The sequence below is a fragment of the Halolamina sediminis genome (assembly GCF_001282785.1).
Classification (GTDB): Archaea; Halobacteriota; Halobacteria; order Halobacteriales; family Haloferacaceae; genus Halolamina; species Halolamina sediminis.
This window is the reverse complement of sequence record NZ_CVUA01000001.1, coordinates 2328064-2437625: the sequence shown is the minus strand read 5'-3', so window position 1 is coordinate 2437625 and position 109562 is coordinate 2328064. Positions and strand designations below refer to the sequence as shown.

The 109562-nt window shown below is 68.6% G+C and carries 112 protein-coding genes, 4 tRNA genes, 1 other RNA gene and 7 pseudogenes (2 of these 124 only partly in view); 66 read left to right on the top strand and 58 right to left on the bottom strand.

All coding sequences use genetic code 11. The features are described 5' to 3' along the window. Together BN1959_RS12265 and BN1959_RS12260 are read left to right on the top strand one after the other, a co-directional pair. Positions 1–741, top strand: partial view of a succinic semialdehyde dehydrogenase gene (locus BN1959_RS12265; RefSeq protein WP_053948924.1) — the 3' end only. It extends 816 nt beyond the left edge of the window; the window shows 741 of its 1557 coding nt (coding positions 817–1557); its start codon lies off the left edge, out of view; the stop codon is at positions 739–741. After that, positions 738–1814, top strand: coding sequence for an SDR family oxidoreductase (locus BN1959_RS12260; RefSeq protein WP_053948923.1), 1077 nt, complete (start codon positions 738–740; stop codon positions 1812–1814). The genes BN1959_RS12265 and BN1959_RS12260 overlap by 4 nt, the downstream gene beginning before the upstream one ends. A gap of 205 nt (positions 1815–2019) precedes the next feature. Here the strand turns inward: BN1959_RS12260 and BN1959_RS12255 are convergent. Next, positions 2020–2412, bottom strand: a pseudogene (locus tag BN1959_RS12255) (DUF7342 family protein); the annotation flags it as partial. A 377-nt stretch (positions 2413–2789) separates the two neighbouring features. Between BN1959_RS12255 and BN1959_RS12250 the strand changes: the two are divergent. Continuing rightward, the gene (locus BN1959_RS12250) at positions 2790–3395 is read left to right on the top strand and encodes a hypothetical protein (RefSeq protein WP_154018279.1); all 606 of its coding nucleotides are present in this window, start codon (positions 2790–2792) and stop codon (positions 3393–3395) included. Between the two features lie 78 nt (positions 3396–3473). Here BN1959_RS12250 and BN1959_RS14460 read toward each other — a convergent pair. Next, positions 3474–3617: pseudogene (locus tag BN1959_RS14460) on the bottom strand (carboxylating nicotinate-nucleotide diphosphorylase); the annotation flags it as partial. Between the two features lie 9 nt (positions 3618–3626). On the opposite strand from BN1959_RS14460, the pseudogene BN1959_RS12245 reads away from it, so the two are divergent. Together BN1959_RS12245 and BN1959_RS12240 are read left to right on the top strand one after the other, a co-directional pair. Continuing rightward, a pseudogene (locus BN1959_RS12245) lies at positions 3627–3920 on the top strand (DUF955 domain-containing protein); the annotation flags it as partial. A gap of 88 nt (positions 3921–4008) precedes the next feature. Then, complete coding sequence (locus BN1959_RS12240; RefSeq protein WP_053948920.1) at positions 4009–5349, top strand: serpin family protein; 1341 nt, start codon at positions 4009–4011, stop codon at positions 5347–5349. Positions 5350–5435: 86 nt separating this feature from the next. Here the strand turns inward: BN1959_RS12240 and BN1959_RS12235 are convergent, their stop codons facing one another. The 3 genes and pseudogenes from BN1959_RS12235 to BN1959_RS15260 all read right to left on the bottom strand — a co-directional run. After that, the gene (locus tag BN1959_RS12235; protein WP_053948919.1) at positions 5436–5807 is read right to left on the bottom strand and encodes a hypothetical protein; all 372 of its coding nucleotides are present in this window, start codon (positions 5805–5807) and stop codon (positions 5436–5438) included. 454 nt (positions 5808–6261) lie between these two features. Next, positions 6262–6627 (bottom strand): rhodanese-like domain-containing protein, encoded by a 366-nt coding sequence (locus BN1959_RS12230; protein ID WP_053948918.1) that lies wholly within the window; start codon positions 6625–6627, stop codon positions 6262–6264. Between the two features lie 46 nt (positions 6628–6673). Continuing rightward, positions 6674–7036: pseudogene (locus BN1959_RS15260) on the bottom strand (FAD-dependent oxidoreductase); the annotation flags it as partial. 257 nt (positions 7037–7293) lie between these two features. Between BN1959_RS15260 and BN1959_RS12225 the strand changes: the two are divergent. Both BN1959_RS12225 and BN1959_RS12220 read left to right on the top strand, forming a co-directional pair. Further along, positions 7294–8507 (top strand): annotated as a pseudogene (locus BN1959_RS12225) (RNA-guided endonuclease InsQ/TnpB family protein). A gap of 238 nt (positions 8508–8745) precedes the next feature. Beyond that, positions 8746–9294, top strand: a complete 549-nt coding sequence (locus BN1959_RS12220; RefSeq protein ID WP_053948917.1) for a DUF1684 domain-containing protein — start codon at positions 8746–8748, stop codon at positions 9292–9294. A 58-nt stretch (positions 9295–9352) separates the two neighbouring features. Here the strand turns inward: BN1959_RS12220 and BN1959_RS12215 are convergent. Further along, positions 9353–9663 (bottom strand): annotated as a pseudogene (locus BN1959_RS12215) (RPA12/RPB9/RPC11 RNA polymerase family protein). A 148-nt stretch (positions 9664–9811) separates the two neighbouring features. Here BN1959_RS12215 and BN1959_RS12210 point away from each other — a divergent pair. From BN1959_RS12210 to BN1959_RS15255, 5 genes are all read left to right on the top strand, one after another. Next, on the top strand, positions 9812–10411 hold the full coding sequence (locus tag BN1959_RS12210) for a class I SAM-dependent methyltransferase (protein ID WP_053948916.1): 600 nt from the start codon (positions 9812–9814) through the stop codon (positions 10409–10411). Continuing rightward, on the top strand, positions 10412–10807 hold the full coding sequence (locus BN1959_RS15435; RefSeq protein ID WP_348533021.1) for a cyclodeaminase/cyclohydrolase family protein: 396 nt from the start codon (positions 10412–10414) through the stop codon (positions 10805–10807). Then, positions 10744–10923 (top strand): hypothetical protein, encoded by a 180-nt coding sequence (locus BN1959_RS15405; RefSeq protein ID WP_321164392.1) that lies wholly within the window; start codon positions 10744–10746, stop codon positions 10921–10923. The genes BN1959_RS15435 and BN1959_RS15405 overlap by 64 nt, the downstream gene beginning before the upstream one ends. 47 nt (positions 10924–10970) lie before the next feature. Further along, a complete protein-coding gene (locus BN1959_RS12200; RefSeq protein ID WP_053948915.1) occupies positions 10971–11321 on the top strand; it encodes an SHOCT domain-containing protein in 351 nt (116 codons plus the stop codon). 111 nt (positions 11322–11432) lie between these two features. Continuing rightward, on the top strand, positions 11433–14084 hold the full coding sequence (locus BN1959_RS15255) for a PAS domain S-box protein (RefSeq protein ID WP_053948914.1): 2652 nt from the start codon (positions 11433–11435) through the stop codon (positions 14082–14084). 672 nt (positions 14085–14756) lie between these two features. Here the strand turns inward: BN1959_RS15255 and BN1959_RS12190 are convergent. From BN1959_RS12190 to BN1959_RS12180, 3 genes are all read right to left on the bottom strand, one after another. Further along, positions 14757–14981: a hypothetical protein gene (locus tag BN1959_RS12190; protein WP_154018278.1), complete on the bottom strand. Its 225-nt coding sequence runs from the start codon at positions 14979–14981 to the stop codon at positions 14757–14759. Positions 14982–15186: 205 nt separating this feature from the next. Then, the gene (locus BN1959_RS12185) at positions 15187–16422 is read right to left on the bottom strand and encodes a hypothetical protein (protein ID WP_053948912.1); all 1236 of its coding nucleotides are present in this window, start codon (positions 16420–16422) and stop codon (positions 15187–15189) included. Next, entirely contained in the window at positions 16419–17630 is a 1212-nt protein-coding gene (locus BN1959_RS12180) for a potassium channel family protein (protein ID WP_053948911.1), read from the bottom strand. Before BN1959_RS12180 ends, BN1959_RS12185 begins: the two co-directional genes overlap by 4 nt. 89 nt (positions 17631–17719) lie before the next feature. Between BN1959_RS12180 and BN1959_RS12175 the strand changes: the two genes are divergently transcribed. Further along, entirely contained in the window at positions 17720–18868 is a 1149-nt protein-coding gene (locus tag BN1959_RS12175; protein WP_053948910.1) for an NAD-binding protein, read from the top strand. Positions 18869–19435: 567 nt separating this feature from the next. On the opposite strand, the gene BN1959_RS12170 is transcribed toward BN1959_RS12175, so the two are convergent. From BN1959_RS12170 to BN1959_RS12160, 3 genes are read right to left on the bottom strand one after another with little or no spacing between them, the layout of a single operon-like run. Beyond that, positions 19436–20908 (bottom strand): universal stress protein, encoded by a 1473-nt coding sequence (locus tag BN1959_RS12170; protein ID WP_053948909.1) that lies wholly within the window; start codon positions 20906–20908, stop codon positions 19436–19438. After that, a complete protein-coding gene (locus tag BN1959_RS12165; RefSeq protein ID WP_053948908.1) occupies positions 20909–21634 on the bottom strand; it encodes a nucleoside phosphorylase in 726 nt (241 codons plus the stop codon). It lies immediately after the preceding gene. Positions 21635–21689: 55 nt separating this feature from the next. After that, positions 21690–22493, bottom strand: a complete 804-nt coding sequence (locus BN1959_RS12160) for a DUF63 family protein (RefSeq protein ID WP_053948907.1) — start codon at positions 22491–22493, stop codon at positions 21690–21692. 93 nt (positions 22494–22586) lie between these two features. Between BN1959_RS12160 and deoC the strand changes: the two genes are divergently transcribed. Further along, positions 22587–23222 (top strand): deoxyribose-phosphate aldolase, encoded by a 636-nt coding sequence (gene deoC, locus BN1959_RS12155; protein ID WP_053948906.1) that lies wholly within the window; start codon positions 22587–22589, stop codon positions 23220–23222. A 189-nt stretch (positions 23223–23411) separates the two neighbouring features. On the opposite strand, the gene BN1959_RS12150 is transcribed toward deoC, so the two are convergent. Then, positions 23412–24593, bottom strand: a complete 1182-nt coding sequence (locus BN1959_RS12150) for an outer membrane protein assembly factor BamB family protein (protein WP_053948905.1) — start codon at positions 24591–24593, stop codon at positions 23412–23414. Positions 24594–24715: 122 nt separating this feature from the next. Here BN1959_RS12150 and BN1959_RS12145 point away from each other — a divergent pair, with 122 nt between their 5' ends. After that, positions 24716–25966: a tRNA (N(6)-L-threonylcarbamoyladenosine(37)-C(2))-methylthiotransferase gene (locus BN1959_RS12145; protein ID WP_053948904.1), complete on the top strand. Its 1251-nt coding sequence runs from the start codon at positions 24716–24718 to the stop codon at positions 25964–25966. 72 nt (positions 25967–26038) lie between these two features. Next, the gene (locus BN1959_RS12140) at positions 26039–26944 is read left to right on the top strand and encodes a hypothetical protein (protein ID WP_053948903.1); all 906 of its coding nucleotides are present in this window, start codon (positions 26039–26041) and stop codon (positions 26942–26944) included. Between the two features lie 14 nt (positions 26945–26958). Here BN1959_RS12140 and BN1959_RS12135 read toward each other — a convergent pair whose 3' ends face one another. Both BN1959_RS12135 and BN1959_RS12130 read right to left on the bottom strand, forming a co-directional pair. Beyond that, complete coding sequence (locus BN1959_RS12135; RefSeq protein WP_053948902.1) at positions 26959–28371, bottom strand: carotenoid oxygenase family protein; 1413 nt, start codon at positions 28369–28371, stop codon at positions 26959–26961. A gap of 40 nt (positions 28372–28411) precedes the next feature. After that, positions 28412–29320 (bottom strand): cation diffusion facilitator family transporter, encoded by a 909-nt coding sequence (locus BN1959_RS12130; protein ID WP_053948901.1) that lies wholly within the window; start codon positions 29318–29320, stop codon positions 28412–28414. Between the two features lie 131 nt (positions 29321–29451). Here BN1959_RS12130 and BN1959_RS12125 point away from each other — a divergent pair, with 131 nt between their 5' ends. Continuing rightward, a complete protein-coding gene (locus tag BN1959_RS12125; RefSeq protein WP_053948900.1) occupies positions 29452–30795 on the top strand; it encodes a sodium-dependent transporter in 1344 nt (447 codons plus the stop codon). On the opposite strand, the gene BN1959_RS12120 is transcribed toward BN1959_RS12125, so the two are convergent. Continuing rightward, positions 30792–31343 (bottom strand): HIT family protein, encoded by a 552-nt coding sequence (locus BN1959_RS12120; RefSeq protein WP_053948899.1) that lies wholly within the window; start codon positions 31341–31343, stop codon positions 30792–30794. The genes BN1959_RS12125 and BN1959_RS12120 overlap by 4 nt on opposite strands. A gap of 83 nt (positions 31344–31426) precedes the next feature. Here BN1959_RS12120 and BN1959_RS12115 point away from each other — a divergent pair, with 83 nt between their 5' ends. Continuing rightward, the gene (locus BN1959_RS12115) at positions 31427–32107 is read left to right on the top strand and encodes an AIM24 family protein (protein ID WP_053948898.1); all 681 of its coding nucleotides are present in this window, start codon (positions 31427–31429) and stop codon (positions 32105–32107) included. A gap of 25 nt (positions 32108–32132) precedes the next feature. On the opposite strand, the gene gdhB is transcribed toward BN1959_RS12115, so the two are convergent. The 3 genes from gdhB to BN1959_RS12105 form a co-directional block, all read right to left on the bottom strand. Beyond that, positions 32133–33422 (bottom strand): glutamate dehydrogenase GdhB, encoded by a 1290-nt coding sequence (gene gdhB / locus BN1959_RS12110; protein WP_053948897.1) that lies wholly within the window; start codon positions 33420–33422, stop codon positions 32133–32135. A gap of 2 nt (positions 33423–33424) precedes the next feature. Further along, positions 33425–33562 (bottom strand): rubrerythrin-like domain-containing protein, encoded by a 138-nt coding sequence (locus BN1959_RS14800; protein WP_154018277.1) that lies wholly within the window; start codon positions 33560–33562, stop codon positions 33425–33427. Between the two features lie 104 nt (positions 33563–33666). After that, on the bottom strand, positions 33667–36513 hold the full coding sequence (locus tag BN1959_RS12105) for a bacterio-opsin activator domain-containing protein (protein ID WP_053948896.1): 2847 nt from the start codon (positions 36511–36513) through the stop codon (positions 33667–33669). A gap of 261 nt (positions 36514–36774) precedes the next feature. On the opposite strand from BN1959_RS12105, the gene BN1959_RS12100 reads away from it, so the two are divergent. Genes BN1959_RS12100 through BN1959_RS12085 form a run of 4 tightly spaced genes read left to right on the top strand, consistent with a single transcriptional unit; the run spans position 36775 to position 39760 of the window. Then, the gene (locus BN1959_RS12100; RefSeq protein WP_053948895.1) at positions 36775–37341 is read left to right on the top strand and encodes a GNAT family N-acetyltransferase; all 567 of its coding nucleotides are present in this window, start codon (positions 36775–36777) and stop codon (positions 37339–37341) included. A 55-nt stretch (positions 37342–37396) separates the two neighbouring features. Beyond that, positions 37397–38311: a malate dehydrogenase gene (mdh, locus tag BN1959_RS12095; protein WP_053948894.1), complete on the top strand. Its 915-nt coding sequence runs from the start codon at positions 37397–37399 to the stop codon at positions 38309–38311. Between the two features lie 57 nt (positions 38312–38368). Next, entirely contained in the window at positions 38369–39265 is an 897-nt protein-coding gene (locus BN1959_RS12090; RefSeq protein ID WP_053948893.1) for a CPBP family glutamic-type intramembrane protease, read from the top strand. 36 nt (positions 39266–39301) lie between these two features. Continuing rightward, positions 39302–39760: an FxLYD domain-containing protein gene (locus BN1959_RS12085; RefSeq protein ID WP_053948892.1), complete on the top strand. Its 459-nt coding sequence runs from the start codon at positions 39302–39304 to the stop codon at positions 39758–39760. A gap of 4 nt (positions 39761–39764) precedes the next feature. Here the strand turns inward: BN1959_RS12085 and BN1959_RS12080 are convergent, their stop codons facing one another. The 3 genes from BN1959_RS12080 to BN1959_RS12070 form a co-directional block, all read right to left on the bottom strand. Further along, positions 39765–40769 (bottom strand): zinc-binding dehydrogenase, encoded by a 1005-nt coding sequence (locus BN1959_RS12080; RefSeq protein WP_053948891.1) that lies wholly within the window; start codon positions 40767–40769, stop codon positions 39765–39767. Positions 40770–40865: 96 nt separating this feature from the next. Further along, positions 40866–42146 carry a COG1470 family protein gene (locus tag BN1959_RS12075; RefSeq protein WP_053948890.1) on the bottom strand — a complete coding sequence of 427 codons (1281 nt, stop codon included), beginning with the start codon at positions 42144–42146 and terminating at the stop codon, positions 40866–40868. A gap of 102 nt (positions 42147–42248) precedes the next feature. Beyond that, positions 42249–44096: an excinuclease ABC subunit C gene (locus BN1959_RS12070; RefSeq protein WP_053948889.1), complete on the bottom strand. Its 1848-nt coding sequence runs from the start codon at positions 44094–44096 to the stop codon at positions 42249–42251. Between the two features lie 465 nt (positions 44097–44561). On the opposite strand from BN1959_RS12070, the gene BN1959_RS12065 reads away from it, so the two are divergent. The 3 genes from BN1959_RS12065 (at position 44562) to BN1959_RS12055 (ending at position 46784) form a co-directional block, all read left to right on the top strand. Further along, complete coding sequence (locus tag BN1959_RS12065; RefSeq protein ID WP_053948888.1) at positions 44562–44819, top strand: hypothetical protein; 258 nt, start codon at positions 44562–44564, stop codon at positions 44817–44819. Positions 44820–44949: 130 nt separating this feature from the next. Continuing rightward, positions 44950–45894 (top strand): ABC transporter ATP-binding protein, encoded by a 945-nt coding sequence (locus tag BN1959_RS12060; protein ID WP_053948887.1) that lies wholly within the window; start codon positions 44950–44952, stop codon positions 45892–45894. Continuing rightward, positions 45891–46784 (top strand): ABC transporter permease, encoded by an 894-nt coding sequence (locus BN1959_RS12055; RefSeq protein WP_053948886.1) that lies wholly within the window; start codon positions 45891–45893, stop codon positions 46782–46784. The genes BN1959_RS12060 and BN1959_RS12055 overlap by 4 nt, the downstream gene beginning before the upstream one ends. 325 nt (positions 46785–47109) lie before the next feature. Here the strand turns inward: BN1959_RS12055 and gnd are convergent, their stop codons facing one another. Continuing rightward, entirely contained in the window at positions 47110–48114 is a 1005-nt protein-coding gene (gnd, locus tag BN1959_RS12050) for a phosphogluconate dehydrogenase (NAD(+)-dependent, decarboxylating) (protein WP_154018276.1), read from the bottom strand. Here gnd and BN1959_RS12045 point away from each other — a divergent pair. After that, on the top strand, positions 48113–49201 hold the full coding sequence (locus BN1959_RS12045; protein WP_053948884.1) for an aminopeptidase: 1089 nt from the start codon (positions 48113–48115) through the stop codon (positions 49199–49201). The genes gnd and BN1959_RS12045 overlap by 2 nt on opposite strands. 688 nt (positions 49202–49889) lie before the next feature. Here the strand turns inward: BN1959_RS12045 and BN1959_RS12040 are convergent. Beyond that, positions 49890–50573 carry a DUF5806 family protein gene (locus BN1959_RS12040; protein WP_053948883.1) on the bottom strand — a complete coding sequence of 228 codons (684 nt, stop codon included), beginning with the start codon at positions 50571–50573 and terminating at the stop codon, positions 49890–49892. A gap of 96 nt (positions 50574–50669) precedes the next feature. Here BN1959_RS12040 and BN1959_RS12035 point away from each other — a divergent pair, with 96 nt between their 5' ends. Both BN1959_RS12035 and BN1959_RS12030 read left to right on the top strand, forming a co-directional pair. Further along, on the top strand, positions 50670–51038 hold the full coding sequence (locus BN1959_RS12035) for a universal stress protein (protein WP_053948882.1): 369 nt from the start codon (positions 50670–50672) through the stop codon (positions 51036–51038). A 2-nt stretch (positions 51039–51040) separates the two neighbouring features. Continuing rightward, positions 51041–51604 carry a GNAT family N-acetyltransferase gene (locus BN1959_RS12030; protein ID WP_053948881.1) on the top strand — a complete coding sequence of 188 codons (564 nt, stop codon included), beginning with the start codon at positions 51041–51043 and terminating at the stop codon, positions 51602–51604. Here the strand turns inward: BN1959_RS12030 and BN1959_RS12025 are convergent. After that, entirely contained in the window at positions 51583–51990 is a 408-nt protein-coding gene (locus BN1959_RS12025) for a universal stress protein (RefSeq protein ID WP_053948880.1), read from the bottom strand. The genes BN1959_RS12030 and BN1959_RS12025 overlap by 22 nt on opposite strands. 293 nt (positions 51991–52283) lie before the next feature. Between BN1959_RS12025 and BN1959_RS12020 the strand changes: the two genes are divergently transcribed. Continuing rightward, positions 52284–52625 (top strand): hypothetical protein, encoded by a 342-nt coding sequence (locus tag BN1959_RS12020; protein WP_053948879.1) that lies wholly within the window; start codon positions 52284–52286, stop codon positions 52623–52625. Between the two features lie 63 nt (positions 52626–52688). Here BN1959_RS12020 and hemB read toward each other — a convergent pair whose 3' ends face one another. Continuing rightward, on the bottom strand, positions 52689–53693 hold the full coding sequence (gene hemB / locus BN1959_RS12015; RefSeq protein ID WP_053948878.1) for a porphobilinogen synthase: 1005 nt from the start codon (positions 53691–53693) through the stop codon (positions 52689–52691). A 92-nt stretch (positions 53694–53785) separates the two neighbouring features. Between hemB and BN1959_RS15105 the strand changes: the two genes are divergently transcribed. Further along, positions 53786–53950, top strand: a complete 165-nt coding sequence (locus BN1959_RS15105; protein ID WP_202594683.1) for a DUF6757 family protein — start codon at positions 53786–53788, stop codon at positions 53948–53950. 1 nt (position 53951) lies between these two features. On the opposite strand, the gene BN1959_RS12010 is transcribed toward BN1959_RS15105, so the two are convergent. From BN1959_RS12010 to BN1959_RS12000, 3 genes are all read right to left on the bottom strand, one after another. After that, entirely contained in the window at positions 53952–54449 is a 498-nt protein-coding gene (locus BN1959_RS12010; RefSeq protein WP_053949392.1) for a DedA family protein, read from the bottom strand. Between the two features lie 77 nt (positions 54450–54526). Further along, entirely contained in the window at positions 54527–55351 is an 825-nt protein-coding gene (locus BN1959_RS12005) for a PHP domain-containing protein (RefSeq protein ID WP_053948877.1), read from the bottom strand. Positions 55352–55391: 40 nt separating this feature from the next. Next, positions 55392–56408, bottom strand: coding sequence for a DUF5784 family protein (locus BN1959_RS12000; RefSeq protein WP_053948876.1), 1017 nt, complete (start codon positions 56406–56408; stop codon positions 55392–55394). A gap of 125 nt (positions 56409–56533) precedes the next feature. On the opposite strand from BN1959_RS12000, the gene BN1959_RS15100 reads away from it, so the two are divergent. Continuing rightward, entirely contained in the window at positions 56534–56707 is a 174-nt protein-coding gene (locus BN1959_RS15100) for a DUF5786 family protein (RefSeq protein ID WP_202594682.1), read from the top strand. A 75-nt stretch (positions 56708–56782) separates the two neighbouring features. Further along, positions 56783–57043: a DUF7561 family protein gene (locus BN1959_RS11995; protein WP_394325247.1), complete on the top strand. Its 261-nt coding sequence runs from the start codon at positions 56783–56785 to the stop codon at positions 57041–57043. 22 nt (positions 57044–57065) lie between these two features. On the opposite strand, the gene radA is transcribed toward BN1959_RS11995, so the two are convergent. The 4 genes from radA to BN1959_RS11975 form a co-directional block, all read right to left on the bottom strand. Continuing rightward, the gene (radA, locus tag BN1959_RS11990; protein WP_053948874.1) at positions 57066–58097 is read right to left on the bottom strand and encodes a DNA repair and recombination protein RadA; all 1032 of its coding nucleotides are present in this window, start codon (positions 58095–58097) and stop codon (positions 57066–57068) included. A 122-nt stretch (positions 58098–58219) separates the two neighbouring features. Further along, a complete protein-coding gene (locus tag BN1959_RS11985) occupies positions 58220–58570 on the bottom strand; it encodes a hypothetical protein (RefSeq protein ID WP_053948873.1) in 351 nt (116 codons plus the stop codon). A 2-nt stretch (positions 58571–58572) separates the two neighbouring features. Next, on the bottom strand, positions 58573–59244 hold the full coding sequence (gene pspAB, locus BN1959_RS11980) for a PspA-associated protein PspAB (protein WP_053948872.1): 672 nt from the start codon (positions 59242–59244) through the stop codon (positions 58573–58575). A 69-nt stretch (positions 59245–59313) separates the two neighbouring features. After that, positions 59314–59877 carry a hypothetical protein gene (locus BN1959_RS11975; RefSeq protein WP_053948871.1) on the bottom strand — a complete coding sequence of 188 codons (564 nt, stop codon included), beginning with the start codon at positions 59875–59877 and terminating at the stop codon, positions 59314–59316. A 123-nt stretch (positions 59878–60000) separates the two neighbouring features. On the opposite strand from BN1959_RS11975, the gene BN1959_RS11970 reads away from it, so the two are divergent. The 3 genes from BN1959_RS11970 (at position 60001) to BN1959_RS11960 (ending at position 61891) form a co-directional block, all read left to right on the top strand. After that, a tRNA-Arg gene (locus tag BN1959_RS11970) sits at positions 60001–60073 on the top strand. A gap of 376 nt (positions 60074–60449) precedes the next feature. Beyond that, positions 60450–60881 carry a histone family protein gene (locus BN1959_RS11965; RefSeq protein ID WP_053948870.1) on the top strand — a complete coding sequence of 144 codons (432 nt, stop codon included), beginning with the start codon at positions 60450–60452 and terminating at the stop codon, positions 60879–60881. After that, positions 60881–61891: a histone deacetylase family protein gene (locus BN1959_RS11960; RefSeq protein ID WP_053948869.1), complete on the top strand. Its 1011-nt coding sequence runs from the start codon at positions 60881–60883 to the stop codon at positions 61889–61891. The genes BN1959_RS11965 and BN1959_RS11960 overlap by 1 nt, the downstream gene beginning before the upstream one ends. Positions 61892–61897: 6 nt before the next feature. Here the strand turns inward: BN1959_RS11960 and cca are convergent, their stop codons facing one another. After that, the gene (gene cca, locus BN1959_RS11955) at positions 61898–63346 is read right to left on the bottom strand and encodes a CCA tRNA nucleotidyltransferase (protein ID WP_053948868.1); all 1449 of its coding nucleotides are present in this window, start codon (positions 63344–63346) and stop codon (positions 61898–61900) included. 96 nt (positions 63347–63442) lie between these two features. On the opposite strand from cca, the gene BN1959_RS11950 reads away from it, so the two are divergent. The 7 genes and pseudogenes from BN1959_RS11950 to BN1959_RS11920 all read left to right on the top strand — a co-directional run bounded on the left by BN1959_RS11950 (position 63443) and on the right by BN1959_RS11920 (position 70542). After that, positions 63443–63515, top strand: a tRNA-Asn gene (locus BN1959_RS11950). 49 nt (positions 63516–63564) lie between these two features. Beyond that, positions 63565–63640, top strand: a tRNA-Ile gene (locus tag BN1959_RS11945). Positions 63641–63909: 269 nt separating this feature from the next. Then, a pseudogene (locus tag BN1959_RS11940) lies at positions 63910–65172 on the top strand (RNA-guided endonuclease InsQ/TnpB family protein). Positions 65173–65555: 383 nt separating this feature from the next. Then, positions 65556–68069, top strand: a complete 2514-nt coding sequence (locus BN1959_RS11935) for a PAS domain S-box protein (RefSeq protein WP_053948867.1) — start codon at positions 65556–65558, stop codon at positions 68067–68069. A 327-nt stretch (positions 68070–68396) separates the two neighbouring features. Continuing rightward, positions 68397–68972: a hypothetical protein gene (locus tag BN1959_RS11930; RefSeq protein ID WP_053948866.1), complete on the top strand. Its 576-nt coding sequence runs from the start codon at positions 68397–68399 to the stop codon at positions 68970–68972. 42 nt (positions 68973–69014) lie between these two features. Beyond that, on the top strand, positions 69015–69890 hold the full coding sequence (locus BN1959_RS11925; RefSeq protein WP_053948865.1) for a GAF domain-containing protein: 876 nt from the start codon (positions 69015–69017) through the stop codon (positions 69888–69890). After that, positions 69883–70542, top strand: coding sequence for a DUF7504 family protein (locus BN1959_RS11920; protein WP_053948864.1), 660 nt, complete (start codon positions 69883–69885; stop codon positions 70540–70542). Before BN1959_RS11925 ends, BN1959_RS11920 begins: the two co-directional genes overlap by 8 nt. Positions 70543–70573: 31 nt before the next feature. Here the strand turns inward: BN1959_RS11920 and BN1959_RS11915 are convergent, their stop codons facing one another. The 4 genes from BN1959_RS11915 to BN1959_RS11900 all read right to left on the bottom strand — a co-directional run bounded on the left by BN1959_RS11915 (position 70574) and on the right by BN1959_RS11900 (position 74650). Continuing rightward, positions 70574–71218, bottom strand: coding sequence for a DNA-3-methyladenine glycosylase family protein (locus BN1959_RS11915; protein WP_053949391.1), 645 nt, complete (start codon positions 71216–71218; stop codon positions 70574–70576). A gap of 2 nt (positions 71219–71220) precedes the next feature. Next, entirely contained in the window at positions 71221–71973 is a 753-nt protein-coding gene (locus BN1959_RS11910) for an MBL fold metallo-hydrolase (protein WP_053948863.1), read from the bottom strand. Between the two features lie 44 nt (positions 71974–72017). Beyond that, on the bottom strand, positions 72018–73679 hold the full coding sequence (locus tag BN1959_RS11905) for a sensor histidine kinase (protein ID WP_053948862.1): 1662 nt from the start codon (positions 73677–73679) through the stop codon (positions 72018–72020). An 86-nt stretch (positions 73680–73765) separates the two neighbouring features. Next, a complete protein-coding gene (locus BN1959_RS11900; protein ID WP_053948861.1) occupies positions 73766–74650 on the bottom strand; it encodes a complex I NDUFA9 subunit family protein in 885 nt (294 codons plus the stop codon). A gap of 223 nt (positions 74651–74873) precedes the next feature. On the opposite strand from BN1959_RS11900, the gene tmk reads away from it, so the two are divergent. Continuing rightward, entirely contained in the window at positions 74874–75467 is a 594-nt protein-coding gene (tmk, locus tag BN1959_RS11895) for a dTMP kinase (protein WP_053948860.1), read from the top strand. Between the two features lie 11 nt (positions 75468–75478). Here the strand turns inward: tmk and BN1959_RS11890 are convergent, their stop codons facing one another. Then, on the bottom strand, positions 75479–75799 hold the full coding sequence (locus tag BN1959_RS11890) for a hypothetical protein (protein WP_053948859.1): 321 nt from the start codon (positions 75797–75799) through the stop codon (positions 75479–75481). A gap of 129 nt (positions 75800–75928) precedes the next feature. Further along, the gene (locus tag BN1959_RS11885) at positions 75929–76453 is read right to left on the bottom strand and encodes a DUF5813 family protein (protein WP_053948858.1); all 525 of its coding nucleotides are present in this window, start codon (positions 76451–76453) and stop codon (positions 75929–75931) included. A 139-nt stretch (positions 76454–76592) separates the two neighbouring features. Between BN1959_RS11885 and BN1959_RS11880 the strand changes: the two genes are divergently transcribed. Beyond that, the gene (locus BN1959_RS11880; protein WP_053948857.1) at positions 76593–77813 is read left to right on the top strand and encodes a carboxylate--amine ligase; all 1221 of its coding nucleotides are present in this window, start codon (positions 76593–76595) and stop codon (positions 77811–77813) included. 554 nt (positions 77814–78367) lie between these two features. Further along, complete coding sequence (locus BN1959_RS11875) at positions 78368–79723, top strand: LLM class flavin-dependent oxidoreductase (protein WP_053948856.1); 1356 nt, start codon at positions 78368–78370, stop codon at positions 79721–79723. Between the two features lie 207 nt (positions 79724–79930). Here BN1959_RS11875 and BN1959_RS11870 read toward each other — a convergent pair whose 3' ends face one another. The 5 genes from BN1959_RS11870 to BN1959_RS11850 all read right to left on the bottom strand — a co-directional run bounded on the left by BN1959_RS11870 (position 79931) and on the right by BN1959_RS11850 (position 82949). After that, positions 79931–80113, bottom strand: coding sequence for a hypothetical protein (locus BN1959_RS11870; protein WP_053948855.1), 183 nt, complete (start codon positions 80111–80113; stop codon positions 79931–79933). A gap of 202 nt (positions 80114–80315) precedes the next feature. Continuing rightward, a tRNA-Leu gene (locus tag BN1959_RS11865) sits at positions 80316–80400 on the bottom strand. Positions 80401–80443: 43 nt separating this feature from the next. Beyond that, on the bottom strand, positions 80444–81406 hold the full coding sequence (locus tag BN1959_RS11860; RefSeq protein ID WP_053948854.1) for a succinylglutamate desuccinylase/aspartoacylase family protein: 963 nt from the start codon (positions 81404–81406) through the stop codon (positions 80444–80446). Between the two features lie 67 nt (positions 81407–81473). Next, positions 81474–82130: a DUF4396 domain-containing protein gene (locus BN1959_RS11855; RefSeq protein ID WP_053948853.1), complete on the bottom strand. Its 657-nt coding sequence runs from the start codon at positions 82128–82130 to the stop codon at positions 81474–81476. A gap of 42 nt (positions 82131–82172) precedes the next feature. Beyond that, on the bottom strand, positions 82173–82949 hold the full coding sequence (locus tag BN1959_RS11850) for an SDR family NAD(P)-dependent oxidoreductase (RefSeq protein WP_053948852.1): 777 nt from the start codon (positions 82947–82949) through the stop codon (positions 82173–82175). A gap of 673 nt (positions 82950–83622) precedes the next feature. Between BN1959_RS11850 and BN1959_RS15375 the strand changes: the two genes are divergently transcribed. From BN1959_RS15375 to BN1959_RS11830, 5 genes are all read left to right on the top strand, one after another. Beyond that, positions 83623–83745, top strand: coding sequence for a hypothetical protein (locus tag BN1959_RS15375; protein WP_272913574.1), 123 nt, complete (start codon positions 83623–83625; stop codon positions 83743–83745). A 107-nt stretch (positions 83746–83852) separates the two neighbouring features. Beyond that, positions 83853–84245: a succinate dehydrogenase, cytochrome b556 subunit gene (gene sdhC / locus BN1959_RS11845; protein ID WP_053948851.1), complete on the top strand. Its 393-nt coding sequence runs from the start codon at positions 83853–83855 to the stop codon at positions 84243–84245. A 1-nt stretch (position 84246) separates the two neighbouring features. After that, positions 84247–84615, top strand: coding sequence for a succinate dehydrogenase (locus BN1959_RS11840; RefSeq protein WP_053948850.1), 369 nt, complete (start codon positions 84247–84249; stop codon positions 84613–84615). 2 nt (positions 84616–84617) lie between these two features. Then, positions 84618–85514 (top strand): succinate dehydrogenase/fumarate reductase iron-sulfur subunit, encoded by an 897-nt coding sequence (locus BN1959_RS11835; protein ID WP_053948849.1) that lies wholly within the window; start codon positions 84618–84620, stop codon positions 85512–85514. Between the two features lies 1 nt (position 85515). Further along, positions 85516–87390, top strand: a complete 1875-nt coding sequence (locus tag BN1959_RS11830; protein WP_053948848.1) for an FAD-binding protein — start codon at positions 85516–85518, stop codon at positions 87388–87390. A gap of 84 nt (positions 87391–87474) precedes the next feature. On the opposite strand, the gene BN1959_RS15095 is transcribed toward BN1959_RS11830, so the two are convergent. From BN1959_RS15095 to BN1959_RS11820, 3 genes are all read right to left on the bottom strand, one after another. After that, the gene (locus BN1959_RS15095; RefSeq protein ID WP_202594681.1) at positions 87475–87633 is read right to left on the bottom strand and encodes a DUF7563 family protein; all 159 of its coding nucleotides are present in this window, start codon (positions 87631–87633) and stop codon (positions 87475–87477) included. A 134-nt stretch (positions 87634–87767) separates the two neighbouring features. Next, positions 87768–89069 (bottom strand): dihydroorotase, encoded by a 1302-nt coding sequence (locus BN1959_RS11825; RefSeq protein WP_053948847.1) that lies wholly within the window; start codon positions 89067–89069, stop codon positions 87768–87770. 24 nt (positions 89070–89093) lie between these two features. After that, on the bottom strand, positions 89094–89822 hold the full coding sequence (locus BN1959_RS11820) for a lipoyl protein ligase domain-containing protein (RefSeq protein ID WP_053948846.1): 729 nt from the start codon (positions 89820–89822) through the stop codon (positions 89094–89096). A 53-nt stretch (positions 89823–89875) separates the two neighbouring features. Between BN1959_RS11820 and BN1959_RS11815 the strand changes: the two genes are divergently transcribed. Together BN1959_RS11815 and BN1959_RS11810 are read left to right on the top strand one after the other, a co-directional pair. After that, the gene (locus tag BN1959_RS11815) at positions 89876–90805 is read left to right on the top strand and encodes a hypothetical protein (RefSeq protein WP_053948845.1); all 930 of its coding nucleotides are present in this window, start codon (positions 89876–89878) and stop codon (positions 90803–90805) included. An 83-nt stretch (positions 90806–90888) separates the two neighbouring features. Continuing rightward, the gene (locus BN1959_RS11810) at positions 90889–91374 is read left to right on the top strand and encodes a PaaI family thioesterase (protein WP_053948844.1); all 486 of its coding nucleotides are present in this window, start codon (positions 90889–90891) and stop codon (positions 91372–91374) included. Positions 91375–91399: 25 nt separating this feature from the next. Here the strand turns inward: BN1959_RS11810 and BN1959_RS11805 are convergent, their stop codons facing one another. Beyond that, positions 91400–91969, bottom strand: a complete 570-nt coding sequence (locus BN1959_RS11805; RefSeq protein ID WP_079978680.1) for a cysteine hydrolase family protein — start codon at positions 91967–91969, stop codon at positions 91400–91402. A gap of 73 nt (positions 91970–92042) precedes the next feature. On the opposite strand from BN1959_RS11805, the gene BN1959_RS11800 reads away from it, so the two are divergent. Together BN1959_RS11800 and BN1959_RS11795 are read left to right on the top strand one after the other, a co-directional pair. Further along, the gene (locus tag BN1959_RS11800; RefSeq protein ID WP_079978679.1) at positions 92043–93698 is read left to right on the top strand and encodes an Hvo_1808 family surface protein; all 1656 of its coding nucleotides are present in this window, start codon (positions 92043–92045) and stop codon (positions 93696–93698) included. Positions 93699–93729: 31 nt separating this feature from the next. Next, positions 93730–95064 carry an Hvo_1808 family surface protein gene (locus BN1959_RS11795; protein WP_053948843.1) on the top strand — a complete coding sequence of 445 codons (1335 nt, stop codon included), beginning with the start codon at positions 93730–93732 and terminating at the stop codon, positions 95062–95064. On the opposite strand, the gene BN1959_RS11790 is transcribed toward BN1959_RS11795, so the two are convergent. Beyond that, positions 95061–95366, bottom strand: coding sequence for an AzlD family protein (locus BN1959_RS11790; protein WP_202594680.1), 306 nt, complete (start codon positions 95364–95366; stop codon positions 95061–95063). The genes BN1959_RS11795 and BN1959_RS11790 overlap by 4 nt on opposite strands. Next, positions 95353–96063: an AzlC family ABC transporter permease gene (locus tag BN1959_RS11785; RefSeq protein ID WP_053948842.1), complete on the bottom strand. Its 711-nt coding sequence runs from the start codon at positions 96061–96063 to the stop codon at positions 95353–95355. Before BN1959_RS11785 ends, BN1959_RS11790 begins: the two co-directional genes overlap by 14 nt. A 114-nt stretch (positions 96064–96177) precedes the next feature. Here BN1959_RS11785 and BN1959_RS11780 point away from each other — a divergent pair, with 114 nt between their 5' ends. From BN1959_RS11780 to BN1959_RS11770, 3 genes are read left to right on the top strand one after another with little or no spacing between them, the layout of a single operon-like run. Then, entirely contained in the window at positions 96178–97101 is a 924-nt protein-coding gene (locus tag BN1959_RS11780) for a sulfide-dependent adenosine diphosphate thiazole synthase (protein WP_053948841.1), read from the top strand. Further along, positions 97101–98435 (top strand): bifunctional hydroxymethylpyrimidine kinase/phosphomethylpyrimidine kinase, encoded by a 1335-nt coding sequence (gene thiD, locus BN1959_RS11775; RefSeq protein WP_053948840.1) that lies wholly within the window; start codon positions 97101–97103, stop codon positions 98433–98435. Before BN1959_RS11780 ends, thiD begins: the two co-directional genes overlap by 1 nt. A 45-nt stretch (positions 98436–98480) precedes the next feature. Beyond that, on the top strand, positions 98481–99689 hold the full coding sequence (locus BN1959_RS11770) for an iron-containing alcohol dehydrogenase family protein (RefSeq protein WP_053948839.1): 1209 nt from the start codon (positions 98481–98483) through the stop codon (positions 99687–99689). A gap of 4 nt (positions 99690–99693) precedes the next feature. Here the strand turns inward: BN1959_RS11770 and BN1959_RS11765 are convergent, their stop codons facing one another. Next, positions 99694–100446, bottom strand: a complete 753-nt coding sequence (locus BN1959_RS11765; protein WP_053948838.1) for a sensor domain-containing protein — start codon at positions 100444–100446, stop codon at positions 99694–99696. A gap of 151 nt (positions 100447–100597) precedes the next feature. Here BN1959_RS11765 and BN1959_RS11760 point away from each other — a divergent pair, with 151 nt between their 5' ends. From BN1959_RS11760 to BN1959_RS11730, 8 genes are all read left to right on the top strand, one after another. Next, entirely contained in the window at positions 100598–100942 is a 345-nt protein-coding gene (locus BN1959_RS11760) for a helix-turn-helix domain-containing protein (protein WP_053948837.1), read from the top strand. Next, positions 100939–101280: a hypothetical protein gene (locus BN1959_RS11755; RefSeq protein ID WP_053948836.1), complete on the top strand. Its 342-nt coding sequence runs from the start codon at positions 100939–100941 to the stop codon at positions 101278–101280. The genes BN1959_RS11760 and BN1959_RS11755 overlap by 4 nt, the downstream gene beginning before the upstream one ends. Beyond that, positions 101273–101551 carry a DUF7521 family protein gene (locus BN1959_RS11750; protein WP_053948835.1) on the top strand — a complete coding sequence of 93 codons (279 nt, stop codon included), beginning with the start codon at positions 101273–101275 and terminating at the stop codon, positions 101549–101551. The genes BN1959_RS11755 and BN1959_RS11750 overlap by 8 nt, the downstream gene beginning before the upstream one ends. A 96-nt stretch (positions 101552–101647) precedes the next feature. After that, positions 101648–102280, top strand: a complete 633-nt coding sequence (locus BN1959_RS11745) for a sensor domain-containing protein (RefSeq protein WP_053948834.1) — start codon at positions 101648–101650, stop codon at positions 102278–102280. A 93-nt stretch (positions 102281–102373) separates the two neighbouring features. Further along, positions 102374–103204 carry a DUF4097 family beta strand repeat-containing protein gene (locus tag BN1959_RS11740; RefSeq protein WP_202594679.1) on the top strand — a complete coding sequence of 277 codons (831 nt, stop codon included), beginning with the start codon at positions 102374–102376 and terminating at the stop codon, positions 103202–103204. 136 nt (positions 103205–103340) lie between these two features. Continuing rightward, an RNA gene (gene rnpB / locus BN1959_RS14250) (RNase P RNA component) lies at positions 103341–103710 on the top strand. A 117-nt stretch (positions 103711–103827) separates the two neighbouring features. Further along, a complete protein-coding gene (locus BN1959_RS11735) occupies positions 103828–104133 on the top strand; it encodes a hypothetical protein (RefSeq protein WP_053948832.1) in 306 nt (101 codons plus the stop codon). A gap of 57 nt (positions 104134–104190) precedes the next feature. Beyond that, positions 104191–105477, top strand: a complete 1287-nt coding sequence (locus tag BN1959_RS11730) for an MBL fold metallo-hydrolase (protein WP_053948831.1) — start codon at positions 104191–104193, stop codon at positions 105475–105477. Here BN1959_RS11730 and BN1959_RS11725 read toward each other — a convergent pair. From BN1959_RS11725 to BN1959_RS11705, 5 genes are all read right to left on the bottom strand, one after another. Beyond that, positions 105465–105890 carry an SRPBCC family protein gene (locus BN1959_RS11725; protein WP_053948830.1) on the bottom strand — a complete coding sequence of 142 codons (426 nt, stop codon included), beginning with the start codon at positions 105888–105890 and terminating at the stop codon, positions 105465–105467. The two genes, BN1959_RS11730 and BN1959_RS11725, sit on opposite strands and share 13 nt — an antisense overlap. A 59-nt stretch (positions 105891–105949) precedes the next feature. Next, a complete protein-coding gene (gene hemG / locus BN1959_RS11720) occupies positions 105950–107209 on the bottom strand; it encodes a protoporphyrinogen oxidase (RefSeq protein WP_053948829.1) in 1260 nt (419 codons plus the stop codon). Positions 107210–107211: 2 nt separating this feature from the next. Next, positions 107212–108297, bottom strand: a complete 1086-nt coding sequence (locus BN1959_RS11715) for a TIGR04053 family radical SAM/SPASM domain-containing protein (protein ID WP_079978678.1) — start codon at positions 108295–108297, stop codon at positions 107212–107214. Between the two features lie 26 nt (positions 108298–108323). Then, a complete protein-coding gene (locus tag BN1959_RS11710) occupies positions 108324–108629 on the bottom strand; it encodes a CGCGG family putative rSAM-modified RiPP protein (protein WP_053948827.1) in 306 nt (101 codons plus the stop codon). Positions 108630–108712: 83 nt separating this feature from the next. Beyond that, on the bottom strand, positions 108713–108901 hold the full coding sequence (locus tag BN1959_RS11705) for a hypothetical protein (protein WP_053948826.1): 189 nt from the start codon (positions 108899–108901) through the stop codon (positions 108713–108715). Between the two features lie 116 nt (positions 108902–109017). Here BN1959_RS11705 and BN1959_RS11700 point away from each other — a divergent pair, with 116 nt between their 5' ends. After that, positions 109018–109401: a winged helix-turn-helix transcriptional regulator gene (locus BN1959_RS11700; RefSeq protein ID WP_053948825.1), complete on the top strand. Its 384-nt coding sequence runs from the start codon at positions 109018–109020 to the stop codon at positions 109399–109401. A gap of 3 nt (positions 109402–109404) precedes the next feature. On the opposite strand, the gene BN1959_RS11695 is transcribed toward BN1959_RS11700, so the two are convergent. Next, positions 109405–109562 carry the 3' portion of an FAD-dependent oxidoreductase gene (locus BN1959_RS11695; protein WP_053948824.1) on the bottom strand. It continues 1267 nt past the right edge of the window, so only the last 158 of its 1425 coding nucleotides appear in the window; its start codon lies beyond the right edge, outside the window — the gene reads right to left on this strand; it ends in the stop codon at positions 109405–109407.

Here is a 109562-nt window from a genome sequence, read left to right as displayed (position 1 = left end):
GCTCGTGGGGCGATCCGTGCCTGCTTCCCGAACGCGGGCCAACTCTGTATCAGCGCCGAGCGACTCTACATCCACGAGTCGGTCTACGACGAGTTCCGCGACGCTTTCGTCACGGAGACACGGAACCTCGACCTCGGAACTGGGTTCGCGTACGGGCCAGATATGGGATCGCTACAGTCCGCCGCACAACTGGAGAAGACCGAACGCCACGTGGACGACGCCGTCGAGAAGGGTGCCGACGTGCTCGTCGGGGGGCGGCATCGACCGGACGTGGGCCCATACTTCTACGAACCGACGGTGTTGGCGGATGTCTCACCCGAGATGACCCTCTTCGACGAGGAAACGTTCGGGCCAGTGGTGAGCCTCTACCCAGTCGGGAGCGTCCAAGAAGCCGTCGACCGGGCGAACAACTCCCGATATGGGCTGAACGCCTCCGTCTGGACGGGCGATCGCGACCGCGGCGAGCGTGTCGCCGAACGCCTCGACTGCGGTACGGTGAACGTCAACGAGGCCTACGCGGCTGCATGGGCGTCGCTAGATGCGCCGATGGGCGGGATGGGTGATTCGGGTATCGGTCGGCGACACGGCGAGGAGGGGCTGTTGAAGTACACGGAGGCCCAAACGGTGGCGGTCCAACGGGGGCTCCAAATCGGGCCGGGACCGCTTCCGGACGGCGTCTGGGCACGGGTGATGACCGGCTTCTCGAAGCTTCTCAAGCGGCTGCCGGGGTGGCTCCGATGACCGCCTCGGAGGTGTTCGTAACGGGGTTCCCCGGTTTCCTCGGGGCGGCCCTCCTCGAGCGGCTCGTGACGCGAACTCAGACGGTCCACTGTCTCGTCCAGCCGAAGTACCGGGCGGCTGCCGAGGCCCGCGCGGCCGAGCTCGTCGGCGACGACTGGCGAGCGGACGTCCGCCTCTACGACGGTGACATCACCGAGCAGGGGCTCGGACTCGACGCCGAGGACACACGCGCACTTCACGCCGCTGTCGGGGAGGTGTTCCATCTCGCTGCTGTGTACGACTTGGGCGTGAGTCGCGCGGTCGGCGAAGCGGTCAACGTCGACGGAACCCGGCACGTCCTCGATTTCGCCACCGCGTGTGACGTCGAGGGGTTCCAATACGTGAGCACCTGCTACGTGAGCGGCCGCTACGAGGGCGTGTTTACCGAGTCGGACCTCGACGTGGGTCAATCGTTCAACAACCACTACGAGGCGACGAAGTTCGAAGCCGAGCGCCTGGTGCAGGCGCGCATGGATGCGGGGTTTCCGGCGACCGTGTACCGGCCCGCCATCGTCGTCGGGCACAGCGAAACCGGGGTAACCGAGAAATACGACGGACCGTACTACGTGTTGCGCTGGCTGCAGCGCTGTCCGGGTATCGCTCCACTCCCGTGGTTCCCGGGCGCGGGCGCGACGGAGTTGAACGTCGTCCCGTGGGACTTCGTGGTCGATGCGATCGACTACCTGAGCCAGCACGGCGAGCCCGGTGCAGTCTACCAACTCTGTGACCCCAGCCCGCCGACGATTCCCGAGCTCACGCGGCTGTTCGCCGACGCCACGAACACCCGGGTGCTCCCCGTCCCGGCCACTCCGGGCGTTGCGAAGCGTCTGCTCGGAACGCGAGCGGTTCGCTCAGTAACGGGCATCCCGCCGGAGACGCTCGACTACTTCACGCTCCCGACGCGGTACGTCAACCCGGCAGCTCGTCGTGCACTCGCGGGGAGCGGTATCCAGTGTCCGCCCTTCGCATCGTACGTGGACGTGCTCGTCGAGTACGCGCGAACGCACGATGCGCGGTCCGACGCGATGAGTTGACGAGAGTTGTCGGTTTCTCGCTGGCAGTGACGGGCTGGAGCATCATCCACTCTCCGGAGCCCCCAGAACGGGGATCTGCTTCGTGGCAGATCCATCGAGGCCATCGCCGCGGCCAGCGTCTACTGCACAGTCACTGCCGTTAGATAATTTTCTCAGGAAACTATTTGTTTATGCGACGGTCTTCCAGCTTCCCCTCTCACTGCTTGATCACGTCGCGGCGCTCGCGGAGCTCTGCACTTGCGAGGTCACCGTCGGCGAGCGACTGTTCGAGCTCTTCCCACGTCTCGACGTCGTAGGTCGCCTGCCACTCCTCGATCTTCTCGGTGATCGCGGCCAGTTCGTTGCGAAGCTCCTCGCGCGTGTTCTCTTCGATGAGCGTCCGGATCTCCTCGGAGAGCAAGCGCGTGTAGTCCGGCTGATAGCGCGTGGTCTCGCCGGCTTCGACGCGACGCAGCTGTCCCTGGTCGACGAGCGCCTGGAGTTCCTCGTTGGTCGTACTCCAGGTGGCGACAGCCGGCTCTCGAACCCAGTTACCCGGGCGACCCGGGACCCAATCTACCAACTGTAGTATTGTGCGTTCGATGCAATAGCATTTTATTACTCCAACGCGTAGTGGGACTCGTTCGATGATAGAACCCGAGCGTGGTGAGGCGATCAGCGACCAAGACTTCCCCGGCAGGTCCAATGGAATTCGATTCCGCAACCCGCCCGAGACGTTGTCGGCGGAAGGATCTCTCGTGCCGGTCGAATTTCGCGCTCGAGACGATCGTGGAGGCGGTCGAACGTATCAGGCGTCAGCGAGCACTCGATGCGGCCGAGCCCCCGGTCCACGACGTCCCTGCGGGTTCCGGACGAGCTGTTGGACGGACGTAACTGCGAGCGAGCACGGTTCGAACGCGAGACGGAAGCACACTCCTGATGGACCGACCCGAGTGACAGTGGACGACGAGTGGCGTGATTCCGGAGGCACGAACCGTGTCTGAGGAGGGAACGATCGACGTCGGGACAGTTACACGGGTGTGGTCCGTTGGCTGGCAGTGGCCCTGGGCCGCCGTTCTCGCGGTAATGTTAGGCGGCAATTTCCTATTCGCGGCCGACCGGACTGTACTGGGAATCGGCGTGCTGGTCGCCGGTCTGGGAATAGCTGTCGCCGGGGTGTGGGCCGTGAACCGACACAGTGGGGATGCGTTCGCCGACGGAATGGGGAGCGTCCGTCGCGCCGTGGCGGATGAACTCGATCTGGACGATACGTCCACTACTCACCCGCTAGCGGTCGGTTCCGACTCCGTGGTCGGCTTCGACTGTTCGAAGCGCTACGACCTCGCCGTCGTGACCCTCGGTGAGTCGGCGCTGACAGTCCACCACGACGGTTCGATGAACCTGCTCAGCAGGACCTGGACGGTTGGGGACCGGACGGAGCGGATTCCGTACGAAAACGTCAGGTCCGTCACTGAGCGGGACGGAACGCTCCGAATGGAACTCGTCGACGGGGGGACGAAGTCGCTTCCCGCAGACAGTCGACCCGACGACCTTTTGAGGGCCCTCCGTCGTCGACTCGAAGGCAGCGACGCCGCCGAATAGGCGCGAGCGGTGACGCGTTCTCCGTGACAGTCCTTTCCCGACTGGACGAATCGACCGGACTGAGAGGAGTAACCAGCCTCACTCACCAGTACGGAACGAGAAGTCCAGGCTCGGCACGGAGTGGGTCAGCGATCCCATCGAGATGACGTCAACGCCGGTTGCGGCGTAGGCGTGGACGTCGGAGAGCGCGATGCCGCCGGACGCCTCAGCGAGCACCGCCTCGGGCAGCAGTTCGACGTCTCCCAGACCGAGGGCGACCCGCTCCCCGACCTCGATACGGCAGCGACCGGCGACGCCGGCGACCTCGTCGAACAGCTGACTGCCGCCGCTGCCGACCTCGGCCTGACGGTGCGGATCGTTCCCGACGACGACTGGACTCACGGCGAGGCAAAGGGTATCTGCGAACAGTTGAGCCTCGTCGACATGCAGCCTCGTGTCGAGGTGCGTGATCGGGAGAACGAGGCCGACCTCCCGCGGACGCTGATTCAGGAGTACGCACACGCCCTGCTCCACGTCGACGTCGAGATCCCACGCCGCTGACTGTTGAAAAGTCGCTCAAACAGTGGTTTGTGCTTCCAGAAGATACTCGCCATCACCTTCTGAATCGACGCGTATGGACCGTCGTCGATATCTCTCCGTCGCGAGCGCCCTCGTCGCCGGTGCCCTCGCGGGTTGTACAGCACCAGCGACGCCGCAAGTCGACATCAGTGCGGATGCGCCGTCGACGCCTGCCCTCCAACCGAACGTCGACGACGACGCCCTCGATGAGTTGGTCACTGGAACGAACACGTTCGCGTTGGACCTGTTCGACGAGCTCCGCACAGCTGATGACGCCGAGAACCTGCTGGTCTCGCCCATCAGTGCCACGATTGCGCTGGCGATGACGTACGCTGGTGCGAGCGGGACCACTCGCGAGCAGATGCGGGCGTCCCTCGGCTACTCAGTTGCTGACCAGCAGCTCCATGCGGCGTTCAACGAACTCCAACGAACGCTGTCTGGCCGCGACGAGGATCTCGGCGGGGAGGATCTCCCGTCAGACTACGACGACGGCGACGATCCCGTTCCCTTCCAGCTCTCACTCGTCAACGCCATCTGGGGTCAAGAGGGGGTTCCATTCCGGGACGAATACCGAACCACGCTGGAGAACCACTACGGCGGCGGCCTCAATCAGGTCGATTTCGTCGAGAACCCGGACGGTGTCCGCGAAGCGATCAACGCCTGGATCGCCGACCAGACCGATCACCGGATCGAAGCGTTGCTTCCGGCGGATTCGATTACGTCCGAGACCGTGCTCGTCCTGACGAACGCCATCTCCTTCATCGCGAACTGGCGCCACCCGTTCGACGAGGGCCAAACTGAGTCGGCCGAGTTTACCGCGCTCGACGGCTCGACGAGCACAGTCCAGATGATGTCCCAGGACGTCCAGGTCCCGGCGGCGACCGTCGACGGAGCCCAAGCCGTCGAACTACCGTACATCGGTGGGACAACAGGGATGCTCGTCGTCGTCCCGCCCGCTGGCGAGTTCACCGCCTACGAACGAACGTTCGACGGTAAGCGGCTCGGCCGGATCGTCGACGCACTCCAACCCCAGCGTGGCTACGTCAACCTCCCTCGGTTCGAGTTTGACTCGGAGTTCAAACTGGAGAAATCCCTGGAGGCACTGGCCATGACCGACGCGTTCGACCCGGGTGCGGCGGACTTCTCGCGGATGGCCGATCTCTCGGAGACCGGCGGCAACCTCTTCGTCGACCAAGTGTACCACGACACGTCCATCAGCGTCGACGAGCAGGGCACCGAAGCAGCGGCGGCGACGGGATCGGTGGCGAATCTCGTGTCGCTCCCGCCGACGTTACTCGATGCAAATCGTCCATTCCTCTTCGTGATCCGAGACCGGGCAACCGGGGCCGTGCTTTTCATGGGACATGTTGTCGACGCCAGCGCGGCACAGGAGTAGGCGATTCAGCCGCGGCACCAAGACGTGCTGCAACGCCGGTGGAGACAGTGAATCGCTTCGGGGTCAAGCCCCGAGGCAGTCGCCTTTCACCACCTGTACACCCCACTCCCGAACTGGGCGTCGGATTCGTCGCTGCCGACCGCCGTCTCCAGTATCGTGTCCCCGCCGTCGTCGAGGAGAGTCCGTTCGTACACGCGAATCGCGAGCGACTGGTCCGTCGCGTCGGGAGAGACGGTCTGGCCGGACCCGAACTCCACCGGCAGCCACGAGAGGAACTCCACCAGGGGCGCTTCGCCATCCAACGAGAACTCGTTTTGGCGGTCTCGACGGCCGTCGACGTGCTCCGGTATCCGAACCCGCGGAGGAGGTTGCTCGCCGTCGTTGCCGACGACAACGCTCGTCGGCGCAGCTGCACGTTCGTCCGCGTCGTCACCGCCATCGACGGCGACGCCGTCCATCAGGCGTCACCTCGCACAGCCTCAGTCGCCGCCTTCTCACGGACCGAACTACCCCCTGAGACCCGTTGTGGGTCTTCGATCCTCGCGGTCCGCAGCTTCGTGTCGGCAGCGGTCTGTTGGTGTCCCTCCCGCGGGTTTGGCTGCGCCGCACGGACGGTCGCCGCTCCCTCGTTCGTTCCCCACTCGGGGGTACCGGGAACGCTCTCAACGGTACTACTCACGGCTACGCACCTCCTTTCAGGCCTGCAGCGATTGTGGACATACACGGAAGAATACGGAATCCCGTTGTTGAGCGTACGTCCAATACTGTTGGGGACGGAGACGGCGAGGCGTTCGGGGTATAGTGCGGGTACCAATACTGTTTGGGACGCTGGGACCCCCCGTCGTGTGAGTGCTTTCTCGACGCTAACCCGGCGCGAGCGAGAATCGTCGCGGGTGAAACCGGAAAATCGGTTCAGTACAGCCGCCAGAGCAGCGATCGAACCTTGTAACCCAGCGTCCCACGCTGGTAGCCCCGCCAGCCGCTCATGCCACCGGCGAGCGTGGTCGCCTCGTACCCCTCGTCGACGAGAACGCTGGTCGCCCGTTTCGCGACGACGCCCATCTTGCAGACGGTCACGATCTCCCGATCTCTCGGCACCTCGTCGAGACGCTGTCGGAGCGCGTCCTCGTCGCCGGAGCGCAGATCGTCGTACACCGGAAGGTTGTGACTTCCGTCGATGTGCTGGGCCCGGTAGTCTTCGCGTGGGCGAATATCGAGGACGAAGGGCTGCTCGCCCTCGGGCCGGGTGTCCAGGTTGTCCGGACGGATTTTGCTCATCATCTCGGCTTGTGGGTGGCGTCGGTAAAGCGTGCCGACCGTCGGTGACGGTGTCGATACGCTTGGCGACGCCCTCGCGGCCGACCATGCTCGCGCCGAGGACGCGGTCGCCGAGCATCGTGATCTCGATCTCGGAGCCGCCGGGGTAGTAGTGAGCGCGTGAGGGCGCCGTGATCGTCAGCGAGACGGGGTCGAACCCGGCTTCACGGGCTCGGTCCTCGTCGACCAGCCCGGTGCGTGCGACTTCGAAGTCGAATGCTTTCACCGCGGCCGTGCCGGCGATCTCGCCGACGGGCGTCGGATCGCCGGCGAGGGTCTGACCGATAGCGCGGCCGGCGCGGTTGGCGGTCAGCGCGAGCGGGACGTGATCCGACTCGCCGGTCACGGCGTGGGTCGCCTCGGCCATCTCGATGCCGACGTCGCCGCCGCGCTCGAACACGACTACCTTCCGGTCGGGCGCCTCGCGTTTGAACTTGCTCGCAGCACTCCCGCCGCGTCGCCACCGACCACGACTACTGATGCTGTCATACGGGTTTCAAGGCGGAAACCCACGGCTTTAGCCGTGGGAGGAAGCCGACATGCTGGGAATCAAACCACCAGATTACGACTGGGTGACTCCCCAACACCAACCCAGTATTTATGAATATGACACTGTACATATGATGTATGGTGGAGGTGCGTCGCACAGTCGTCGTTAAACTCGAAGTAGACGACAGCGACGCGACTCTCCTCCACGAAACTACCGAGGAGTATCTGTGGGCGTGCAACTACGTCGTCCAAGACGCATGGAAGGACGACTACAAGCCCACCTCGAAAACCGAACTGCACGACCGGACGTACTCCGATGTGCGAGAACAGACACGGCTTCAAGCCAACCTTGTGCAATCTGCACGCAACAAGGCCGCCGAAGCCATCAAGGGCGTCGTCGCCCGCTGGAAAAAGGGCAAGAAGGCGTCGAGACCGAACTTCACGACGCCCTCAGTCCGGTACGACAAGCGGAGTGCGACGTTCCACGACGACCACGTCTCCCTCTCAACCGTGAACGGACGTGTCGAAGCCGAGTACGTCCTGCCGCTTGAAGGAGACAACCCGCAGACCGAGTATCTCCGCAATGACGACTACGAGGTGACGGGGCAACGCTTCAGTATCGCGACGCGACGGACACGTTCTTCCTTCACATCGGCACAAAGGCCGAGATGGAGTCAGAGATACCGGACAAAGGTGACGCCGAGCACAGCACAGTCCTCGGCGTTGACCTCGGTATCGAGCAGATCGCCGTCACGTCAACCGAGAAATTCTGGGGTGGTGGCTACCTCAATCACCGTCGCCGGGAGTACGAACGAGTGTGTGGCGACCTACAACAGACAGGCACGGAGTCAGCCCATCGAACGATCGAACGGATGGGCGACCGAGAGACGCGATGGGTGGAGGATTACCTACACCGAATCTCGAAAGCCATCATTCAGGAAGCCGTCGCGCACGGCTGTGACACGATTGCGTTTGAGGAGTTGACGGATATCCGTGAGCGGATGCCGAACGCCAAGAAGTTCCATGCGTGGGCGTTCCGCCGCTTGTACGACTACGTGGCGTACAAGGCCAAAGCAGAGGGGATAGAAACTACGCAGGTTGATCCGTCGTACACGTCCAAGCGGTGTTCGAAATGCGGGACGACGCTGGACGAAAACCGTCTTTCCCAATCGAAGTTCTGCTGCCAGAAGTGCGGGTATGAGGTCAACGCGGACTACAACGCGGCGAAGAATATCGGGTTTCGGCGACTCCGTGCGGGGCAGAAGTCTCCGCACGGAGGGGCGACACGTCACCTCGCCCTGAAGTCGGGGACGTTGAACGTGAACGGCGAGTATTCGCCTGCCGCCCAATAGGGGCGGTCAGAACGGGAGTCCACCGACAAGCCCACCCCTTTAGGGGTGGGTTGGTGACACCCGAAACTACGAACGCACTGCTATAAAGTATTGGTCTATATCTGCAATACCGGGATCGGGACCTATCGTCCGAATATCGATTTCTGTAGTCCAATATTCAGCAATGGGTCAGTATCTGAAGTGCTACTTGATAAATCGAACGACGCACTTTTGTGTATTTAGTACAAAACTAAACCGTATGAGTACCACCGAAGACTGGATCGACGAGATAGAGACCCAGCGACGCCAGAAGGACCGGTATTTCGGGGAGGACCCGCGGTCACCGATCCCCGACGAGGAGCGGGCGGCGTTCGACGGGCTGAACTACTACTCCGTCGACCGGACCTACCGGTTCGAGGTCGAGCTCGACGTGTACGACGAGCCCGAGCCGGTCGTCGTCGGAACCAGCACGGACGGCGAACAGGAGTACTTCGCGTGGGGAGAGTTCACCGTCGAGATCGACGGCCAGCCGGTCACCATCACTGCCTACAAGGGCGATCCGGAGGAGGACCGGCTCTGGGTGCCGTTCCGGGACGAGACGAGCGGCGAGGAGACCTACGGCGCCGGTCGGTACATCGACCTCGAACCCGCCCACCACCGGACTGACGAGGGAAGGTGGATCCTCGACTTCAACGCGGCGTACAACCCGACGTGTGCGTACTCGGACCGGTACGAGTGTCCGCTTCCGCCGACGGAAAACTGGCTGGACGTAGCGATCGAGGCCGGCGAGAAGGAGTTCGGGCACTGACGACGGGAGCCCGAAGAACGCGGGAGGGAGCGGAATGTGGGGCCCACGAGCCGCGCCGTCAGGTCTCACGCCACGTGTGGCCGCACTCGACGCAGGTGAACACTCGAAGCTCGTAGGAGCCGCCCGGCTTCGGCCGCATCTCGTAGGAGGCCCGGTCGCCGTCGCAGCCGTCCGCCGGACAGTCCGCCTTTATCGTCTCGGCGGCGTCCTGGGTGCCGTCGACGACGGGGGTGCCCCGTCGTCCCGCTGTTCGCCCTGCGTCGTCGTCGCCGCTTCCGAGTCGCGCGGCTCCTCGTTCCCACAGGAGCCACACACCCACGTGTCGCCCTCCGTGCGCATCATCGAACCGCACCCGTCGCAGAGCTCCATCCACGGTCGGACACGGGTGTCGGATTTAGATCCGGCCGCCTCGGTGGCTCAGCTCCGACGGGGTCGACTGCCGAACCACGCCTCTCCGGGGCAAAGAAGGGAGACAGAGAGAGACAGTTCCAAGACCGACAGCCACCATCGTGGTCGTATGGCTTCCTGGGACGAACGGTTCCGTGCCGGCGAGTATCCAACGGACCCGGACCCCTCACCGGTGCTCGAGGCGTACGCCGACGAGACGGATGGCGGCCGTGCGCTCGACATCGCCTGTGGAACGGGCCGCAACGCGGTGTTCCTCGCCGAGCAGGGGTACGAGGTCGACGCACTCGACCGATCGGTCGAGGGGCTCCGGATCACGGAGTCGAACGCGGCGTCCCGCGGCGTCGACGACCGGGTCAACCTGATCCAGGCGGACGCGACGGCGTTCGAGTACCCCGCGGACCGGTACGACGTGGTGACGATCAGCTTCTACCGGCTACTCGACCGACTGAGCGACGTGAAGGCCGCGCTCCGGTCTGACGGCCTGTTCTTCTACCAGCACCACCTCCGGTCGGACCCGCCGGCGACGGTCGGGCCGAGCACCGATCGCCACCGGTTCGGCGCGAACGAACTCCTGCGGGCGTGTCTCGACCTGACGGTCCTCTACTACGAGGAGTCCAGCGAGAGCCGGGAGGGCGAACTCTCGGCGACGGTCGAACTCGTCGGTCGCAACAGCCACGGCGACGCCCAGTCGTACCCCGAAACGCGATAGATCGGCGTTCAATCGCCCGGGACACCGGCTGCGTTCAGCCCGACGAACTATCGAGCACTGACGACCGAACGGTTCCTCGCCGACGTCGCTTCGGACCGCGCCGCACCCGCCGGCGTGTCAGCTGCAGCCGTTACCGGCGCGCTCGGCGCCGCACTCTGCGAGATGGCCTGCATACACACCCTCGAGGTCACTGCTTCGTCGTCGGACTCGCCGCCGCAGCTCCCGCAGTCAGTGCCCACGGCGACGACACGGCCCGGGGGAACGCGACGGCCGGCGGCGAGACGCCGGGCCACGGTGACGAGGCGGGCTGGGCGGCCTGGATGGAGGGCCACATGGCCGACTACATGGGCCCTGACGCCGTCGACGAGATGGAGTCGCACATGGGCGCGACGATAGACGAGATGGCCCGGTGGATGGCGGGCGACGACCACCAGAACACGGGCCACACGAGCGACAACCACACGACCGGCGGCCACTCCACGGGGATGAACGGCCAGGGGTACGGCTGCTAGCGATCCCCGGAACTCCCCTGTGAACTAACGACCCTGAATCCAAGCCAATGACACACCACCACAGTACTCTCGGACGGACGGCGCGTCGAATCGCCACGGTGAGCGTTCCGGTAGTCGCAGCGACAGGCACCGCGGCCGCCTACGGGGGCGGCCACGGGGCGGGGATGATGGGCGGCGGCTGGGGTCTCTTCGGTGCGGGAATGGGGCTCTGGGGCCTCCTCTGGATGGCGCTACTGCTCGGCGTCCCGCTCTACGCCGTCTACACGATCCTCGACCGCGACTCCAGCGGGAGTGAGGAGCGGTCGCTGTCGGTCCTCCGCGAGCGCTACGCCCGCGGGGAACTCTCCGACGAGGAGTTCGAGCGGCGACGACAGGAGCTCGAGTCGTCGAACCGCTGACCGGCCGGCCGGAGGCCGGGACAGCTGACCCGCCCACGGGTCGAACTCCTTCGGATCCACGTGAACTATTACCCCGCGTGCCGGTCATGGGTCCGTAATGCGTCTGAACCTATGACCGATCCGACAGACAGAATCCGTGTTCTCCATGTCGACGACAACCCGGAGTTCGGGGAGCTCGTCGCGGTGTATCTCGAGCGTGAGGACGACCGGATATCGGTTCAGACGGCGGAGACGCCCGACGACGCCGTCGACGCGTTAGACGCTCGCGAGATCGACTGCGTCGTCTCCGACTACGACATGCCCGAATCGAACGGGATCGAGTTCCTCGAAACCGTCCGTGAGGAGTACCCCGGCCTGCCGTTCATCCTCTACACCGGCAAGGGCTCCGAGGAGATCGCCAGCGATGCCATCTCCGCGGGCGTCACGGACTACCTGGAGAAGGAAAGCGGGACGAGCCAGTACGCGGTGCTGGCGAACCGGATCACGAACGCCGTTGAGCAGTACCGGTCGACCCGCGCGCTCGAAGCCAGTCAAGAGCGCCTCTCGCTGTTCTTCGAGCAGTCGCCCCTCGGCGTCGTCGAGTGGACCGAGGAGTTCGAGGTCGCCCGTCTCAACGAGGCCGCCGAGGAGATTCTGGGCTACGACGAGGCCGAACTCCGCGGCGAACCTGGCCGGAAGATCGTCAGCGAGGCCGACCGTGAAGAGGTTTCGGCCGTCGTCGACGAGCTGTTGGAACGGGAGGGCGGCTACCACAGCATCAACGAGAACGTCCGGAAGGACGGCGAACGAATCATCTGCGAGTGGCACAACCGCGTCGTGACCGACGACGGCGAGGTTGTCGCGATCTTCTCGCAGTTCCAGGACATCACCGAGCGGCGAACGCAGCTGAAGGAGCTCGAACGCCAGCGCGCCGTCATCGAGTCGGCGAGCAACACGATCGTCACCATCGACGACTCGAGCGTCGTGCAGTCCGTGAACCCGGCCGTCGAGGAGACGTTCGGCTACTCGCCCGAGGAGCTGATCGGGGAGCCGCTGACGACGCTGATGGGCGACGACGTCGCCGACCGCCACCGGGAGGCTTTCGAGCGGTACCTCCGGACCGGCGAGCGAACGCTCGACTGGGAGTACACCGAGTTCGAGGCCCGACACCGCGACGGCTCGCCGGTTCCGGTCGGGGTGACGTTCGGCGAAGTCGTCTACGAGGAGGAGCACTGGTTCGTCGGGATCCTCCGGGACATCAGCGAGCAGCGGGCACGGAAACAGGAACTCGAGTGGACGAACGGCGTTCTCTCGACGCTGTTGGAGACGCTCCCGGTGGGGGTCCTCGCCGAGAGCGAGAACCGCGAGGTGTTGGCGGCGAACGACCGGATCTTCGAGCTGTTCGATCTGCCGGGCACGCCCGAGGAGACGGTCGGCGCCGACTGCGAGCGGATCGCCGAGTCCGTCAGCGACCAGTTCGTCGACCCGGACGGGTTCGTCGCCCGGATCAACGAGATCGTCGACACGGACGAGCGCGTCGAGGGGGAGGAGCTCGCGCTCGCCGACGAGCGAACGTTCGTCAGAACTCACGAACCGATCGAGCTCCCCGACGGTGATGGCCACCTCTGGACGTACCGCGACATCACCGAGCAGCGCGTCTACGAGGAGCGGCTGGCCGCGCTCAACGAGCTGGCGGGGGAGCTGATCGTGGCCGACTCCCGCCAGGAGATCGCCGAGATCGGCGTCGACGCCGCGCGGGACGTGCTGGGTCTCGACGCCAACGCGATCCACCTCTACGACGCGGACCGGTCGGCGCTCGTCCCCGCCGCCGGGACGGAGAAGGTGTTCGACCTCGTCGGCGAGCCGCCGACGTTCACCGAGGGCGGCAGCATCGGGTGGCGCGTGTTCGAGTCGGGTGAAGCCCTCGCGGTCGACGACACCCACGACGATCCGGATATCTACAACCCGGAGAGCCCGATCCGGAGCGAGCTCCTCCTCCCGATCGAGGGGTACGGCATCCTGATGGCCGGCTCGCCGACCCCCGACACGTTCGACCAGGAGGACCTCGTGCTCGGGCAGATCCTCGCGGGGAGCCTCGTCAGCGCCTTCGAGCAGATCGAGCAGATGGAGCAGCGGCAGGCCCGAGAACGCGAGCTGGAGACGCAGAACGAGCGGCTCGAGGAGTTCGCCAGCATCGTCTCCCACGACCTGCGCAACCCGTTGAACGTTGCCGAAGGCCGGGTCGAACTCGCAAAGGAGAGCGGCGAGTTGGACCACCTCGACGCCGTCGAACGGGCACACGAACGGATGAACGCCCTGATCGACGACCTGCTCACGCTCGCCCGCCAGGGCGAGTACGTGAGCGAGATCGCGCCCGTTCGACTCGACGCCATCGCCGGCGACTGTTGGGAGAACGTGGCGACAGCCGACGCAACGCTCGACGTACGGAGTGATCGGGCGGTGCTCGCCGACCGTAGCCGGCTCCAGCAGCTCTTCGAGAACCTGATGCGCAACGCCGTCGAACACGCGGGCGACGACGTGACGGTGTCGGTCGGGGAGCTGGCCGACGGGTTCTACGTCGCGGACGACGGGTCGGGGATCCCCGCGGACGTCCGGGAGGACGTGTTCGACGCCGGCTACTCGACGAGCGAGTGCGGGACGGGGTTCGGACTGCGCATCGTGAAACAGATCGCCACGGCCCACGACTGGGAGATCGCGGTGGAGGAGGGGGATGACGGCGGCGCTCGCTTCGAGATCACCGGCGTGTCGTTCGCGGACGAGTGACGAGGCTCCCGAACCGCCGGCTGGCAGTTCCTCCGCCAGCGACTCCCGGAACCGATCGACGCCGACGCGGAGCAGGTAGCCCGCGCCGCCCGCGTCGGCGAACAGTGGACATCGACGCTGTACATCGCCGACTACCCGGATTACGATCACTATTCTCGCCACGATGTCCGGGTCCGATGGGGGCTGTGACAGGTTTCGACCAGCTCCATCACCGGCGGAGCAACCACCACCTCGACCAAAGGTATCATCGAACGCTTCCTAGACTCCCTCGTTGGTCTCGGCCTTCGATCGGTGCAGACACCACGCCTTTTGCCGTGGCAACATGGTGTTCCATGTCCTGTGTCTGGACCCAACCCAATCCAGTGTCCAGTCTGTGGCTGGACTGGCCACCAGTCTGACCTCGAAGACGGAGAGCAGAAGCCTGCCTGCCCGACTTGCGGTGAAACTGTGCGGATTGAGTAGCGTGCAGGCCAACCACGCGCAGCGACCGTCGACGATAGCGCCTGCGGACGCCCCCAACCGACGCGTTCGCGACACTATCGCGATCGGGCGGTGCCCGAAACCACCAAACACCGGTCGCCGTCGTCGCCGATGAGTCTCAGTGTGTCGACGCTGACCGAAACCCGAATCGCGTCGGCATCGTACAGGGTCGAGGTGACGGGAACCGCTAGTTCACCTGCCGCCGACGCCGCCCGGTCGTGCGGTAACGTAGATCCGCATCTCGATCGCGTCAGGACAGGTCCGTTCGACCCGCTTGACAATGTCGAGGGACTCGTACTCCACAACAGTGTGGTTCGGATCGTAGAGACCGACGGCTGCGGTCCCGTCGGCCGTTGCGTCGACGACGCTGTCCGTTCGGCGCTGGACCTTTTCTTTGAGCTCTTCGCGGGGACCCATCATCGGAACATGTTGTATGCCGAACTAATAGCGTTTTCGCAAAATCTGGCCGGTAACGTATCTCAGCCCCGGATTAAGGTTGTCCGGCTACCCCAATACAGCCCCAGCTTCCGGTATCGACGTTCCTGCTGTTCCGGTTCGAAAGCTGAAGAGGCAGGCCCCCACGAGCGTGGCGAACGCGGCCGATGCACGACCGCTGATCTCGCTAGGTACTGTTCGCCCGCTCCTCCAACCCCCGAAGCACGTCCGGCCGGCCGATCGCGTACACCGAATCTCCGGGCTCGAGCGCGCGCTCGCGGCCCGGCAGCGAGTCGAGCGCTCCCGACGACTCCCGGATCGCGACGACGGCGACCGCGAGGTCGCCGACCGTGGTCCCCACGAGCAAGCTCCCCTCCGGAACGTCGACGATGCCCAGCGTCTCGTCGGCCGCGCGCAGCAGCGACGCGAACTCCTGATCGGCGCGTGCGCTCACGGGCAGCGTCACCAGTCGGTAGCGCTCGTCGGGCGACAGCGCCGCGGCGTCGCCCTCGTCGACGACGAGCGTCACCGTCTCGCCCGCAGTCGCGCGCAGTTCCGCGGTCGTCACGCGACGGGCCCCCTCCACTTCGCTCGACGCCGGCGTGGCGGCCTCGGGAGCCTCGGGGCCGAGAGCTTCGGCATCAGTCTCCTCTGCCGGGGGAGCGGGCTCGGGCGTCGTCCACACCTGCACGATGTCGCCCGGGCCGGCGTCGCTCGCGGGGTCGGCCTCGACGGCGACCGCACAGGTGCCCGGGCCGAGCGTGGGGCCGATCCCCGCCAGCCGCGAGCCGAGCGCGAGGTAGGTCACCGTCCCGTCGTCGTCGAGTTCGGCGTCGACGTAGCCGACGTTGTAGTCCTCCTTCAGCCGCGTGACCAGCCGCTCCCGGAGCGTCTCCGTGCCCGCGCGGGGAAACAGCAGCGTCTTCCCGCCCAGCTCGTCTTTCACCGCCGCCGGGACGGGGTCGTAGCTCGCCATGTCCTCGATCTCGTCACTCGCGGGGAGTTCGACCGCCGAGAGGCGGGCGACGCCGCGGAGCGCGCGCCCGACGCTAGCGTTGACTTCCCGGGCGCCAGCCGCGCTCAGCACCCCGGAGCGGAGCGAGTCGCCCAGCCGGCGGCCGGGGATCGTCGCGACGAACGCCGACAGCAGCGTGAGCAGGTCGATCCCGATGCCGACCGCGTCGAACGGGTCGCCGCCGGGCGTCCCGATCACCCGCCCCAGCAGCCCCACCGTGTTGAGGTAGAGCGCGACGGTCGCGACGCCGAACAGCGCCGCTAGCCCGCGCGGGATCGGCTCCCGGAAGTACCAGCGGTAGGCCACCGATACGCCCCCGGAGACGAAGAAGGCGAGCACCGAGAGCCCGAACAGCCCGCCAAGCGCCGGGAGGAGATCCACGTCGCCGAGCAGCATCTGGAGGATCACGCCGCCACCTCCGCGAACGCGTCGAGATCCGTCGGCGTCCCGACGACGAACAGTTCCTGTCCCGCCTCGGGGACGTACTCCCTGCCGGGGACGACCGTCCAGCCGCCGTCACCCCGGCCCGCGAGCACGACGACACCGTACGTCGAGTGGACGCCCACCTCACCCAGCCCGTGGCCGTCGAGGGGGCCGCCCTGCTTGACCGTCACCCGGCGCAGGCGCTTCCCCGAGCGCCGCAGCAGCGCCAACAGCTCGAACTCCTCGCGCTCGCCGCGGGATCGCACCGTCAGCCCGGTCACGTCGTGTTCGACGAGCGCCCGCGACGCTTCGCGGGTCACGGCGACGGTCACGCGGTCACGCCCGCCCGCGGCAGTCTTGGCCGCTGGCGTCGACGGCGCGGCAACGTCCTGGCCGCCGTCGGTGACTGCGGGCGTCCCCGTCTCCTTCCCGGGGCGGACGCTCACGACCGTCCCGTCGTACTCGCTGTCGGCGGTGCGGAGCCGGACCTCGTCGCCGGCGGCCAGCCCGGTCGGCACCAGCGTCGTCAGCGACACCGCGCGCTTCCCGTTGGGGACGCGCTTCGAGAGCCCGGCGGTCGGCGGCGCCGCGGCGACGGTCGCGTGTCCGCGCTCGTCGATCCGGACGGATGCGTCGACGAGGCCGAACTCCGTCCGGAGCTGGTCCTCGGCGCGGTGTTCGAGCTCGGAGATCGGCAGGTCCGCCGGCAGCGCGATCGACGCCTCGCGGATCTCGGTCCGGAGTTCGGCGGGCAGCGGCGGATACCCCTCCAGATCCCCCACCTCGCCGGTGATGTTGAGCTTCACCTGGCCGCGGCTGCCGACGAACTCCACCACGTCGGCCGAGAGCGTCCGGCCGGCGAGCTTCTTCAGCGTGAGCCGTTTGGGCGTCGCCGCCCCCATCTGGTCGCCCTTCGCGTGGGCGTACATCGACAGCATCAGCACGACGACGATCGCCACGAGCACCGCGACGCCGTTGGTGCTGCTGGCGATCGCCTTGTCGTTGAGCGCGAGCAGGCCGCCGTTGACCCCCGCGATCGCGAGCGCGAGGACGACGGTCCCGAACCCGGGGATGGTGACGTTGGTGAAGTACTTGAACGAGAACCCCAGCCCCCAGGAGACCAGCGCGGGGACGATGCCCGTCACCAGCCCGAGATACACCCCGAGCAGGACCTGGAGCGGAAACGACGCCATACGCACAGCCAGCGGTGGGGGAGACATAGACGTACCGGCGGCGGCCGGATCGGCTGTCATTTATGTGCCCGCTTCGTCACCCCTCACGTATGCAGTGGGATCGGGACTGGCTGGGCGTGCGCGCCTCCATCCTGTTGACGTTCGCCGTCGCCGCGCTGTCGGTGGGGACGGGGATCGTCAACATCTCGACGACGACGGTCACCGGCCCGCTGGCGCCGTACATCCCGCCGATAGTTCGGCAGACGGTGGGGTTTACGGGCGCAGTGACGGGGTTTCTCACGCTGGCCGGGGCGTTCATGCTCCGGAGCCGCTATCGGCTTGGCTGGTACCTGACGGTCGTGATGCTGCCGATCACGGCCGCCCAGGGGCTGTTGCAGGCTAGCGAGTACTCCTACCCGCTGGTGGCGCTGTCGCTGATCGCGCTGCCCGTCGTCGCGCTCAACCGTCGGACGTTCGACAACGAACTCGACCTGACGACCACCCAGCTCGCCGCGACCGGCTCGCTGGTGGCCGCCCAGGCGTACGGCACGGCCGGCACCTACGCGTTCAGAGACGAGTTCCACGGCGTCGACAGCCTCACCGACGCGTTCTACTACACGCTGGTCACCGGCAGCACCGTGGGGTACGGCGACATCTACGCCCAGACCGAGCAGGCGCGGCTGTTCGCCATGTCGGCGATCCTGCTCTCGGTGGCCTCCTTCGCGGTCGCGCTCGGTGTCGTGCTGACGCCGATGATCGAGGCCCGACTCTCCGCCGCACTCGGACGCATGACCGAACAACAACTCGACACGTTCGAGAACCACGTGCTGGTTCTCGGCTACGGCGACCTGACGGAACCGATCCTCGAAGAACTGGAAGACCAGGCGAAGTTCGTCGTCATCACGGAGGACGAGACGGTGACGCGGCGGCTCACCAACCACGACGTGCACGTGTTGACGGCCGACCCCAGCGACGAGGAGCCGCTCAAGAACGCCGGGATCGACCGGGCGCGGGCCGTCATCGCCGCCACGAACAACGACGCTAACGACGCGCTCTCGATTCTCACCGCCCGGGAGCTCAACCCCGAGATCCACATCGCGGTCGGCGTGACCGCCCGGGAGAACGTGAGCAAGCTCAAACGTGCCGGCGCGGACACCGTGATCAGTCCGGCCGTGATCGGCGGCCACCTGCTCGTCGAGGCGGCGATGGGCCGCGGCGACAGCGAGCGCGAAGCGAGCGATCTGTTGGGCGAGGAGTAGTGGTTCGTAGGGGCGGTCGATGTTCGAAACAAAAAGTGGATCGGGGTAGTGGGCGTGCTTCCGGCTGATTTCTGGAACGTCATAGCTGACGGGGTCGACGACCGCGACAGCAACAGCAGCTCGTTCGTCGACCACTTGTGACCGCACCGCCCCGCACAGCCCACAGACCTCCCCAGCCGACTCCCTCCTTCACTACGTTCAGTCGGTCGTCCCTCGCGCCGGTCGCGCCCACAAGGGGCGCTCCTGCTTCGCGCCGACAGCGACCGCGGTGCGGTCGCGGTGGACGCCTCGCGGCCGTCGACGAGAGCAAAGCTCTCGTCTGCCAATCAGAAATCTCCGATTTCTGATGACGGTGATCGTCGCCGGCCGCGGGGAAAGGGGTGGGGACTCGCTGCTGCGCCGGGCACGAGGCCCGGCGCACTGCGGTCGCAAGTTGCCAACGATCGAGCTGCTGTTACTGTCGCGGTTGCTGTTGCAGTTCCCGAAGATCGAGCTACTGTCGCTGTCGCCGTTTCAGTTGTCCAGACTCACGAGAACGTCACCGTCCGATCTATCGATAACCACGAATCATCGCCCAGCGTCGCCCCGATCCACCACCGCCACGTCGCAGTCGATCGTCTGCAACCGCTTGAACGTCGGCGGCGAGATCAGCCGCGAGGCCGTCGAGCGCTCGCCGGAGGAGCCGAGCATCACCAGATCGTACGCGCCGGCGTTCTCCTCGATGTACGTCGTGATCTCCGCCCGCGCGACCCGGGTCTCGACGGGCCCGTCGAACGCCTCGACGACGTTCGCGAGACGGTGCTCGGCGCCCCGCCGCGAGCCGTTCGTATCGATGCAGGTACAGACGCTGACCCGGCCGTCGTCGCCCGCCAGCCGGCTCGCGAAGTCGACCATCGCGTGGGCGGTGTCGCCGGGCCGGGCGATCGGCACCATCACCCGCCGCCAGTCCGTCGTCCCGGTCGAGCGGTGGACGATCGCGTCGACGGGCCCGGAGAGCACCCGCCGGACGTACGGCGAGAGCCCACCCTCCTCGGTCTCGTAGGGGGTGATCACGAGGTCGCAGTTGGCGCGCTCGGCGGTGTCGAGCACCGTCGCCGCGGGGTCGCCGCTGGCGACGATCACCTCACACGGGACGCCGTAGGCCCTTCGCAGGCGCTCGGCCATCCCGTCGAGCCGTTCGGCGGCCGCCCGGACGCGCTCGGCATCGGCCTCGTCGACCGATTCGGGGTCGCCCTCGCCGCGGTGGGCGGCCAGCACGTCCGCGTCGACCCCGTCGAGCACGTCGAGCAGCACCACCTTGCCGGCGTCGTGGTCGGCGGCGATCCGGGCCGCCATCGTCGCGGTCTCGGCGTCGTTCTCGCCGCGGGTCGGGACGAGCACGTGGTCGTCGCCGTGGGTCGTGCCGTAGAGGTACGTCGCCCGGCGCTCGTAGAACGTTTTGTCCCAGATGACGAAGGCGCCGGCCACCAGCGCCGTCGAGAGCAGGACGCTGACGACGTACGCCGAGCGCGGGGAGAGTTCGAGCACGAACAGCGATAGCGGCCGGAGCACGACTGTCCCGGCACCCATATCGACGACCAACACCAGCAGCGCCGAGGAGAACGCCGACGGCTCCTCCACGTCGAGGACCCACGTCACGATCGCGGTGAGCGCGATCGCGCTGGCCGCGGCGATCGGCGGGACGGTCCCGCCCGGGGCGCCCGGGAGCAGCCGTTCGGCGGCCACGAACGCGATCCAGCCACAGACCGCGCCCGCGGTGATCCCGCCGACGAAGCGTCGCGGCGAGGCGTAGCGGCTCTCGGGGCGGATGAACAGCGTGTACGCCCCGGAGGCCAGCGGCGGGAAGAGGAGATACGGCAGCGCCGCGACCGCGTTCGAGAGCAGCGTCACCAGCGCGATCAGTAGCGGGACGAACACCAGCACCGAGAGGCGGACGAGGTTGTCGGTGTTCTCCACCCAGCGCCGGAACTCGGCGACTTCGCGGCGCTCGACGGACCGACAGCGCCGACCGATCGCGCGGAGCCGCTCCCGGAGGCCCATTCAGAGCGCGGCGACGGCGTCGAGCGCGATCCCGATGGCGCGCTCGACGTTGTTCTTGGCTTTCTCCGGCAGTTCGTCCGCTTCGGTCTCGCCTTTCTGGGTCCCCTTCACGAGGTTGCCGTCGACCGTACAGATCGCGCCCGCGGCCATCCCGCGGCGCCGCGCCAGCGAGAACACCGCGGCGGCCTCCATCTCGATACAGAGCAGCCCCGCTTCCTCCCAGTCCTCGACGAACTCGTCGCTCTCGTTGTAGAAGGCGTCGTCGGAGACGATCGGGCCGACGTGGACGTCCTCGTCGTTGGCCTCCGAGGCGTCGACGAGGTTCGAGAGCACGTCGTAGTCCGGGGTTGCGGGGTAGGTCGCGGACTCGTATCGCTTGCTCGTCCCCTCCTCCTTGGCGGCGCCGGTGGCGACGACCATGTCGCCGATCTCGATGTCCTCTTGCAGCGCGCCGGTCGTTCCGACTCGGAGGACGGTCTCGACGCCGACGTTGTGCAGTTCCTCGATCGCGATGGCGGCGGAGGGACAGCCGATCCCGGTCGAGCAGATCGTCAGCTCGGTCCCCTCGTACTCGGCGTTGACGACCTTGTACTCGCGGTTCTGTGACACCTCCTCGACGTTCTCACACTGGGCGGCGATGCGGTCGACACGGCCCGGGTCGCCCGGGATGAGCGCGATCTCGTTCACGTCGCCGTCGCCGACGAGCAGGTGGGGCTGTTTGGCCATACTCGCGGTTGCCGGCGGCGAGGGCAAAAGCGCCGCGGTCCGGCCGGGCGCCGGATCAGCCCGTGACCGAGAACAGCAGGAGGTTGTGCGCGCCGGGGCCGAGCCCGACGGCGGCGACGAACGCGAGCAGCAGTCGGCCCTCGCGGGGCGCTTCCCGGACCGACTCCGCCAGCAGCGCGGTCACCCCCGCGCCGAGGGCGAGCTTCACCAGCACGAACAGCCACGCGCTCCCGAACAGGTCGGCGGTCGGGAGGGCGGCGCCGAACTCGATCACCATCCGCGAGAGCGGCGTGCGCTCGGTCGCGTCGAGCACGTCGATCCCGATCGCGGTCGAGATGCCATCGAGGCTGTGGGCGACGATCGCCAGCGCGCCCGCGACGCCCGCGTCGCCGATGGACGGGGAGACGCGGCGCAGGCCGACCCAGACGCCGACCCCGACGGCGACGCCGAAGACGGCCGCGATCGCCGGCCAGACGACGCCGACCGTCCCCTCGTCGAACCCCCAGCGGAAGCCGACGACGAGCGCGATCAGGGCGAGGCCGGTGCCGGCGGCGGCGAAGGGGCGTTCGTTCCCGTCGTCCGCCTCGATCGCGAGCCAGACCGCGCCGGCGAGCACGGCGGTCGTGACGTACGCCGCGGGCGTTCCGAACAGGGGAGCGACCGCGTCCGGGACGGCGCCGACCACGTCGAGCACGTGGAGCCACGCGCCCGCGAGCATCCACGGCACGAGCGCGAGCACGAGCCGGCCCGACACCGGCGGGTCGCGGCGGCGCAGGCCGACGGCGACGGCGCCGCCGGCGAGCAGCAGCCCGAGCAGGTACGGCAGCGGCGGCAGCGCGAAGCCGGCGGGGAGTACCATGGTTCCCGGGGGGAGCGGTGAGGCGGAAAGGCTTACGGAGCGCGTCGCCGCGGAGCGGCGGTGTTTTTCACCGCAGCCCACACAGTAGGGGCCATGGACCGAGACGAACTCGCCCCCCGGATCGACCACACGGTGCTCGGCCCCGAGACGACGTGGCCCGACACGAAGCGCGTCCTCGACGAGGCCGCCGAGTACGGCATGAACGCCTGTATCCCGCCGTGTTACGTGGCCGAGGCCGCGGAGTACGCGCCCGACGTGACGCTGGCGACGGTGATCGGCTTCCCCCACGGACAGAACGCGCCGGCCGCCAAGCGCGAGGAGGCGGTCGTCGCCGACGGCGACGGCGCCGACGAGCTCGACGTGGTGATCAACGTCGGCCGGCTGCGGGCGGGCGAGACCGACGCCGTCGCGGACGAACTAGCCGAGGTCGTCGCCGCTACGCCGCTGCCGGTGAAGGTGATCATCGAGACGGCGCTGCTCGGCGACGACGAGAAACACGCCGCCTGCGAGGCCGCCGAGGCCGCGGGCGCCGACATGGTGAAAACCTCGACGGGCTTTGCCGACGGCGGCGCCGAGGTGGCGGACGTGGAACTGATGAGCGAGTACCTCCCCGTCAAAGCCTCCGGCGGCGTCGGGAGCTACGACGAGGCGATGGCGATGTTCGACGCCGGCGCCGAGCGTATCGGCGCGAGCTCGGGCGTCGAGATCGTCGAGGGCGCGCGCGAGTAGTTCGACCTTTTGCTGCGGGCCCCGGAGGGCCCTTGCAAAAGCTCGGCCATCACCAGAAGCCTCCGGCTTCTGGTTAGCAGCCAGAAATCGGAGATTTCTGGCGACAAAAGCCGTCGTCGGCCCCGTTCGGGGCCTCCTCGGCCCGCTCGCTCACTTCGTTCGCTCGCGGCCGACGACTCTCCGCCTTCCTTACTCCAACGCGACCAGCCGCTCCTCGCCGTCCCCTCTGTCGCTCACGCCGGCGAACAGCGCGCCGTCGGCCGGCGTCACCCCCATCGCCGAGGTCTCCTCGCCGATACCGTACCGGAAGCGCGTCGTGTTCACTCGGGCGGCGCCGACGCCGGAACCGCCTGAAAGCGGCCGTGCGACGACCGCGCCGTCGGCGCCGGTGTACAGCGTGTCCCCCGCCGCCGCGACGGAGTAGGTGTCGTCGCCGAGCTCCCAGCCGCGGCTCCCGTCGTCGGCGTCGATCCGGTCGACGCCCGAGAGGTCACCGCCGAACACCGCGCCGTCGGCGAGCACGAGCGACCCGTCGGCGACCGGGCCGTTCTCGGCGTGCCACGCGACTCTCCCCGCGTGGGCGGCCGTCCGGAGACAGAGGACGCCGCCGCCGAACGTCGCGACGAACAGGTCGTTGCCGGACCGCCCGGCGACGGCGGTCACCTTCCCGGGCACCTTCTGCCGCCAGAGCCCGCGGCCGTCGTAGAGGGTGAACAGCTCACCGCCGCTGGTGGCCGCGGTGACGCCGGCCACCTGTGTCGACACCAGATGGGTCACTTCGCCGTACACCGAGGCCCGCCACGCGATGTCGCCGCCCGGGCCGACCCGGAACACCTCCCCGCGGTCGGTGCCGGCGTACAGCGCCTCCCACTCTGGACCGGGGACCGGCGACGCCGTGACTTGCCCGTCGGTCTCGACCCGCCACTGCTCCTCGCCGTTTTCGGCGTCGACGGCGACGAGGCCGGACTCGGTTCCCACGTACGCGGTCCCGCCGTGGACCGCCGGCGACGGGTAGAAGCTGGCGACCTCGTCGTTTTCCTCGGGGTAGGTCCACAGTTTCTCGCCGCTCTCGGCGTCGAGCGCCTCGATCCCGGCCCAGGTGGGCTGGAACACCCGTCCGCCGGCGACGACCGGGCGCTCACGTGGGGTCCCGTCGAGGGGCGTGCTGAAGCGCTCGTTCGGCTCCGACCGGGGGACGGCGGCGTCGGGAACGAACGCTCTACCGTAGCGGTCGTAGTTCCGGACGGGCCACTCGGTGCTCTCGTCGCTGCCGGGCGAGGGGGTGTCGCCGCTGCCTCCGTCGAGACAGCCGGCGAGGCCGCCGGCGACGCCGGTACCGATCGCTGCGAGGAACGCGCGTCTGGAGGGCATCACTCCCGCAATTCCGCGGCCACGCGCAAGAAAGTACTCCCTTCGCTCCCCGGTCGCGACTCGCTGTCGAACGGGCACGGAACCGTCGGGCTTTTGCGCGCCGCTCGCCCAGTTCCGACAGGATGGCCCGTTACCACATCGAGACGTACGGCTGTACGTCGAACCGGGGTGAGAGTCGGTCAATCGAGAGCGCGCTGCGCGACGCCGGCCACTACCGGGTGGACGGGCCTAAAGAGGCGGACGTGTCGATCCTCAACTCCTGTACGGTCGTCGAGAAGACCGAGCGGAACATGCTCCGCCGGGCCCAGGAGCTCGACGAGCAGACCGCCGACCTGATCGTCACCGGCTGCATGGCGCTGGCCCAGAGCGAGGAGTTCGAGCAGGCCGACCTCGACGCGCAGGTGCTCCACTGGGACGACGTGCCCGAGGCCGTCACCAACGGCGAGTGTCCGACGCCCGGGCCGGGTACCGAACCCGTGCTCGACGGCGTCGTCGGCATCCTCCCCATCGCCCGGGGCTGCATGAGCAACTGCTCGTACTGCATCACCAAGCAGGCCACCGGCCGGATCGACTCCCCCAGCGTCGAGGAGAACGTCGAGAAGGCCCGCGCGCTGGTCCACGCCGGCGCGAAGGAGCTGCGCGTCACGGGGCAGGACACCGGCGTCTACGGCTGGGACGAGGGCGAGCGCAAGCTGCCCGAACTGCTCGACCGCATCTGCGACATCGACGGCGAGTTCCGGGTCCGGGTCGGGATGGCCAACCCCGGCGGCGTCCACGGGATCCGCGAGGAGCTGGCCGAGGTGTACGCCGAGAACGAGAAGCTGTACGACTTCCTCCACGCGCCGGTGCAGTCCGGCAGTGACGAGGTACTGGCGGAGATGCGACGCCAGCACCGCGTCGAGAAGTTCGTCGACATCGTCGAGACGTTCGACGGGGCGCTCGACCACTGGACGCTCTCGACGGACTTCATCGTCGGCTTCCCGACCGAGACCGAGGCCGACCACGAGCAGTCGATGGCGCTGTTCCGCGAGGTGCGGCCGGAGAAGGTCAACGTCACGCGCTTCTCCAAGCGGCCGGGGACCGACGCCGCCGACATGAAGGGGCTCGGCGGGCAGACGAAGAAGGACCGCTCGAAGGCGATGAGCGAGCTCAAGCGGGACGTCGTCGCCGAGGCGTACGAGGAGCTCGTCGGCACCACCCGCGAGGTGCTGGTCGTCGAGGAGGGCACGGGCGACTCGGTGAAGTGCCGCGACTCCGCCTACCGGCAGATCGTCGTCCAGAACGCGAGCGAGCACGGCCTCGAACCCGGCGACTTCGCGGAGGTCGAGGTCGACAGCCACCAGACGGTGTACGCGTTCGGGACACCGGTCTGAGGCCGCCACGATCCGCTCCGCCGTGCCGTCCCCCACAAGGCTTGTTACCGTCGCCGCCCCGATTTTCGGGCGATGCCCTCCAACAGACGAGAGTTCCTCGCGGGGAGCCTCGGCCTCACCGCGGCGCTCGTGACCGCCGGCTGTATCGGTGATTCGCCGGGGAACACCGACTCGCCGACCGAACCGAAGGGGTCCCCGTCCGATACCGAGGTGCCGCCGCCGGCGGCGGCCGATCGGACTGTCGGCGGCGCAACCGTCGCCGTGTTCGACGTCGTCGCCGAGAAGGCGGTGACCTACGAGTCGATCATGGGCTCCGGCGGCGTCGTCGCCCCCGAGAGGAAGCAGTTCGTCGTCGCGTCGGTCCGGAGCGACGCCGAACTGGAGATGGACCAGTTCTCGCTCGACGCCGGCGGCGAGTCGTGGGCGGCGGCCGACCCGGGCGAGGAAGGCGCCCAGAACTTCGCCGTCGCCGGCCACGAGGGCGGGATCGTCGGCAGCCCCGAACTCACTGGCGGCGACGGCCCGCGCTACGTCGCGTTCGAGCTCGACTCGCCGCTCGACGCCGACGACCCGCGGATCGTCCTCGAACGCGGCGGCGAGTCGGGCGAGTGGGATCTGCCCGACGACGCTCGCGAGACGCTCGCGGCGTCGGCGCCGTCGTTCGACCTCGACTCGCTCTCGGTGCCGGACTCGATCCAGCAGGGCGACCCGCTGGAACTGGAACTGTCCGTCACCAACACCAGCGATACGGCCGGGCGGTTCCTCGCCGCAGTCTACTGGCCGACGGAACTGATCGCCGACGACGACGAGTCCCACCTGATCGAGCGGTCCGCCGACGCCGGCGAGACGGTGACGGCGTCGCTCTCGATCGACACCGAGTACACGACCGGTGAGGACGGCCCGGTCACGCTCCGGGTCGAGGGCCACGTCGACGCCGAGCGGGAGATCACCGTGGAGGGGGCGTCGACGCCGACCTGACCGGCGCCCCGCCGTCAGTCCCGGAAGTACTCCCCGTGGAAGCCAAAGGGGACGGCGTGGGGCAGCGGCGCCCGCGCGAGTTCGGTTAGGTCGCCGTCGAGCACCACCAGTACGGACCGTTCGGCCTCGGTATCGAGGCAGAGCGAGAGCACGACGCCGTCGGCCTCCGCGTCTCCTTCGGGATGGGGAACGAAGATCGGTTCGCCCGAGAAGATCCCCGACTCTTCCCAGCGACGGGCAACGCCCCGCTCGCCTCCGCCGTCGCCGCCCACGTCCACACGGACGAGCGCGTTGCCGCCGTCCATCTCCGTCGACTGCGCGAACACGTGCTCGTACTCGCGGGTGTGGCGCTCGGGGGAGAACCGCGGCATCTCCACCCCGTCGGCGAGCGATTCGTGGGCCGGTTCCTCGCCGTCGAGCGGGAGCCGGTAGCGGCGGAGTTCGCCCGAGGGGAAGCCGGCGCCGCCGCCCCGGAGTGCGTTCATCGAGAGGTCCGTCACCGCGCTGTCGTCGTCGTACGCCACGAGGTCGACGACGAGCTCGGCCGCGTCGTTGCGTTCGCGTTCGAACGCGTTGGCGGTGTGGAACGTGAAAAACGCCGGAACCGTCGTCTCCCGGACCAGTTCGCCGGAGTCGCGCCCGAAGAGCAGGAAGCGTGTCCCGCGTGACGGCTCCCAGTCGTAGTTGTCGATGAAGCCGCCCGCGCCGGGGAGCAGGAACTTCGTGGGGTGGGTGACCAGCGGCGGCTCGACCAGCACCGCGTGGTCGGCCGTGAGCGCGAAGCTGTGCATGTACGCCGGCTTCTCGACGCGGACGCTCCCCACCCGCTCGCGGCGCGTGGTACCCTCGGGGATGCGGAAGAGGACGTACTCGTTCCGGCGGCCGAACCTGGTGAAGTAGCCCCAGTTGGCGCCGCTGTCGGGGTCCTGCCGGAGGTGGGCGGTGACGTGGTGGGTGGTCAGGTCGTCGTCGTAGTCGAGCGTTCCCCGGCGCTCCAGCGTCTCGGGGTCGATCCGGAGCCAGTTCGGCGTCTCCGTCAGCGCGACGAGTTCGCCGCCGATCCGGGCGACGTGAACGTTGGCGTTGTCGGTCGAATCGCCGGCGAGCATCGACTTCACGCGGGAGAGGTAGCCGTCGGTCGAGGAGAACTGCCCGGCGAAGCTGCCGTCCTCGACGGCGGCGCGGTAGGCGTCGGTCCGCGGGAAACGGTTGGTGTACCGCACCGCGCCGCCGTCGAACGCGAACTTGGTGAGGTGGGCGAGCCCGTCGAACCAGTGGTCCGCTTCGGCGTCGCCGACGGTCCAGCGTGCGGGGCCGTTCCGGTAGAGCGAGCCGTCGAGCCACGCCGGCACGTTGCCCTCGACCGGTAGGTCGCGGTCCCGGACCTCCTCGGTCAGGTCGCGAAACCCGGTCTCGTAGCCAGCCATGGCGGTGCTGGGGCGCGGAGCCGAATAAGCGCTCGCCCGGTCAGCCGACGCGTTCGTCGCGCCAGCGGTCGTCCTCCTTCCACTCGCCCAGCTCCTTGGGGTCGACGTGGACGAACGCGTCGTCGACCTCGGCGAGGTCGCGGATCGACTGGATCACCTCCGTCTCGATATCGTGGGCCTCCCGGACGGTCATGTCGCCCTCCACCTCGATGTGGAGGCTCACGTCGACCTCCGGGCCGACGTAGTGGGCCACCACGTCGTGGGCGCCCTGCACCTCGGGGTGGGCGAGCGCGGCGTCGACGATCGCCTGTCTGAGATCCTCCGGCGGCGCGGCGCCGACGAGGTAGCCGACGTTGTCCCGGACGATGTCGACGCCGGTCAGCAGGATGCCGACGGCGACCACCAGCGCGGCGATCGGGTCGAGCACGGGGTAGCCGACCGCGGCACCGCCCGCGCCGGCAAGCGCCGCGAGCGCGGTCAACACGTCGGTGCGGTTGTCCTTCGCCGTCGCGACCAGCGCGGGCGACTGGTGGCTCTCGCCGGCGCGCAGACAGTAGTGATACAGCCCGTACTTCGCGACGGCGCCGACGCCGAGCACGACCGCCGGCAGCGGTGAGACGGCCGAGTAGGAGCCAGCGAGCAATGAGGTAGCCCCGGAGTAGGCCACGCCGATCCCGGCGGCGAGCACCCCCGCGGCGACGAACAGCGCGACGAACGGCTCGATCCGCTCGTGGCCGTGGGGGTGTTCGAAGTCTGGCGGCTGGGTGGTGAGGTAGAGGCCGGCGACGACGACCGCGCTGTAGATGGCGTCGGAGGCGCTGTTGACCGCCTCGCTGACGAGCGCGAGGCTCCCGGTCTCCAGCCAGACCCCCGTCTTCAGCAGCGCCAGTGCGAGGTTGGCGACGAGCACGACGACGCCGACGCGGCGGACTGCCCCCTTACGCTCCATGCGGCCAGATTCGGGGCGCGGCGGTACTTGACTTGAGCGGTCGCCGCCGACTTGGACATCTGTTCGACTCTTGATGTTTGTTCCGGTGCATACCGACAGAAACTTCTTCGAGATGCCCGCGGGTTGGACACATGGCACAACGAGAGACGTGGACGACGCGTGCGGGGTTCATCCTCGCGGCGGTCGGGAGTGCGGTCGGGCTGGGGAACATCTGGCAGTTCCCGTTCAAGACCGCGGAGAACGGCGGCGCGGCGTTCGTGCTGGTGTACCTGCTCGCCGCCGCGCTGATCGGGCTGCCGACGATCCTCGGCGAGTTCGCGATCGGCCGCCGGGCGAAGCTCAACGCGATCGAGGCGTTCGACCGGCTCGACCACCCAGCGTGGACCATCGTCGGCGGGCTGGGGCTGTTCACGGGGCTGTGGATCCTGTCGTACTACAGCGTCGTCGGCGGCTGGGTGATCCGGTACGTGATCGGGAGCCTGACCGGCGGCTACTTCGGCGGCGCGGGGGCGTACTTCGGCGCGGTCTCCGTCGGCTGGGAGGCGATCGCGTTCCACGGCCTGTTCATGGCGCTGACGGCGGGGATCGTCGCGTTCGGCGTCGAGGACGGGATCGAGAAGGCGACGAAGCTGATGGTTCCCTCGGTGGTCGTGATGCTGATCGGGCTCGCCGTCTACGCGGTCACCCTCGACGGGAGCGGCCCCGCCTACGGCTACTACCTCTCGCCGGACCTGGACTACCTCGCGAACAACCTCGGCTCGGTGATCCCCTTCGCGGTGAGTCAGGCGTTCTTCTCGCTGTCGCTGGGGATGGGCGCGATGATCACCTACGCCTCCTACATCGACGAGGACGAGAGCCTGCCCGCCGACGGCGGGCTCGTCGTCGGCCTCAACACCGCGATCGGCGTGCTGGCGGGGCTGGTCGTGATCCCGCTGCTGTTCGTCCAGTTCGGGACAGTGCCGGAGGGGGCTGCCGGTGGGGGCCCCGGGGCGCTGTTCGTCTCGGTCGCACAGGCGTTCGCGAACCTCGGGATGGCGGGCCGGGCCGTCGGCGCGCTGTTCTTCTTCGTGGTGCTGATCGCGGCGCTGTCCTCCGCGATCAGCCTGCTCGAAGTCGTCACCTCCTACTGCGTCGACAAGTACGAGTGGGATCGGAAGGCGACCGCGTTCGGCTTCGGCGGCGCGCTGTTCCTGCTCGGGACGCTCGCGGCGTGGGACACCGCGTGGCTGGGCTGGTTCGACACGCTGGCGTACAGCGTCCTGTTGCCCGCCTCGGTGCTGCTGGGCGTGATGTTCGTCGGCTGGGTGTACGGGCCGGAAGCCGTCGACGAGATCAAGCAGGGCAGTAGCGCCGACGCGAGCGTCGCCCGCCTCTGGATCTGGTGGCTGCGGACGGTCGTGTTCGTCGGCGTGTTCGTCACGCTGTACCTCGGCGTCACCTCGATCTACGCGTCGCCGGGGCTGCCGTTCCTCTAGTCGAACCGCAGTTCGACCGCGTCCGTTTTTTCGGGATCGTCGACGGCCTCGGGTAACGCCGCGAACGCCTCGTGGAGCTTGTCGTAGCTCGCTTCCAGCGCCTCGACGATCACCTTCGTGTCCGAGACGATCGGCATGAAGTTCGTGTCGCCGCTCCAGCGCGGGATCAGGTGGGTGTGGAGATGGTCGTCGATCGAGCCGCCCGCGGCGTCGCCGCCGAGGTTCTCGCCAGCGTTGACGCCGTCCGGCCCGAACGCCGCCTCCAGCGCGTCGATGGCGGCGACTTTCAGCTTCGCGTGATCGAGCAGTTCGGCGTCTGGGAGGTCGGCCCACTCCCCGGTGTGCCGATCGGGGATGACCATCACGTGGCCCGGGGCGTAGGGAGCGTTGTTGAGGATCACGAACGAGTGCTCGCTACGGGCGACGATTCGGCTCTCGCGGTCGGCGTCACGCTCGGGCAGCACGCAGAACGGGCAGCCGTCGATCTCGTCGTCCTCGGGATCGCGCTCCACCCAGTCGATCCGCCAGGGGGCGAACAGTTGCTCCATACCCGGAGGTCGTGTGGCCGGCGGTTAGTGGTTCTGGACGCCCGGGGTTTTTCACGAATGCCGACACAATCTCGGGCGTCCCCATGCAACTGGAGCAGTTCATCGATGCCAACGGCCCTGACAGCGAAGCGACCGGCTCTGACAGCGACGCGAGCGGCTTTCAGAAGGAGAACAACCGACTGCTGAAGATCCCGGTCGACGGGCTCGTCACGGTGAAAGTCGGTACGATGGTCGCCTACACCGGCGATCTGACGTTCACCGGGAAGTCCTCCGCGGAGGGCGGGCTGACCGGTATCGTCAAGGACGCGGTCACCGACGAGGGAACGCCCGTGATGGAGGCGGAAGGCAGCGGCTCGCTGTACCTCGCGGATCAGGGCAAGAAGGTGCAGGTCCTCTCGCTCGACGCCGACGAGTCGATCTCGGTCAACGGCACCGACGTGCTCGCGTTCGAGGAGCAGGTCGACTACGAGATCGGGACGATCGGCAGCCTCTCCGGCGCCGCCGCCGGCGGGCTGACGAACGTCTACCTCACCGGCCCCGGCGACGTGGCGATCTCGACCCACGGCGATCCGCTGGTGATGTCGCCGCCGGTCACCACCGACCCCGACGCCACTGTCGCGTGGAGTTCGAACCTCTCGCCGTCGATCGGGACGAACAAGCTGATCGAGATCGGCCAGCAGTCCGGCGAGTCGATGCAGATGGAGTTCACCGGCGAGAACGGGTTCGTCGTCGTCCAGCCGTACGAGGAAGGCGGCAATATGTGACCGTCGGTCGGTCGTTTTCCGAGAGTTACGGCCAGAGCCCGCGGCTATCGTGGGCCTCGGCGACCCGCGTGAGCGCGACCACGTAGGCGGCGTCGCGCCAGCTCACGTCGTGTTCTTCGCGCCGGTCGCGCACCGTCTCCCACGCCTCGACCATCTCGGATTCGAGTTCGCGGTGGACGCGGTCGAGCGACCACGCGCGGCGGTTGATGTCCTGCAGCCACTCGAAGTAGCTCACCGTCACCCCGCCGGCGTTCGCGAGGATGTCCGGGATCACGGGAATCCCCCGCTCTTCGAGGATCTCGTCGGCCGTGCTGGTCGTCGGGCCGTTGGCGCCCTCGACGACCACGTCGGCCTGCACGTCGTCGGCGTTTTCGGCGGTAATGACGTTGCCGATGGCGGCGGGAATCAGCACGTCCGCGTCGAGTTCGAGCAGCTCGTCGTTGCTCACTTTCTCGGGGGCGGGGTGGCTGAGCACCGCTTCCGGCTCCTCGTGGTGGCTGGGGATCGAACTAGTGTCGAGCCCGTTGGGGTCGTAGATCCCGCCGTTCACGTCGCTGACGGCGACGACGTTCGCGCCCCACTCGTCGAGCAGGCGTGCCGCGTTGGCGCCGACGCTGCCGTACCCCTGGATCGCGACCGAGGTGTCCGACAGCGGCATGTCGTAGTAGTCGGCTGCCTCGCGGGCGACGATCGCGACGCTCCGGCCCGGCGCCTCGTCGCGACCTTCGCTGCCGCCGACGACCGGCGGCTTCCCCGTGACGACGCCCGGCGTCGTCTCGCCCTCCTGCATCGAGTAGGCGTCCATCAGCCACGCCATCGTCTGGGGGCCGGTGCCCATGTCGGGCGCGGGGATGTCCTTCTTCGGGCCGATGGCGTCGCGCAGCTCCTCCGCGAACCGGCGGGTGAGGCGCTCGTTCTCGGCCTCGCTCAGCTCCTTGGGGTTGACCGCGATCCCGCCTTTCGCGCCGCCGAAGGGGAGATCCATCACCGCACACTTCCACGTCATCCACATCCCGAGCCCGACACACTCGTCGCGGGTCACCTCGGGGTGGTAGCGCAGCCCGCCCTTGTGCGGGCCGCGGACGCTGTCGTGCTGGGCGCGGTAGCCCGTGAACACGTCGACGGAGCCGTCGTCGCGCTCGATCGGTACGGTCACCTCGTGGACCTTCTTCGGGTGTTTCAGCCGCTCGATCACGTTCTCGTCGACATCGACGTGCTTGGCCGCGCTGTGGAGTTGGCGCTTCGCCGTCTCCAGCGCGGACTCGTGTTCGGTGCTACTCTCCCCGTCCGTCGTCTCCTCTGTCGTAGAGCTCACTGTTACTCGAGTCTGGTTCGTCGGTTACGCATCTCCCCGCCGCAGTCGGGGCAGGTGAGTGGCTGGCTGTCGGTCCGAACGATGTTCCCACACGAGAAACACTCGTACGGGATCGGTTCGTCGCGGGTGTCGTCGGTCATGGGTGGTCAGAGGGCGTTCGTCCGCCGCTCCGTCCAGACCGACGGCCTCGACCCGCCAGAGTCTGGCCGTTTACTATTCAATGTCGATTCCCTGTCGTCGTTTACTATGAATCACCTCCATGGGTGGCGTCGTCGAACAGCGTGTCGAACAGTTTTCGCTGGACCGTTCTAACGTGCCGGTAGAACGCCTGCGGGGAAATACTCAACGTCTCGGCGACGGCCTCGCCGGAGCTCCCTCGCGGCGACTCGAAGTAGCCGCTGTAGTACGCGGTCTGGAGCACCTCGAACTGGCGTTCGGTCAGCCGGTCGAGGAACTCGGCGTAGGGGTCGGCGGCGTCGTCGAGCGTCCGTTTCGATCGGAGCTCGACGCCGTCGAGTTCGGCGGCGATCAGCGAGGACACCGACCGGACGTCGACGTTCTCGGGCACGTCGACGGTGAGCGTCGTCCCCGTGGGTGTCGCGGTCGCGCTGTGGAACACCGCGCCGTGGTCGGCGAGTTCGAGCGCGAGGAACTGCTCGGCGAACCGCAGTCGGAGCACGCTCCGTGCCCCCTCGCTGGTGATCCGCTTGACTCCCGAGACGGCGACTAGCTCCGCGGCGGCGGCTTCGACCGCGTCGGCGTCGCCGTTCTCGACGGCGACGAACACGTCGTTGCCCTCCATCGTCTGCCTGACCCCGCCGCGATAGGTGAGCGTACAGTCGGCCCGCCGCGCCAGCTGGGAGAGCACGAAGTTCGGGTCGTCGACTGCGAACTGGAGCCGGGTCCGGGAGGGGCTCAACAGCGCGTTCTTGCGCTCGGTCGCACTGATCGCCGAAGCGACCGTCTCGCCGAGTTCGGCCACGACCGACCGGGTCATCCCGTCGAACGCGCCGCGCTCGTCGGCGTAGACGGTCAACACGCCGTAGGAGAGGTCGTTGTACCGCAGCGGCACGCTCAGACAGGACCGGAACTCCCGGGCGAGGGCGTCCTTGCGCCAGGGCTGACGCAGGTCGCCGGCCACGTCGTCGACGCCCGCGAGCTCGCCCGTCGCGGCCGCGCGGCCGGCCGGCTCGACCTCCTCGGTACTCACCGGGAACGACCGACTGTCGAGGTACTCCTGGCCGTCGCCGGCCCAGCTTCGTGGCTCGACAGTGTCGCCGCTGTCGTCGACCGCCCCGATCCACGCGAACCGAAAGCGGTCGTCGGCGGCGAGTCGCTCACAGACGCCGCGTTCGATCTCCTCGCGGGTCTCCGAACGCACGAGCGCCTGGTCGATCCCGCGGATCGTCTCGTTGATCCGGTTCAGCTGGGCGAGCCGGCTGTTGCGCTGCTGGAGTTCCCGCTCCTGCCGGCGCAGCCGGGACTCCCGCTCGACGCGATCCAGCGCCGCCTCCGCGGTCGCCGCCAGCAGGTCCACGAGCTCGACCGTGATCCCGTCGAACGCGCTGATCTCCCCCGACCCCACGACGAGCACGCCGTGGTCGCCCAGCGGGACGAACGCCGCCTGCCGGAGCTCGCTCGCCGGGTCGTCGAAGCCCGGGGCGTCGTGAACGTCCTCGAACCGCAGCGTCTCCTCACGGACGAACGAACGGCTGACGGGGCTGTCGGCGTCGACCGGCACCGTCGAGGTCGGGCCGTGGCGCCGCTCGAACGCCTTTGACCAGCTCTCCGGCCGGAGCGCGTTCTCCTCGGCGTCGAACAGGTAGACTGCGCCGGCGTCGACGCCGAGGACGTCCGGCGTGTCGTCGACGACGTTGCGGGTGATCTCCGCGGCGGTCTCGGCGTAGAGGAACGCCCGGGCCGTCCCTTGGAGGGTGGTGAGCGCCCGCTCGCGCTGCTTCCGGGTCGTGATGTCCCGGCAGGTGTAGAGGATGCGGCCGTCCTGGATCGACACCTCCCGGACGTTGACGAGCAGCGTGTGCTCCCGGCCGGCCTTGTCGGTCACCGTACACTCGATGTTCTTGAGCACGCCCTCGGCGGCCAGCTCCTCGCGATCGAACAGCTCGTCGCCGAGCAGCTCCTCGATGGGGTGGTCGCTCCGGATCTCCTCGGCGGTGTAGCCGAAGATGAAGTGGACGTTCGGGCAGACGTACTGGTACTCGCCGTCGTCGTCGGTGAGCAACACCGTGTCGGTCATGTACTTCAGCGTCGCCCGGTGGAGCTTCTCGGAGCGGCGGAGGTCCCGTTCCAGCCGGACCCGCTCGGAGACGTCCAGCCCCTCGACGACCAGCGAGACGACCCGCCCGCGCTCGTCCTCGACGGGGTGGACCGAGAGCTCGACGACCGTGGGCGCCGACGCCGTCGGGTCGCCGACGACCACGTCGCTCGTCACACCGTCGGCGCCGCGCTCGACGAGCTGTCGAACGTCCCGCGCCGTCGTGTCGTCCCAGTACGGCAGCGTCCAGAACGGCTCGCCGACGATCTGCTCGACCGACGCGTCGGTCATCCCTCTGGCCGTGCGGTTCACCCGGAGCAGCTCCCCGTCCACGTCGAGCACCCACGTCGCCGTTCTGGAGTCCTGAAAGACGGCCTCGAACTGTCTGGCGCGGTCGCGCTGGGTGGCGGTGTGTCGCGCCGACCAGAGCGCCCGTTCGAGCCGCTCGAACAGCGTCTCCCACGTCGCCTCGTCCGCCCCCTCGATCGGGACGTAGTCGGTGACGCCCGCGGCGATCGCGTCGCTGGCCAGTCGTTCGGAGCCGTCGCGGGCGCCGAGAACCAGCGGGAACGCGGGCGCCTCCTCCTGAATCGTGGCGAGCAGTTCGACGCCGCTGCCGTCGGCCAGCCGCTGGGCGCTGAGGACGCAGTCGACCTCGGCACGTCGGAAGCGATCCAGCGCCGCCGCGGCGCCCGACTCGACGGTGACGGTCGCGCTCGTTCGCCGGCGAAGCTCGTCGGCGAACCCCGTGACCCACGGCGTGTCACCCACGAGCAGCAGGTGACAGCGGTGGAGGATGCTGTCAGCGCTCGGCATCCTGTGGCGGGGTGTGGGCGGTCGGTCGACGGTTTCGCGTCCGGAGCATGTCGAGAGAGCTACCTCACCGACGGGGATAACCGTTCGGCATCGCGCCGCCGCTCCCCTCGTGAGAGACCGTGGCAGGCCTCCCGAAGCGCTATACCGTCCCCGCCATCACCCGACGGACATGCCCGACGCCATCGCCCGTGTCGGCTTCCCCCGTTCGCGATAGCCGGCGCCGCCGACGTACCGCTCGCAACACTGATCGATCACACACCGATGTCACACGCGACGTTCATCGACGGCGACCGCATCGAACTCCGACCGCCCGACGAGGACGACATTCCGCTCCTCGTCGAAGCCAAAAACCACCCGCAAGTCCGGCGTCACGTCACGCGGTTCCGGACGCCGATCGACGAGGCGAGCTACCGCGAGGACCGCTGGCCGCTGCCGAACGACGACGACGGGGTCGAACTGCTCGTGGTGCCGAAATCCGGGGACTTTGGGGGCGAGCCAGTCGGCTCGGTCAGCCTCGCGCCGATCCAGCAGCCAGACGGCTACGCCAACTTCGGCGTCTGGCTCCACCCCGACGCGTGGGGGAACGGCTACGCGCTCGACGCCGGCGCCCACCTGCTCGACTACGGGTTCTGCGCCCACCGACTCCACCGCGTCTCGGCGACCGTCGCGGGGGGCAACGACGCCTCACGGCGACTCTGTGAGCGCTTGGGGTTCACGGAGGAGGGTGCCGCCCGCGAGGCGTGGTTCCTCGACGGCGAGCACGTCGACGCCGTCCACTACGGCCTGCTCGAACGCGAGTGGGACGGGCCCGAGGCCGTGCTGGGGTAGCGCCCGGCCGCCGCCATCGGTGCGTTTAATCCCGAACTGGCCCAACCCCTACGTCATGACGAAAGTCAGCGTAGTCGGTGCGGCAGGGACCGTCGGTGCGGCCGCCGGGTACAACCTCGCGCTCCGGGACGTGGTCGACGAGCTCGTCTACGTCGACATCCCCGAGCAGGAGGACGTCACCGTCGGGCAGGCCGCCGACGCCAACCACGGCGTCGCCTACGACTCGAACACCACCGTCCGGCAGGGCGGTTACGCGGACACCGCCGGCTCGGACGTGGTGATCATCACCGCCGGTATCCCGCGGGAGCCCGGCCAGACCCGTATCGACCTCGCGGGCGACAACGCGCCGATCATGGACGACATCGGCAGCTCGATCGCCGAGCACAACGACGACTTCGTCACCATCACCACCTCCAACCCCGTCGACCTGCTGAACCGCCACCTCTACGAAACGGGCGACCGCGACCGCTCGAAGGTGATCGGCTTCGGCGGCCGGCTCGACTCCGCGCGGTTCCGTTACGTGCTCTCCGAGCGCTTCGACACCCAGGTGGGCAACGTCGAGGCGACGATCCTCGGCGAGCACGGCGACGCGCAGGTGCCCGTGTTCTCGAAGGTGCGCGTCGATGGCCGCGATCCGGAGTTCACGTCCGACGAACGCGAGGAGATCTTCGCCGACCTCCAGCAGTCCGCGATGGACGTGATCGAGCGCAAAGGTGCGACTGAATGGGGGCCCGCGACGGGCGTGGCCCACATGGCCGAGGCGGTCATCCGCGACACCGGCGAGGTGCTGCCGGGCAGCATCGTCCTCGACGGCGAGTACGGCTACGAGGACACCGCCTTCGGCGTCCCGATCAAACTCGGCGAAAACGGCGTCGAGGAGGTCGTCGAGTGGGATCTCTCCGACTACGAGAGCGGTCTGATGGACGACGCCGCCGAGAAGCTCCGCGACCAGTACGCGAAGATCGAGTAGCTGCCGCGGTCGACGCAACGACCACGATTTTTCTTCCCCCACGCCGATACGCCGGCTATGGACGGCCGACTCGACGCGCCCGAGACGCTCGAACGCCGCCGGATCGGCGTGTTCCTCGCGGTCGCGTTCGGCGTCTCCTGGGCGACGGGACTCGCGATCTGGCTCACCGGCGGCTTCCGGAACAGCCCCGAGATCACCCAGGGGATCACGCTCGCGACGGTGCTGCTCCCGTCCGCCTACATGTTCGGTCCCGCGGTGGGGAACGTCGCTGCGCGGCTCGCGACCGGCGAGGGCTGGGACCGCCACCGGCTGCGCCCGGAGTTCGAGGGGACGATGTGGACCTACGCCGCCGCGTGGCTGGCGCCCGCGGCGCTGACTGTCGTCGGCGCCGCGTTCTACTTCGCCGTCTTCCCCGGGCAGTTCGACCCGACGATGGCTGCGTTCCGCGAGCAGGTGGCGAGCATGGGCGTCGGGATGGACCCGTGGCTCCTGGTCGCGATCCAGATCGGCAGTGCGCTCACGATCGCACCGATCATCAACGCCCTGTTCGCGTTCGGCGAGGAGTTCGGCTGGCGGGCGTACCTGCTGCCGAAGCTCGCGCCGCTGGGGTACCGCCGCGCAGTCGTCGTTTCGGGGGTCGTCTGGGGCGTCTGGCACTGGCCGCTGCTCGCGATGGGGTACAACTACGGCTTCGACTACCCCGGGTTCCCGTGGACCGGAATGCTCGCCTTCCTCGCGTTCACCGTCGGCGCCGGCACGTTCCTCGCCGCGCTCACGGTTCGGGAGGGGAGCGTCTGGCCCGCGAGCATCGGCCACGGCGCGATCAACGCGATCGCGAGCGTCGCCGTGCTGTTCGTCGCCGGCCAGCCGAACACGCTGCTCGGACCGACGCCGGTGGGCGTGCTGGCCGCGCTGCCGTGGCTGCTCGTCGCCGCGTGGCTGCTCCGAGCGTAGCACAGAAGATATGGTTCGGGGCCTCCAGCGATCGGTATGCGCCGCCGTGCCCTCCTCGCGCGCACCGCCCTCCTGACCACCGCCGCCGGGCTGGCCGGCTGCTCCGGCCTCGGCGACGGGAGCGACCCATCCACCAATACGCCCACCGACTCACCGACCGCCAGCCCCACGCCGACGCCGTCGACGATCCAGACGCCCGAGAGCAGCTCGCTCGCCGTCGTCGAGCACACGCTCTCGCGGTCGAACGAAGGGAGCGAGAACGAACTCGTCGCGGTCGAGACCACGATCGAGAACGTGGGCGAGTCGGCTGCGGTCGGGGTTACTGCCGTCGCTCGGTTTCTCGACGCCGACGGGACGCTGCTCGAAGAGAGTGAAGCCAGTACCGACCGGCTCGGCGCGGGCGGGCGCTGGACGGTCGAGCTGCTCTACCCGGCCAGCGGCGAAGCGACCCGCGCGGTCGCGGAGTACCGGCTCGACGTCGAACGGAGCGACTGACGCGTCACTCGTTTTCGAGCAGTAGCTTCCCGACGAACTCGCCGGACTCGGCCAGCGCGTGCGCGTCGGCCACCTCGTCGAACGTGAACCGTTCGTCGACGTGGGGCGTAATCGCGCCGTCGTCGACCAGTGACGCGATCTCGTCGAGTTCGTCGCCGACACGCTCCTCTCTCTCGCCGAGCAGTACCGGCAGGATCACCAACACGACGCCGAGTTCGAGGGAGTTCTCGTGCATCGGCGCGAGCGAGAGCTTCTCGGCGGCGCTGGACTCGGTGGTGACGACGCTCCCGAACGGCCGGACCGCCTCGAACGCGGTCGCGAGGTGGTCGTCGCCGACGGGGTCGAACACGGTGTCGAAGCCGGCGCCGTCGGCGTACTGCACGACGTACTCGGCGGGCTCGGTCTCGGTGTAGTCGACGGCCCCATCGGCGCCGAGTTCCAGCGCGAGGTCACGCTTCTCGGCGGTCGATCCCGTCGCGGTCACGTTCGCGCCGAGCCAGCGGGCGACCTGTACGCCGATGTGGCCGACGCCGCCGCTGGCGCCGTAGACGAGCACGTCGTCGTCGATCCCCACGTCGCTCTTGTCGGTCAGCATCTCCCACGCCGTGAGCGCGACGACCGGCAGCGCCGCGGCGTCGGCGAGCGGGATCGACTCCGGCGCGTCGGCGAACGTGCCCGCGTGGCCGACGACGTAGTCGGCGAGCCCGCCCTGCCGGCCGGCGCCGCCGGGCATCCCGTACACCTCGTCGCCGGCCTCGAAGCGGTCGACGCCCTCGCCGACCGCGTCGACGACGCCGGCGACGTCACAGCCCAGCGTCGCCGGGAACTCCGGGGCGAAGTCGGGGATGTGGCCCGCACGGATCTTGTAGTCGACGGGGTTGACGCTCGAGGCGACGACCCCGACACGGATCTCGCCGGGGTCGGGCTCGGGGATCGGTCGTTCGGTCTCGGTGAAGACGTCGGGGTCGCCGTACTCCTCGATGACGTGTGCGGTCATCTCCGATTGCATCGCCCGGACGTTCGGGCCACCGCGGGGAGAGGTCGGCGGTGGTGACACGCGGCGCTAGCCGGCCGCAGTACGCGAAAAATGGGAGAGTACGCGGGGTTACTCGTCCGACTCGTCCAGTTCGTCGTCGGACTCGTTCTGGGTGATCTCGTACTGGAACCCCATCGTGTTGTCGGGCATGATCTCGGCGGTCCACTCGCCGGCGGCCGGCTCCTCGAGCTCGTAGACGAACTCGGTCTGCCCGCCGTTGGTGGCGTAGGGACCGTCCTGCGAGGCGCCGCGCTGGGGCGAGGAGCCGAGGTCGACGTAGCCGCTCTGGCTCACCTCCACGCGCTCGGCCTCGATTCGCTCGCCGTCAGGTGAGACGAACGTCACGTCGAAGCTCGCGGCCTCGGCGTTCTCGGCGGTGCGGCGGTTCTGGGGGTTGAGCGTCAGCGTGACGTTGTCGGTCCGCTCGGAAACGTCGAACTCGGCCTCGTAGGCCTCCTCGGGCTGCTCCCAGACGACGAAGCTCAGGCTGACCTCCTGCCAGTAGTTGTTGTCGTCGCGGCGGTTGGGGTCCTGCAGCCCCAGGTCGAGCGAGGTGTCGTAGCGCCCGCGCTCGGCGTCGGCGTCCGGCGAGATCGTGACCGTCACGGTCGCGGTCTCACCGGGTGCGATCTGGCTCGGCGCGTCGACGTCGATCCAGGACTGGTCGACCTGCTGCGGGCAGTGGGTGCCGTAGCAGCGGCCGCGCTGCTCGGCGCGCTCGGGGCTCAGCGGCACCGACTCGTCGCCGGTGTTCTCGATCACGATCTGCTTGCTGATCGAGTCGCCAGCCTCGACCTGCGTGTGGATGTACGTCTCCGAGAGGATCTGCACGGTCGGCTCCTTCCAGACGGTGACGCTCGTGTGGGCCGCGTGGACCGGGCGGTCGGGCCGGCCGGCCGTCGAGACGGTCTGGTCGGTGAACGCGATCGCGCCGGAGTAGCGCGCGATCTCGGCGTCCTCGGGGACGGAGACGCTCACTTCGTACTCGACTTCCTCGCCAGCGTCGATGCTGTCGGGGCCGTCGATCTCGATCCACGACTCCTTGATCGGGTTGCGGTCGGTCGGCGACGTGAACAGGTGGGGGTTCACGTCGACCGACTCGTCCTCGCCGTTCTCGACGACGACGGTGAACGTGTCGCTCTCACCGGGCTTGAGGTCGAGGTAGCTCTCCCGGGCGTCGACGTAGAGCCGCGTGTAGTTCCCGTCGCCGTCGTCACTCTGCTCGGTGGAGACGGCGTCGTTGACTGCGGGGGCCGGTGCGTCGGTCGCGCCGTCGATCGGTGCGACTGCCGCCGCGGCTGGCACGCCGGCCAGCGCGACGAGTAACGTGACGAGTATGACTCGTTTCATGGTTGACGTACGCCGAAACTCGCCATGGAGGGCGGAGGGCGGCGAACGAACGGCGGTTCGATGCCGGCCGGCAAATAGGTACTGGAAAGTGAAACGAGATTTTTACAGCCGCCGGTCGATCCGCTCGGCGGTCGTCGGCCCGACGCCCTCCACGTCCAGAAGCGCCGGCTCGCCGGCATCGCGGATCGCGTCGATCGAGCCGAACCGGCGGAGCAGCCGTCTGCGCGTCTCGGGGCCGACGCCCTCGACTTCGTCGAGCGCCGTCGCCACCTCGTCGCGCACGCTCTGGTGGTACTGGACCGCGAAGCGGTGGGCCTCGTCGCGGACGCGCTGGAGCAGGTGGAGGTGGGACGCGTCGTCGTCGAACCGCTCGACGTTGTCAGGCGACGCCTGACTGGCAGCCGAGCTTCGCTCGGCGACGCCGTCGGGCGTGACCACCAACTCCTCTGACTTCGCCAGCGCGATACAGGGCACCTCCCAGCCCACCTCGTCGAGCGCGTCCATCGCGGCGCCCAACTGTCCCTCGCCGCCGTCGATCAGCAGCAGGTCCGGGTCGGGCCGGTCGTCCCGCCCGTCGACGGCGCGTTCGGCCCGCCAGCGCACCAGTTCGCGCATGTTGGCGTAGTCGTCGTTGCGTTCGGGCAGCTTCTTCCGGCGGTAGTCGGAGTTCTCGGCGCTGCCGTCGACGAAACACACGTCGCTGCCGACGACCGCCTTCCCCTGGGCGTGGCTCACGTCGAACCCCTCGATGCGCTCCGGGCGGGGAATGTCGAGCGCCTGCCCGAGCGCGCCCACGGGGTCGTCCGCGCCGCCGACGCCGCTGCGGGCGTTCTTGAGCGCCAACTCGACGAGCTTCCCCTCACGGCCCGCGCCGGGCACCGACACGTCGACGCCCGCGCTCTCGAGCCAGCCGAGCACGTCCTCGTCGTCCGGCCGCTCGGAGAGCAGGATCGCGTCGGGCAGTTCCCGTTCGGCGTAGTACTGCGTCAGGAACGCCGACAGCAGGCTCGCGACGCGGTCCTCGCCCTCGGGCGCGTCGAGGCGGTGTCGCGAGCGGTCGACGAGCTGGCCGGCGTCGGCGTGGAGCCGCGCGACAGTCGCGTCGCCGCCCTCGACGACCGCCGCGAGCACGTCGAGTTCCCGACGGCTTCCGGGCGAGGAGACCGCCTCGCCGCCCTCGCCGTGGAACGCCTCGACCGTTTCGAGGCGATCCCGGGCGTTGGCGGCACGCTCGAACTCCTCCGCTTGGGCGGCCTGCTCCATCTCCCGCCGCAGCGGGTCGGCGAGGATCCCGGTTTCGCCCTCGAAGAAGCGGATCGCGCTCGACACGTCCTCCGCGTAGCTTTCCGCGCCGATCGCGTCGACGCAGGGCGCCGAGCAGAGCCCCATCTCGTGGTCGAGGCAGGGCCGGTCGCGGTTGCGGAACTTGTGGTCCGAACAGCCCCGCAGCCCGTACGTCTCCCGGATCGCCTTCACGACCGTCTCGACCTCGTCCTTCCGGGTGTAGGGACCGAAAACGGTCGCTGCGTCGTCGGGGTCGCGGGTGATCTCGATTCGGGGGTACTCGTGGTTGGTGAGCTGGACCAGCGGGTAGGACTTGTCGTCCTTCAGCCGGACGTTGTACCGCGGCTGGTGGCGCTTGATCAGGTTCGCCTCCAGTAGGAGGGCCTGGGTCTCGGTGTCCGTGACCGCGGTGTCGATCGCGTCGGCGCGCCCGACCATCTTCCGGATGCGGTCGCTCCGCGGTCCGCTCACGGCTTCGCCGTTCGCGCGGCTCGAGGCGGCTTCGCCGCCTCGGTGGTCCGCGTAGGAGCGCACGCGGTCGCGGATGTCGACGGCCTTGCCGACGTAGAGAACCGTGTCGGCGTCGTCGCCGCGTTCGAGGAACTGGTAGACGCCCGGCTCCCGAGGGAGGTCGCCGGCGCGCGCTCGGACCTCGCTCGCGTCCATCTATCCGGGGTAGGGTGTCGGCGCGTTTGAGCGTGACGCCCTCGGCCGTCGGTGTACAGGATCGCGACTGCAACAGCGCCTCGATCGTTGGCTACTGAGACCCCGACAACACCACGATTTTGCCTACTGAGACGGCAACCGCGACAGCATCTCGTTCGTCGACCACTTGTAACCGCGGTGCGCCGGACACGAGGTCCGTCATCAGAAATCGGAGATTTCTGATTGGCAAACGAGAGCCGGAGGCTCTCGTCTACGGCGCAGTGCCGAGTCCCCGCACCTCCCCGTCGCCGCCGGCGCTCGCTCGTTTCACTCGCTCGCGCGTTGGCGGCGACGCTTCCACCGCAACCACACCTTCACGCGTGAACGGGACTCTTCTGGTGCCTCGAACGGTGCAGCGGTGTCGCGAGGGAGGCCACCCAGTACCCGACCGCCGACTACAAGCCGCCCCCACCACAACCTCGCCCCATGACTCGCGTCTGGCTGGTCGACCGCGACGTCGACAGCCGCAACACGGTGACGATGACCTACGCCACGCCGGACGGCGAGCGGGCGTTCACCAGACAGGCCGCGCTGGACCGCCTCGCGACCCGCGACGGGCCGACCGCCGCCGTCGACGTCGAGGACGACCGGCTGGATCCGATCGACGACGCCGAGACCGCCGAGCGGTACGCGGCCGAAGCCGAGCGTGTCGCGGCGGCACACGATCCCGACGACGTGCTGTAACCGACCGCGGCCCGTGACCGAAGCGGCCGCCGGGCCGCTCTCACGGAGAACGCCGCGGTCGTGTCTGCGCTCACCAGTTTCTCTTCGCACGGGCCGAAACCCTTTATCGGGAACCGGGGCAAGCCGGCCCATGGCTGCCATCGAACTCGACGGGGTGACGAAACGGTTCGGCGACGTGACCGCCGTCGACGGGCTCGATCTGACGGTGGAGGAGGGCGAGGTGTTCGGCTTCCTCGGTCCGAACGGGGCCGGGAAGTCGACGACGATCAACGTCCTGCTCGACTTCGTCCGCCCCACCGCGGGGCGGGTGGAAGTGCTCGGAATGGATCCCCAGCGCGACAGCGTCGCGGTCCGGGACCGTACGGGCGTGCTCCCGGAGGGGTTCTCCGTGTACGAGCGCCTCACGGGGCGCGAACATCTGGAGTTCGCGATCGAGTCCAAGGACGCCGACGCCGACCCGGACGCCGTGCTCGATCGCGTCGGCCTCGCCGGCGACGGCGACCGCAAGGCCGGCGGCTACTCGAAGGGGATGGCCCAGCGCCTCGCGCTTGGGATGGCGCTGGTGGGCGACCCCGACCTACTGATCCTCGACGAGCCCTCCTCCGGGCTCGACCCCGCGGGGGCGAAGGAGATGCGCGATATCGTCCGCGAGGAAGCCGAGCGCGGCGCGACGGTGTTCTTCTCCAGCCACGTGCTCGGGCAGGTGGAAGCGGTCTGTGACAGCGTGGGGATCCTCCGCAAGGGGGAGCTCGTCGCCAAGGACTCCGTCGAGGGGCTGCGCGAGGCGGTCGGCACCGGCGCGACGCTAGAGATCACTGCGAGCGGCGTGGCGGACGACGATCTCGACGCGGTGCGCGCGCTCGACGGCGTCGACGCCGCCTCGACCGACGGCGCGACCGTGACGGTCCAGTGCGATCCCGAAGCCAAAACCGCGGTCATCGGCGCGCTCGAGGATGCCGGCGTCGCCGTCGAGGACTTCTCGACCCGCGAGTCGTCGCTCGAGGACCTGTTCCTCGCGTACACCGAGGGTGATACACCCGACGATGGTGGGGCGGCCGAGGAGGTGGGGTCATGAGCTGGGAGGCCGTCGCCCGGAAGGACTTCCGCGATGCGGTGCGCTCCCGGTGGCTCTGGGTGCTGTCGGCGCTGTCGATCCTCGTGTTCGCCGGCGCCGCGATCGGGCGGCTCTACGTCGGCGGGGGCAGCCAGCAGGAATCGGCGGCGATCCTCCGGGGCTTCCTGTTCTACCTCAAGCAGGGGACCGCGATCCTGATCCCGCTGACGGCGCTCGTCGTCGCCTACGGCTCGATCACCCGCGAGCAGGAGTCGGGCACGATCAAGCTACTGCTCTCGCTGCCCCACTCGCGTGACGACGTGGTGCTCGGGAAGTTCCTCGGCCGCAGTGCGGTCGTCAGCCTGCCGGTGTTGATCGGCTTCTTCGTCGCGCTGCTCGCGCTGCTGCCGGCGGCGTCGGGGCTGGACATCCTCGTCTACGTCGAGTTCGCGCTGCTGACCGCGCTGCTGGGGGTCGTGTTCGTCGGCATCGCCGTCGGCGTCTCCGCGGCCGCAAACACGAACCAGCAGGCGCTGGTCGGCGCTGGCGGGCTGTTCGCGACGTTCTGGTTCCTCTGGAACTTCTTCGTCACCGGCGTCAACCGCGCGGCGACGGAGCTGTTCGGCCTCTCGACGCCCCAGCAGTTCCAGCTCCGGCTCGCGATGAAGATCCTCAACCCGATTCAAGCGTACAAGTCGCTGGTCGACAGCCTGTTCATGAGTGATCTGGAGGCCCGCATCCGGATGTTCAGCCTGCTGCTGGGGATGATCCCGAACCAGCAGGCCGCACGGGCGCTCGGCCCCGAACTCTCGCCGGTGTTCTCCGACGCTGTCGTCCTGCTCGCGATGCTGCTCTGGCTGGCGATCCCGCTCGCGGTGGGGATCGTCTGGTTCCGGGACGCCGACCTGTAGCGGGCCCGCTACCGACCCTGTCAAACGGAGATGTCGGAGGTGTTTTCCGTCGCCGGCGGGGAGTAGAGGTGACGGCACGGACAGCGGGGGCCTTTCGCCCTCGTGGTCTCCACGGGGGTTCTCCCGTTGGCCTACCCCGTCGTTCAACGACCCTGAGCGGCGGCTCTCGCGAACAAGCTGTCGGCCCGATACCGTACTGACGAACGACGGCTGGCTCGCGTTTTCTCCGACCTCGCTCATTGCTCGCGGGTCGCGTTCGCTCCCCGCTCGCGTTCCGAGGTCGGTTTCCCGCTCGCTCCTCCGTCGCTCGCGTTTTCCCGCCTCGCTACTCTCGCTTCACGTCGTGCCGCCCGAACCCGTAGCGCAGCCGGTTCGCCAGCCGCCGGGAGAACCGTCCCTCCTCGGGCGCCCGCGAGCCGAACCGCTCGGCCAGCGCCTGATAGATCAGCGGCACCGGTGTCTCCTGCTCCAGCGCCTCCTGGACCGTCCAGGTCCCCGTCGAGCCGCCGGCGACGTGGTCGGCGACGTCGCCGAGATCGTTCCCCTCCTCGCGGAACGCCTCCTCGCAGAGTTCGAGCAGCCACGAGCGGATCACGGCGCCGTTGTTCCACGTTCGCGCGACGGCTTCGAGGTCGAGGTCGTAGCGCCCGTTCGCGAGCAGTTCGAACCCCTCGCCGTAGGCCTGCATCAGCGCGTACTCGACGCCGTTGTGGATCATCTTCACGTAGTGGCCCGACCCCGAGGGACCCATGTGGTCGTGGCCGGCGTTCCCGGTCGCGACGGCGTCGAAGACGGGCACCATCGCCTCGTACGCCCACTCGGGCCCGCCGATCATCAGCGAGAAGCCGAGGTGTGCGCCCGCGGGGCCGCCGGAGGTGCCGCAGTCGAGGTAGGCAGCGTCGACCTCCTCCGCGCGGCGGACCGACGCCTCGAAGTGGGAGTTCCCGCCGTCGACGATCACGTCGTCCTCCCCGACGTGGGGCTCCAGATCCGCGAGCGTGGCGTCGACGGGGTCGCCCGCCGGCACCATCAGCCAGATCCGTTTCTCCGCGCCCAGTCGGTCACAGAGGTCCGCAACGCTGTCGGCGGCGGTCGCGCCCGCCTCGGCGGCCTCGGCGGTCGCCTCCGCGCTCAGGTCGAACGCCACCACGTCGTGGCCCGCGTCGAGAGCCCGGTCGACGACGATCTGTCCCATCCGTCCGAGTCCGATGACGCCCAGTTCCATACCGGAGGCTGTGAGGGAACGCGTGTAGCCGTTGCGGTCCCGAGCGCCGCGGGGGTCGCCGGCGTCCCACGGGTATTTTGCGCTCCCGGGCCGACCTCCCGCCATGGACGAACGAGTCCGCGAGCACGCGAGGACGCTGGTCGACTGGAGCGCCCGGATCGAGGCGGGCGACGACGTGGTGCTCTCCGTCGCCGAGGGGGCCCACGAGCTCGCCGTCGCGGTCGCCGAGGAGCTCGGCGAGCGCGACGCGAACGTCGTCACGCTGTACGGCTCCGACGAGGTGGATCGGGCGTACACGCGGGCCCACAGCGGCGAGTTCGACGAGGACCCCGAGTACGAGCGGGCGCTGTACGAGCACGCCGACGCGGTGCTCCGCCTCGGCGGCGGCCGGAACACGACCGAGGGCGCCGACGTGCCCGCGGAGAAGCGACAGGCCAAGGGCCGGGCCCGGCAGGGAATCCGCGAGGCGCGGATGGACACCGACTGGGTGTCGACGGTTCACCCCACCCGCGCGCTGGCCCAGCAGGCCGGCATGAGCTACGCGGAGTACCAGCAGTTCGTCTACGACGCCGTCCTGCGTGACTGGGAGGAGCTCGCCGACGAGATGGCGAAGATGAAGGCGCTGCTGGACGACGGGAGCGAAGTCCGAATCGTCAAGGAGGATACGGATCTCACGATGTCGATCGAGGAGCGGACCGCAGTGAACTCCGCGGCGAGCGTCGCGTACGATTCCCACAACCTCCCCTCCGGCGAGGTGTTCACCGCGCCCCACGCCACTGAAGGTGAGGTGTTCTTCGACGTGCCGATGACGATCAACAGCCAGCGCGTGCGGAACGTCCACCTCACCTTCGAGGACGGCGAGGTCGTCGACTTCGCGGCCGAGCAGAACGAGGACGCGATCGCGGAGGTGCTCGACACCGACGAGGGCGCGAGGCGGCTCGGCGAACTCGGGATCGGGATGAACCGCGGCATCGACCGCTTCACCGACAGCATCCTCTTCGACGAGAAGATGGGCGATACGGTGCATCTGGCGCTCGGGCGGGCCTACGAGTCGAACTTCCCCGAGGGCAGCGAGGACGAGGCGAACGACTCGGCGGTCCACGTCGACATGATCACCGACATGAGCGAGGACTCGCGGATGGAGGTGGACGGCGAGGTGGTGCAGCGTAACGGGACGTTCCAGTGGGAGTAGCGAGGTCGGGACAACGCGAGCGACGATCGGGAGCGAGCGGAAAACCGACCTCGGAACGCGAGCGGTGAGCGGAGTGAACCGCGAGCGGACGGGTTTGGCGAATAGGTGAGAGGAGAGGTTGCTGTTTCCGGGTGTCGTCGACGACTACAATCGCGAACGTCACCGCGGAGTGAGCAGGGCAACTTGTGACCGCACCGCCCCGCACAGCCCACAGCTCTCCCCAGCCGACTCGGTCGCTCACGTCCGTTCGCTCGTCCTCCGAGAGAGCAAGCTCTCTCGTGCCCTCGCTCGGTTCACTCGCGAGGACCTCGCGCGCTCGTTCGCCCACGGAGGCGTCGTGCGGGCGACCCACGCGTCGCCCGCACTGCCAGCGAGACCGAAGGTCTCGCCCTGCTCACGTCGCGCGCCGACAGCGACCGCGGTGCGGTGGTGGTGGACGCCTCGCGAGCGCCAACGGTCGGCGTCACCAGAACGCGAAGCGTTCTGGTTGGCAGCCGAGAATCTTCGATTCTCGTCGACGCTCGCGGGGGGAGGGGTGGGGACTCGGGACTGTGCCGGGCCTCGTGCCCGGCACCCTGCAGTCACAAGTGGTCTAGCATCGAGATGCTGTTGCTGTCGCGGGTGCTGTCTCAGTTACCAACGACCGAGATGTTGCCTCCGAAATAGGGTGCCTGGGCACCACTAACCCCTACTCCGTCTCGTGAACGTGCCCGCACTCCGGGCACTTCACCTCCTCGCCGCGCACCTCCGCCGACGCCTCCCGCACCTCACGCATCACCCGCGAGATCTCGTCTTCTGCCTCCAGTTCCTCCTCGACGGAGAGATCCACCCCCTCGACCTCCAGCAGGAACTTCGCGATCTCGGTCACCTCGTACATCGTCTCGTCGAGCTCCTCGGCGGTGTAAAAGCCCGACATCGCGCCGTAGAGGAACGTCGCACCCGCCTTGGTCACCTTCTCCTCGAAGGAGGCGCGGGCCTGATTCACCGCCTGCGGGGTGTACGTGTCGGTCATAAAGGGCACCAGCCGCGGGAGGTTCTCGCCGATCTTGGTCATCTCGACGCCGGTCTCGGTCCGGAAGTCCGCACAGAGCCGGGCGATCGCCCACTCGCGGGCGGTAATGTACGTCCGATCGCGCAGGAACTCGTTGACGCGGTCGTAGTCCGCGCGGTCCATCTTGGTGAAGCGCTCGTACTCGGCCACGTCCTCGGGCACGTCCTCCGGGAGCTCCACGTCGCGGGAGGTCGTCGGGCTCTCGTCGCCGGCCCCGTTCTCGGCGGAATCGGCCGTCGTCTCCCGCTTCGCCTCGAACTCCCGGTCGGTCGCGTCGTCGCCGTCGGCCTCCGTCCCCGGCGGCATCGGATCGTCGCTCATGCCCACACCTGACACAGCCACGGACATAGGGCTGTCCACCGCGGCCGGTCGATCCGGCCCGCGGGGTTTATGAGCCGAGCGATCATGCGGCCGAGCATGAAGGTGCTGCTCGGTATCGGCGGGAGCGACGACTCGATCCGGGCGCTGGAGCGCGTGGTCGAGCGCGCGGCGGCGGTCGACGACGAGCTCACGATCGCGATCGTCGAGAACCCTCGGTCGCCCCGTTCGCGCGACGCGGTCGCCGAGCGAGCACGCGAGGAGCTCGACACCGCCGGCATCGACGCGGAGATCCGACAGGTCGACGGCGACCCGGGGAGCGAACTGGTCGATATGGCCGAGCGCGAGGGGTTCGACGAGATCGCGCTGGGCGGCGGCCAGACCAGCCCGATGGGGAAGATCAACGTCGGCAGCATCGCGGAGTTCGTCCTGCTGAACGCCCACACGACGGTCAGGCTGGTCCGCTGAGCATGACCGGACCACAGCGCTACCCCGACGACGCCGTCGGGGAGCTCCCGACGCCGCCCCGAACAGTCGAGGACGCGGACGGCCGACAGATCCGGCTCCGTGCCGACGACGGCAGCGAGAGCGACCGCGAGGCGCTGCGGGCGATGTACGAGGCGTTCGACCCGGCCGACCGGGCACAGGGGATCCCCCCGAGTCGCCCCTCACAGCTGGAGGACTGGCTCGACCGCATCCTCGACGGAGGCTGCTACAACGTGTTCGCGCTCGACGGCGACGACGTGGTCGGCCACGTGACGCTGGTGCCCGAGAACGGGACGGAGTCGCCGTACGAGCTCGCGATCTTCGTGCTCCAGTCCCACCAAGGGGCGGGGATCGGCACCGCGCTGATCGAGACGGCGCTGGGCTACGGCGCCGAGCAGGGGATCACGAAAGTGTGGCTCACTGTCGAGCGCTGGAACCGCGCCGCTGTCGGGCTGTACGAGAAGATCGGGTTCGAGACGACCGACGCCGAGAGCTTCGAGTTGGAGATGGCGATCCGGCTCGACGCTCAGACCGAGAGCACCGGCTGACTCGCGTAGCGAAGCACGTACTCCGCCGTTTTCTCCAGGACGGCTGCGCGGGTACCGGTCTGTGGCTCCCGCGGAACGACGAGAAAGTCCGCCCCGACCTCCTCGGCGGTGTCGAGGACGACGCTGCCGGGGTGTTGGCTGAGACGGTTCTTCGAGAACCCCGAGACCGTCGAGGCCTCGATCTCGACGCCGCGTTCGGCGGCGAGCTCCTCGGCGGTCTCGGCGTACCCCTCCGACTCGTAGTTGTCGGCGACGCTCTCGCCGAGTACGTAGACGACGTGGACCGCGGCGTCGTACGTGTCGGCGACCGCCACGGCGTACTCGACGGCCCGGGTCGACTCCTCGCTCCCGTCGACGGCGACGAGTACGCGGTCGAACGGCTCCATGGGTGGGAGTCCACGCGGTGACGCAAAACCGTTTGGTTCGGAAGCGAGGTGGGAAAACGTCGCGCCTTCGGCGCGACGGCAAACCACCTCGAGAAGCGAGCGGGGAGTGTAACGACCCGCGAGCAGCGACGCTGGAAACCGTGAGGGAGCGAAGCGACCGCACGGCAAACCCCCTCGGAACGCGAGCGAGGCAAAACCCGAAAAACGCCGAACAGCCGCGCAGACAGCGACACTCCACGTGAGCCACCGCTCCGACGGAAAGGATTTCTGCGTTCGCTCCGACGACAGTCCTCATGGCCCTCCGTTCCCTCTGGAAACCAGTCCTGCTCTACACCGGTCTCCTCGGCCTGCTCACGGTCGGGACGGTGTATTTCGCGACGCACTCGCTCGCGTTTATCCTCGTGTTGGCCGCGGTCGGCCTGCTCGTGGCCGTTCTCAACGGTGGCACCGCCGGGACGACGAGCCTCGGCGGCGCCGAAAACTCGGACGACGGCGAGGCGGAGTTCGACGAGGCGGGGCTGTTACCCCACCCGAGTACTGCGGTCCCGCTCCGGCTCACCCTCCTGCTCTACGGGCTCGGGGTGTTCCTGTGGAGCCTCGCGGTGTTGATCGTGCTCGGCGACACGCTCGCGTGAGCGCTCCGCCGTCGACTCTCGAACAGTGAGCGAGAAACGTCGCAGTCTACACGCTCCACCGACTCAGAGCGACTCCGCCACGTCCTCGGCGAAGTACGTGAGGATCAGGTCCGCACCGGCGCGCTTGATCGACAGCAGCGACTCCTGAGCCACGGCGTCCAGATCGAGCCACCCCTTTTCGGCGGCGGCGTGCAGCATCGCGTACTCGCCGGAGACGTTGTACGCCGCCACGGGGTGGTCGTGCTCGCGGCGCACGTCCGTGACCACGTCAAGGTACGGCAGCGCGGGCTTGACCATCAGGACGTCCGCCCCCTCCTCCACGTCGAGTTCGACCTCGCGGCGGGCCTCCCGCGCGTTGCCGGGGTCCATCTGGTAGTGTCGGCGGTCGCCGAAGGCTGGCGCGCCGTCGGCGGCGTCGCGGAACGGGCCGTAGAACGCGGACTCGTACTTCGCGGCGTAGGACATGATCGGGAGGTTCCGGAACCCCGCGTCGTCGAGCCCCTCACGGATCGCACCCACCATTCCGTCGAGGCTGGCGGAGGGGGCGACCATGTCCGCGCCCGCCTCGGCGTGGGAGACCGCAGTCTCGGCGAGCAGTTCGACGCTCTCGTCGTTCCGGACGGTCAGGTGTGGGTCCTCCTCGGCGTCGCCCTCAACGACCCCGCAGTGGCCGTGGTCGGTGTACTCACAGAGACAGACGTCCGTGATGACGTAGGCGTCCGTCTCCTCGGTGATCTCCCGGACGGCGCGCTGGACGACGCCGTTCTCGGCGTAGGCGCGGGTGCCGCGGCCGTCCTTGAACTCCGGGATGCCGAACACCATCACCGCCTCGACGCCCGTTTCCAGCACCTCCTCGACACGGGCGACGGCGTCGTCGACGGGGACGCGCTCGTGGCCGGGCATCGACTCGATCGGGACGCGTTCGTCGGTCGTCGCGTCGACGAACACGGGTGCGATCAGGTCTGTCGCGTCGAGGCTGGTCTCCGAGACGAGCGACCGGACGCCGTCGGCCCGCAGGCGCCGCGGACGGCGGGCGTCGTCGCGGCCGGGGCGAGGGATCTGCTCCATGCCGAGAACAGCGTCTCCGGCGGCAAAACCGCGTCGTTCCGCCCGGCCGCGACCCGCGTTTTTAACCGACTGGACCGCCTAGCAGTTCACGTATGAAGTGTCACTACTGCGACGACGATGCCGTCTACGCCGCGGAAACGGACGGGATCAAGGTTGGTCTCTGCGAGGAGCACTTCCAGGAGCGCGTCGAGGAGTTGGCCGACGACGAGGGGCTCGAAGCGCTGCGGGAGCGGACCGAGATCGACCGCGCGGAGTAGCTCACCAAAGCACGTCGACGCCGAACACGTACAGCGCCGCGAGCGCGGACTCGAACACGAGCGTCCCCAGTGCCGAGAGCGCGACGAACCGCCTGCGGTCCATCGACGCCAGCCCCGCCGGCACCGTCAACATCCCGCGGGTGAACAGCATCGCGTTGCTGCCGGCGACCGCGTAGCCGCCCCAGCGCTCGAACCAGCCGTCGAAGCGGGTCAGCGTCCCCTCGCTCACGCGGAACCATCTGTTCTGCAGGAGGTACTCCCGGCCGGCCCGTCGAGCGACGGTAAACAGCACGACCTGCCCGACCGTGGCGCCGAGGACGGCGACGCCGAGCAGGGGAAGGAGTTCGTCCGGGCCGTGGCCCAGCAGCGCCAGCGACCCCGGGACGAGGAGTTCGCTGGGGACGAAGTACATCAGCATCGCCCCTTCGAGGACGAACACCCCGAACAGGACGACGTACGCCCACTCCGAGGTCAGCAGCGACTGCAGCCACCCCGGCATCTCGGCGACGATCCCCTCGTTCACGGCCGCCGTTACCGGGGTCGCGGATAAATCAGTTACTCTCGCCAGTAGGGGGTTCAAGCGAGTTCGACCGGCTCGGGCAGGCGCTCGCGGACGCGCTCCCACGCAGCCTGCGGGAGGCCGTCGACGGCCAACTCCTGCTCGTGGGCGTCGGTGCCACCGGTCGCGAGCAGGTCGTAGTCGGCGATGGCAGCCTCGACGGGTCGGGGGTCGAGCGCCGCGGCGTCGTCGGGCGATACCGGACGATCGTACGGGTAGTAGCGCTCGACAGCGTCGAGGTCGGCCGTCAGTTCCAGCGCGGCCTCGGGGTCGTCGTAGCGCAGCGGGTGGGCGAGCCCGACGAACGCGCAGGCGTCTTCGAGTAGTTCCCGGCCCGTCCCGAAGTCGGGGACGGTCCGGGCGACGTAACACGAGCAGTCGTCGCCGATCAGGTCGTCGAACACGTCGCCGACGGCGTCGTAGTCGGCGTCGCTCTCGACGACCGCGCGGGCGATGTGGGGCCGCCCCAGCCCCGGGTGGGGGTCGATGCCGAGATCGACGCCCAGTTCAGCCTCGACGTTCTCGACGATCTTCCGCCCGCGGTCGACGCGATCCTGCTGGAGCCGTTCGACCTCCGCGGTCAGCGCGTCGGTGGGTTCGAGGCCGTACCCCAGCAGGTCGACGCGCTCGTGGTCGGTCTCGACGCGGAGCTCGATCCCCCGGACGACGAGCAGGTCGCCGCGGCGTTCGACGGGAGCCGAGAGATCGGGATGGTAGCGGTCGTGGTCGGTGACGGCGACGGCGTCGAGCCCCTCGGAACGGGCGGTCTCGACCAGCCCGTCGAGCGAGAAGGTGCCGTCGGAGACAGTGGTGTGGGTGTGGAGGTCGGCGACGACGCTCATTGCCGGAAACTGTCGGCCGCGGGAGAAACCGCTTGCGGTGTCAGTCGTCGACCCACTCGACGGCGTCGCCGAGATCCAGCGGGAGCCCGCCTTTCCGGTAGGCCTCGATGCGGCCCGAGGGCCGGGCGCGGAACACGACCGCCGGCCGGTGACGCACCTCGGGCCGCTCGCCGGCGATCGCGAGCCAGTCGTCGTCCGGGAACGAGGAGCAGTCGACGAACAGCGTGACGCCGCCGCCGTGCTCCTCGAGCTGGCCGGAGGATTTGGTCTCGGCGGTCTCCCGGATCGCGGTTACCGGCGAGCCCGCGGCGCGGTGTTTCGGCGGAAGTGGTCGCGTCACCTCGACCAGCGACGCCTCGGCGTCGCCGTCGCGGCTGGCGCGGTAGTCGATCGAGTGCCCGGTCGTCACTGCCGCCTCGGGGGTCACGTCGTAGCCGGCCTCCAGCAGGACCGCGGCGGCGTTGAACTCCCCCATCGTCGCCGACATCCGGGTGAGATCCATCGTCTCGGAGGTCCCCAGCTTGCCCGCCATCGTCTCGCGGTACTCGTCGAGCGCGCCCGAGGAGAGTAGCTCCTCGTAGAACGACAGCGCCTCGTCCCGATCGGCGTCGGGAAAGCCCGCGGCGTGGTCGTGGAAGAACTCCCGGGTGGTCTCCCGGCCGTCCTTCGAGAGGAACACCGGGAGGAAGAACCACGACAGGTGCGGGTACTCTTCGAGCCACGGCGACTCCTCGGTGAGCTGGGCGAGCAGCTCCCGCTCGGCCCACCGCCGGATCGGGTAGGGGACCTCCTCGAACCCAACCTTGTCGGTACGCCAGAGCGCCGACGGCGTCTCAGTGTTGCCCAGCCAGTAGCCGGCGTCGCCGTCCCAGCAGAACAGCGCGATGTCGCCGTTGTCCATCTCGAACCGGACGGCGTCGACGCCGTCCGGCGAGCTGTACCACGGGCCTCCCATCTCCGCCCCGATGTTGGCCTGCAGCGCCTGGAGCAACTCGTCGCGAACGCGCGCCTCGGACCACGACCCGGGAGCGTATCGGAACCGAAGCGGCTTTGCCACGGTTTCACTCGGTGATGTGGGGGTTTACAGGTTTCGAGGCGTGCCGGGAGAGTCGTCTGTCACGGCGATCCGGGTGAAAGTAACCGACACGTATATGCTACCTACCCACAAAGTGAGTAGTTGTCATGTCATTCGGTGCCTATGATGAAGGAGAGCACGAACGCCGCGAGCAGCTGACTTCCCAAGCGGACACCGAGTTCGCGGAAGCCGAAGAGGAGTTCAGCGGAACCGTCAGCTACGACTCCGGTGAATCCGCGGAGGCGCTGCTCGACCAGTTCGAGGAGATCAAAGACGACTGATCCGAACTCTCCTTCTCCGGCAGCCCGACCGAACAGCCGTGGCGCCGGCGATTCTGGGCGTTGTCCGCCGCCGCAGTGCCTAACCGCCTCGCCCTCGAACTGCCGCCGATGGCCACCCAGCGCTGTGACGGCTGCAATCGACGGGTCCGTATCGGCGGCGGTATCGGCGACTTCTGGTCGTTCAGCAACGACGGTCCCACGCAGGGGATGGATCTGGAGTTGGCCGATGGCGCCGAGTTCTTCCTCTGTTTTGACTGTATCGAACGCCTGCCCGACGACCGGGACGCGAGGGCGACCGACGTCGACGCGCTGCCGCGTCACGACGCCGAGGAGTGAAAACCGGGGCTCCGCTGCGCGCTTACTCGGGCTTCAGCCCGCCGTCCTGTACGCGCATGACAGCCTCGCCGTCGGCGAGGTTGGGCGCGTCAACCAGGCGGACGATCCGCTTGTCACCTTTCGACTTGCGGAGGTACATCCGGAACGTGGACTTGTGGCCGAGGATGTTCCCGCCGATCGGCTGGGTCGGGTCGCCGAAGTAGGAGTCGGGGTTGGAGGCGACCTGGTTCGTGACGAGAACGGCGACGTTGTGGAGGTTGCCGACCTTGTCGAGTTCGTGGAGGTGTTTGTTGAGCTTCTGCTGGCGCTCGGCGAGCTCGCCGCGGCCGACGTACTCCGCACGGAAGTGGGCGGTCAGGGAGTCGACACAGAGCAGCCGGACCGGCCAGTCGTCCTCCTCGTGCTCTTTCGCGAGTTCGAGCGCCTTCTCCGCCAGCAGCATCTGGTGGTTGGCGTTGAACGCCTTCGCGACGTGGATGTTGTCGAGGAACGACTCGAGTAGCTGCTCCATCGCCTCCTCGTCGCCGGGCTCGCCCTCGATCTCGCGGCGTTCGAGCTCCTCGGCGATGATCTCGTCGTCGAGCCCCCGGATCATGTCGTCGATCCGCTCGGGGCGGAACGTGTCCTCGGTGTCGATGAAGATCGCGCCGCCGTCGAGCCCCCCGTTCTCCTTCGAGAGCTGGACGTTGACGGACATCTGGTGGGTGACCTGTGACTTCCCGGAGCCGAACTCGCCGTACACTTCGGTGATGGACTGGGTCTCGATCCCGCCGCCGAGTAGCTCGTCCACCTCGTCGATCTGCCAAGAGAGCTTCCCGATTCGTTCACGGCGCTCCAGTACAGTTGCGCCGGTCTCGAAGCCGCCGACGTCGGCGGCCTCACGCGCCGCGTTGATCACGTCCGACGCCGTCGAATCGCCCACGTCCGCGGAGTTGGACAGTTCGCCGGGGCTCGCGACGGCGATGCTCTGGAAACTGTCGAAGCCCGCGTCGGTGAGCTTGTCTGCGGTTGCGGGGCCGACGCCGGGGAGACTTTCGAGGTCGTCTTCTGCCATACTCTGTCGTTGTGCGTCACCCGGGATAAACCCTCGTTAACAGCAGAGTGGAAGTGAAACCGCGGGCCGAACGGCGGGAGCGCTCCCGCGGCAAGCGAAGGCTAAAAACGGATGACGCGGCGTCAGTGTCGGCGCCAGAGGAGGTAGCCGCCGCCGGCCGCGAGGATCGCGCCCCCGACCCGGTCGCCGGCGGGGTGAGCCGCGAGCGCAATGCCGCCGACGAGCAGCAGGCCGGCGAGGTAGTCCGGCGTCTCGAAGCGTGGATCGGGGTTGTTCGCGGGCGCGAACGCAGGGCCGAGTCGATCGTGCGCGACGTGACGCAGGTCACCCGTCGCCGCGCGGTTACCGTCAGTGTCGGTGACCCGGAGCAAGGTAACTCTCTTCTCGTCGACGCCGACGACGCGGAAGGCGGCGCCGGCGTCCGCTCCCTCGGTCAGCCGGTAGTGGTCGTACACCGCGGGCTCGTCGGACATCGTCACTCCCAGGGGTGGCCGCCGGTGGCGTCCGGCCAGAGTGGGTGCCAATAGGATTCGTCGTCCTCGATCTCGAGCTCGCCGTCCAGCACGGACCGGAGCTTGAACTCCGCTTTCGTGTTGCGGTCGTGGTCGCCACTGGGGCAGAACGGGTAGTAGGCGCCCCGGCGGAACGAGTAGATCCAGTACGCCCGGTCGGTGCTGGCGCGGCTCGCGCTCGCGCCGCGGTCGCCCGTGCTCCCCCCGGACTCGGTGGTTTCACTGTCGATCTTCTGGAAGCCGAACACGGCGGCGAGCAGCCGCGAGCCGAACCCCTGTTCGACGAACTCGTCGGCCGCGAAGTGGACGCTCGTCACGAGATCCTCCGGGTCGTCGTCCTCGAGAATCACCCAGCGGTAGCCGTGGTCGTCGTTGCGGCGGCGGAACTCGGTGCCGGTCTCGGTCTCGCCCGCCCGGAGGATCGCCTCGACCTCGTCGACGGCATCGGTGAAGGCGGTGCTGTCGACCTCGGAGAAACAGAGCGCGGCGGCGTCGGCGGACTCGTAGCCGAGTTCGGCCTCCATCGTGACGTAGGCGGTGCTCATGCCGAACAGCGCATCGGGGTCGGCCGCGCTCGAGGCGTCGGCCTCCGCCCGGGTGCCCAGCACGGACTTGATCGAGTCGAAGATGCCCATACCGCCCGTTCGGGAGCCTGGCGTTTAGTCCTGCGGTCGACGGCGATTCCATCCACGGCTGCGTGGCCCTCAGCCGTCGGTCTCGGACTGGGCGACCTGCTGCTCCTCGTCCATACTGTCGTGGATCACCGTCGTCGTCCCAGGCAGGGAACCGTCGAACTCGACGGTCACCACGTAGCCGCGCTGGACGAGCGCTTGCGTGCAGGATTCGTCGGGACCGGACTCGTCCTCGGTCGTCACGCGGACCGTGAGCTCGTCGGCCGCGGCGTCGTAGCTCGCCGCCGCCAGCGCGGGGTACATGCAGCCGTTCCGGCCGGTGATACAGCCCTCGACGGTGACGGTGGTCCCCTCGGTGGCGATGCTCACGTTCCCGGGGGAGTCACAGTCCCCCTGCTGTTCGAGCGATCGGGAGACGATCGCCGTCGACGCCCCAGCCGGCGTCTCCGTCGGCGTATCGGTGTCCTCCGGAGTCCCGTCTTCCGGCGTGTCGGTCTCCGGCGGCTCGCTGTCCGTTCCTTCTTCGGTGTCGGTCGGTTCCGTCCCGTTGTCGGGCGTCTCAGGCGGCTCGCCGACACAGCCGGCGACCGCGCTCAGCGCCGCGACGGTGCCAGCGAGGAACGTTCTGCGTTCCATACCTCCCCAAACGGGACCTCGTTGCATAAGGACGCGGTACGGACAAAATCTCCTTTGTTCCTCGCCCCCACGCCGACTGGGAACCGGAACCGACTTATGCGGGTCGGGCGTTTATCGATATGAGTCCGGGTAGGGTAGTGGACTATCCTCTTGGCTTGCGGAGCCAGGGACCGGAGTTCAAATCTCCGTCCGGACGTTTTCGCTGAACAACGACGACGAGCGACAGCGAGGAGTCCGTGAAGCGAAACGGCTGTCGCGGAGATTTGAGCCAGAGAGACGAGCACAGCGAGTCTCTCGCGTTCAAATCTCCGTCCGGACGTTTCTTCACTTCGTTCAGTCACGACCGGACGTGCCCGCGCTCGCGTGGACTCCGTCCGGACGTTTTCGCCGAACGACGACAAGCGACAGCGAAGGCTCCGCGCGGAGATCGGCTGTGACAGAGCGTGTCGTCAGAGGGCCGAGCGACTACCTCGTCTCGACGATGCCCGCCCTCGACGCGCCGGTCGTCGCGTCGCCGTGACGCCCTCAGAGCGGAGGGGAAGCGTTTTACGCGCCACGCCCGGGGTGTGAGTATGACCGTCGAGCTGCCGTTCGCCCCCGTCGACGCCATCATCCGGCGCAACGCGGACGGGCTCCGGGTGAGCGCGGACGCGGCCGAGAAACTCGCGGCGCACGTCCAGGACCGCGGCGCCGAACTCGCCGTTGGGGCCGCCGAGCGAGCGACCGAGGACGGCCGGAAGACCCTCATGGCCGAGGACTTCGGCGTCGAGCAGATCGTCGAGCGTGACGCCGTCGACCTGCCCGTCGCGCCCGTCGACCGGATCGCCCGCCTGCGAATCGACGACCGCTATCGGGTGTCGATGGAGGCTCGCATCGCGCTGGCGGACATTCTGGAGGACTACGCCGACAACGTCGCCCGCGCGGCCGCCAAGCTCGCCCGCCACGCCGACCGCCGAACCGTACAGGCCGAGGACATCGAGACGTACTTCTCCCTGTTCGAGTAATGCAGTTCGGCTACTCGGACCGGTGTCTCGACCACGATACCGGCCCCCGACATCCGGAGTCGCCGGACCGAATGCGGGCGATCCGGGAGGCGCTCAAGGACCGCCACTGCGTCGAGTACGTCGACGCACCCGCCGCCGACCCGGTCGACATCGAGCGTGCTCACGACCCCGAGCACGTCGCGGCCGTCCGGGAGTTCTGTGAGGACGGCGGCGGCGAGTGGGACCCCGACACCGTCGCCGGCGAGGACACGTACGACGTGGCACGCAAGTCCGCGGGGCTGGCGATCTGGGCCGCCCGGGCGGCCATCGACGGCGCCAACGGCCGTGACACTCCCTTCGCGATCGGCCGGCCGCCGGGCCACCACGCCGAGTCCGACGAGGCGATGGGGTTCTGCTTCTTCAACAACGCCGCCGTCGCCGCCCGCACGGTGATCGACGACCCAGAGACAGACGTCGACAGCGTGGCGATCTGGGACTGGGACGTCCACCACGGCAACGGGACCGAAGAGATCTGCGCCGACGACCCGGACGTGTTCTACACCTCGACCCACGAAGAGGGGCTCTACCCCGGCACCGGCGCGATCGAGGACACCGGCGAGGGCGCCGGCGAGGGGACGACGCTGAACGCGCCCCTCTCGGCGGGCTGTGGCGACGCGGAGTACCGCCACGTGTTCGAGCGGGCGATCGCGCCCGCGATCGAGCGCTTCGACCCCGGTCTGGTACTGGTCTCTGCCGGCTTCGACGCCCACCGCCACGACCCGATCTCACGGATGCGCGTCTCGACGGAGGGGTACGCCCAGTTCACCGACGCGATCCGCGAACTGAGCGAGGAGGTCGGCGCCGCGCTGGCGTTCGTCCTAGAGGGCGGCTACGGGCTCGACACGCTCTCGGAGAGCGTCGGCGTCGTTCACGAGACGTTCGACGGCCGCGAACCGATCCCGGAGGACGACGACCCGACCGAGGAGGTCGTCGAACTCGTCGAGCGAATTCGCGAGATCCACGACCTCTGAGTCCGGTTAGACCGCCGGCTCGAAGTACGCCCGAAGCGCCTCCCCGAACTCCTCGGCCAGCGTCGCCGTCTCGTCGCCGACGAGGACCTCGTACGACTCCCCGAGCGCCGTCTCGACGTGGGTGCCGAGCGCCACGTCGAACAGCGTGTCGCTCCGGAGCAGCGCCTCGGGCGTCCGGTGCTCGCGCTCGCGTTCGACCACGTAGCGATCGCCGTCGACAAACGGGCCGTACGTCGACTCGTCGTCGGCGTAGGCGTCGTAGAACGACCCGGCGTGCTCGCCGACGTGGACGGGCGGCCCCTCGTGGCGCTCGACCGCCGGGAGTTCGCCGACGCCGGTTTCGACGAACAGCACCGACGTCCCCGAGGCCGACTCGCCGACCCCGTTCGCGAACGTCGTCGCCCGCAGCGTGTCGAACCCCCGGCGGTCGAGCTCGTCGGCGACGCCGCCGAGCGATCGCCGGAGTTGGGGGTAGAGCTGATCCTCGACCACGTCGGGCGTGTCGAAGACGACGGCGACCACGTGGCTCCCACGCCGGTCGAGGTGCTCGCGCACGCTATCAGGGTCGATCGACTCGGTCGGTTCAGGAAAGAACAGCGACTCCCGCGGGTCGTCGAGCAGTTCGCGGCAGTAGTGCTGGAACCGTGCGAGGTTCGCGGCCGAGAGCACGGCGGCGACGTTGCGGTCCGGGTCCGTGGGGTCGATCACGACGAGGGGATCGTCGAACTCCGCGGCCTCGGCCACGTCGGGCGGGACCTCGGCAGTCCCGCCGTCGCCATCGGGGTCGGCGGTGCCCGGTCGGCCGCCGTCGCCCCGGAGGTCGAACCGAACGGGCGGGTGCCACTCGGCGGCGGCCTCGACCAGCGGTCGGAACCCGCCGTATTCGAGCACGAGCAGTTCGACGAGGTAGCCCGAGAACCCCTCGGTTCGGAGGTCGCTACCGTAGACGCCGACGCCCTTCATGAACCGTTTCAGAAGCCTGGCGGCCTCGGCGAGTTCGGGGGTGTATCTCGCTTGGAGGAAGGCGTCGTGGAACGGCGTTCGGTCGACCGCCGAGCGGATCTCGGTCGCCGAGTCGACGGCGTAACACGGTACTAGATCCACGTCGAACCCCTCGTACTCCCCCTTCACGTAGGGGTGTTCGGCGTACTCCTCGTGGCCGTCGGGGAGGACGGCGTGGCCAACGTCCAGCCCGCAGCGTTCGAGCTCTTCGCGGTCGATCTCGGTGGGGAAGCGGACGAACAGGTCGATATCGCGGTCGCCAGCGAGCCACGTCGAGCGGGCGCTGGAGCCCACCTGTGTCACGTCGCCGTCGACGGGAAGCTCCTCGATCGCCGCCTCGGCGCGGGCGGTGAGCTCCGTGGCGACCGCACGTAGGCGCTCGCGCTCGTCGGCGTCGGGCGTGACGCGCTCGCTCACGCGGTCGAGCACGGCGTCGAGAGCGTCGTCGGTCATGGGCAACGGTTCCGCGGCGCGGGAGGAAACCGTGTCGGTCGGTCCGCCGGGGGGAAACGAAACCCATTTGTGTGAAACCACGGTACGAAGAAGTGAGCCGTCGTAGCTCAGCTGGTAGAGCACCACGCTGTTAACGTGGTTGTCCCAGGTTCGAGCCCTGGCGACGGCGTCGCTTCTTTCGGTAGTCTCAAGGGTGAGCCGTCCGGCTGTTCGTCTACGGGCCCTTAGCTCAGTCTGGTTTACAGCCCCCGGCTCATAACCGGGCGATCGGTGGTTCAAATCCGCCAGGGCCCACGTGGGTGCCCCGAGCGATAGCGAGAGGTCGAACTGTTCGGCTGGCGGATTTGTACCAGGGAGTGAAGCGGAGCGGAACGACCGTGGTTCAAATCCGCCAGGGCCTATCCAAATTCTGGATGATTGTTAGTCAGCGGAATTGCCGCCTTCAGTCCTTCTAACGCTGTTTTATCTATTTCACCGTGGTTTCTCACGGCCGATCTCGTTCGGACGACTACGTGCGTCGGACGGCAATCACCCGCCTCTCGGTAGACAGCGAGTAACGCGAGTTGCTCGAAGACACTATTTCCGAGTGGAAGCGTGGTTGCCAAATCGCCACGGACATGGCGTGGGGCAAGTGCAACGCCAAAAGCGACGTACAGCCCCTCGCCTACGACGACGTGCGCGAACACACCGGCCTCGGTAGTCAGCACGCGGTTCTCGCTACCCCACCAAGCTGCCGAAGCCATTACTGGCTGTGTCGAACGCCGGTCAAACGGTAAGAAGGTCAGCAAGCCCACCTTCACCGCTCCCACGGTGAAGTACGACACCCGAACCATGACGCTGTTCGATGACGATACGGTGTCGCTCTCCACCACAGAGAACCGCGTGGTGTGAACTTGCTCTCCCTGACGCCGACGATGGCTACCAACGGCAGTACCTCGAGTCGGACGAGTGGAGCGTCACAGAAAGCACGCTCACCGCCCGTGACGGCGACTACTTCCTACACATCGCTTTCCGCTGTCACACGACCGAAACCGAAGGAAACACCACCGAGAACGGAACGGTCCTTGGGGTTGATCTCGGTATCGAAAACCTCGCCGTCACCAGCACTGCCTACTTCTTCAGCGGGCGGGAGTTGGCCCACGACCTCCGTGAGTTCGAGAAGGTGCGCGCCGGACTCCAACAGACCGGGACGCGAAGTGCCCACCGGACGCTCAAACAGTCGAGTGGCCGTGAGCTTCGCTACGTCCGTGACGTGCTTCACCGCGCGTCGAACGCCATCGTGGACGAAGCACTCAGGTACGAGTGCGAGGTGATCGCGTTCGAGGACTTGACCCATATCCGCGACCGAACAGACGCGTCGTGGGGGCACACGTGGGCGTTCCGAACGCTGTATGAACAAGTGGAGTACAAAGCTGAAGCGGAAGGTATCTCGGTGAAGCAAGTGGGTTCGGCGTACACGTCGAAACGGTGCGCCGAGTGCGGCTTCACGCCAGACGAGAATCGCCCGACTCGCAACGACTTCCGATGTGTGAAATGCGAGTCGGCGGCGAACGCGGACTACAACGCGGTCGCCGGACTACGTCCGGCGGGCAGCAAAATCGCGTAGCGACTTTGCGACGGCGAAGAACGTCGGGATGCGGTATGTCCGTCGGGGCCAACAGTCGTCTCGGCGGACGGGCAACAGCCAGCTTGCCCTAAAGTCTGGAACTGTGACGCCGAGTGGCGGATTCACCGCCCGCCCGGACGGGTTCGAGGCCGAGCTCACGGACAAGCCCCACCCTCAAAGCGCCGAAGACGCGTCGGGTGGGGTAGTTGACTGGGACTAGTACTCGAATCGCTAAGTAGAGGGTTTCTATACGGCGTTCAGTTCGAATATACGTGTTATTGGTGCCTCACTTATAATAATCGGGCACACTATTCGTCCGTATGGACTGGGCTTTCAGAATTCGAAAAGACGTCCCGTCTTGGGTAATGAAACTCGTACTAGTTGGTTCCATCCTGCTAATCGCTGGTCTCCAGTACTTCGATATCATCTAAATGCGCGTGAATTCCCACGTTTGGCACCGATAGGCACAGTTAATGATCGGGTGATTCAGCCGAATATCGAGGAAGCAAATTTCGTGAAAATGTTTCTATGACACGCTCAAATATCCCAGACAGAGGATAGCCACATTGATTGAGAGACAGGGACTAGTTAGTACCTAGAACGGTGGACCCAATTAGCGTCCTGACAGTCACGGCTGACAAGGAATTCACCGCCGCCTGTGAACGCGTGCTTCCGGAGCACGGCGATATTCAGGTCGTCTCCGCAACGTCGGTCGGGGAGGCGATCGACGTGTTGGACAGAGAGACGCAGGTCGATTGCGTAATCAGCGATCACGACCTTCCGGACACGGATGGCGTCGCGTTCCTTGAAGCCGTGCGTGCCCAAGCTCCGACACTTCCATTCATCCTATTCACGAGCGAGGGGAGTGAAGGGGTCGCCAGTCGCGCCATCTCGGCCGGGGTCACCGACTATCTCATCAAGGAACGTCACGAAAAACAGTGGGATCGCCTTGCGACGCTCATCACCGGTGCAGTCAGATACTACCGCAACCAGCGTGACACCGTCGATACGGAAGGACGAGCGAAAACACTCCTCAACGCTGCACACGACATCGTTGGAATCGTTCGAGACGGTGAGATAGCGTATCTCAACGATACTGGCGTAACCGAAATTTACGATGGCGACCGGAGCCAGATATCGAACGACTCCGTAGCGGACGTTCTCCTCTCAGACGACGGCACTCCAATCAGTGATCTCCTTGATGCAGTACAGTCAGGCTCTCGAACTCTCGACCACCGTAACGGGAAGCTCATCGCTGCGAACGGGATACATACCCCGGTTGAGATTACCGCAGTCAAGGTAACGTGGACGGAAGTACCGGCGGTCATCCTCGTTCTCCGGGATGTTAGCGACCGTCGAGAACGAAAGCGGGAACTGCGCCTCACGAATCGGGCCATCGACGAAGCGCCCGTCGGCATCACGATAGCTGACGCCACCGAACCGGACAATCCGGTCATCTACGCGAACGACAAGTTCTCTGAACTGACTGGCTATCGGCAAGAAGAGGCACTCGATCGGAACTGTCGATTCCTCCAAGGTGAGAACACCGACCCTCGCCCAGTCGCCGAGATGCGTGAGGCCCTCGACGCCGAAGAACCCGTGACCGTGGAACTGCGGAACTACCGCAAGGACGGCACGGAGTTCTGGAACCGCGTGACGATTGCCCCGGTTACCGACGATATGCGTGAGGTCACACACTACGTCGGGTTCCAAGAGGACGTGACCGAACGCGTCGAGTACCAGCAGATGCTTCGTCGGTTCCAGCGAGCGGTCGAATCGGCCGGCCACGCGATCTATATGACTGCTCCGGACGGGACCATCACGTACGTGAATCCGGCCTTCGAACGGGTCACCGGCTACGACAGCGACGAGGTCGTCGGCCAGACGCCGCACGTTCTCCACTCCGGCGAGATGTCCGACGAGTACTACGACCGGTTGTGGGCGACCATCGCCAGCGGAAACGTTTGGGAGGAAGAGATCCAGGACCGCCGGAAATCAGGTGACGTGTACTATGCCCACCAGACGATCGCCCCATTGACTGACGACGACGGAGAAATCGAAGCGTACGTCGCCATCCAGCAGGACATCACTGACCGTAAGGAGCGGGAGTTCCGGCTTCGACAGTACGAATCCGCGGTTGAAGGTGCCAAGGAGTTAATCGCCGCAATAGACGAAGAAAAACACTACCTCTTTGCCAACGAGGCATACCGCGACTTCCACGACCTCGACACCGAGTCGCTGACCGAACTGATGCTCGACGACGGAATCGGTCCGGATACCTACGAAACGGTCGAACCTTACCTGGAGCGAGCGTTCAACGGCGAGATTGTCCAGTACCGGATGACGCGACCACGGCCGGAACGAGCAGACAGGACGTTTGACATCCGATATTACCCACTCGAAGGCGACACTGGCCACGTTGAGGGGATCGTTGCGACGATGCGTGATCTGACCGATCAGATCGAGCGGGAACAACATATTGTGTCCCTCGATCGGATGCTACGGCATACCCTTCACAACGAACTGAACGTGATTCTGGGCCACGCGGAGATGCTTCAAGCCCAGGGTTCGGGTGAAGTGGTTGAGGTAGCCACGACGATCGAAAGAGTGGCCGGTCGTCTCCTCGAACAGACGGATAAGCAGCGCGAGATCGTTGAAATCCTCTCAAACCAGTCGGATCCAATACACCTCAACCTCGCCGACGTCGTGGGTTCCGCTGTCGAACGTGTAACGGCGGAGCATCCGGCCGCAGAGATTACAGTCGACGTCCCGGCGGACGTACAGCTCCTATCGATTCCAGAGTTACAACGGGCTATCGAAGAACTCGTCGAGAACGCGATCGTCCATACCGGCGACGGCCCAGCAAAAGTGGGGGTAACGGCAACGAAGCACGAGACGGTCGTTGAACTCCACGTTACAGATAACGGACCGGGAATCCCACCGGAAGAACGAAGCGTGATTTCAGGGGAAACAGACATCGGTTCGTTGACACACAGTAGCGGGATGGGGCTGTGGCTCGTCAAGCGGATCGTGTCTCGAATAGATGGCGATATCCGATTCAACGACGCTGAACCCACCGGGAGTGTGGTTACGCTTCAACTACCATTCAATACATAGACCAGAGATCGAGATACATTTCCTTCGCAGTTCGCGGATCGAGGGGTTCGAGAGCGTCGGACATGGGTTGTTACCCTGAAGCCGGAATATCGGGTGATCTACGCAGGCTCGTGAGAACCCGTATTGCCGTGGAGCGTATGGCTGACTCCCCCGAAGATTCTGGATTGTCCCCGCTAGGGCCAATCCGACTGCTCCAAACGACGGCGAGAGACCGAACTGTTCGGCTGGCAGATTCTGAACCCAGAGAACGAGCGATAGCGAAGTTCCCGCGGTTCGACTCCGCCGATTTCGTGCCACGCTGACACTCAAACGGCTCTTTGCGTTTGAGTGACGCCTTTATCTGCCCCGAACGAACCGCGCCCCATACAGCACGACTCCCTCCCCCGCCGCCGCGCTCTCGCCGCCATCAGCGCCACCGTCACGGCCGCCGTCGCCGGCTGTTCGAGCCTTCCGACCCCCGGCAACACCTCCGAGGAACTCGTCTTCGACGAACTCCACCAGACGCTGACGTACGTCGCCGACGGCGTCGATCTCACGCTCCACGAGGAGGTCCCGACGGTAAGCACGACCGACAACGCCGACCTCCTGCTCCTGTCCGGGGATACCGATGTCGCGGCCGAACAGGCCGCCGACTGGCTGGCCGCTAACCGGGCGATCGCGCTGCTGGGCGACGACGCCGAGCCGACGTGGCTCGACTGGGAGGCCAGCGAGGCCTTCGACGACGCGTTCGAGAATCAGGGAGCGGCCGACAGCGACCCGGACCCCGATCTGCTCGTCGGCGTGACGTTCGAGAACCGAACGGTGACGTACCGCCGGACCTGGACCGACGGGCCGCGCGACCGGGACCTGGTCGGCGCGCTGGACGAGGTTCTCGTCGATATCGCCGAGCGGACGCCCGCTTGATCGATCATCAGTTTCCTAACCCCACCCCCCTGAGTGGTGCGTATGCTGCTCTGTGTCGATTCGGACGCCGCCTCGCGGGAGGCGACGGCCGAGACGCTGGAGGACGCCGGATTCACCGTTGCGGAAGCGGCGACGATCGCGGCCGCGAGAGACCGGGTGGGCGACGATCTCGACGCGCTCGTGGCCGACCAGTCGCTACCCGACGGGACCGGGCTGGAGCTCGCCCGGGAGATCCGTGAGACCGTCCCCGACACCCCCTGTTTCCTGTTCACCGACGTGTCGATCGAGGAGATCGACACCGCCGCGTTCGGCGACATCGTGGTCGAGTACGTGCCGAAGGACGCGCCGGAGGCCCGTGCGGAGCTCCTTGACCTCGTCGAGCACGCCGTCGCGTTCCAGAGTCAGACGGCGTACCCGCTGCCGGAGAACGAGGAGGCCCGACTGGCCGCGCTGGAGCGCTACGCCGTCGAGCCGGACGCGCTGGGCGAGTCGTTCGACCGACTCACCGAGATCGCGACCGAGCTGTTCGGCGTCGACGCCGCCGCGGTCGGGCTGATCGACGCCCACGAACAGCGCTTCCTCGCCTGTCACGGCATCTCGCTCGAACCGATGGACCGCGAGGACACCGTCTGTACGTACGCGATCCTCGACGACGACGTGACCGTGATCGAGGACGTCCGGGCGGACCCGCGGTTCGAGGAGAACGAGGGGTTGCAGGCCACGAACATCCGCTTCTACGCCAGCGCCTCGCTCCGGACGCCCGAGGGCGATGCGATCGGCACGTTCTGCATCTACGACGACGAGCCGCGGGCGTTCTCGACGCGCGAGCAGGAGCTGCTCGAACTGCTTGGCGCGGAGGCGATGGACCAGCTGACGCTCCGTCGTGACCGACGGGAGACGGAGGCCGCCGATGAGTGACGACGGCTACGCGTTCTCGGGGCTCCCGGTCGACCAGATCCGGCCGGGGACGACGATCCTGTTGGCCGGCCCGGCCCACTCGGGAGCGCGCGAACTCGGCCTCAGCCTGCTCGCCGGCCCGTCCGGCGAGGGGGCGATCGTCGTCACCACCAACCGCCGCTCGCGGCGCATCGCCGCCGACTGTGAGCACGTGGGGCTAGAGCTCACCACCGACAGCACGGCGATCCTCGACTGCGTCGGCGACGAGGACGCGGACGTGCCGGCGCGGGTACTCCCGGTGTCGGGCCCCTCGGACCTGACGGGGATCGGGATGCGCTACTCCGACGTCCACCGCGAGTTCCAGCGCTCCGGAATCGAGCGCGTCCGTACGGGGCTGTTCTCGCTGTCGACGCTGCTCTCCTTCGGCGACCTCAAGACGGTCTCGCGGTTCGTCCACACGCTCGTCGGGCGCATCGACGCGCTCGACGGCCTCGGCGTGCTGCTGATCGACCCAGCGATCCACGACGACCGGGCCGTGAGGACGCTCTCACAGTTCTGTAGCGGCCGGATCGACGTCCGCGAGGGTGACGACGGCCCCGAACTCCGTGCGCGCGGTCTGTCCGGGCAGTCCCGTGACTGGGCGTCGTTCGATCCGTCCGGGCAGGATCGCTAGGGTCCACGCTCTCGTCCGGTATCGGTCGCCTTCACTCCGGGACCACGTCGCCGGCTCGCTCCCCGAGCTCCTCCTCGACCTGCCAGAGGTACAGCGCCGCGTAGCTCCGCACCGGCGCCCAGCGCGCCGCGAACTCGCGCATCTCTCCGCGGGTCATCTCGGGCTCCCCGTCGTGGTGATCCACGAGCGTCTGCAGCCCCTCCCGGACGCCGAGGTCGCCCACGGGGAACACGTCGGGGCGGCCGAGCACGAACAGCAGGAACATGTCGGCGGTCCACGGGCCGACGCCGGTGATCCCGGTGAGCGTCTCGCGCACCTCGTCGTCGCCCATCGCCGCGAACTCGTCGCGGCTCCACCCTTCCTCGGCGAACGCGTCGGCGATCTCGTTGACGTACCGTGTTTTCTGCCGGGAGAGCCCGGCGTCGCGCAGGATCTCGTTGTCGGCCGCACGGATCCCCTCGGGGGTCACCGCGATCGCGTCGAACAGGCGCTCCCGGGTCGCCGCCGCCGACGCCATCGACACCTGCTGGCGGAGGATCGAGACGATCAGGCGCTCGAAGGCGTCCTCGGCGGGGTCGATCGAGACGGGGCCGACCTCGGCGACGATCGGGCCGAGGTACTCGTCCTCACGGAGGCGGTCGTACGCGTCCTCGTCGCTCACGTCGTCGGGCCTCATCGTCATACTTCGAAGCGCATCCCGTCCTCGGCGACCGACACGTCGCCGTCGAAGCCGGCGCGCTCGATGCTCTCGATCATCTCGTCGTGTTTCCCCTCGGTGTGGGGGTAGAGGTGCGTGAGTAGCAGCCGGTCGATGTCGGTCCCGGCGAGCGCCTCGCCCAACTGCGTCGGGGTCGGGTGGTTGTCCACGTCCACCTCGTCGGGGAACGAGCAGTCGTGGAGCAGCACCTCCGAGCCGGCGGCGAAGCGGGCGATCGATGCGCTTGCTTCGCCGTCGGCGCCGAACGTGAACTCGCCGTCGCTCCCCTCGCTCGCGAACCGGTAGGCGAGACAGTCCATCGAGTGGACGGTCTCGTGGGTCGCGATCTCGAAGCCGGCGGCCTCGAACTCGCTGCCGGCGCTCACTTCCCGGATCGAGAGGTCGACCCGCCCCTCGAGGTAGTCGTGGACCGAGAGCAGGTCGTCGACCAGCGCCTTCGTCCCCGCGGGCCCGATCACTTCGAGGTACTCCTCGCCGGCGAGCCACCGCGCCTTCAGCAGCGCGAGCAGGTCGCTGACGTGGTCGAGATGGTGGTGGGTCAACAGCACCGTCGACACGTCCTCGTAGCCCACCGGCGACTCCGAGAGGCGGTGGAGGACGCCGGCGCCGCAGTCCACGAGCAGCGCCCGGTCGTCGCGTTCGAGCAGGAGTCCGGTCTGGACGCGGTCGGGCAGCGGCATGGCGCTCCCCGTCCCCAGCAGCGTGACGCGCATGGACGGCAGTGGGCGGCCGGCGGGGAAAGGCTGTGCGGTCGGTGTCACTCCCGGTCGGCGGCGGGGAACTCGATCCGGACTGTCGTCCCGTCCGGCCCCGTGGACTCGATGCTGAGTTCGCCGCCGGCCGCGCGGGCGCTCCAGGAGGCGAGCCAGAGCCCCAGCCCCCGGCTGTGTTTCAGCGGCGTCTCGGCCTCGCGTCTGAGCACCTCCCGCTCCTCCGGCGGGATCCCCGGCCCGTCGTCGTCGACGCGGAGCCGGACCGTCCCGTCGGCCTCCTCGATCCCTAGCCGCGCCCACGGCTCGTCGCCGTCGTTGTGTTCGACGGCGTTTTCGAGGAGGTTCCGCAGCGCGGTCGCGAGCGCGGACTCGTCGGTGACGGCCGCGTGCGTCCGCGGAAGGTCGTACTCGACGGTCGCGTGGTCGGCGTCGAACCGCGTGACGACCTCCTCGGCGACCGTCCCGAGGTCGACCGGCTCGGCCGCCTCGACCGAGGAGGGTTCGATCCGAGTCATCTCCCGGACTTTCTCGCTCGTCTCGACCACGCCGTCGACTTTCGACTGGACCTGCGCCGCGACCGCCGCCGGATCGTCGGCCTCGCCCGACTCGATCCGCTCGGCGAGGCCGTGGACGACGTTCATGTCGTTGCGGAGGTTGTGCCGGAGCACGCGGTTGGCGACCTGTAGCCGCTGTTCGTACGCGCGGCGGTCGGTCACGTCCCGCAGCACGAGCGCGTAGCCGGTGAGCGTCTCCTCGGCGTCCCTGAGCGACGAGACCCGCACCTCGTAGGTCCGGCGAATCCCCTCGGTCTCCCCTTCGACGGTCGTCCCCGAGAGCTGGGAGAGGGCCGTCTCGGGGAAGACGGCGGAGATGTGGTCGCCGGCGACGGGTGCGGGGGTCAGCACTCGCCGCGCGCGCTCGTCGGCGTCGACGACCATCCCCTCGACGTCGAGGACGACCAGCCCGTTTCCGACCACGTCCAGCGCCGCCTCCCGGGCGATCGGCGTCCGGTCGAGCAGGTCGAACCGGAACAGTGAGATCCCGATCAGCGTGACTGTCGCGCCGAACGTGAACGGCGTGAGGTCGAGTCCGGGCACCGGGCTGGCCCCGACGGTGAACGTGACGTTGGCGAGCATCGGCGGCACCACTGCGGCCAGCAGCGTCGCCGCCTGTCGGCGGTAGAGGTTCGAGGACCGGGCCGCCGTCCGGAGGACGAGGTAGACGCCGAAGCCGATGATCGCGTAGGCGTAGGCGATGTGGGCGTAGTAGCCGATCGCGAACTCCGGCACGAACACGCGGACGAGCCCGTTAGCGGCGAGACCGAACTCTGACCAGATCACGCCGTGTCCGGGGTTGGTGAGCACGAACGCCGCGAACACGGCGGGCTCGGACACCATCGTCAGGCGGGCGCCGCGAGTGAGCCACTCGTCCTTGCCGGCGTAGCGCAGCGCGAACAGCAGCCAGACGGTGGGGATGAACCCCGCGACGGCGAACGTCAGCTGCCACCACGCGAGCTGCTCGGCGCGAGCCGCGAACCCGAGCTGGACGCCGTAGCTGAACGTCCACGTCCCGATGACGGCGACCAGTGCGACGAACCCGCCGACGTAGCGCTCGCTCCGGTTCCGTCGGACTGCCAGCGCCAGCAGCGCGGAGAGCGCGCTGACGCTGAACAGGAGCAGCGACGGCAGCCCCGGAGTCCACGCCATGGTACGACCGAGGGGTCGGGAGGTGGGGTGAAAAAATACCGGGGCGCTCGCTCGACGTGTCAGCTAGACGTTCATCGACGTCTCGGCTAGACGTTCAGGTACGACGAGAGCGTTGTGAGCGCCCCCTCGCCGACGCCGAACGCCGATACGTCGTTGTCGTCGACGGTGTTGTCCATCTGCAGCGAGCGGTACTGATCGCTCCCGAACGGGAACCCCGGCACGTAGTCGAGTGTCGAGAGCCCGATTTTCGACAGCGACATCGGGATCGGGAGCACGTTCACCCCCCGACCGTCCGCGCGGTGGCCCAGCCGCGCCACTTCCGCCATCGTGAGCTTCTCCGGGCCGCCGATGTCGTACGTCTCGCCGACGTGTTTGTCCTCCAGCAGGGCGTCGGCGAGAATCGGGACGAGGTCGCCGACGTGGATGGGCTGGAACCGCGTCTTCCCGCCGCCGGGCAGCGGCGTGACGTACGGCGGCGCGAGCAGCTTGGTGAACTTCACGAACTCCCCGCCGTCGCCGAACACCACCGAGGGGCGAGTGATCGTCCAGTCGAGGTCGGCGTCGCGAACGACTGTCTCGGCCTGCCCCTTCGCTCGGATGTAGTGGGTCGGTCCGTCGGGGTCGGCGCCGAGTGCGCTCTGCTGGAGGAACCGATCGGCGCCGGCCGCCTCGGCGGCGGCGACGAGGTTCTCGGTACCTTCGAGGTGGACGGCGAAGTGTTTCTTCTCGCCGCCACTGGGGCTGAACAGCGGCGAAAGCGCCACGAGGTTCACCACCGCGTCGTGGCCGTCGACGACGGATTCGATCGAGTCGTAGTCGGTCACGTCCCCCGTCGCGTGGTTGACGCCGTCTGGCAGCGATTCTTCCGGCTCGCTTCGGGACATCGCAGTCACGTCGTGGCCCCGCTCGGCGAGTTCGGCACAGAGCGGGCGACCGATGAAGCCGTCACCGCCGGCGACGAGTATCTCCATACGTGCGAATTGGGTGCACACGAACTTAAATGGCGGCGGCAGCGGCGGCGGACAGTCGCCGATGTCGATACCCTCCATCGGCGGCTGGCCGTCGCCGCCTTCGATACTCCAGACCGGCGGCTGGCCGTCGCCGCCTTCGATACTCCAGACCGGCGGCTGGCCGTCGCCGCCTTCGATGCCCGGAACCGACGCGCCTTAATCCCGCGACGAACACCCTCCGTCCATGCTCATTACGCTGGAGGGACTAGACGGGAGCGGGAAGACAACCGTCTGGGAGGCCCTCCACGACTCCCACCCCGAGGCGACGTTCACTCGGGAGCCCACGGAGTCGTGGTACGGCGACGCCGTGAACCGTGCGATCGACGACGACGATGCGGAGCCGCTGGCGACACTGTTCCTGTTCACCGCCGACCACGCCGACCACCTCTCGCGGACGGTCCGCCCCGCGCTGGCGAACGACGAGCTGGTGATCTCCGACCGCTACTCCGACTCGCGGTACGCGTATCAGGCCGCGGCGCTCTCGGGCAGCGAGCTCAAGCGCCCGCTGGAGTACATCAAGGGGATCCACGCCGCGTTCACCGAGCCGCCGGACGCGACGATCTACATCGACGTTGATCCGGAGACGGCGGCGGCCCGGAGCGGCTCGACGAACCAGTTCGAGGACGCCGCCTTCCTCGCGCAGGTGGAGTCGAACTACGAGCGCCTGATCGACGCCGAGCCCGAGCGGTTCGTCCGCGTCGACGGGACGCAGTCGCCGGAGGAGGTGATCGCGTCGGTGGAGGACGCGATCGATCGGCTACTGGCCGAACACGAGTGAGGAGACGGTCGCTACTCCCACGTCTCGGGCAGTTCCACGTCCTCTGGCGGCGGGACGTAGAGCACGTCGACGAGCGCGCCCAGCCCCACCGGGATCGCGACGAGCAGGGTGAGGACGATCGCGGGGCTCGCGAGATCGGGACCGAGCTCCAGCAGCCCCGAGAACAGGTACGTCGACCCCAGCAACACCACGGGGATGCCGGTGACGGTGAACACCGCGGCTCCCCCGCGGGTGTCGAGCGCGATCCGGAAGTAGCGCGTGAGCACCGCTGCGAGGAGGGTGTGGGCCGCGACGAGCGCGAGCAGGAACCCGATCGAGAGCGCCGAAGCCATTACCCGGCTCTCGGTACCGCGTGACCTTTTCGTTGTCGCTGTCGGCTGGCGACTGGTTTCGACTGAGACACCGGCGGCTGACCGTCGCCGCCTCCTACTGAGACACCGGCGGCTGGCCATCGCCGCCTCCTACTGCTCGATCCCGTCGCTGCCGCCCGCCCGCCGCGCCTCGGTCAGGATGCCCGAGACGGGCTCGGTGTAGTCGTAGCCGGGGATCACGCCCTGCACGAACGTCCCCTCGACGAAGTCGACGACTGCGGCGGCGTCGTCGACGCCGCGCGCCGGGTCGATGTCCGCGAACGACGCCTCGACTCTTGCGACGCGGGTCCCCTCGTGGGTCGTACTCTCGACAGCCGGGTCGATCTCGTGGTCGCCCGCGAGCACGCCGCCGCCGATCCCGTCGAGGCGGCGTTCGAACGTTTCGTACCAGCCCTCCTCGACGACCGGGGCGACGTCGCCCTCGGTCACCTCGTCCAGCATCGGGACGCGGACGACGATCTCGAACCGTATCTCCCCACCGTTGCCGGGTTCGGCGGCGACGGTCCCCTCGAAGGGCGTCGCGGTGGCGGCGAACCGGTCCTCGGCGTCGCTCTCGGCCGCGAACGCGTCGTGACGGCGGAACGCCAGCCGGGCTCTGTCGGGTAGCTCGCTCATACCCGTCCCAGGTGGTTGTGGCGAATAAGCGCGTTCCTTCCGGAGACGTACGGCCGCGGGGCGGGCGGGAGCGACCCCGGAACGGCCGCTGCACTGCCGGTTCGGCGGAGCTTTTCCCTCCCGGCGGCAAAACGCGGGTATGGCCGAGCAGTTCCTCGACACCGACGCGCTCGTCGACGCCGTCGGCGACGCCGAGTTCGACCGCACGCCCGCGGTGGTCGCGAACGCACACATCACGGGGCTGAGCGTCGCCCGCGCGCTCGACGCCCACGGGGTACCCGTGATCGCCGTCGACCAGATGGCCGACGGGGTCGCGTACCCCTCCGACGCGATCGATTTCGCCGGGCGAGTGCGCTACCCGCTCGACGATCCGCGGGGGTTCGCAGAGGATCTTGCCGCGATCGCGGACGCCGCGGGCGAGGTCGTCGCCTTCGGCTGCATGGACGAGTGGGTCCACGGGTTCGCCGACGCCGGCGTCGAGAACGTCTACCTGCCGTGGGAGAACCACGTCAGCGTGCTCGACAAGACGCGACTGTACCGGCGCGCGGAGGAGTTGGGTGTGCCCTACCCGGAGACGTACTTCCCCGCGGAGACGGACCCCGACGCCGCCGCCGAGGCGCTGGGGTTCCCGCTCGTCGTCAAGCCCGCCCGCAAGCGTGAGGGCGAGGAGGCGATCGGCAGCAACGTCGTCGAGGTCGCGACGAGCGAGGAGCTCCACGACGTGCTCGACGCCGCCGACGCGGCCGGCGTCGAGGTGATGCTGCAGGAGAAGGTGAACATCGCGACCGGGAAAGACCGGTCGCTGGCCTCGTACGTCCCCGCCGAGGGCGAACCGCTCGCAGTCGTGGGGAACGCCGCCGTGCGCTTCCCGCTTGAGTTCGGCACCTCCTGTCTGGTCGAGACCGTCGACGCCCCGGAGATCGAGACCCGCGCGCTCTCGGTGATCGAGGACGCCGGCTACCACGGGATCAGCGAGTCGGAGTTCGTCTACGACCGAGACCGCGAGGAGTACGTGCTGCTGGACATCAACACCCGACCCTGGAAGTGGATCACGCTGCCCGTCTCGGTCGGCGCGAACCTCCCGTACGCGGCGTACGCCGACACCGTGGACGAGGCGTTCGAGCCGGGCGAGATTGACGACGGGCGGTGGGTGTATCTGCGGGATTACCTGACGCTGCTCGCGACCGAGGAGACGTTCTGGGACGTGCTGGACACCGAGGACTGGGTGTCGCTGGTGTCGGGCGCCTTCGAGGATGATGGGGATCTGACGACGGGCGTGTATCGGCCCAGTGATCCGGCACCAGTCGCGCAGTTGCTGGATACCGAATTTACGGACCGGGAGTACTACTGTTCCTGTTAGCTCGTTTGGGGAGTGGTTCGGTTTGCTTGAGTGGCGTTATGCTCGCCGTTGGGGCGTTTTCGATCGTCGAGCACTGCGACCGCGACAGCAACAGCAGCTCGTTGCTAGGCCACTTGTACCGCGCCGCCCCGCACAGTCCACAGACCTCCCCAGCTGACTCCTTCGTTCACTGCGTTCACTCAGTCGTCCCTCGCGCTGGCTCGCGGACAGAGCCGCGAACGCTTCGCGCCGACAGTGACCGCGGTGCGGTGGCGGTGGACGCCTCGCCGGCGCCACGGTGGCGCCGGCGGGGGGAGGGGTGGGGACTCGGCGCTGCGCCGGACCGTGTGTCCGGCGCACTGCGGTCACAAGTGGTCTCGCGTCGAGATGCTGTTGCGGTTGTCGTCGCTGTTCCAGTTGCCAACGATAGAGGTGCTGTCGCGGTCGCGAGAGCTGTCGACAATACCGACGAACTCCCGAACACAACTCCGATCGAACACTCACGACCCCGAAACCCCACCGTTTCGCCGGCATCCGGTAGTTCCTAACCCACAACGACCAACCCCCCGATCAAGATGAGCGACCGGCTCCACCTCAACCTCTTTACGATGAACTCCGTCGAGCACGTCTCGCCCGGCACCTGGCGCCGGGACGGCGACCGCTCCCACGAGTACACCGACCGGGAGTACTGGACGGACGTGGCCCGAACCGCCGAGCGCGGGAACTTCGACGCCGTGTTCTTCGCGGACGTCCGGGGCATCTACGACGTCTACGGCGGCGACCGCGAGACCGCGATCGAGAAGGCCGTCCAGACGCCGTCGAACGACCCCGCGCTGGTGGTGCCGGCGATGGCCGAGGCCACCGAGAACCTCGGCTTCGCGATCACCAAGTCCACCACCTACAACCACCCCTACCAGCTTGCCCGGGAGTTCTCCACGCTCGACCACCTCACCGACGGCCGCGTGGCGTTCAACGTCGTCACCTCCTACCTCGAATCCGCCGCGGCGAACCTCGGCCTCGACGAGCGCATGGAGAAGGAGACCCGCTACGAGCGCGCCGCGGAGTTCCTCGACGTCTGCTACGCGCTCTGGGAGGACTCGTGGGAGGACGACGCGGTCGTCCGGGACGCCGACGCCGGTCGCTACACCGACCCGGAGAAGGTCCACAGTATCGACCACGAGGGGGAGTTCTTCGACGTGCCCGGCCCGCACGGGTCCGAGCCGTCGCCCCAGCGCACGCCGGTGATCTATCAGGCCGGCTCCTCGGAGTACGGCCGCGACTTCGCCGCCAACAACGCCGAGGCGGTGTTCTGCTCCCAGCCGACCGAGGAGGGCGTCGTGGAGTACATGGAGGACGTGCAGTCCCGCGCCGCCGACGCCGGCCGCGACGAGGACTCGATCGCCTTCTTCATCGGGATCGTCCCGATCGTCGCGCCCACGGAGGCGGAGGCCGAAGCGAAGTACGAGGCACTGAAGGAGTCGGTCGACGTGGAGTCGACGCTGGCGCTGCTCTCGGGTTTCCTCGATATGGACCTCTCCGAACTCGATCCCGACCAGAAGGTCGAGCACATCGAGACCCAAGCGATCCAAGGGACGATGAACGCGTTCACGCAGTCGGATCCGGACCGCGACTGGACGGTGCGGGAGGTCGCGGAGTTCTCCGGCCTCGGTTCGACCTCGCCGATCGTCGTCGGGACGCCCGAGCAGGTCGCCGACGAACTCGTCTACTGGTACGAGGCGATCGGCGTCGACGGGTTCAACGTCAAGGAGGCGGTCCGGACGGGCAGCCTCGACGACTTCGTGGATCAGGTCGTGCCGGAGCTGCAGGAGCGGGGCCTGTTCCGCACCGAGTACGAGGGCGAGACGCTCCGAGAGCGGCTGTACAGCGAGAGCCAGTCCCGGCTGCCCGCGGATCATCCGGGCCGACGGTAGCGAGCACGCGACAGGTCGGCGATCCGTCCGAAAGCCCGCCAGCAGTTCCGGTAGCGAATAGGTTTAAGTTTCTCCACCCACATGGTTCAGGTGACGCTTCGCTTTGGAGGGCCGAAGCGTCAGCGGGGACCAACCGGGCTCGCGCCGCCGCGCTTTTTCGCGGCGGCGCGGCCCGTTTTCGCTACGACTCAACCAACAAGCAGCGGCTCAGTTCTCAGTCGGCGGATTGAGTGCGACGCCGTCGACGACGGCAGCGCTCGCGAGTAGCGAGCCGATGCCCGCGCCGGCGCTGAGCGACAACGGCGAGAGAACGGCCGCAACGATCCCACACAGCAGCGCGGACGGGATGAAGAGCAGATGGTAGTCCGGACGCGTGAGGCTGCCGAGCATCGTAATTACATCTAATTAGGTGATCCTGAAAGGCTTTGTGCCGGGGACGAGGGCCGACTGGTCTCGGAGTTCGCTACGAAAAATGCGAGGGGAGGGATTCGAACCACGGTCGCTCCCGTTCGCTCGCTGCCGCTCGCTCACCTCCCGCTCCCTGCTTCGAACCCTCCGAGACGCATCGCTCCTCACTGTCGTTCGGAGACGATGCGAGGGGAGGGATTCGAACCCACGGACCCCTACGGGAGCGGGTCTTAAGCCCGCCGCCTTTGTCCTGACTCGGCCACCCTCGCGTGCCCCGTGATTCCTCGCAACCCCGGAAGTCGGTTTCGGTCGCTACTCCTCCAGCAGTAGCGCGACGCCGACCAGCGTCGACCCCGCGGTCACGGTCGCCTCCCGCTCCAGCGAGTAGACGATCCCCTCGCGGTCGACGGTCACCTCCTGCAGCACCTCGTAGCTCGTGGGATCGTGGACGGCGCCGACGTGGTCGCCCGGCTCCACGTAGTCGCCGAGTTCGACGTCGCCGTCGACGTGGAACAGCCCGGAGTCGTCGGCCTTCACTCGACCGAGGTGGTTCCGCGCGATCGTGGCGTTCGTCGGGGCCGACTCTCCCGGCAGCATGTCGAGGTGGCGGAGCGTGTCGAGCATCCCCGCGACGCCGGCGTCGATGGCGTCCTCGACCAGTTCGGTGTTGTGGGCGAGTTCGGGCGTGATCGTCGGGATTCCCTGCTGTGTGGCCGCGACCCGGAGTTTGCCGCCGAAGTTCCGGTCGGTCCACTCCGCGTCGGCGTCCTCACCCGCGGCCTCCGCGAGCAGCAGGTCGTGCCCGAACGCCTCCGCGAGTGCGCGGCACTCGGCGTCACCCTTCAGGTAGACGGTGTGGCTCAGCATCTCCTTCCCGCCGGTGTGGAGGTCGACGATGGCGTCGGCGTCGCCGGCGTACTCCCACAGTGTCGCCGCCATGCGCTCGTGGAGGCTGCCGTCCTCGTCGCCGGGCCAGCAGCGGTTCATGTTCGCGTTCACCGAGTCCAGCGCCTCCGGCGCGGTGTAGGAGACGCGGTCGAACGTGATGGGGTCGGCGACGGGGACGGCGATCAGCGTGCCGGAGAAGTCGTCCTCGTGGGCGAGCAGTTCACCGTGAAGTCGTCGGAGCACCTCGCTCCCGTTGATCTCGCGGCCGTGCTGGGCCGCCTGCACGTACAGCGTCGGCCCGTCGCCGTCGCCGTACGTGTGGACTGTCGTCTCCAGTTCGACGCCCGAGGGGAGCCGTGCCAGCGTGATCCGCTCCGTGTCGTGCATGGTCCGGAGTAGGGGCGCGGGGGTCTTTGGCCCACCGACCGATGCTCACCTCCGCGAACGCGCTCGGTCACATTTCGGAGGGGTCGGCCATCCCCTCCTTCACCCCGAGCCGGAGCAGCCCCAGGTTGATCGGGTAGGCCGCGAGAAAGCCCAGCGAGAGCGACACCGAAAGCGACGCCCAGAACACCGGCTCGCCCATCGTCGCCTCGCCGGCGAGGTAGATGTCCGAGCCGATCGCGACGGTCTCCATCGCGACGATGCTGCCGGACTCGCTGTACACCGCGTCCGAGATCGCCTCCCGGGGTCCGACGCCCTCCTGCAGCAGCGGGCCGACGGTGAACGCCACCCCGAACGTGTAGGCGAACGCGAACGTGGTGGCGGCGACGCCGAGCGTGCTCAACAGGAGGATCCCCGCCGCGAGCGTGACGCCGAGCACCTCGCCCACCCCGCAGCCGGAGTAGCAGTGGGCGGTCGAGCGCATCCCGCGGCGCAGGAAGCTGTCCTCGGGGATCTGTCTTCGGCCGCTGTACCAGTATACGGCCAGCCCGAGCACCGCAGAGTAGAGCACTGTGAGCGTCCAGACGAGCTTCATCATCGACGAGAGGGTCTGGTTGTTCCGGCGGAGGTCGATCCAGAGCACCCCGACCGACGCGAGGGAGACCGCGAGCCACGCGAGCACCAGTTCGAGCGTCACGAGGTCGTGGAACGCCTGCTGGAGGCTCATCGCCCGGGGATAGCCCGCCGAGCGGTTTGGGCGTGGTGGCCGTCAGACCGCGCTCAGTCCGCCGTCGACCGGCAGCCCTGCACCGGAGACGTAGCTCGCGGCGTCGCTCGCGAGAAAGCAGATCGCGTCGGCCACGTCGTCCGGGTCGCCGAAGCGCGCCAGCGGGATCTCGTCCTCGTAGCGCTCGGCACGCTGGCCCCCGACGGTCGGCACGTCCTCCCGGGTCATCGCGGTGTCGATCACGCCCGGGAGCACGCAGTTCACCCGGAGCTCCGGCCCGAGTGCGTCGGCCATCGACTTCGTGAGGTTCTGGACCGCGGCCTTCGACGCCGAGTAGACGGGATGGTTCCCGGTGCCGTGCAGCGCCGCGATCGAGGCGAGGTTGACCACCGCCCCCTCGTCCATCGCCGCGGCGGCGACCTGCGTGCCGAAGAACACGCCCTTGGCGTTGATCTCCATCATCCGGTCGTACTCCTCCTCGCTGATCTCCGCGAACGGGATGGTTCGGAACACGCCGGCGTTGTTCACCATCACGTCGATCCCGCCCAGGCTCTCGGCGGCTTCGACGGCGACACGGATGTCCTCTCGCTTGCGAACGTCGCACTCGACGAAGTAGCCCTCGCGGTCGGTCTCGTCGTCGATGTACTCGTGTGTCGGGCGCGGGTCCTCGGCGCCGCCCGCCGAGTCCGGGATCCGCGGCGCCTCGCGCACGTCGGCGATCACCACGTCGGCGCCGCGCTCGGCCATCGAGATGGCTGTCTCGCGGCCGATCCCGCTGGCGCCGCCGGTGACCACGGCGACGCGGTCTGTGAGGTCCATGCGTGGGCGTTCGGCACGGAGCGACGTGAACGGTGTGGCCGCCGATTCGTGGTTGACTTTCTCGGGATCGGTGCGGCGGTAGCAGTGGCATTCGGTTGGTGAGAGCGCGACAGCAACGGCAGTTCGATCGTCGATTACGGCAACCGCGACAGTAACTCGACCGTTGGCACCTTGCGACCGCAACGCGCCGGACACGAGGTCCGTCATCAGAAACCGGAGATTTCTGATTGTCACCGGAAGCCGACGGCTTCCGGGTGCCCGAGGGACGGAGTCCCTCGATGGCAGACGAGAGCTTCGCTCCCGGGAACGGCGTAGCCCCGAGTCCCCACCCCCCGCGGCCGCCGACGGTCGGCGTCATCAGAAATCGGAGATTTCTGATTGGCAGACGAGAGCTTCGCTCTCGTCGACGGCCGCGAGGCGTCCACCGCCACCGCACCGCAACTGTGGTGGCGCGAAGCGTTCGCGCCTCCGTGCGCGAACCGAGCGCGAGGGATGAGCGAGTGAGCGGAGCGAACGAGTGAGTCGGCTGGGGAGGTCTGTGGGCTGTGCGGGGCAGTGCGGTCGCAAGTGGTCAACGATCGAGTTGCTGTCGCGGAAGCGGTGGGTCGAACGACTGTCGCGGTCGCGAAAGCAGTAAATCGAACCCCGCCACGATCACCGCTGTCTGGAGCTGATGTACGCGCTGACGGTGATCGCGGGGTACGAACGCCACGAGAAACGCGTCGAGCGGTACACCTACCTGCCCGTGTTCTCGGCGGTCGTGATGGGGCTGGGGTTCGTCTCGGAGCCGTTCTAAATCGACGCGTCGGGGAGATATCGACAGCCGACGGGGAATACGTTCGGCGGCTGGCGTCACCGAGACGGTAAGTTCTATACCCTCCGCGAACCGAGTGATCCTGTTACATGAGTCAGTCGTACGATCGGGGAACTGTCGAGGACTTCGGGCGGTGGCGCTCGTTCACCGCCGGCATGTGGGCGTGGCTGTTTCACAAGTTCACCGGTTGGGTCCTCGTCGGCTACCTCTTCACACACATCGCCGTGCTCTCGACGGCGCTCCAGAACCCGGGGATGTACAACGACACCATCGTCGGGCTCGAGAGCCTCGCCATCGTGCGCCTGCTGGAGGTGGGCCTGCTCGCGGTGGCGGTGTTCCACATCCTCAACGGGGTCCGGCTGCTGTTCATCGACCTCGGAAAGGGCCTGGAGGCACAGGAGGAGAGCTTCTACGCGTCGCTGGTGATCACGGGCGCGATCACCGTCGCCAGCGTCCCGACCTTCCTCTCGGGGGTGTTCTGAGATGGCGGAACACTACTCCTCGTTCGACCGCTCCGGGACGAAGTGGCTGCTCCAGCGGGTCACGGCGGCGTTCCTCGTCGTCGTGCTCGCGTTCCACTTCTTCCTCCTCCACTTCGTGAACCACGCCGCCGACGTGACGTTCGCCGGCACGTCCGCCCGGATGAGCACGTGGACGTACTTCTCGCTGATGGTGCTGTTCCTGCTGACGGCGACGTTCCACGGCGTCAACGGGATTCACAACACGCTCGTCCACCGCGACGGCGTTGACGGCTGGAAGCAGACCGCGATCACGGCGGTGCTGGTGGTCGCCAGCCTCGTGCTGATCGTCCAAGGGCTGCGAACCGCGCTCGTCTGGACCAACCTGTTCTAACTATGAGCACGCAAACCGAACCACCCGAAACCGACGACGAGGCCGAATCGACTCCCGAACCGGAGCCCGAGCCGGAACGGACTCCCGGCGAGCGCCGCCGCGCGGAGAAGGCCAACCGCGCCGCCGAGCGCGAGCTGGCCGAAGCCGAGGAGGCGCCCGACCTGGGCGAGAACGCGGTCACGCTGAAGGTGTTCCGCTACGACCCCGAGGTCGAGGAGAAGGCCGAACCGCGCTTCGACACGTTCCAGATCCCCTTCGAGAAGGGGATGACCGTGCTCGACGCGCTGATCGCGGCCCGGGACACGTACGACTCCTCGCTCACGTTCCGGCACTCCTGCCGGCAGGCGGTCTGTGGCTCCGACGCGCTGTTCATCAACGGCCGCCAGCGCCTCGGCTGTCAGACCCAGATCGCGGATCTCGACGGCGACGTGGTCCGCGTCGAACCGCTCCCCCACCAGGACGTGGTGAAAGACCTCGTCGTCGACATGGAGCACTTCTACGACCAGATGGAGGCCGTGGAGCCGTACTTCCAGACCGACGAGACGCCGGAGGACGAACTTGAAGAGCAGCACCAGACTCCGGAGAACCGGGAGAAGATCAAGATGTCCACCCGGTGTATCTGGTGTGGCGCCTGCATGTCCTCCTGCAACATCGCAGCCGACGACAACGAGTACCTCGGCCCGGCGGCGATCAACAAGGCCTACCGCTTCGCGATGGACGAGCGGGAGGGCGAGGGGATGCAGGAGCACCGCATGGAGCTGATCGAACAGGAGAACGGCGTCTGGCGCTGTCAGACCCAGTTCTCGTGTACCAACGTCTGTCCGAAAGACATCCCGCTGACCGAGCACATTCAGGAGCTCAAGCGGGAGGCAGTCAAATCGAACCTGAAGTTCTGGTAACATGAGAGAGTACGACGTCATCGTGGTCGGTGCCGGCGGCGCCGGACTCCGTGCGGCGATCGCCGCACAGGAGAACGGCGCGGACGTGGCGATGGTGACCAAGCTCCACCCCGTCCGTTCGCACACGGGCGCGGCGGAGGGCGGCATCAACGCGGCGCTCCGTGAGGGCGACGACTGGCGCGACCACGCCTACGACACGATGAAGGGATCGGACTACCTCGGCGACGCCCCCGCGGTGGAGGCGCTGACCCGCGAGAGTCCGAAAGAGACGATCCAGCTGGAGAACTGGGGAATGGCCTTCTCCCGCGACGAGGACGGCCAGGTCTCCCAGCGGCCGTTCGGCGGCCTCTCGTTCCCCCGCACCACCTACGCCGGCGCCGAGACCGGCCACCACATGCTCCACACGATGTACGAGCAGGTGGTCAAACGCGGGATCGAGGTGTACGACGAGTGGTACGTCACCCGGCTCGCGGTGTCCGACGAGGACGAACCCGAGGAGCGTGACTGTCACGGCGTCGTCGCCTACGACATCAAGCGCGGCGAGATCGAGGGGTTCCGCGCCCGCGACGGCGTGATCCTCGCGACCGGCGGGCTCGGCCAGGTGTACGACCACACCACTAACGCCATCGCCAACACGGGCGACGGCGTCGCGATGGCCTACCGCGCCGGCGTCCCCATCGAGGACATGGAGATGATCCAGTTCCACCCGACGACGCTGCCGTCGACGGGTGTGCTCATCTCCGAGGGGGTCCGCGGCGAGGGTGGGATCCTCTACAACAGCGAGGGCGAGCGGTTCATGTTCGAGGGCGGCTACGCCAACAACGACGGCGAGCTCGCCTCGCGTGACGTGGTCTCCCGTGCCGAACTCAACGAGGTCAACAACGGCCGCGGGATCGAGGACGAGTACGTCCACCTCGACATGCGCCACCTCGGCGAGGACCGCATCCTCGACCGGCTGGAGAACATCCTCCACCTCGCGGAGGACTTCGAGGGCGTCGACGGGCTGGAGGAGCCGATGCCCGTCAAGCCCGGCCAGCACTACGCGATGGGCGGCATCGAGACCGACGAGTGGGGCTCGACCTGCGTCGGCGGGCTGTACGCCGTCGGCGAGTGTGCGTGTGCGTCGGTCCACGGGGCCAACCGCCTCGGCGGCAACGCGCTGCCCGAACTCGCGGTGTTCGGCGCCCGCGCGGGCCGGCACGCGGCAGGCGCCGTCGACGAGGAGCCGAAGATCACCACCGGCTGGGACGAGGACAGCGAGGAGGGCGAGAACGTCTCGCCCGTCCCGCTGGGCGAGGCCGACCTCCCCTCCTCGGCGAAGGGCGCACTCGCGGACGGCGGCGCAACGTCGCCGTCCGGCGACAGCGACCCCGGCGTCGACGCGGCGGACGCCGACGGCATCGTCGAACAGGCGGTGCAGGCCGAGCGCACCCGGGTCCACTACCTGCTCGAGAAGGAGGAGGGGATCAACCACGCCGAGGTCCGCTCGGAGCTCCAGGAGACGATGACCGAGAACGTGAACGTGTTCCGCGAGGAGGGCGCGCTGAAAGAGGCGCTGGCGGACATCCGTGAGGCCCGGCAGGACTACCAGCACGTCACCGTCGAGGACCCCTCACGGACGTACAACACCGACCTGATCCACACGATCGAGACGCGGAACCTGCTCGACGTGGCCGAGGCGATCACCGTCGGCGCGCTGGCCCGCGACGAGTTCCGCGGCGCCCACTGGCGCAAGGAGCACCAGGAGCGCAAGGACGACGAGTGGCTCAAGCACACGATGCTGTCCTGGAACGACGGCAGCCCCGGCCTCTGGTACAAGCCGGCGATGCTGGAGGGCGAGGCCAAGACCTACGAGCCCAAAGAGCGGAGCTACTGACTGCGCTTCCCGTTTTCGCCGACCGACTGCCGCGGGGCGTTCCCCGCGACCGCGGTCCGACCGTCGAAAAGACCCGTCTACCGCTTAGTTCCCTCGCGTCGAACGCGCGGCGCGCACGTCGCTGCCGTCCCTGATCTTGTCCTCACAGGAGGGACAGACCCGAGGCGTCTCCTGTCCCTCGGGAGTGAACACCCGGACGTACCGCCGCGTGACGAACGAACTGCAGTTCTGGCATTCGGGCATCGTTCTAATTTACTTGAACCTCCATGTAAAGCTTGCCTTGCGAGACCGTCACAGCCGGGACGGCGCCGCCGCTCTCGGGCGGGTAGCCTCGAACGCGAGAATCACGTTCCGACGGTCAGCACGCACCGCGTCCGCTACGTCCGAACGTTCGTCCCGACTCCCACGGTGAACCGATCGCCGGCGCGGCCGTCGTAGACGGTTTCGCCGTCGACGATCGTGAGTTCGGGGAACACCGCCTCGCGGCCCTCGAAGGGGGTCCAGTCGCATTTCGTGTGGAGTGCGTCGGCCCGGATCGGCTCGGGATCGTCGAGGTCGACCAGTGTCAGGTCGGCGTCGTACCCCACTTCGACCCGGCCCTTCTCGGCCAGCCCGAACCGTTCGGCGGGGTTGGCGGCGACGAGATCCCGGACGCGTTCGAGGGTGAGCCCCCCGTCGCGGACCTCCGCGAGCAGCAGCGGGAGCATCGTCTCGACGCCCGGGACGCCGGAGGGGGCGTCCCAGAGGCCGGCCTCCTTCTCTTCGGTCGTGTGCGGCGCGTGGTCGGTCGCGATCAGGTCGACGGTGCCGTCGGCGACCCGTTCGTACAGCGCCTCGCGGCGGGCCTCGCTCCGGAGCGGTGGGTTCATCCGCCCGAACGTGCCCAGTTCGTCGAGGTCGTCGCGGGAGAGCAGCAGGTGGTGCGGGGAGACCTCGGTCGTCATCCCCGCCTCGGCGGCGTGGTCGGCCGCCTCGGGCGTCGACGTGTGGGCGACGTGGATCTCGACGCCCGCCTCGCCAGCGGCCTCGCAGGCGGCCTCGACTGCCGCGATCTCGGCCTCGGCGGTACGGTACTGGCTCCACAGGTCGGCGTCGGCGTTCCGTCCGGTCCCGCCGGCGTCGGTGCCGAAGGCCGACTCGTCGAACCGATCGGCGTCCTCGGCGTGGACGGTGACGGGGATCCCGGCGTCGGCAGCCGCAGCGAGCGCGTCCTCGAACAGACCCTCGTCGATCCCCATCTCGCCCGTGGAGTCCGCCAGAAACACCTCTCCCAGCGCGAACACCGGCCTTGCGAGCAGCGTCTCGGGCACCCACTCGTCGTTCACGCCACCGTTGATTCCGTAGTTGACCGCCGCGTTCTCGGCGAACTCCGCCTTCTCGTCGAACGCCGCGCCGTCGACGGTCGGCGGCGAGGTGTTGGGCTGATCGACGACGGTGGTGACGCCGCCCGCCGCGGCCGAGCGACTCCCCCTCGCCCACGTCTCCTTGTGGCCGTGGCCGGGCTGGCGGAAGTGGACGTGGGCGTCGATGGCGCCCGGGAGGAGCGTCAGCCCGTCGGCGTCGACGGTCTCCTCGTCGGGCAGCGAGTGGAGGGAGTCCTCGATCTCGGCGATGCGGCCCTCGTCGGTCCGAACGTCCCGGACGCGGCCGTCGGGGAGTTCGGCGCCGGTGATGCGCATACGTCCACTGGGTGTGGCCCCGCCCTAAGTTTCCCGGCCCGCATCGGTGTCGACGAGCCGTTCGACCGTGGTCGGTCGACCGTCGACGATCGCATCCTCCAGCGCCCGAGCCACGCGATCGGGGTCGTTCGGCCCGCCTGCAGCGGCGACGCTCCCCACGGATTTCGGGTCGAACGGCACGCCGAGCGCGTCGTACACCGGATCGAGCACCTCCGCGATCTCCTCGCGGTCGGCGACGGTCACCACTCCTGAGACCATCGCCGCACCGGCGGTCACGCGCTGGGCGATCCCCGCTAGTTTCCCGGCTCGCTCACCGTTTCCGGTCGAACACGGTGCCTGTACCGAGTAGTCGCCCGGGCAGAACGAGTCCGGCGGCTCGCCGCGTTCGGCGTCGACGCCCAGCGAGGAGAGCGCCGCTACGACGGTGTCGACGGCGGCCTCGTAGCGATCGGTCAGTCCCGATCGGCTGTCCTCGACCGGTTCGAGCGAGGCGAACGCGACGGTCGTGCCCGTATAGGCGACTGCCCGCCCGCCCACGGAGCGCTCGACCGGGGGGAACCCGCGTTCCCGTGCGGCGGCCCGGGCGGCCTCGTACCCGGTTTCGTTCGCGTCGCGCCGGCCGAACGCCAGCTGGCGGTGGGGGGTCCACGCCCGGACGGCCGGCGTCCCCGAGTCGGCGACCGCATCCAGCAGCTTCCGGGTGGCCGCCCGATCGGTGTCGGGTGTCGCCGCCCGCCCGCGGATCACGCGCATGGGGGAACTCCGGCTCCGACGTACCTAAGCGTGGCCGTCGCGACCCCTCGGGTATGCCCGCGGACCAGTCGGCGAGTGGGTCCCCCGTCCCGCTTCCCGACGCGCTGCTCGCCCGCTACGCGCGCTTCTCCTGCTACAACTCACCCTACCCCGCCCACGATCGCGGCTGCGCGGTCGACCTCTACCCCGACGACGGCACGGCGCCCGCGCCGCTGTCCGGCGAGGTAGTCGACACGCGGACGGTCGCGTGCCCGGATCGCCCGTACGCGGTCGATCACGACCACCTGATCGTGCTGGAGGTGGCCGACGACTGGGCCGGCGGCCGTGGCTCAGAGCTGTTCGCCCGGATTCTCCACGTCGATCCCGCGGTCTCGGCCGGGGACTGGCTCGACGCCGGCGACTCGCTGGGCGAGACGGTTCGCTCGGGCTTCTTCGGCCGCTGGGTCGACGACCACCTCCACCTCGGCTTCCGCCCCGCCGACGCGAACCCCTACCGGGCGTCGGGCTCGCTCCCCGTCGTGCCCGACGTGCCGATCACGGGCGCGTCGTGGGACGGCACCGGCACGGTCGTCGAGACCGGGCAGACGTTCGTCAGGCTCGACGCGCCGGCCCACCCCGAGCCGGGGCGCTGGGCGACGATCGCGGCCGACGACGGGACGCCGCTCGACGGCGGGCTCGCACACTACTCCGGCGGCGGCGCCTACGGCGTGGACGGCCGGCCCGAAGGCTCGCTCTCGGTGCTCGGATCCGAGGTCGGGGCGGCGACGCCGCGGGACGGTGGCGGTGCGGACGTGGTGTGGGGCGACGTGGCGGTCGAGGTCCGTGGGGCGGACCGAACCGAGCGCGCGACGGGGCTCTCGCTGTTTGCGTCGCTCGGTGATTTCGGCGCGAAGATCGTCTTCCACGAGGGCCACGGCTTCGCCGTCGGCGACGAGGTGCGGGTAGCCGTCGAGCCGGCCGAGTCGTCGATCCGACTGGGGTAGGCCCGGCGCCCGCGCAGCCCGACCGTGTTCTTCGATCGCCCCGAACCCCGCGGCTACTTGGTGGGCGGGCCCCCAGCGGGAGTATGAGCGACGTTCCGCCGCTGCGCGACGAGGCCGCCGAGTTCCTCCGCTACGCGATCGAGGAGGAGCACGGCTACCTCTCGTGGCTGGGAACCGAGGTCGACACCGTCGAGCGCGGCCGGATCGGGCTCACGGTGCCGTTCGACGAGAAGCTCACCAACCTCGCGTCGAAACCCACCATCCACGGCGGCGTCGCGGCGACGCTGATCGACACCGCGGGCGGGTTGGCGCTCAGACTCGCCGCCGAGGACCCGCTGGCGGTCGACGTGGCGACGGTGAGCCTGAACGTGAACTACCTCCGGCGGGCGACCGGCGACCTGCACGCGACCGCGGACGTGGTCCGGGCCGGCTCCACGATCGGCGTCAGCCGCGTCGACGTGGTCAGTACGGTGCCGGAACACGGCGACGATGACGTCGACTGGGGCGTCGAGGAAGGGGAGGAACGGCTGGTCGCGACCGGGCAGCCCTCCTACCGGCTGTTCCGGTAGAACCCGGGCGAGGACTCAGCGTTCGTTACGCGAACGCCACGTCGTCGCGTTCGGTCACTTCGCCGAACAGCCAGTCGGCGTGTTCGACGGTGTACTCCTTGTGGCTCTCTTCGATGTACCCCAGTGCGTCCTCGACGATCACGGGCTTGTAGTCCCGCAGGCCGGCGCTGCCGGCGGTGTGAAGCACGCAGACGTTCGCGAGCGTGCCGCAGATGAGCAGGTCGTCGATGCCGTGGGTGTCGAGGTAGCCCTCCAGCCCCGTCCGGTAGAACGCGTCGTAGGTGTGTTTCTCGACCACGTAGTCGTCCTCGCGCACATCGAGGTCGTCGTGGAGTTCGGCGTCCCACGTCCCTTCGACGACGTGTTCGCCCCAGCGCTCGAACTCGTCGTAGTAGTGGTTCCCGTCGAACTGTTCCTCGGGGTGGGTGTCCTTCGTGTAGACGACGCTCGCGCCGGCGTCGCGAGCGCGGGTGACGAGCTCGGTCACGGGCTCGATCGCCGACTCGCTGGCGGGCGCGAACAGGCTCCCGTCGGAGTGACAGAACCCGTGCTGCATGTCGACGACGACGACCGCGGTGCTGTCTGGATCGTACACGGCGGGCGATGGGCCGTCGCCGTCTTAGTTCCCTCGCCGGGGTCTTTTTGCGTGGGCATCCCCATGTCGGGCTATGCGACGACTCCCGACGGTCCTCGCTGTCACGCTGGTGGTCCTCGCCGGGTTCGCCCCCCTCGCGGCTGCGGCGCCCGCAGGCGCCGACGCCGCTGTCAGCGGCGTCGCGGCGACGGAACAGTCGGAACCGACCAACGAAAGCGCCCCGCCGGATCCCGAGACCGACCGGATCGGCTGGGAGAACGGCTACTGGCACAACGAGAGCATCGACGTGAACCAGAGCGACGGGCTGACGCAGGCGGAGCTCAACGCCACGGTCGCGCGGGCGATGGCCCGCGTCGAAGTGATCCGCGGGCTGGAGTTCAACGAGACCGTGCCCGTCGAGATCATCTCGCGCTCGGCGTTCGCGAACTCCTCGGGCAACCGCTCCTACAGCGAGGCGTTCCGATCGTTCGACAACACGAAGTTCGAGGCGCTGTTCCTGATCGGCGAGGACGAGGGCTCGCTCGACGTTCAGGAGTCCAACCGCGGCGCGACCGTCGGCGGCTACTACAGCCCCGCCGCGGACTCGATCGTGCTCGTCACCGACAACGAGACCACCCTCCAGGTCGACGAGCTCACCCTCGGCCACGAGCTCATCCACGCGCTGCAGGACCAGAAGTTCGATCTCGGGAACTTCAGTAGTCAAACCCGCGACGGCGCCAACGCCAACAGTGGGCTGATCGAGGGCGACGCGAACTACGTCCAGTACCGCTACCAGCAGCGCTGTGGTGAGGGGGGAAGCTGGAACGGCAGCTGCCTCAGTCCCGAGGCCAGCGGCGGCGGTGGCGGTGGGCCGCCGAACATGGGTGTCTACTTCCTGAACTACCAGCCCTACAGCGACGGGCCGGCCTTCATCGCCGAGCAGAAGCGGGAGGGCGGCTGGGACGCGGTCAACGAGCTCTACGACGCCCCGCCCCAGAGCGCCGAGCAGGTGATCCACCCCGAGCGCTACGGCACCGACCCGCCGACTCACGTCGAACTCGCCGACGAGCACGGGGAGAACTGGGAGCGGATCCGCCCGGAGAGCCGCCTCGACTACGCCGAGGTGGGGCAGGCCGGCGTCGCCTCGATGTTCGTCTACCCGTGGTACGCGGGCGATCGCCCACGAGGGTACTCGGTGATCCAGAACCCCAACCAACAGTGGCTCAACCTCACTGACTCCGGTGAAGTCAGCCGGTTCGACCCACTGAACTACGGGTTCGACGCCGCCGCCGGCTGGGACGGCGACCGGATGCATTTCTATCAGAACGACGCCGGCGAGGGCGGCTACGTCTGGCGGCTCGTCTGGGACAGCGACGCGGAGGCGATCGAGTTCCGTGACGCCTACGAGGAGCTGCTAACGTACTGGGGCGCTGAGCAGGTCAGCGAGGACACGTACCGGATCGCCGACGGTTCGTTCGCCGACGCGTTCCACGTCACTGTCGCGGGCGACACGGTGACGATCGTGAACGCCCCCTCCGTCGGGGAGCTGAGCGAGGTGCACGGCTCGGTCGACGCGGGGGCCGAGACGCCGACGCCGACGGTCGGGCCGACCGCGACGGCGGCACCGTCGACCGAGACCACCGCCGACACCGTAACCGAGCCGTCCGTCACGGCCGAGTCGCCGGGATTCTCGGCGGTCACCGCGCTGCTCGCCCTGCTCGGCGCCGCGCTGCTGTTCCGCCGGCGATAGCTCTTTTCCGTTCGCCGGCGGAGCTTCGGTTGTGAACCTCCGGCTTTTCGCTGTCGTCTGCTGTCTGGTGTTGGCCGGCTGTGCGGCGCCGGCGGCGCCGTCGCCGTCGCCCGGCGGCGACCGATTGGGCGTGGAGAACGGCTACGCCGCGACCGACGACCTCACCGTCGACGCGAGCGACGGGCTGAACGAGTCCGAACTCGACGCCGTCGTCGCCCGGACGATGGCCCGCGTCGAGGTCATCCGCCGGCTGGAGTTCCGGGAGACGGTGCCCGTCGAGGTGATCTCCCGCGAGGAGTATCTGAACGGGTCGAGCCGTGACACGACCGTGGACACGCCCGCCGAGCGCGCCCGCGAACAGCGCTACGAGGCGGCGATGCTCGTCGGCGAGGACCGCACCGTCGGCGGCGCGTTCGCCGAGATCTACGGTGGCTCCGTGTTGGGGTACTACTCTTCGGCCGCGGATCGGATCGTGATCGTGAGCGCCAACGAGACGCCGACAGTCGACCGGACGACGCTGGCCCACGAACTCGTCCACGCCCTCCAGGACCAGCGGCTCTCGCTGCTCGGCGGCGCCGCCGGCCCGGACGAGGGAATGGCCCACACCGGCGTCGTCGAGGGCGACGCCAGCTACGTCGAGGCACGGTACGAGCAGCGCTGCGGGGAGCAGTGGGACTGCATCGACCGCCCGGCGAGCAGCAGCGCGGGCGGCATCGCCGACCGGAACTTGGGGCTGTACCTCACCGTCTACGCGCCGTACAGCGAGGGCCCGACGTTCGTCCACCGGGCTCACCAGCGCGGCGGCTGGGCGGCCGTGAACGACCTCTACGTCCGGCCGCCCCGGTCGAGCGAGCAGCTGATCCACCCCGAGGACTACCCCGCGGACCGCCCGGCGAGCGTGATCGTTCCCGACCGCTCGACTGCGGCGTTCGACCGGGCGAGTCCGACCACGGTGGGCGAGGCGACGCTGTTCGCGATGCTGTGGCAGCAGCGTGCGATCGACCGCGGGACGCTGTCGAGCGACCCCGGCCCCTACTCAGCGTACAACTACTCCCACCCCGCGACTGCGGGCTGGGCGGGCGACACGCTGGTGCCGTACTTCGATGCGGACAGTGACGATCCGGATGCGGACGGCTACGTGCTGCAGACGCGTTGGGAGAGCGAGCGCGATGCCCGGCAGTTCGCCCGTGCCTACCGCGGGCTGCTCACCGAGTCGCTAAACGCGACGGCCGATGGCGAGGGCATCTACCGCGTGCCCGAGGGGTCCTTCGCGGACGCGTTCCGCGTGACGCGCGAGGGCCGGACCGTTCGGATCGTGAACGCGCCGACCGTCGACGCGCTCGAGGAGGTCCACGATCCCGCTTAGAGCACCGCCCGAACCGCGAGCAGGACGCCCATCCCGCCGACCAGCGCGGCGAGCAGGCTCCCCGTCTTCCGGGTGAGCAGTACCACCGCCGCCGCGCCGAGCCACGCGCTCGGCCCGCCGTTCAACAGTTCCGGCGCGACGATCGAGACGACGACCGCGCCGGGCAGCACCGAGAGCGCGGCGTCGACCCGCTCGGAGGTGTCGACGTGGCCGAGCAGCCAGAAGCCGCCGGCCTTGGTGAGATAAGTTAGCACCGCCATCGCGGCCACGACGGCGACGACCGTCGGATCAACGGCCGACACGGACCACCTCCACGAGGCTGCCCGCGACCCCGCCAGCGAGGATGTACCACCGTCCGGGCAGGGCGTCGGCGGTCACGACCGCGACGAGGAACGCGACGCCCCACGGCAGCAGCGTCGACTTCCCGTCCCAGAGTCCGACTGCGATCGCGACGAAGATCGCGGGCAGCACGAAGTCGAGGCCGTACCGGCTGGGGTCGCCGATCGCGGCGCCGACGCTCGCGCCGACGACCGTCGCGGCGACCCAGAACAGCCAGACGGCGACGCCGCTACCGAGCATGAACGCCCCGCGGCCGCTCCCCTCGCTGAGCTCGCCCATCGTCAGCGCCCACGTCTCGTCGATCAGGAAGAACATGCTCCCGTAGGCGTGGGCAGGCCGAAGCCGGGCGAACCACGGCCGCAGTGCCGCCCCCATCAGCACGTACCGGGCGTTGACCACCGCGGTCGTCGTCAGCACCGCGACGATCGGGATCGGGTCGGCCCAGAGCTCGACGGCGATCAGCTGGGCCGCCCCCGCGAACACGGTCGCGCTCATGAGCGCCGCCTCCGCGACGCTCAGCCCGGACTGTCGCGCGACGACGCCGAACACGAGCCCGTAGCCGCCGACGCCTGCGGCGACGGGGAGACAGCGACGGAACCCCTCCCACGCGCCGTCGACGGTGAACGTGACGGGCCATCGCCCGTCCGTGTCGCGACTCATCGCGTGGACGTACCGTCGGGGGGTTCCTAAGCGCTCCGTGACCGACGCGCCGGACTGGACCGCTCGCCGGGGGACGCAACGCTTAACTACTAGGTAGTACCACGTAGTAATCGCATGTCCTTCGACGGGTTCAGCGACGCGAGCGAGGCACAGGTCACCCGCGCGATCGCCGACGAGTGGCACGACGAGTTCATGGAGTTCACCGACAGCGAGGTGGTGGTCGTCGGCGGCGGCCCCTCGGGGCTGGTCGCGGCGAAGGAGCTCGCCGATCGCGGCGTCGACGTGACTGTCGTCGAGAAGAACAACTACCTCGGCGGCGGCTTCTGGCTGGGGGGGTTCCTGATGAACAAGCTCACCGTCAGGGAGCCCGCCCACGAGGTGCTCGACGAACTCGGCGTCCCCTACGAGGAGACCGACGAGGTCGAGGGGCTCCACGTCGCAACCGCGCCCCACGCGAGTTCGGCGCTGATCAAGGCGGCTTGCGACGCCGGCGCGCGGATCCAGAACATGACGGAGTTCACCGACGTGGTCGTCCGCGAGGACCACGAGGTGTCGGGCGTCGTACTCAACTGGACGCCAGTCCACTCGCTCCCCCGAGAGCTCACCTGCGTCGACCCCGTCGCGGTCGAGACCGACCTCGTGATCGACGGTACTGGCCACGAGGCGGTCGTGGTCTCCAAGCTCCACGAGCGCGGCGTGATCGACGCCGCGGGGATCGAGGAGACCGGCGAGGCCGGCATGGACACCTCCGCCGACGGCGAGTACGGCGCTCCCGGCCACGACTCGCCGGGCCACGACTCCATGTGGGTCGGCGAGAGCGAGGACGCGGTCGTCGAGCAGACCGGGAAGATCCACGATGGCCTCATCACCACGGGGCTCGCAACCGCGACGACCCACGGGCTGACACGGATGGGGCCGACGTTCGGTGCGATGCTGCTCTCCGGGAAGAAGGCCGCGCAGGTCGCGATCGACGAACTCGGCCACGACGCGCCGAGCGTCGGGATGCCCAGCACACAGCCCGGCCCGGCCGACGACTGATGGGTCGACCCGTCGCGCTCACCGTCGCCGGCTCCGACAGCGGCGGCGGCGCCGGCGTGCAAGCGGACCTGAAGACGATCGAGGCCCGCGGCGCGTTCGGCGCCTCGGCGATCACCGCGCTCACCGCCCAGAACACCACGGGCGTCCGAGCGAGCGAGCGAACCGACCCCGAACTCGTCCGCGAGCAGATCCGCGCGGTCGCGGACGACCTCGGCGTCGACGCGGCCAAGACCGGGATGCTCGCGGACGCCGCGGTGGCTGCGGCGGCGGCCGAGGAACTCCGAGACGCCGAGTTCCCGCTCGTCGTCGACCCCGTCGTCGTCGCGCAGGCCGGCGACCGCCTGCTCTCTGCGGACGGCGAGGACGTGATCCGGGAAGAGCTCGTTCCGGCGGCGACGCTGGTGACGCCCAACGCGGTCGAGGCGGAGCTCCTGACCGGGATCACCGTCGAGGACCCCGAGAGCGCTCGTGAGGCCGGCAACGCGCTCCGGGAGCTGGGTGCCGACGCGGCGCTCGTGACGGGCGGCCACCTTCCGGGCGACGAGGTGGTCGACGTGCTCGTCGGCGAGGAAGTCAGAGAGTTCCGCTCACCGCGCGTTCCGGACGCGAACAGCCACGGCAGCGGCTGTACGCTCTCGGCGGCGATCGCGGCCGATCTCGCGTGCGGGTTCGACCTCCCCGCGGCGGTTGCGAACGCGGAGGTCCTCCTCGACCGCGCGATCCGACACGGCCTCGATCTCGGCGCGGGAACCGGGCCGGTCCACCACCTCGCCGGCGTCCGTGCGCGTGCCGACGCGCCCGACGCGCTCGCCACAGTGCGGGAGACGGTCCGGGCGTTCGAAACCTCGGCGGTGGCCCCGCTGATCCCGGAGGTCGGGACGAGCGTCGCCGTCGCCCCCGAGACGGCGACCGAACCCGCCGACGTGGCGGCCACCGAGGGGCGACTCACGCGCGTCCCGGGCGGCGTCCGCGCGCCCGGCGGCGTCGCGCTGGGCGCGTCGAGCCACGTCGCGCGGCTCCTGCTCGGCGTTCGCGAGCACGACCGGAGCGTGACGGCGGCCTGCAACGTCCGGGCGAGCGACGCGGTTCGTGCGGCCGCCGAGGAGCAGCTCCGGGTCGCGACGGCCGACCGAACCGAGGAACCCGCCGGCGCGAGTGGCACGATGGACTGGGTCGCCGAGCGCGTGCTGACTCGGCGGGACGGCGACGCCCCCGATGCGATCGTCGACGACGGCGCCCACGGCAAGGAGCCGATGGTCCGACTGCTCGCGCCCGACGCCGCGACGCTGCGCGACCGCGTGCTGCGACTGGCCGAGCGCGTCCACGCCGACTGATGCCGGAGCAGTCGGCTTGATGTGGGTCCGCGTCGACCGGTCGGTATGGACGATCGACAGTTCACCCTCGACTACGACCCCGGCGAGATCCGCTTTGGCCGCGGCGGCGCCGACGATCTGGGCGACCTGCTCGCGGCCCGCGGGCTCGCGTCCGCCTTGGTGGTCACCGGCGAGAACGTGGGCGCCAACCCCGACGTGATGGCGCCAGTCGAGGCCGGCCTCGGCGACGCGCTGGCCGGCGTGTTCGACGGGACCACCCCCGCCAAGACGCTCGGCGCCGCGCTCGCTGCCGCCCGCGAGGTGCGCGACACCGGCGCCGAAGCCATCGTCGCCGTCGGCAGCGGCTCCAGCCTCGACACCGCGAAGGTCGCGAGCGCGCTCGGCAGCTACGCCGACCCCGCCGCGGCCGCCGAGCACGCGCTCGATTCCGGCTCGGTCCCCGTCGCCGACGACGGCCGGCCGACGCCCGTGATCGCGGTGCCGACGACGCTTGCGGGTGCGGATCTCTCGGTGATCGGGGGCGTCGGCCTCTCACTCGACCGGGACGCCGACCCCAGCGAGATCCCCAGCGGCGGCGTGAGCGACCGCCGGCTGATGCCGACCGCGCTGTGTTACGACCCCGAGCTGTTCGAGACGACGCCGCGCTCGGTGCTCACGGCGTCGGCGATGAACGGGTTCGACAAGGCCGTCGAGTGTCTCTACTCGCCCCACGCGACGCCGATCACCGACGGCACCGCGAGTCGGGCGCTCTCGCTGATGCAGTCCGGCTTCGCCGCGCTGCCCGAGACCGATCCCGACCCCGCGACGTTCGACGACGCGGTCGCGGGCGTGATCGCCGCGCAGTACGGGATCTCCACCCCCGGCGCCTACCGCGCCTCGATCATCCACGCGTTCGGCCACGGCTTCTCGAACGATTACGACGCCCACCAGGGGACGGTCCACGGCGTGCTCGCGCCACACGTCCTGCGGTACGTGTTCTCGGAGGTCGACGGCCGGCGGGAGCTGCTCGCGGAGGCGCTGGGAGTCGCCGAGCCCTCGATGGACGACGACGAACTCGCGGAAGCGGTCGTCGGCGCCGTCGCCGGCGTCAGCGACGATCTCGGCCTCCCCAGCGAACTCCGCGAGATCGAGGGGCTCACGCAGGCTGACCTCCCGGACGTCGCGGCGATCATCCACGACGACGGACTGTTCGCGGAGGCGCCCGTGCAGCCGTCGGTCGCGGAGATCGAAGAGGTGCTGGAAGCGGCGTGGTGAGCCGTCAGTCGCTCCCGAGCAGCGACAGCGGGTCGTACGTCCGGGCGAGCAGTCGGGCGGTCAGCCGCCCGTAGGCGCCCGCGAGCCAGTTCGTGAACGCGAGGCCGACCAGCAGCAGGAGCGCCCCCACGCCGGCGGCGGCGAGCGCCCCCGGCAGCGTCCGGACTCGCCACGCCTCGATCGTCACGACTGCCTCGAACCCGACGAGTAGGCGGTTCCAGCCGAAGTGGAGTGCGGGGTGAAGTTCGACCGGGCGGTCCGTCACCAGCCCGACGTACAGTCCGGGCTCGCCGTAGTGCAGCGGCACCGATAGCAGCGCGACGCCGGTCACGAGCGCGTTCATCAGGACGACGAACGCGACGGTGCCGACGACGAACTTGAGCGGGAGGTACAGCAGCGGTGCGTACGTCCCGGGCTCGGTCGCGAGCGAGCGCAGCCGCGCCCAGCGGCTCTCCCCCGCCGGCGACGGCCCCGCGGGCACGTCGACGCCGAGCAGCCACGCGGTGAGCCGTCGTTCGAACGCCGCGACGACCAGCGAGCCGGCGACCACGGCGGCAAGCAGGGGGATTCCGACGAGGACGAACGAGAGCCCCACCCCGAGCCCGACGCCGACGCTCACGTAGACGACGTACAGCAGCCCCAACGGGAACGCCAGCACGAGGTACGCGAGGTTCAGGTACGTCTGGGGTCGGAGGGGGGCGGCGAGGAACGACCGTAGCCGGCCGTCACGCGCCGGTAGTGCCGTAGCGGAGGGCATCTCGGCAGATGCTGGCGTGCGTGCCGGAATAAGGGTTCGGGTCGATCTGCCGGCTCGACAACTCGGCCTCGGTCGGTTTATCGCTCCCCCGCGAACTGCTGCCCGTGCGTACCCCGTGGATATTTCGACCGGGACCTCCACAACCCACCCGATGAGCGACGGCGGCGAGGACGTGGTCGACCTCCTCGGGGACGACTACGTCCGGACGATCCTCGCGGAGACCCGCGAGGGGCCCAAGTCCGTCGAGGCGCTCAGCGACGCCTGCGACGCCGACCCCTCCACGATCTATCGGCGGGTCGAGCGCCTCGAGGCCGCGGGGCTGCTGACCGACGAGCAGCGGCTGGACCCCGGCGGTCACCACTACAAGGAGTACCACGTGGTGCTGGATGCGGTCCACGTCCACGTCCGCGCCGAGGGGTACGAGATCGACGTCGACTACGTCGAGGAGGAGGAGCCCGCAGACCGCTTCACCCGGCTGTACGAGGGATTCAAATGACGCTTCCACTCACCACGTCCCCGGCGTCGCCCCCGCTGCAGGCGGCCACCGGCGGGTCGCCGGCCGTCGTTCTCGCTGCGCTGCTCGCGCTGCTGGTCGCGACGGTGCTCTCGCTGGCGGTCGCCGCGCGGCTCTACCGCGGCTACCGCCGCGGCGGCGGCCGGCCGATGCTGGGGCTGCTCGTCGGCCTGATCCTGCTCACGACGGTGCCGTTCGTGCTCCGTCTCGTGTTGACGAACGTCGGCGACGTGTCGGCGACGACGCGCGCGCTGGCGGCGACGACGAGCCAGCTCGCCGGCCTCCTGATCGTGCTCACGGTGGTGTTCGACCGTGGTTGACGCCGCCACGCTGCTGGTGGTGGCCTCCGCGGCGACCGCGGCCGCGGGCAGCGTCGTCGCGTGGCTGGCCCATCGGGGGTACCGCCGCAACGACAGCCGGGCGATGCGCTTCCTCGCGATCGGAGTGGCCTGTATCGCGGTCGTCCCGTTCTTCCTCACCTACGGCGCTGGCCCGCTGTTCGCGCTCTCGGACGCGGCGACGCTGCTCGCGGTGCTGCTCGCGAACATCGCGGGCTTGCTCGCGGTGCTGTACTCGCTCGAAGGGACCTGATTCCCACTTGAGCGTTTCGCCGACTTGGCGGTTCGCCGAACCGAACTGGGGGTAAACCCTTCCGGCGTGACTCGCCCCGGGTGTGGTGATCCCCGAATGACGACTGACAGTACGGCTACCGGCCTCCTACCGGGGCTCGACGCACCGTTCGACAGCGAGACGTACCGCCGACTCGGCTACCTCCTCTTGGCGGCCCCGCTGGGGCTGGCGTACTTCGTCGCCCTGACCGTGGCGGCCTCGCTGACGCTCGGGCTCGCCGTCACGCTCGCGGGCCCGGTCGCGTTCGTCGCCACGCTCCTGCTGGTACTGGCGCTCGCTCGGGCCGACCTGTGGCTCACGAACGTCACTCTCGGCACCGACGCGCCGGGACCACGCTTCCCCGACACCGACGGCGGCGCCGTCGACGCGCTGACCGAACTCGTGTTCCGCCGGGACGCGTGGGTCGCCGGGCTCTACCTGGGCTGGCGCTCGTTACTGGGGCTGCTCGCGTTCCTCCTGTTCGCGGTCGGCGCGGGGCTCTCGATCGAACTCCTGCTCGCGCCGCTCGGCTACGGCGAGACGCTCGTCGTGAACTACGGCGCCGGCGTCGTGGCGATCGACACGTTCCCCCGAGCGCTCGCCGCGGCTGCCGGCGGCGTCGCCGTCGCCTTCGGCACGCTGTTCGCTGCGGACCTGCTCGGGCGCCTGTCGGCGGTCGTCGCCGGCGCCGCGTTCGCCGACGAGGGCTGACGGTGAGAGAACTGACACATATAGCTTTCGCCGGCTTGACGGCTCGACAGTCGGCGAAGACGGTTGAAGTGGGACGGCCCCGACTGTCGAGGTGTGACCCGAAGCCCTACCAGACGACGACTGCTCGGCGGTGTCGGCGCGGCCCTCGTGGCCGGGCTCGCCGGCTGCACCGGCGCGACGCCGTTCGTCGGCAAGCGCCTCGAGGACGACCGAACCATCCCAACCGACGGCGCCACGGCGCTCGCCATCGACGCCCGGGTCGGCGACGTGACCGTCCGCGGCGAGGAGCGCGACGACCTCGCCGTCGAGATGCTCAAGCAGTCGAGCTCCGTCGGCGGCGACCTCTCGAAGCTCGATCTCGCGGTCGAGCGCGAGGACGGCCGGCTCACGCTCGTGACCCGCTACACCGGCGACAGCTCCCTGCTCGGCGGGACGCCGACGATGGACCTCACGATCCGCGTCCCGCGCTCGCTCCGTGTCGCCGAACTCGCCGCCAGCGTCGGCGACGTCCGGGTCGAGGACGTGACGGGCGATCTCGCCGTCGACTCCTCGGTCGGGGACGTGACGATCGAGAACGTGGACGGCGCCGTCACTGCCGAAGCCAGCACCGGCGACGTGCGTATCGAGGGCGCGTCGGCGATCGGTGACGTACGGACCGACGTGGGCGACCTCGATCTGGTCGTGGCGGCGATCGACGGCGACACGGCGTTCGAGAGCTCGACTGGCGACGTCGACGCCGTGCTCTCCCCGGAGCTCGACGCCGAACTCGAGGTGCAGACCAGCGTCGGCGACGTGACCGTCGAGGGGCTCTCGCTGGGGGACGGTACGCGGACCGAGAGTTCCGCCTCGGGAACGCTCGGCGACGGCGGCCCGACGCTCCGGGTTGAGACGAGTACCGGCGACGTGACCCTCTCCGCGCTCTGAGCCCCCGTCGTTCCTCGTCCCCGCTGACGTGGCTCCCCCTACTGACGCCCCCTCTTCGTCCCCTCCCCCCTCCCTTCTGCTCTCGTTCGTGGCTCCCACCGAACCGCTTAACCCCGCCACTCGCGTACCACGAACCGGCAGAGAGAGCCCGGTTCCCGCGCCCCGGCCCGCGAGCAAGGGGCGTGAGGAAAGTCCCCCCACCGTCCGGACGGGCGACCGGGCGCAAGCCCGGAGCCGGAGACGGCTGGCTCTGGAACAGAAACGAGACCCCCTGCCCCGACCCGTGACGTGTGCGAACTGACCCGCAAGGGAAGGGAGCTAACCCACCGAGGGCGGCGTGTCGGTCCTCCCGGACCGGCGCGTTGACGGGCAGGAACGGATGGAACGGCGAACCCTCGCCGGTGCAAGCCCGTGCCCGAAGGTAGTCCGGACGGCCGGAGACGGCAGGGCGCGGGTGCTCAGCCGAATGCCGGGTCGAAACAGAAGGGGGCTTACTCCTCTCAGCCGCTTCAGTCCGCCAGCGCCGCCCGAACCGTTTTGCCCCGTCACCGCCTCCCTCCCACGATGGCACTCGACCGCGCGCTCCCGCCCGTCGGCGTCGACGGCGGCACCGAGCGGGGACGATGACCGACGACACGGCGAGCGACGACGCGCTCGATCCGGCAGCGCTCGCCGATGCACTCGCCCGGTTCGGCGGCACCGAGCCCGAACGGCGCACCGTCGCCCGGCAGGCCGCCGATCTCGCGGCTGCGGGGCGGTACCGGCGTGACAGCGGGCGGGCGCTCACGGTCGAGCTCGTCGTCGACGAGCTCGCGGACGCGCCCGATGGCTCGCCCGCCGACCGCTGGAACTGGTGGATGGGCGTGCTCTCGCTGGCCTACGCCGGCTACGAGGGGTTCGCGGTGCGGCGGTATCCGGATGCGGAGTGAGTTCTCCCGACTCCCGAACCGACGGACGGAAACCCCGGCAGCGCCGACTGCGACCGAATGCAGCTACGCTTCCTCGGCGGCGCCGGCGAGGTCGGCCGCAGCGCCGTGCTCGTCGACGACTCGCTGCTGCTCGACTTCGGCCTGCTGACCGCCGAGCCGCCGCAGTACCCCGTCGGGACGCCCGACCCCGACGCCGTCGTCGTCTCCCACGGCCACCTCGACCACGTCGGCACGATCCCCGCGCTGCTCTCGGGGTCGAACCGGCCGCCGATCCACTGGACGCCGCCGACGCGGGAACTGGCGCTCACGCTCGCCCGCGACACGCTGAAGCTCCACGGGCAGTCGCCGCACTGCCCGTTCACCGAGAACGACGTGAAGCGGGTGACCGAGGTGTCCGAAACCCACGGCTACCACGAGTCCTTCGAGGCCGCGGGGTACGAGGTGACGTTCTACAACGCGGGCCACATTCCGGGGAGTGCACACGTGCTCGTCGACGATGGGGAGACTCGACTGCTCTACACCGCCGACTTCCACGTCGACGAAGTCGAGGCCGCCGACCCGCCCGCTGGGTTCGACGCCGGCGAGCCGCCGGTCGGCCAGCGCCTCGTCGCGGGATCGGCTGCGCGACCGGACGCCGACGTGGTGCTGTGTGAGAGCACCTACTCGGACGTGGACCACGACCCCCGGGCGACCGTCGAGCACCGCTTCGTCCAGAGCGTCAAGACGACGCTGTGGGAGGGCGGAACGGTCGTCGTCCCGGCGTTCGCGATCGGGCGGACGCAGGAGCTGCTGCTCGTCTGTGCGGCCCACGACATCCCCTGCTACGTCGACGGGATGGGGAAGGAGGTGACCGAGATGCTGCGGCAGTACCCCGAATACGTCCGGGACGCCGACGCGCTCCAGCGGGCGAAATCCCACGCGCGGTTCGTGACGGGCCGGGATGGACAGCGCAAGCGGATCGCCGACCAGCCCGCCGCGATCGTCACCACGAGCGGGATGCTCTCCGGCGGCCCGGCGATGACGTACATCCCCGAGATCCGGGCGAACCCCGTGAACAAACTCACGCTGACTGGCTATCAGGTCGAGGGGACGCCCGGTCGTGAACTGCTGGAGACGGGGCGGGCGGAGATCGACGGGCGGGTGATGCCCGTCAGTGCGCAGGTCGAGGCGTACGACTTCTCCGCCCACGCCGACCACGGCGGCTTGCGGCGGTTTCTCGACAGCTACGACGACGCGGCGATCCTCGTGAACCACGGCGACCGCTGTGTGGCGTTCGCCGAGGAACTCCGCGCGGACGGCTACGACGCGTCGGCGCCCGAACTGGGCGCGACCTACTCGGTCTGACCGCCGAACTCGCGTTCGAGCCAGTCGAACTGCTGCTCCAGTTCCCGGCGACGCTGGCGCTCGATCACCGTCGCGTCCAGCAGCTTCCCGACCAGCGCCACGTCGATCGCGAACTCCGTCTCGGCGGTGACTTGGGTGCCGGCGTCGGTCGCTTCGAGCGTGTACCGCGTCACCATCTCCTCGAAGACCCCCTCGCGCTGGCGGTACGCGAGCGCGGCGCCGGGCTCGTCGATCAGTTCGAGCGAGAGTTCGACCGTCGCGATCCCGACACCGTTCTCCAGCTCGATGCGGTCGCCCTCGACGACCACCTCGTCGAACGCCGCGGCGCGCATGAACGGTCCGAGGTCGTCCATCCGCTCGCGGACCGCCTCCGGCGGCGCCGCGATCTCCCGGGAGAGGCTGACCGAGTTCATACCCCGGCTACGACGCCACGCCTGAAAGCTTCCGGGACGAACATCTCCGCCCGACCCGTTCAGCCCTCGGCCAGCGATTCGGCCAGCCGTTCCGCCTCGCGGAGTCTCCCCGGAATCCCCGCTCTGGCGGCGTAGTTCGCACAGATGTACGCCCCGTCGGGGAGGTCGACCGACCCGAGTGCGTCCCACGTCGTGTCGTAGGCGGGCATCCCGCGGCGGAGCCGGCGAACGTCGACGGCGGTCGCCCCGACGCCGGTCAGTTCCGCGAACTCCCGCTCGGCGATCCGGGAGATGGTCGACGGCGACCGCTCCACGAGTCCGGGGTCCCGCCCGCCGCCGAGGTACGCGGTGTGACGACGCCCGCGGTCGAACAGCGCCCCGGTGCTGGTCACGCCGAGCGTCCGGAACGGCTCGTCGTACTGGACTTGGAAGCCGGCGGCGTCCATGTCGCTCGCGGCGTCGAGGTGGACGACCGTCATGGAGTTGTAGGTGAGCCGGCGGAGTGCGTCGGCGCTCCCGGCCGCGAACGGTTCGAGCAGGTCCGCGGTCACCGCCGCGGGCGTCGTGAGCACGACGTGGCCGACCGTCGTCGTTCCCCCTGGGGTTTCGAGCGTGAATCCGTCGTCGGTCTGCCGGACCGTCTCGACCGGCGTATCGAGGTGGACGCGGTCGCTGTGGTGCTCGAACAGCGCCTCCGGGAGCGTCTGGAGGCCGCCGTCGAACGAGACCACGGGCGGCGTCGATCCCCGACGGCTCGCCCGCACCGCCGCGACGAGCAGGCTCCGATCGACGCCGCGTTTCTCGAACGCCCGCCCGAGCGAGTGCCGCATCGGCATCTCGTCGGGGTGGGTGCCGTAGATGCCGCCGTACAGCGGGCCGACGAGGTACTGAGCGGCCTCCGTCCCGAGCATCCGGGTCAGGCACGCCTCGACGCTCTCCTCACCCCGCGGCGGCCCCGTCAGCGGTTCGAGCAGCAGGCGGAGCTTCCCCCGCAGCGAGAGCAGGTCGGTCGACACCCCCTCGCGGACGGAGAACGGGACCCGTCGGAGCGAGCCGTCACGATAGAGGCACAGCGGCGGGTCAGCCGCCTCGACGAGTCGGTCGTCGAGGCCGAGATCGTCGACCAACGACGCGACCGGCGGCGAGAGCCGGGTGCGCTGGGGACCGTCCTCGACGACGTACTCCCCGACGGGTCGGCTCCTGATCACGCCGCCCGGCTCCGAGTCAGCCTCGAACACGACGCTGTCGACACCGCGCTCGCGGAGTTGGTGCTGCAGCGCGAGGCCGCTGATTCCCGCGCCGACGATGCCGACCTGCATCGTCAGTCGGCCGGGTTCGGCAGCGGGCCGTCGTACCCCTCCGGCACGTACGGGCAGAGCGGGTCGCTCTCCAGTGGATCACCGGTCGTCGCGTACGCCCGCGAGCGGCTGCCGCCACAGACGTTCCGGAACTCGCAAGCGCCACATTTCCCCTCCAGCGCGTCCGGGTCGCGCAGCTTCTCGAACAGCGGCGCGTCGCGGTAGAGGTCGACCAGGCTCTCCGTCCGGACGTTCCCGGCCGGCTCCGGCAGGAACCCCGAGGGGTAGAGCTCGCCGGTGTGGCTCACGAACGCGAAGCCGTCGCCGGCGGTGATGCCGGTCCGGCGGCCGATCGCGTCGCTGTCGGGCTTCTCGGTCGCCGAGCGGTGCTGCTGGATCGCGACCCGGCGGTAGTGGGGTGCCTCGGTCGTCTTGATGCCGAAGTCAGCCTCGTCGTTCACCTCGGTCAGCCACTCCATCACGCGGTCGGCGCGCTCCGGCGGAACGGGGTCGAGCACCTCGCCCCGGCCGACGGGGACGAGGAAGAACACCGACCAGAGCACGGCGCCGAGGTCGTCGACCAGTTCCCGGAGCCGGGGGAGCTGTTCGACTGTCTCGGCACAGACGGTCGTGTTGATCTGGAGCGGGAGCCCGGCCTCGTTCGCGGCCCGGGCCGCCTCGACGGTCTGCCGGAAGCTCCCCGCCTCCTTCCGGAAGCCGTCGTGGGCCGCGGGGGAGGCGCCGTCGATGCTGAGTGCGAGGCGGCGCAGCCCCGAGTCGGCGAGGTCTCGGATCCGGTCGGGGGTCAGCGACGCCGTTCCGCTGGGTGTGAGTGTCATCTGCAGCCCCTGATCGACGCCGTACTCGATCAGCTCGAACGTGTCGTCACGGTAGAGCGGGTCGCCCCCGGAGAGGACGACAAGCTGGTTCTCGCCGAACTCGCTGGCCTCGTCGAGGAGCTGCTTCCCCTCCTCGGTCGTGAGTTCGTCGGGGTGGCGCTGGGGCTGGGCCTCCGCGCGGCAGTGTTTGCAGGCCAGCTCGCAGGCCTGCGTGAGCTCCCAGACGAGCACGAACGGGCGCTGACTCGTGTCGATGGTGGATGGGCGCATTGGGCTCGTGAGTGTCGGGGACGCGGTTACTGAACGTGGACCCGCAGGACGTGGCCGCCACAGCCGCACTGCTCGACGTACTCCCACTCCACGTCGTCGCCGAACTCGTCGTCGAGGACGTCGTAGAGGTACGTCTCGGGGTGGCCGTGCTCGCCGTGGGTCACGAGGTTCACGTGGTTCCCGGGGGCGGTGTGTTCGACTGCCTCGATCCCCTGCCGGACGAGGAACTCGCGGTCCTCGGCGTGTTCGGACCCTTCGAGGTTCGCGGACCAGGAGTTGTCGTGGACGTGGTCGGTGACGGGGTCGGGCGTCTCGTGGTCGTGCTGAGACATGGCTTACACCGTCGTTCGACGCCGACGACCAAGGAGAGATGGCCGAACATGTTCCTGACCGAGAGGACTCGACGAACCACGGCTCAGTCGCGGCGATCCGCCCACGGCGCCGGAAGCACGCCGACGATCACCAGCACGACCGGCGCGAACCAGTAGGCGCCGGCGAACCCGAGAGTGAGGTTCTGTCGCGTCCGGAGAAACAGCGCGAGGAGGACGAACGGGACGGCCAGCACGCCCCAGATCGCGAGCGCTCGGCGGCCCTCGCTGCTCATACCCGGCCGTACGGCTGCCGGCGTTTAAACGTCCGGCCGGGCACGGAGAGAGCTACCTACCTGTAACTTAGTTACTAGTAGTAACCTCTAAGTCGCCGTCGCCCCACCCCTCGTGTATGACGGGTAGCACGGACGACAGGGAGAAGCTGCAGGTGTGGTGTGCGGGCGAGGACTGGTGTCCGGTCACCACGACGGCGCTGCTGGTCGGGAAGAAGTGGCACCCGGTGGTGATCCACCGGCTGCTCGACGAGGGACCCAGCGGCTTCAGCGAACTGGAGGACAGCGTCGACGGCGTCTCCAGCAAGGTGCTCTCGGAGGTGCTCGACGATCTGGAGAGCAAGCGGCTGATCGACCGCGAGATCGTGAGCGAGAAGCCCGTCCGGACGGAGTACTCGCTGACCGACCACGGCGAGTCGCTGGAGCCGGTGATCTCGGCAATGCGCGACTGGGGGAAACGGCACATCACCGAGCCCGAGGACCCGGGCGTCTCGCTGGTCTGAGACTCAGTTTTCGAGGCGGCCGTTCAGCACTTTCGCCGCGACGAGCACGGGGTCCCAGACCGGACTGAACGGCGGCGCGTACGCCAGATCCAGCCGCTCGAGCTCGCCGACGGTCGCGTCCCCATCGAGCGCGGTCGCGAGCGTGTCGATCCGGATCGCCG

Coding starts and splice junctions, on each gene's coding strand:
- BN1959_RS12260 (WP_053948923.1), top strand. CDS start 738: ATGACCGCCTCGGAGGTGTTCGTAACGGGGTTCCCCGGTTTCCTCGGG.
- BN1959_RS12240 (WP_053948920.1), top strand. CDS start 4,009: ATGGACCGTCGTCGATATCTCTCCGTCGCGAGCGCCCTCGTCGCCGGT.
- BN1959_RS12235 (WP_053948919.1), bottom strand. CDS start 5,807: ATGGACGGCGTCGCCGTCGATGGCGGTGACGACGCGGACGAACGTGCA.
- BN1959_RS12230 (WP_053948918.1), bottom strand. CDS start 6,627: ATGAGCAAAATCCGTCCGGACAACCTGGACACCCGGCCCGAGGGCGAG.
- BN1959_RS12220 (WP_053948917.1), top strand. CDS start 8,746: ATGAGTACCACCGAAGACTGGATCGACGAGATAGAGACCCAGCGACGC.
- BN1959_RS12210 (WP_053948916.1), top strand. CDS start 9,812: ATGGCTTCCTGGGACGAACGGTTCCGTGCCGGCGAGTATCCAACGGAC.
- BN1959_RS15405 (WP_321164392.1), top strand. CDS start 10,744: ATGGCCGACTACATGGGCCCTGACGCCGTCGACGAGATGGAGTCGCAC.
- BN1959_RS12200 (WP_053948915.1), top strand. CDS start 10,971: ATGACACACCACCACAGTACTCTCGGACGGACGGCGCGTCGAATCGCC.
- BN1959_RS15255 (WP_053948914.1), top strand. CDS start 11,433: ATGACCGATCCGACAGACAGAATCCGTGTTCTCCATGTCGACGACAAC.
- BN1959_RS12190 (WP_154018278.1), bottom strand. CDS start 14,981: ATGGGTCCCCGCGAAGAGCTCAAAGAAAAGGTCCAGCGCCGAACGGAC.
- BN1959_RS12180 (WP_053948911.1), bottom strand. CDS start 17,630: ATGGCGTCGTTTCCGCTCCAGGTCCTGCTCGGGGTGTATCTCGGGCTG.
- BN1959_RS12175 (WP_053948910.1), top strand. CDS start 17,720: ATGCAGTGGGATCGGGACTGGCTGGGCGTGCGCGCCTCCATCCTGTTG.
- BN1959_RS12170 (WP_053948909.1), bottom strand. CDS start 20,908: ATGGGCCTCCGGGAGCGGCTCCGCGCGATCGGTCGGCGCTGTCGGTCC.
- BN1959_RS12165 (WP_053948908.1), bottom strand. CDS start 21,634: ATGGCCAAACAGCCCCACCTGCTCGTCGGCGACGGCGACGTGAACGAG.
- BN1959_RS12160 (WP_053948907.1), bottom strand. CDS start 22,493: ATGGTACTCCCCGCCGGCTTCGCGCTGCCGCCGCTGCCGTACCTGCTC.
- deoC (WP_053948906.1), top strand. CDS start 22,587: ATGGACCGAGACGAACTCGCCCCCCGGATCGACCACACGGTGCTCGGC.
- BN1959_RS12150 (WP_053948905.1), bottom strand. CDS start 24,593: ATGCCCTCCAGACGCGCGTTCCTCGCAGCGATCGGTACCGGCGTCGCC.
- BN1959_RS12145 (WP_053948904.1), top strand. CDS start 24,716: ATGGCCCGTTACCACATCGAGACGTACGGCTGTACGTCGAACCGGGGT.
- BN1959_RS12140 (WP_053948903.1), top strand. CDS start 26,039: ATGCCCTCCAACAGACGAGAGTTCCTCGCGGGGAGCCTCGGCCTCACC.
- BN1959_RS12135 (WP_053948902.1), bottom strand. CDS start 28,371: ATGGCTGGCTACGAGACCGGGTTTCGCGACCTGACCGAGGAGGTCCGG.
- BN1959_RS12130 (WP_053948901.1), bottom strand. CDS start 29,320: ATGGAGCGTAAGGGGGCAGTCCGCCGCGTCGGCGTCGTCGTGCTCGTC.
- BN1959_RS12125 (WP_053948900.1), top strand. CDS start 29,452: ATGGCACAACGAGAGACGTGGACGACGCGTGCGGGGTTCATCCTCGCG.
- BN1959_RS12120 (WP_053948899.1), bottom strand. CDS start 31,343: ATGGAGCAACTGTTCGCCCCCTGGCGGATCGACTGGGTGGAGCGCGAT.
- BN1959_RS12115 (WP_053948898.1), top strand. CDS start 31,427: ATGCAACTGGAGCAGTTCATCGATGCCAACGGCCCTGACAGCGAAGCG.
- BN1959_RS14800 (WP_154018277.1), bottom strand. CDS start 33,562: ATGACCGACGACACCCGCGACGAACCGATCCCGTACGAGTGTTTCTCG.
- BN1959_RS12105 (WP_053948896.1), bottom strand. CDS start 36,513: ATGCCGAGCGCTGACAGCATCCTCCACCGCTGTCACCTGCTGCTCGTG.
- BN1959_RS12100 (WP_053948895.1), top strand. CDS start 36,775: ATGTCACACGCGACGTTCATCGACGGCGACCGCATCGAACTCCGACCG.
- mdh (WP_053948894.1), top strand. CDS start 37,397: ATGACGAAAGTCAGCGTAGTCGGTGCGGCAGGGACCGTCGGTGCGGCC.
- BN1959_RS12090 (WP_053948893.1), top strand. CDS start 38,369: ATGGACGGCCGACTCGACGCGCCCGAGACGCTCGAACGCCGCCGGATC.
- BN1959_RS12085 (WP_053948892.1), top strand. CDS start 39,302: ATGCGCCGCCGTGCCCTCCTCGCGCGCACCGCCCTCCTGACCACCGCC.
- BN1959_RS12080 (WP_053948891.1), bottom strand. CDS start 40,769: ATGCAATCGGAGATGACCGCACACGTCATCGAGGAGTACGGCGACCCC.
- BN1959_RS12075 (WP_053948890.1), bottom strand. CDS start 42,146: ATGAAACGAGTCATACTCGTCACGTTACTCGTCGCGCTGGCCGGCGTG.
- BN1959_RS12070 (WP_053948889.1), bottom strand. CDS start 44,096: ATGGACGCGAGCGAGGTCCGAGCGCGCGCCGGCGACCTCCCTCGGGAG.
- BN1959_RS12065 (WP_053948888.1), top strand. CDS start 44,562: ATGACTCGCGTCTGGCTGGTCGACCGCGACGTCGACAGCCGCAACACG.
- BN1959_RS12060 (WP_053948887.1), top strand. CDS start 44,950: ATGGCTGCCATCGAACTCGACGGGGTGACGAAACGGTTCGGCGACGTG.
- BN1959_RS12055 (WP_053948886.1), top strand. CDS start 45,891: ATGAGCTGGGAGGCCGTCGCCCGGAAGGACTTCCGCGATGCGGTGCGC.
- BN1959_RS12045 (WP_053948884.1), top strand. CDS start 48,113: ATGGACGAACGAGTCCGCGAGCACGCGAGGACGCTGGTCGACTGGAGC.
- gnd (WP_154018276.1), bottom strand. CDS start 48,114: ATGGCGGGAGGTCGGCCCGGGAGCGCAAAATACCCGTGGGACGCCGGC.
- BN1959_RS12040 (WP_053948883.1), bottom strand. CDS start 50,573: ATGAGCGACGATCCGATGCCGCCGGGGACGGAGGCCGACGGCGACGAC.
- BN1959_RS12035 (WP_053948882.1), top strand. CDS start 50,670: ATGAAGGTGCTGCTCGGTATCGGCGGGAGCGACGACTCGATCCGGGCG.
- BN1959_RS12030 (WP_053948881.1), top strand. CDS start 51,041: ATGACCGGACCACAGCGCTACCCCGACGACGCCGTCGGGGAGCTCCCG.
- BN1959_RS12025 (WP_053948880.1), bottom strand. CDS start 51,990: ATGGAGCCGTTCGACCGCGTACTCGTCGCCGTCGACGGGAGCGAGGAG.
- BN1959_RS12020 (WP_053948879.1), top strand. CDS start 52,284: ATGGCCCTCCGTTCCCTCTGGAAACCAGTCCTGCTCTACACCGGTCTC.
- hemB (WP_053948878.1), bottom strand. CDS start 53,693: ATGGAGCAGATCCCTCGCCCCGGCCGCGACGACGCCCGCCGTCCGCGG.
- BN1959_RS15105 (WP_202594683.1), top strand. CDS start 53,786: ATGAAGTGTCACTACTGCGACGACGATGCCGTCTACGCCGCGGAAACG.
- BN1959_RS12010 (WP_053949392.1), bottom strand. CDS start 54,449: ATGCCGGGGTGGCTGCAGTCGCTGCTGACCTCGGAGTGGGCGTACGTC.
- BN1959_RS12005 (WP_053948877.1), bottom strand. CDS start 55,351: ATGAGCGTCGTCGCCGACCTCCACACCCACACCACTGTCTCCGACGGC.
- BN1959_RS15100 (WP_202594682.1), top strand. CDS start 56,534: ATGTCATTCGGTGCCTATGATGAAGGAGAGCACGAACGCCGCGAGCAG.
- radA (WP_053948874.1), bottom strand. CDS start 58,097: ATGGCAGAAGACGACCTCGAAAGTCTCCCCGGCGTCGGCCCCGCAACC.
- BN1959_RS11985 (WP_053948873.1), bottom strand. CDS start 58,570: ATGTCCGACGAGCCCGCGGTGTACGACCACTACCGGCTGACCGAGGGA.
- pspAB (WP_053948872.1), bottom strand. CDS start 59,244: ATGGGCATCTTCGACTCGATCAAGTCCGTGCTGGGCACCCGGGCGGAG.
- BN1959_RS11975 (WP_053948871.1), bottom strand. CDS start 59,877: ATGGAACGCAGAACGTTCCTCGCTGGCACCGTCGCGGCGCTGAGCGCG.
- BN1959_RS11965 (WP_053948870.1), top strand. CDS start 60,450: ATGACCGTCGAGCTGCCGTTCGCCCCCGTCGACGCCATCATCCGGCGC.
- BN1959_RS11960 (WP_053948869.1), top strand. CDS start 60,881: ATGCAGTTCGGCTACTCGGACCGGTGTCTCGACCACGATACCGGCCCC.
- cca (WP_053948868.1), bottom strand. CDS start 63,346: ATGACCGACGACGCTCTCGACGCCGTGCTCGACCGCGTGAGCGAGCGC.
- BN1959_RS11925 (WP_053948865.1), top strand. CDS start 69,015: ATGCTGCTCTGTGTCGATTCGGACGCCGCCTCGCGGGAGGCGACGGCC.
- BN1959_RS11920 (WP_053948864.1), top strand. CDS start 69,883: ATGAGTGACGACGGCTACGCGTTCTCGGGGCTCCCGGTCGACCAGATC.
- BN1959_RS11915 (WP_053949391.1), bottom strand. CDS start 71,218: ATGAGGCCCGACGACGTGAGCGACGAGGACGCGTACGACCGCCTCCGT.
- BN1959_RS11910 (WP_053948863.1), bottom strand. CDS start 71,973: ATGCGCGTCACGCTGCTGGGGACGGGGAGCGCCATGCCGCTGCCCGAC.
- BN1959_RS11905 (WP_053948862.1), bottom strand. CDS start 73,679: ATGGCGTGGACTCCGGGGCTGCCGTCGCTGCTCCTGTTCAGCGTCAGC.
- BN1959_RS11900 (WP_053948861.1), bottom strand. CDS start 74,650: ATGGAGATACTCGTCGCCGGCGGTGACGGCTTCATCGGTCGCCCGCTC.
- tmk (WP_053948860.1), top strand. CDS start 74,874: ATGCTCATTACGCTGGAGGGACTAGACGGGAGCGGGAAGACAACCGTC.
- BN1959_RS11890 (WP_053948859.1), bottom strand. CDS start 75,799: ATGGCTTCGGCGCTCTCGATCGGGTTCCTGCTCGCGCTCGTCGCGGCC.
- BN1959_RS11885 (WP_053948858.1), bottom strand. CDS start 76,453: ATGAGCGAGCTACCCGACAGAGCCCGGCTGGCGTTCCGCCGTCACGAC.
- BN1959_RS11880 (WP_053948857.1), top strand. CDS start 76,593: ATGGCCGAGCAGTTCCTCGACACCGACGCGCTCGTCGACGCCGTCGGC.
- BN1959_RS11875 (WP_053948856.1), top strand. CDS start 78,368: ATGAGCGACCGGCTCCACCTCAACCTCTTTACGATGAACTCCGTCGAG.
- BN1959_RS11870 (WP_053948855.1), bottom strand. CDS start 80,113: ATGCTCGGCAGCCTCACGCGTCCGGACTACCATCTGCTCTTCATCCCG.
- BN1959_RS11860 (WP_053948854.1), bottom strand. CDS start 81,406: ATGCACGACACGGAGCGGATCACGCTGGCACGGCTCCCCTCGGGCGTC.
- BN1959_RS11855 (WP_053948853.1), bottom strand. CDS start 82,130: ATGAGCCTCCAGCAGGCGTTCCACGACCTCGTGACGCTCGAACTGGTG.
- BN1959_RS11850 (WP_053948852.1), bottom strand. CDS start 82,949: ATGGACCTCACAGACCGCGTCGCCGTGGTCACCGGCGGCGCCAGCGGG.
- BN1959_RS15375 (WP_272913574.1), top strand. CDS start 83,623: ATGTACGCGCTGACGGTGATCGCGGGGTACGAACGCCACGAGAAACGC.
- sdhC (WP_053948851.1), top strand. CDS start 83,853: ATGAGTCAGTCGTACGATCGGGGAACTGTCGAGGACTTCGGGCGGTGG.
- BN1959_RS11840 (WP_053948850.1), top strand. CDS start 84,247: ATGGCGGAACACTACTCCTCGTTCGACCGCTCCGGGACGAAGTGGCTG.
- BN1959_RS11835 (WP_053948849.1), top strand. CDS start 84,618: ATGAGCACGCAAACCGAACCACCCGAAACCGACGACGAGGCCGAATCG.
- BN1959_RS11830 (WP_053948848.1), top strand. CDS start 85,516: ATGAGAGAGTACGACGTCATCGTGGTCGGTGCCGGCGGCGCCGGACTC.
- BN1959_RS15095 (WP_202594681.1), bottom strand. CDS start 87,633: ATGCCCGAATGCCAGAACTGCAGTTCGTTCGTCACGCGGCGGTACGTC.
- BN1959_RS11825 (WP_053948847.1), bottom strand. CDS start 89,069: ATGCGCATCACCGGCGCCGAACTCCCCGACGGCCGCGTCCGGGACGTT.
- BN1959_RS11820 (WP_053948846.1), bottom strand. CDS start 89,822: ATGCGCGTGATCCGCGGGCGGGCGGCGACACCCGACACCGATCGGGCG.
- BN1959_RS11815 (WP_053948845.1), top strand. CDS start 89,876: ATGCCCGCGGACCAGTCGGCGAGTGGGTCCCCCGTCCCGCTTCCCGAC.
- BN1959_RS11810 (WP_053948844.1), top strand. CDS start 90,889: ATGAGCGACGTTCCGCCGCTGCGCGACGAGGCCGCCGAGTTCCTCCGC.
- BN1959_RS11800 (WP_079978679.1), top strand. CDS start 92,043: ATGCGACGACTCCCGACGGTCCTCGCTGTCACGCTGGTGGTCCTCGCC.
- BN1959_RS11785 (WP_053948842.1), bottom strand. CDS start 96,063: ATGAGTCGCGACACGGACGGGCGATGGCCCGTCACGTTCACCGTCGAC.
- BN1959_RS11780 (WP_053948841.1), top strand. CDS start 96,178: ATGTCCTTCGACGGGTTCAGCGACGCGAGCGAGGCACAGGTCACCCGC.
- thiD (WP_053948840.1), top strand. CDS start 97,101: ATGGGTCGACCCGTCGCGCTCACCGTCGCCGGCTCCGACAGCGGCGGC.
- BN1959_RS11770 (WP_053948839.1), top strand. CDS start 98,481: ATGGACGATCGACAGTTCACCCTCGACTACGACCCCGGCGAGATCCGC.
- BN1959_RS11765 (WP_053948838.1), bottom strand. CDS start 100,446: ATGCCCTCCGCTACGGCACTACCGGCGCGTGACGGCCGGCTACGGTCG.
- BN1959_RS11760 (WP_053948837.1), top strand. CDS start 100,598: ATGAGCGACGGCGGCGAGGACGTGGTCGACCTCCTCGGGGACGACTAC.
- BN1959_RS11755 (WP_053948836.1), top strand. CDS start 100,939: ATGACGCTTCCACTCACCACGTCCCCGGCGTCGCCCCCGCTGCAGGCG.
- BN1959_RS11745 (WP_053948834.1), top strand. CDS start 101,648: ATGACGACTGACAGTACGGCTACCGGCCTCCTACCGGGGCTCGACGCA.
- BN1959_RS11735 (WP_053948832.1), top strand. CDS start 103,828: ATGACCGACGACACGGCGAGCGACGACGCGCTCGATCCGGCAGCGCTC.
- BN1959_RS11730 (WP_053948831.1), top strand. CDS start 104,191: ATGCAGCTACGCTTCCTCGGCGGCGCCGGCGAGGTCGGCCGCAGCGCC.
- BN1959_RS11725 (WP_053948830.1), bottom strand. CDS start 105,890: ATGAACTCGGTCAGCCTCTCCCGGGAGATCGCGGCGCCGCCGGAGGCG.
- hemG (WP_053948829.1), bottom strand. CDS start 107,209: ATGCAGGTCGGCATCGTCGGCGCGGGAATCAGCGGCCTCGCGCTGCAG.
- BN1959_RS11715 (WP_079978678.1), bottom strand. CDS start 108,297: ATGCGCCCATCCACCATCGACACGAGTCAGCGCCCGTTCGTGCTCGTC.
- BN1959_RS11710 (WP_053948827.1), bottom strand. CDS start 108,629: ATGTCTCAGCACGACCACGAGACGCCCGACCCCGTCACCGACCACGTC.
- BN1959_RS11705 (WP_053948826.1), bottom strand. CDS start 108,901: ATGAGCAGCGAGGGCCGCCGAGCGCTCGCGATCTGGGGCGTGCTGGCC.
- BN1959_RS11700 (WP_053948825.1), top strand. CDS start 109,018: ATGACGGGTAGCACGGACGACAGGGAGAAGCTGCAGGTGTGGTGTGCG.